This is a genomic window from Variovorax sp. Varisp85 (assembly GCF_047304045.1).
Lineage (GTDB): Bacteria > Pseudomonadota > Gammaproteobacteria > Burkholderiales > Burkholderiaceae_C > Variovorax.
This window is the reverse complement of sequence record NZ_JBGLYN010000014.1, coordinates 1-95,032: the sequence shown is the minus strand read 5'-3', so window position 1 is coordinate 95,032 and position 95,032 is coordinate 1. Positions and strand designations below refer to the sequence as shown.

The following is a 95,032-nucleotide window of genomic DNA, read 5'->3' as shown; positions in this document are numbered from 1 at the left end:
CTTCAATCCAATTGCAATAAAAACAAAAAATCCATAGACATAAATATTATCTCGGAAAATTGTTGTCAGCAAATAACTGGAATGCAAAAACCCAAACTCGAACCTAGACTCCTTTATTTGATAAAGATAGTCCAATCGCAGTTGGTCAAAAAAATAATCGTACTGGATATAATCAGGGCTATATCCAAAAGGTTGCAGCATAGCAACTAATGCAGCAATCCCTCCAATTAATAGCGCCAATGCTTTTGATTTAGACAAATGCATCATCGACACTCGAATAAATCAATGAATCGTCGAGAGACGTTTTTCCAGTGAAAAGAGGAAATCGCTTCGGCCGCCAAATCAAGCTTCTTCAAAACATCAATCCGGGAAGATGAAGAAATTTCAAGCACAGATGACACAATGGCATCAGAATCCGCAACTGGCACAATCCATGAGTTTTCCTTGCTGGCTGGAAGGTATCCCGTAGTGATAACAGGGGTTCCGCAACTCATGGCCTCCAAAACTGGATAGTGACACGCACCGAGCTGGACCGTTCCCGGTGCAATAAGTATGTCCACCGAACGATAATAGTCGGCTAATTCGTGATCGCCATTTGGCACAACAATTTTCGCTCGATCATGCTTCCAATTTTCCGGTAAATTACCAAAAGCCACCTTCAACTGAACATCCGGGTCAATAAGCGCCAATTTCTCAAAGGCCTCAAGAACATATCGAGTACCTTTAGATGCCTCTTTCCTGCCGATGGTGCCGATGACCAATGGTTTCCGAAGAGTGAAATCCGAGATGAAACTGCGACGATGAAATATCGATTCATCAACTCCAGGGGGAATCCAGTGCTGGGCACTTATATCGCGATAGTCAATGTAAATAGGCGCGTTGGCGATTTGCTTCAAATTCAATCGATAACTAAGCATCGAGAGCCACTCAAGAACTCTCGCCTTTCGTCCTTTTTCAAGAGCATAGTATTCCGGCTCATAGGCTTGAACGTAATAATATTTACTTGCTTTTCTCGCTTTTGAAAATGCTACCGGAAATGCGGTCAGAGAATGATTTGCCAAAATCACGTCATATCCGGAAGCAATCCGCCTTAATGCACGCCACATACCGAAATAGATGGACGCAGCGTTTCCATTTGAAGAAAACTCCGTCCTTCGTTCTCCAGCCTGATGACTGAGCAACCGCCCTTGCCTATCAAAGCGGCAGATTTTTGCACTAGTTGGAAAATAGGGATCGGAAGATCTTTCGTCCACAAGAAAATCGACTTGATGGCCATCCCTTAACCAATGGTTGGCCAACTCAGAAAGAACCCGGTAGCCACCAGCAGTACCGAATCCGATTATTGGAACAAGTATTTTCATGGGATAAGAAAGCAGATTTCTGCTAAAAACTTCGACGCCCTCATTTGTATATCGGAAGTTTTCGAAAAATTTTCATGCACAGACGTCCGACAGGATTTTCAGACGCTCCGCACCTCGAAAATTGCACCATGGCATGTATTGCCAATCCAAAAGCAGCAACGAGGCTGAACACTCCACCGGCGAACAGGCTCCATTCGGCCAAAAATTTCACGAGCACACATAATCCTAAAAGTGCGCCGGACTGTCGCCAAATTCGTGGCGACCAGCGAAACCCTGTTTTTCGATGAGCGAGCCAATACACCATTGGTAGATAAGCGGCGTACATGCCGACAAATGCCATTCCTGTGGCCTGAATACCGAGCGCAGGCAGCCCGCACCAGGTCAAAATCACGAAGAGACCAAATCCAATGGCTTCAGTAATAAGAAATGCTCGACCATTTCCGGCGGCCAGCAGAATGAAACCTAAGGGCCAGCTAAGTATTTTGAGCAAATCTCCAATGACTTGCCAACGCAGCACGCCTTGTGCTTCTTGAAACTGACGGGAGTACAGCAATTCAATAACCCATGGTGCTAACCCCATCATCGCGAGCAAAACCGGACCTCCCAGCAATAAAGCCACCTCGGTTTGCTCATTCACCATACGGTTGGTGGCAACACGGTCATCGATGCATGCTGTCAAGCGGGGGTAGTAGTCCGTTCCCATGGCCGAAAGAACGAATCCTAGATAGGTCATGGAAATCTGCCAAGATGCTTGGAAATTGCCCAATCCGTTTGGTCCCAAGTGCTTCTGAACCAATGTGCGTACCAACAACTGCGCCAAAGTGGCTACTACGCCAGCCAACATAAACGCAGCACCCAACTTCGCCAACATCCGCCATTGCGCAGCTATAAGCGGCCAAGGTGTAGCCGGCAAACTTACTTTGGGCATTCTTAGAGCAAAAATGTAGCCAAATAAAAGCGTGCACAAAGGTGCGACCAACACAAAAGCCACAACGCCAGTTTGGCCCAACCAAAGCAGTAAGAAAATTCCCAGAACCGTTGATAGCAAGGCAGAGAAAATGCTTACGCGGGCGATATCTCCAATTCGACGCAATCCGTTGAGCAATGCGCCTTGTGAGCTAGCTCCCACGGTCGCAGCAACTCCTATGGCGAGCCACTGGATCTGAACTCCGGACCTTGCGTCTCCAACCACCATTACGGCGAGAACATCTCGCAGAGCCCAAAAGAGGGCCGCACCAGCCACCGCCAACAACAAGGTGCCCCAAAACAACGCCCGCCGGGCAGCTGCCACAGCGTGCCTGTCATCTCGACCCGCCGCCTCGGCGATTTGACGGGTACCTACGTTGCCAAACCCCAAGCCGGCTACAGTAGACGCCATCGACATCAAGTTCTGAAAAAGACCTATCAGGCCTACACCTGCAGGTCCCAACAAGACTGCCGCCACCTTGGTGCGAACCAAGCCGACAAGAATATTCAGGATTGATGCACCGCCGATAATGACGGATGAACGCAGGATTTGTCGATATGACTTGGCGTCAGTCATCGGCCACGACACTGGCGCGAAGCGCAACAATCACTTGTTGTCTTTGATCGGCGGACACGTGCGGTCCCATGGGCAAACTCAGCACTTCATCGGCCATCTGATTTGCCAAGGGGAATGCCCCAATATGCCACCTCAACCCGGCGTAGGCTTCTTGCCTATGGGGCGGAATTGGGTAGTGAATCAATGTACCCACCCCCATGTCCGCTAGACGTTTGTGCAATGCATTGCGCTTTGCATGTCGGATCACGAACAAATGCCAAACCGGATCCGCCCAATCAGGCACATAGGGCAGTTCCAAACCGCTATCGACCAACCCTTGCAGGTATTGCGCCGCCACCAACTTGCGCCGTGCGTTCCACTCGTCCAAATAAGCTAACTTGACCCGTAGGATGGCCGCCTGCAGCGGGTCCAACCGGCTGTTGTATCCCTGCACTTCGTTCACATACTTCACGCGCGACCCATAGTTGCGCAGCACCCGCAATCGGTCGGCCAGTTGCATGTCGTCGGTGGTAACGGCACCGCCGTCACCCATAGCACCCAAGTTTTTGCCTGGATAGAAGCTCCACGCAACAGCATCACCATGCGCCCCCAAACGCCGGCCTTTATAGCGTGCACCGTGTGCCTGCGCGCCATCTTCCAATACGCGCAGACCATGACGGCTGGCGATGGCGAGAATTGGGTCTAAGTCGGCCGGCTGACCATACAGGTGCACCGGCAGAATGACCTTCGTGCGCGGCGTGATGGCCGCCTCTACCAGCGCCGGGTCCATGTTGTAGGTACGTGCATCTGGCTCCACAGGCACCGGCGTGGCACCACACTGACTTGCCGCCAGCCAGGTGGCAATGTAGGTATTGCTAGGCACGATGACTTCGTCACCCGGACCTACATTCATAGCGCGCAGAGCCAGGATCAAGGCATCCAGGCCGTTTGCGACGCCTATTGCGTGATTCGCATTGCAATAGTTGGCGTAGTCCTTTTCAAATTCGCTGACCTCTGGCCCATCAATGAACCATCCGGAATTGACGACACGCGCAATAGCTTCGTCCAATTCTCGCTTAAGCTCAACATAAGGAGCCTTCAAATCCAAAAAAGGAATCATATCTTCATTTCGATTAATTTTTGAAATTCAGAATAGTCGCGAATGTAGTCTGCCTCGTTGTAATAGTGCGAGGCGAAAACTAGCAATACGGCATCTGGTGAATACTTATATTGAATCCCCCAAATCATCGGGGGTATGTGAATACCCAGATCCTGTCGATCAAGCAGAAATTCTTGCCGATTGAATCCGTCGTCTGCCACAACGGAACAGCTTCCTCGTACGCAGATTAAAAATTGATGGCACTCCCGGTGCGCATGCTCGCCACGAGTTTCGATGCTGGGGACATCGAAGACCATGAAATAGCGCTTCGCATTAAAAGGAATAGTTCTCTCAAATTCACCAACAGTGAGGCTTCCTCGAATATCAGCAACTCGAAGCAAGCGATGCAAATTAACACCGGTCACACGAGTTGCGGATGCACCCGGTCGACTAGGCTGCGGTGCCGCCCCATCCTGCTGATCCGAGGCATCTACATAGCCGACAATTTTGGCTGGATTTCCAACGACAATGGCGTTTGCAGGGACCGAGCGAGTAACAACTGCTCCAGCGGCCACCATGGCATTGCGGCCAATTTCTATCCCTGGCAAGATCACCGCGCCGGCCCCGATTGACGCACCTTCGTGCAGGGTTGATCCTAGGAATTTAGTGGGTTTTTTTCGGCTGCGCGGAAACCGATCATTTGCAAATGATGCGTTAGGCCCTATAAATACGTCGTTGGCTACACGCAAACCATCCCATAATTGAACTCCGCTTTTTACGGTTACGCGATCACCAATTACAACGTCACTTTCGACCAAGGTGTGCGAGCAAATATTGCAATCACTCCCAATTTTCGCCCCTTCAAAGACGACGGAAAATTGCCATATACGCGTACCGTCTCCAATGGCTGTGGACTTAACATCTGCTTCGGAGTGAATAAAAGGAGGGTTCACGATTTAGCTAGCAAAATTTTAAGAAGAATAAATTTGACTTTTACCAATTTTCCAGTCAAAAATTTTCTCCCGAATTGATCATATCTCGACTGACAAGCATTTCTCGATCGTTTGTCTGCCCGACGTACCAAGACATGGCCATCGCGAGCCCGGTATCGATGCGTTGGGTGGGCATATAACCCAGCAGCCGTTGCGCCTTGCTGATATCAGCCAGACTGTGGCGTACATCGCCAGCGCGAAAATCCCTGTGCACTGGCTTGGCGTCGCTCAAGCGCGTGTAGTAGGGCACAAGCCCGCTCCGCAAAAGAGCAAACAATTCGTTCAGGGTGGTGCGGTCTCCCACCGCCACGTTGTAGACCTGATTCACAACGCCAGGCTCCTGTGCAACGGCGGCCAGTAGGTTCGCTTGCACGACATTGGCGATGAAGCAAAAGTCGCGGCTGGTTTCACCGTCGCCATTGATATAGACCGGCTCCCCCTGCATCAGGCTCGCAATCCATTTTGGAATGACGGCGGCATAGGCACCGTTGGGATCCTGCCGAGGGCCGAATACGTTGAAATAGCGCAGGCCGATGGTGTTGAAGCCGTAGCAACGGGCAAAGACGTCCGCATATAGCTCGTTGACGTACTTGGTGACGGCGTAGGGGCTGAGAGGCTTGCCGATGGTGTGCTCGACCTTCGGCAGCCCTGGATGGTCCCCATAGGTGCTGCTGCTGGCCGCGTACGTGAAACTCTTCACTCCGGCATCACGCGAAGCCACCAGCATGTTCAGGAAGCCACTGATATTCACGCCGTTGGTCGTGATGGGGTCGGCCAGGCTTCGGGGAACGCTGCCAAGAGCGGCTTCGTGAAGCACGTACTCCACAGGCGTGCCGCGCCCACTCGACGTTGCATCTGCCACAGGAAAGACCATGGCTCGATGGCAATCGTCTAGGTTGCGGATATCGCCTTCGATGAAATGAAAGTTGGCCCACTGCTGGGGCTCCACTAGGGTTTGAACCTCGGCCAGGTTGTGCCGGTGGCCGGTGGCGAAGTTGTCGAGGCCCACAACACGCTGGTTGAGTTTGAGCAGGTTCTCAAGCAAGTTGCTGCCGATGAAACCGGCCACACCGGTGACGAGCCACGTGTGCGACTCGGTGACCAAGCGAGCGCGGAGCTTGTCGTAAGCCGATGGGTTGGGATTGGATTGGCTCATGGTGTCTATGCCGCTCACAGCCGACCGTCTGCTGCACCCAGGGGCAACAGACTTTTCACATCGAACAGCACGGCGTCGGGTTGGCCTAGCGCCTTGATGCCAGCTTCGCCCAATGTCACGAACTGGTGGTGTCCCACAGCCAGCACGATGGCGGCGTATTGGCCGGGGGCAGGCATTTCGGTCAGACATTGCAGACCGTATTCGTGCTCCGCCTCGGCCACATCGATCCATGGGTCGAACACATCGACCTGCGTGTTGTAGCCCTTCAAGGTGTGCACGATGTCTACCACCTTCGTGTTGCGCACGTCTGGGCAGTTCTCCTTGAAGGTCAGCCCCAACACCAAGACCTTGCTGCCCAGCACGGGCACGTTCTTGCGCAGCATCAGCTTGATGACTTCGTCGGCGACATGGCTCGCCATGTTGTCGTTGATGCGCCGACCGGCCAGGATCACCTCTGGGTGATAGCCGACCTCCACTGCCTTGTGCGTGAGGTAGTACGGATCCACGCCGATGCAATGCCCGCCCACCAGCCCCGGACGAAAGGGCAGAAAGTTCCACTTGGTGCCGGCCGCCTGCAGCACTTCGAGCGTGTCGATGCCGAGGCGATGAAAGATGAGGCTCAGCTCGTTCATCAAAGCGATGTTCACGTCGCGCTGCGTGTTCTCGATCACCTTGGCGGCTTCAGCCACCTTGATGCTGCTGGCTTTGTGGGTACCGGCAGTGATGATCTGGCGGTACAACTGGTCCACGAGTTCCGCCACCTCCGGCGTGCTGCCGCTGGTCACCTTCTTGATGCTGGGCAGACGGTGTTCCTTGTCGCCAGGGTTGATGCGCTCGGGGCTGTAGCCGCAGAAAAAGTCCACGTTGAACTTCTTGCCGCTGAATTTTTCGAGCACGGGCACACACACTTCTTCGGTAGCGCCGGGGTACACCGTGGACTCGAAAACCACTATGGCACCTTGTGGCATCACCTTGCCGACGGTTTCGCTGGCCTTGACGAGCGGCGTCAGGTCAGGCCGATTGGCTGCGTCCACTGGTGTTGGCACAGTGACGATGAAGACGCCGCATTCGCGCAAGTCTTCGATGTGTGCGGTGAAGCGCAGTTGTTCTGCGGCGTTCAGTTCCCCGGGGGTGGTCTCGAGCGTGCGATCGCGGCCAGCTTGCAAATCGGCAATGCGCGCGGCGTTGATATCGAACCCAACCACTGGGCGTTTCTTGCCGAACTCCACGGCAAGCGGAAGGCCCACATATCCCAGGCCGATGATCGCAATGGGTTGATTTGGATGAATGGCTTGCATGATGGGAACGCTGGAAACAAGAACTTCGACAGCGTCCTCTCAATGGAAGCCGTCGCCCTATCGCACCTGAACCGTCACCTTCAAAGGCCCGTCCAATCCCCGCATCTCGTCGAAGAAGGAACAGGCCTCGGCTTCAGTTGGTGTGCCTGACGTAGATCTCGCTGGCGGCATTGGCCACCGTCGCCGACGGCAGGATCAAGCTGACCACGCGGTTCCACTTGACCAGCGGCACGGGGTCGATATAGACCACGTCCTGCGACTGCAGCCTGAACTGGCTCGCAATGGCAAGCGCTGCCGGGTTCCGCGCATTGAGGTTGAAGATGGCGGGTGCACCCGTCGCGCCCTGGCGAATGACGTAGATCTGGCCGGCGTTGGCGGTGGAATTCAACGTGCCCCCGGCTTCGCCCAGCGCTTCGCTCAGGCTGAGGCGGCCGTTGCTGCGCATGGGCAACGCCAGCGGGGCCACGACTTCGCCCATGAGGAAGACCTTGTCGTCTTCCCGGTTGGCCACGCGCACGGTGTCGCCGTTCTTCAGCGGAATGCTGTTGCCGTCGTAGCCGGCTTCGCGCAGCCTGGTCATGTCGATCCGGATCGACTGGCCGTTGCGAATGAGCGTGACGGCCGAGCGGTTGCCCGCGGCCGTAATGCCGCCGGCCCGGTTGATGGCTTCGTTCAGCGTCATCGGCACGTCGGTGAAGATCTGCGAGCCGGGGGTGCGCACTTCGCCTTCTACATACGCACGGCGGCTGCGGAACGACTGGATGCGCACGGTCACTTGCGGGTCACGGATGTGCGGAAGGAGCAGCTTGCCGATCAGGTCGGAGGCGTCGCCCTCGCTCAGCCCCGCCACCCGCACGCGGCCGATGTACGGAAAGGCCACCTCTCCGTCGGAATCGACAATGAAGCCGGGGGCCACCTGCACGCCCGTCGGGTCCGCAGACTGCGAAATGACGGCGCCGGCATTCGGCAGCAGTTCGGGGTGGTCGTAAACGATGACGCCCACCACGTCGCCGGGGCCGATGGTGTAGCGCTCGCTCTTGCCGAACAGCGCATTGACCTCAGGCGGAACGCCCTTCGGGGCCGCCTGCGCCAGCGTGCGCACGAGCGCGAGGGAAATGGGGGTGATCTGGCCTTCGGGCGCCTCGTCGGGAAGATAGCGGAACTGGGAGGCCAGTTCGCCCCCTGCCTCGTAGGGCTCCACGTTGCCCATGCCCGGCACGACCGCGCAGCCTTGAAGCACCACCACACATGCCAGTGTCGAAGCCAACTTCAGGACATTTGCATTTCTTCTCAATTCCGATCCCCCAAGGAAATTCCAATTTTTTTAGCGCCAAAATAGCCAGGCGATAAAAACTACGCATGCACTCATTGCGGTGCAATTCTTTTTCACAATTCGTGGTTACCGCAGGCACACTGCTGGGCACTGCCAGGGCGCAGAGTGCCTCGTGGAGGCGCTGAACCGAGAACATGCAACTGCATGTCAATACCGGTCCGCTTGTCGTAGCGGCGGGTGTGATCCTAACAGTGGCACCCCGCTCGGATGAGTCACCACGAGGGCCCTGTTTCCTTTTGTAACTAAAACTACTGAAACTGGGTACACCTAAGCACGCACTTTTCTTTCCGCATCGCGGATGAGGCAAATAGATCAAATGCGCCGAATGCTTCACGCCGGGCAGCCGATTCCGGCGCGCTTCCGCGGGCATACTCGACGCTCTTTCAACAGCAGAGCTCCAGCAGCCTTTTGAATCATGAGCATCCTCAGTGAATTCAAGGAATTTGCCGTCAAGGGCAACGTCATCGACCTCGCGGTGGGCGTGATCATCGGCGCCGCGTTCGGCAAGATCGTCGACTCGCTGGTGGGCGACATCATCATGCCGCTGGTGGGTGTGGTGTTCGGCAAGCTCGATTTCTCGAACCTCTATGTGGTGCTGGGCACCGTGCCCCCCGGCGTGGCGAACACACTGGCAGACCTGAAGAAGGCCGGCGTTCCGGTGCTGGCTTATGGCAGCTTCATTACGGTGGCCGTCAACTTCGTGATCCTTGCTTTCATCATCTTCATGATGGTCAAGCAGATCAACAAGCTGCGGAAGACCGAAGAGGCCGCGCCGCCTGCTCCTGCCGCAACGCCAGAAGACATCACCTTGCTGCGCGAAATCCGCGACAGCCTCAAGCGCCCCTAAGCGCCCCTCAGCACGCGGGCCATGCGCAGCGCCTCGACGAGGCTCGACGCATCGGCCAGGCCCGTGCCCACGATGTCGAACGCGGTGCCGTGGTCGGGGCTGGTCCGCACCAGCGGCAGTCCCAGCGTCACGTTCACGCCCTTCTCCACGCCCAGGTACTTGATGGGGATCAGGCCCTGGTCGTGGTACATCGCAACCACCACGTCGAACTCGCCGCTGGACGGCACGCCCTGCCTGGCGCGCGCACGCATGAAGACGGTGTCGGGCGCATAGGGGCCGCTGGCGTCGATGCCTTCGGCGCGCGCGGCCTCGATGGCCGGCGCGATGATCTCGCGCTCTTCCGAACCGAACAGGCCGCCCTCGCCCGCATGCGGGTTGAGCCCCGCCACGCCGATGCGCGGCACGCGGCCGAGGGCATGCGTCAGCGCGCGGTGGGTGATGCGCAGGGTTCCGAGCACACCGTCGAAATGCACCGCCTCGATGGCGTGGCGCAGCGACATGTGGATGCTGACGAGCACGGTGCGCAGCTCGTCGTTGGCAAGCATCATGCGCACCGGCACGTCGGCCAGGGTGCGGCCCAGGTGGGCGGCGGCCTCGGCCTGCAGCAGCTCGGTATGGCCGGGGTACGGAAAGCCGGCGGCCGACAGCGCTTCCTTGTGCAGCGGCGCGGTCACGATGGCGCCGATTTCGCCGCGTAGTGCGGCCCGCGCGGCCCAGACGACGCATTCGCCGGCCACGCGGCCGGCTTCGGCGCTGATCTGGCCCAGCTCGATTGGCGATGGCGGCGCAATCACCTGCAGCACGGGAATGCAGCCCGGCGGCACCGTCGCGGCTTCGGCGGCGGTTTCGATTTCCAGCACCGGCCATGCCGGCAGCCCAGGTGCTGCGAGCGCCTGCGAGGCCTTGCGCACCGTGCCCACATCGCCGGCAACGAACGCGCCATGCGTTGCATCGGGCGCGTCGCGAAAGGCCTTGGCGATGATCTCGGGGCCGATGCCCGCGGGATCCCCGAGGGTGATGGCGATGGCAGCGCTCATTGGAAAGGCACCTCCGTGCTCCGCACTGCGGTGCAAGCTTGCTTGGGGCGGCCCGGCGCTGCGCTCATGCCGGGTTGTCGATGTCGATGAACTCGTGCTTCAGCCCGAGCTGCGCCGCAACGTGCCCGGCCACGGCTGGCGCGCCGTAACGTTCGGTGGCGTGGTGCCCGCAGGCCAGGAAGGCCACACCCATCTCGCGTGCGTAGTGGGCCTGGGGCTCAGAGATCTCGCCGGTGATGAAGGCGTCGGCGCCGGCCGCGATGGCGGCTTCGAAGTAGCCCTGCGCGCCGCCTGTGCACCACGCGATGTTCCTGATGGCGCGATGCGCCGTGTCGACGAGCGTGACCGGTCTTTTCAGCACTTTTTCGACATGGGTGGCGAGCGCCTTGGCGTTGGCGAAGCCTTCGCCGTTTTCCTGCGCGCCGAGAAAACCCAGTTCCTGCTCGCCGAAGCGCCCGGCCGATCCGGCATGGGCCACGAGCCCCAGTTGCAGGCCGAGCTGTGCGTTGTTGCCGAGTTCGGGATGCGCATCGAGCGGCAGGTGATAGGCGAAGAGATTGACGTCGTCGCCCAGCAGCAGGCCCAGGCGCTGCTTCATCCAGCCGGTGACGCAGCCGTCCTGGCCGCGCCAGAACAAGCCATGGTGGACGAAGATGGCATCGGCATCGGCGTGGATCGCGGCCTCGATCAGCGCGCGGCTGGCGGTTACGCCCGAAACGATCTTGCGCACCACGGTGCGCCCTTCGACCTGCAGGCCGTTGGGTCCGTAGTCTTTGAAGCGCCCGGGGGCGAGCAGCAGGTCGAATGCGTGAAGCAGTTCGTGGCGGGTGGTGCTCATCGCGCCATTGTCGCGCCGCCCGCGATGGCCGCGCCATCCCGCATGGCATGGCCACGAGCGGCCAGGGGCAACAGCGCCAGCAGGAAGCCCAGCCCGGCCAGCGCCGCCACGTAGTGCGCCGGCGCCATGGTGTCGCGCTGCAGCCAGAGCGTGAGGATCACCGGGGTCAGTCCGCCGAAGACCGCGTACGACATGTTGTAGGCAAACGAAAGGCCGGTGAAGCGCACCGGCGCCGGGAAGGCGCGCACGCCCGCGATCGGCACCGTGGCGATGGTGCCCACGAACAAGCCCACCAGCGCGTAGTGCGCATAGAGCGTCGACGGCGTGCCGGGCAGCCCGCTGTAGAACAGGTAGGCCGTGGCGAACAGGCCGCCCCAGCCGATCAGCATGACGGTGCGCGTGCCGATGCGGTCGCTGGCCCAGCCGGCCAGCATGCAGCCGAGCGTCAGGGTCAGCGTGGCGAGCGCGTTGGCTTCGAGCGCCAGCGCGGCCGGAATGTGGTGCACCTTCTGCAGGTAGGTGGGCGTGTACAGCACCACGACCACGATGGCGGCCGACAGCACCCAGGTCAGCAGCGCGACGTACACGCAGGCCAGGCGATGCTCGCGCAGCACGGTGCGCAGCGGCATCTCGCGCGCCACGCTGCGGCGCCCGGCCAGCTCCTTGAACACCGGCGTCTCGTGCAGGAAGCGGCGCAGGTACACCGACACCAGCCCGAACACACCGCCCAGCACAAAGGGAAGGCGCCAGGCGAACTCGCTCACCTGCACCGGCGAATAGTGCCGGTTGATGGCCACCGCAACCAGCGAGCCCAGCAGGATGCCGCCGGTGATGCCCGAGGTCAGCATGCCGATGCCGAAGCCGTAGCGCCTGGCCGGAACGTGCTCGCCCACGAACACCCAGGCGCCGGGCATCTCGCCGCCGATGGCCGCGCCCTGCAGCACGCGCATGGCCAGCAGCAGCAGGGGCGCCGCGACGCCGATGCTCGCGTAGGTCGGCAGCAGGCCGATCACCAGCGTGGGCGCCGCCATCAGGAAGATCGACAGCGTGAACATGCGCTTGCGGCCGAAGATGTCGCCGAAATGCGCGATGACGATGCCGCCCACCGGGCGCGCCAGGTAGCCGGCCGCGAAGATGCCGAAGGTCTGCAGCTGCCGCAGCCAGTCGGGCATGTCGGCCGGGAAGAACAGCGCCCCGAGCACGGTGGCGAAGAACACGTAGATGACGAAGTCGTAGAACTCCAGGGTGCCGCCGAGGGCGGACAGGCCGAGGGTCTTGTAGTCGCTCGAACCGAGCGTGCGTGCCGGTGCCGGCTGCGCGCCGTCCGGGAGGGTTGCTTGTGAAGTCATGGCTGGCAGGAAGGTCGTGACCGCGCGCCAGCCCGCAAAACCAGGTGAGAAAACGGAAAAATGGCGCGCCGACGAAATGCCTGGCCGCTTCCGCCGGGTGGGCAGCGCGGGAGGCCGGGGAAACATGGGCCGGGTGGGACCTGTGGAGCGATGCTACGGGTTAACCCGGATTCACGCTGGCAGTCAGCCCAATCTCGACCGCGTGGCGCGGTTTCTGTTCCGTGCGGTTGAGGGACAATTGACAACATCGCTGCGCTCCACGGCAGCCTTCCAACGTCTTTTTCACCAATCTTTCATGAAACGCACCTGGCTGCTCTTTGCACAAGCCGTGACTGTCCTGCTCGCGGCCTATTTCGTCGTCGCGACGCTCAAGCCCGAGTGGATCCACAAGCGCGCGACCTCGCTGGGCGGCGTGGTGTCGATCGTCGAGGCGCCCGCGGGCAACCCGAACATCCCGACGGCCGGCAGCCTGAGCGTGCCGGCCAAGAAGGCTTCGCCGGCGGTGGTGAGCATCAACACCAGCAAGGCCGCGCAACGCCATCCGCGCAGCAACGACCCGTGGTTCCGCTTCTTCTTCGGCGACCAGGACGACCAGCCCCAGGTGGGCCTGGGCAGCGGCGTGATCGTGAGCGCCGACGGCTACATCCTCACCAACAACCACGTGGTCGAGGGCGCCGACGAGATCGAGGTAACGCTCAACGACAGCCGCCACGCGCGCGGCAAGGTGATCGGCACCGACCCCGACACCGACCTGGCCGTGCTGAAGATCGAGCTCGACAAGCTGCCGGCGATCGTGCTGGGCGACTCCGACGCGCTGCAGGTGGGCGACCAGGTGCTGGCCATCGGCAACCCATTCGGTGTCGGCCAGACCGTGACCAGCGGCATCGTCTCGGCGCTGGGGCGCAACCAGCTCGGCATCAACAACTTCGAGAACTTCATCCAGACCGACGCGGCCATCAACCCTGGCAACTCGGGCGGCGCGCTGATCGACGTCAACGGCAACCTGCAGGGCATCAACACTGCGATCTATTCGCGCTCGGGCGGCAGCATGGGCATCGGCTTTGCCATTCCGGTGTCGATGGCCAAGATCGTGCTCGAAGGGATCGTGAAGGAAGGCCAGGTGCGCCGCGGCTGGATCGGCGTGGAGCCGAACGAACTCTCGCCCGAACTCGCCGAGACCTTCGGCGTGAAGGCGGACACCGGCGTGATCATCACCGGCGTGCTGCAGAACGGCCCGGCTGCCAAGGCCGGCATCCGACCCGGCGACGTGATCACTTCGGTGGGCGAGAAGAAGACGGACAACGTGCAGGCGCTGCTGACCGCAGTGGCCGGCCTGAAGCCTGGCAGCACCGCGAGGTTTGCGCTGCAGCGCGGCAGCGACAAGATGGAACTGGACGTGATGCCGGGCCTGCGGCCGAAGAGCCCGGTGCGGCAGGTACCGAATCAGCAGCAGCCCGAATAACGGGCTGCCGTCAGGCCAGCCGGCGGGTCAGGACTGCGCCGAATCGGCGCTTTCGTCTTCTTCGGGCTTCCTGGCGGCACTGGCGAAATACTTGGCACCGATGATGCCCACCTCGTACAGCAGGCACATCGGCACCGCCAGCGCCAGCTGCGACACCACGTCGGGCGGCGTGAGCACCGCGGCCACGACGAACGCGACCACGATGAAGTAGCCGCGGAAGGACTTGAGCTTCTCGATGGTCACCATCTCGAAGCGCACCAGCAGCATCACGACGATCGGCACCTGGAAGGCCACGCCGAAGGCGATGTACAGCGACAGGATGGCCTCGACGTACGACGAAATGTCGGGCGTCGCCTGCACCGCTGCGGGGGCAAAGCGCTGGATGAAGCTGAACATCTTGTCCAGCACGAAGAGCTGCACGAAGGCAATGCCGGCATAGGCCAGCAGGCTGCCGAAGAAGATCAGCGGCAGCGCGAATTTCTTTTCATGGCTGTAGAGCCCGGGCGCGACGAACATCCACGCCTGGTACATGAGCCAGGGCAGCGCCAGCAGCACGGCCGCCATCATCAGCACCTTGAGCGGCACGAAGAACGGGGAGAACACACCGATGGCGATGAGCTTTGCGTCGTGCGGCATGTGCGCCTTGATCGGCATCGCGATCAGGTCGATCAACCCGCCCGGGCCGGGCCAGATGGCCAGCAGGATGCCCGCGACCACGAGGCCATAGACGCAGTAGAGCAGGCGGTCGCGAAGCTCGACCAGGTGCGCCACGAACGGCTGTTCGGTGCCCGCCAGTTCGTCTTCTTTGTCTTTGTTCTTGTTGTCGGAATCGGCCATTGGAAAAGAAGATAGCGTGACGTCGGCCGGCGTGCGGCGCTCGCGGAACGCGGTGGTGGGGGACGCTAGTTGATCTTGTTGATCGTGTGCGGGCGGAAGCGCGCGACACGCGCGGCACCCGACAGCGCCTTGGTGCGCACGCCGTTGCGCGCCTTGTACCACTGCGGCGTGGCGCCCTGCTTCAGTCGCCAGTTCTTGCGGGGATGCTTGTATTCGGGCGGCGACGGCTCGGGTTCGGCCAGCGCCGAGAGGGTTTCGCCCGAACCGCTGAACTGCTTCTCGAATTCGCTCGCGCCGGTGTGGATGCTGTGCTCGACGTCGCGCGCCGCATCCTCGACGGTGGTCTTCATCTTGCGGAGCTCGTCGAGCTCCATCGAGCGGTTGACTTCGGCCTTGACGTCGTTCACGTAGCGCTGCGCCTTGCCGAGCAAGGTGCCGACGGTGCGGGCCACGCGCGGCAGCTTTTCCGGACCGATGACGATCAGCGCCACGACGCCGATCAGCGCCAGCTTCTCAATGCCGAGGTCGAGCACGTGCTGCTGCCCGCGCTCAGGACTTCTGACGCGCTTCGACGTCGATCGTCGACTTGTCGCTGTTGGCCGGCTGGCCAGTCACTTGCTGGGTGGGGGCCGGCGGGGTGGCGGCGTCGGACGAACCGTCCTTCATGCCGTCCTTGAAGCCCTTGACGGCGCCGCCAAGGTCCGAACCCATGTTCCGCAGCTTCTTGGTGCCGAAGATCATGACCACGACGAGCAGCACGATCAACCAGTGCCAGATGGAAAAAGAACCCATGGAGAACTCCTAAGAATGTGTCCGATTTTAGTCGGGCGGAATGTGACAGTTTGGACTAACGCCACTCAACCGCGAAGCCACGGGCGGGGGCCGCCCATGACATGGACATGGAGATGGTGAACCTCCTGGCCGCCCTCGCTGCCCGTGTTGACGACGACCCGGTAGCCGCCGTCCGGATAGGGCCTGCAGCCCTGCTCCAGCGCCAGCTTGGGCGCCAGGATCATGATCTTGCCCATGAGGGCCGAGTCGTCGGGCGTGAGCTGCGCCATCGAAGCGATGTGCTTCTTGGGCACCAGCATGAAATGCACCGGCGCCCAGGGCGAGATGTCGTGAAAACCGAACAGGTCGTCGTCTTCGTAGACCTTGCGCGAGGGGATCTTGCCTTCGATGATTTTGCAGAAGACGCAGTTCGGGTCAGATGACATCTTTGGGTTCCATGGGACGGCCGTCGTTCATGCGGATCATGCCCTTCACGATCCGGTACAGGAACCACAGCGAGATCAGGCTCCAGGCGATCCAGCCCGGCACGAAGAACAGCAGCCAGAGCCACGAAGTAACGATGTACAGCAGGCCGGCCCACAGCACCGAGCGGATGCGCCAGCTGAAGTGCGATGCCTGCCAGGTGCCGGCCGCGTCGTCGCGCTTGACGAAGTCGATCACCAGCGCAATCAGCAGCAGCAGCACGGAGGCCTGCGCCCCCGGCACGACGGCGCCGATGGCCACGATCAGGTGCAGGATGTAACTGACCCAGCCCCAGGTCTTGAGGGAGTCGTCGGGTTCCACGTTCACGATGTCGTTGGCCATGGTCGATGTCCTTTCAATCGTTGGAGGCTTCGGATTCCCGCGCCTGCACCTTGCGCAGCGCTTTTTCCTCGATGCCGCTGGTGCCCTCGCGGCGCTCGAGTTCCGCGGTGACGTCGGCGGGGGAAAAACCGTAGTGCGCCAGCGCCACCATGGTGTGGAACCAGAGGTCGGCCACTTCGTTCACTATTTTGGAGCGGTCGCCGCCGTGGTCGGCGTCCTTGGCGGCCATCACGACCTCGGTGGCTTCCTCGCCGATCTTCTTGAGGAAGGCGTCGGGGCCCTTGTGCAGCAGGCGCGCGACGTAGCTCTTGTCGGGGTCGCCTCCGCGCGCGGGCAGGCGGCTTTCGATGACCGAGGCAAGGCGTGCAAGGGCGTCGGAGGTGCTGTGGTTCACTGTGGCCGTCATTTGTAGATCGACTCCGGGTCTTTCAAGACGGGTTCGACCACGGTCCAGCCGCCGTTCTCGTACTTGCTGAAGAAGCAGCTGTGGCGGCCGGTGTGGCAGGCGATGCCGGGCTCGTGGCCGAGCTGGGTGACCTTGAGCAGCACCACGTCGTTGTCGCAGTCGAGGCGGATCTCGTGCACGGTCTGCACGTGGCCCGATTCCTCGCCCTTGAACCAGAGCTTGTTGCGCGAGCGGCTGAAATACACCGCGCGGCCGAGCTCGGCGGTCTTTTCGAGCGCCTCGCGGTTCATCCAGGCGAACATCAGCACGTCGTTGCTGCCTTGCTCCTGCGCGATCACGGGCACCAGGCCGCTCGCATCCCACTTCACTTCATCGAGCCAATTCATCGCGGTATTGTCGGGGATGGGGAAAGACCCTTAAGGCACGTTCAACGGTCGATCCGCACGGGAATGCCCCGCGCGGCCATGCGGGCTTTGGCCTCGCCCACCGTGTGCTCGCCGTAGTGGAAGATGCTGGCCGCCAGCACTGCATCAGCGCCGCCGGTCTGGATGCCGTCGGCCAGGTCGTCGAGGCTGCCGACGCCGCCCGAGGCGATCACCGGCACATTGACGGCATTGCTCACGGCGCGGGTCAGTTCCAGGTCGAAGCCGCTCTTGGTGCCGTCGCGGTCCATGCTGGTGAGCAGGATCTCGCCGGCGCCGCGGCGCGCCATCTCGGCTGCCCATTCGACGGCGTCGAGGCCGGTGTTCTTGCGCCCGCCGTGGCTGTACACGTCCCAGCCCGCCCCGCGCGTGGCGGCCTCTTCGGGGCTGCGGCGCTTGGCGTCGATGGCGACCACGATGCACTGCGAGCCGTATTTCTGCGAGGCGTCGTTGATCACCTGCGGATCCGAGATGGCGGCCGAGTTGAAGCTGGTCTTGTCGGCGCCCGCGTTGAGCAGCCGGCGCACGTCGGCCACGGTGCGCACGCCGCCGCCCACGGTCAGCGGAATGAAGACCTGCGAAGCCACGGCCTCGATGATCGGCAGGATCAGGTCGCGTCCGTCGCTGGTGGCGGTGATGTCGAGGAAGGTGAGTTCGTCGGCGCCCTGCGCGTTGTAGCGCGCGGCGATCTCGACGGGGTCGCCCGCATCGCGCAGTTCGAGGAAGTTGACGCCCTTGACGACGCGGCCGCCGGTGACGTCGAGGCAGGGAATGATGCGTTTGGCAAGCATGAAAAATGAACCGGTAGGAGATCAGAGAACGCGGAGCTGTTGCCAGCCCTGCCATTGGGCGCCGGGCGCCAGCAGGACGGGCTCGTCGATGCGGGCCGCCTCGACGCAGAGCATGTGGCGGAAGCCGTCTTCGGGCATGTCGGCGAGTTTCGCTCCGAGCACGGCACCGGGGTTCCAGACCACGGTTTCGCTGCAGCTCGCGCTTTGTGCGATTTCGAGCGTGCTGCCTGGCTGCACGAGGCGCAGCGGCTTGGCGGGCGCGGCGTAGACGCTGTCGAATTCCGCGTCGAAATGCAGCGCCGCGGCGGTTTCCACATGACGGTCGTCGCGCAGCGAATCCCAGCGGTTGGCGCCCTGCAGGCCTTCGAGGCGCACGTGGGCGATGTCGTCGACGCGCAGATAGGTGTGCAGCGCGGCCGCAAAGGTCCAGGGCGCATGGTCGATGTTGACGAGCGTGAGCGTGGTGCGCAGCCCGCCGGCGGACAGGGTCGCTTCCAGCCGTGCCTCAAAAGCGTGCGGCCACAGCCTTCGGGTGGCTTCGTTGTCGCGCAGCGTCAACCGCAGCGTCTGCGGCGCATCGGCGGCCGCTTGCGACCAAGGCAAATTGCGCATGAATCCATGTTTGGGCAGCATGCCGCGCTGGTTGAACTGGGGGCAGCAGATGGGCACGCCGCCGCGAATGGCGGCCTGCCCGTCGAACACCGCGCGCGGACTCAGATAAAGTCGCTCCACCCCGCTGGCCGTGGCCCACGAGAGCACTTGGGCGCCATGCAATGCAACGGTCAGGGTGCTTCCATCGGCGCCCGTGGCGCGGATGGCGGGCTGGCCGCGGAACTCGATCAGGCTGGTTTCCATGCCCGGAATTGTAGGCAGCGACCGCGCGGTGGCACGGAATTGGCATCAAGGGCCCATTGCGTGCACGGGGCCTTCTTGGATACCCTGTGGCCGCTTGCATCGGGGGACAGCATGCAAGTCGGCCCCGTGCACTCGAAAATCACTCTCACACGACAGACAAAAAGGGGATACGCATGAAGAAGCTGCCGATGGCCGCATGGATCCTGATCGCGATGGTGCTCGGCATCGTCGTCGGCTACATGATCTTCTCGAGCTTTCCGGACAAAAAGGCCGCGAAAGAAATTGCAGATTACGTCTCCATCGTCTCGGACGTGTTCCTGCGCCTGATCAAGATGCTGATCGGCCCGCTGGTGTTCTCCACGCTGGTGGTGGGCATCGCGCACATGGGCGACGCCAAGTCGGTCGGCCGCGTGTTCGGCAAGGCCATCGGCTGGTTCCTGACCGCCTCGCTGATCTCGCTGGTGATCGGCCTGGTCATGGCCAACCTGCTCAAGCCCGGCGAGAACCTGGGCCTGCCGCTGCCCGACATCGGCGCCTCGGCCAACCTGGCCACCGCCAAGTTCACGCTGAAGGACTTCGTGAGCCACACGGTGCCCAAGTCGTTCGTCGAGGCCATGGCGAACAACGAGATCCTGCAGATCGTGGTGTTCTCGATGTTCTTCGGCGTGGCGCTGGCCTCGCTGGGCGACAAGGCCAAGACACTGGTGGCGGCCATCGAGGAGCTGTCGCACGCGATGCTCAAGATCACCGGCTACGTGATGAAGCTCGCACCCCTGGCGGTGCTGGCCGCCATGGCCGCCACGGTGGCTGTCAACGGCCTGAGCATCCTGCTGAAGTTCGCGGTGTTCATGGGCGACTTCTACCTGGGCCTGTTCGTGCTGTGGAGCGTGCTGATCCTGGCGGGCTTCCTGTTCCTCGGCCCGCGCGTGTTGAAGCTGCTGGTGCTCATCAAGGAAGCCTTCCTGCTGTCGTTCGCCACCGCGAGCTCCGAAGCGGCCTACCCGAAGATCCTGCAGGCGCTCGACCGTTTCGGCGTGAAGCGCAAGATCTCGAGCTTCGTGATGCCGATGGGCTACTCGTTCAACCTCGACGGCTCGATGATGTACTGCACCTTCGCGGTGCTCTTCATCGCCCAGGCCTACAACATCCACATGCCGATCAGCACGCAGATCACGATGCTGCTGATCCTCATGCTCACGTCCAAGGGCATGGCCGGCGTGCCGCGCGCCTCGCTGGTGGTGATTGCCGCCACGCTGAACCACTTCGACATCCCCGAAGCCGGCCTGCTGCTGATTTTGGGCGTGGACACTTTCCTAGACATGGGCCGCTCGGCCACCAATGCGGTGGGCAACTCCATTGCCACCGCGGTGGTCGCCAAGTGGGAGGGCGAACTGATGTCCGAGCGCGATGCCGAGGTCAACGCCCGCGCGATCGACGAAGAGGCGGCTGCCACCCTCGCCCACCCCGCACACGCGTGAGGCGCGCCATGAAGCCCAAGGCCACGCCGTCGGTTTTTCTCGCCGTACTGCTGCTGGCGGCCGCCATGCTCGTGCCTGCAAGGCCGGCACAGGCGCAGGAGCAAGCCCCCACCGCGCTGACCGGCACTCTTGCCAAGGCGCGCGAGACGGGCGCCATCACCATCGGCTACCGCGAATCGTCGGTGCCGTTCTCGTACCTCAATGCGCGCAAGGAGCCGATCGGCTATTCGATCGAGCTTTGCCGCGCGCTGGTGACGGCCATCGAGGACGCAGTGAACAAGAGCCTCACCATCAAGTGGGTGCCCGTCACGTCCGATTCGCGCATCGATGCGGTCGTGAGCGGCAAGGTCGACCTGGAATGCGGCTCGACCACCAGCAACCTCGAGCGCCAGAAGCGCGTGAGCTTCTCGCCGACGATGTTCGTCTCGGGTACCAAGGTGCTGGTGAAGAAGGGCTCGCCGATCAAGTCGTTCCGCGACCTCGCGGGCAAGAAGGTGGCGGTGACGGCCGGCACCACGAACGAGAAGACGCTGCGCGACCTGTCGGAAAAGTTCAAGCTGAACATCGACCTGCGGGTGGCGCGCGACCACGCGGAGTCGTTCGCGCTGGTGAAGAGCGGCCAGGCCGACGCCTTCGCGACCGACGACGTGCTGCTCTATGGCCTGATCGCGCAGGACGCCGCCAAGGCCAACTATGAGGTGGTCGGCGATTTCCTCTCCTACGACCCCTACGGGATCATGTACCGCAAGGACGATCCGCAGCTGAACAAGTTGGTCATCGACACCTTCCAGGTGCTGGCGGAAGACGGCGAGATCCATCGGCAGTACAAGCGCTGGTTCCTGCGCAAGCTGCCTTCGGGGGAGAGCATCAATCTGCCGATGAGCGAGCAGCTGGAAACGATCATCCAGACGATGTCGGTGAAGTCCGAATAGCTTCTTTTCAGGGCGCGGCCTGACGTTTTCTTACTCAGCGAACGGTCAGGAGGATTTCATCCAATTGCCTGAGGAACCCTGGGGCATCTCAACGGCATGGCGCCATGAAATTCTTTCTGGAAGCAGTGGCGGTACTCGGACTGGCCATCGTCCTGGCCGGGGTCATGCTGAGCCTGCTGGCAGGCGATCAAGACCTCGATGAAGCCGAGCCTGAAAAGGAACCGGCACGCCCGCCCAGGGCGGCGCCGGCAATGCGTCAGGCCGCCAGTTCGTCCGCGCGGGCCTGCGCGGCGGCGAAGTCGAGGTCGCCCGAGTAGATCGCGCGGCCGCAGATCACACCTTCCACGCCGTCGGACTCGACTTCGCAGAGCTTGTCGATGTCGGCCATGTTCGACAGGCCGCCCGAGGCGATCACGGGGATGGTCAGCGCCTGCGCGAGCTTGACGGTGGCCTCGATGTTGATGCCCGAGAGCATGCCGTCGCGGCCGATGTCGGTGTAGATGATCGATTCGACGCCGTAGTCCTCGAACTTCTTGCCCAGGTCGGCCACCTCGTGGCCCGTGAGCTTGCTCCAGCCGTCGGTGGCGACCTTGCCGTCCTTGGCATCCAGGCCCACGATGATGTGGCCGCCGAAGGCGCTGCAGGCGTCCTTCAGGAAGCCGGGGTTCTTGACCGCGGCGGTGCCGATGATCACGTAGCGCAGGCCGTCATCGATGTAGCGCTCGATGGTGTCGAGGTCGCGGATGCCGCCGCCGAGTTGCACCGGGATGTCGTCGCCCACCTCTTTCAGGATCGCCTTGATCGCCGCGTGGTTCTGCGGCTTGCCGGCGAAGGCGCCATTCAGATCGACCAGGTGCAGCCGGCGCGCGCCGGCCTCGACCCACTTGCGGGCCATGGCGGCAGGGTCTTCGCTGAAGATGGTGGACTGGTCCATGTCGCCCTGTTTGAGGCGAACGCAGTGGCCGTCTTTGAGATCAATGGCGGGAATGAGGAGCATGGAAGTGACGCGAGTGTGCGGGATCCGGGCTGTGGGAGTGTCGGCCCGGTCGGAAAAATAGGTTCAGGGTTTCCAGTGGAGGAAATTGCGATAGAGCTGCAACCCGTGGTCCGCACTCTTCTCCGGGTGGAACTGGGTGGCAAAAATGTTATCGCGTGCGATGGCCGCGGTAAAGCTCGCGCCGTATTCCGCCTCGCCCACGCTGTGTTTGGGGTCCGCCGGACGGGCATAGAAGCTGTGCACGAAGTAAAAATAGCTCAGGTCGGGCACGCCCGCCCACACCGGATGCGGCTGGGCCTGGCGCACCTGGTTCCAGCCCATCTGCGGCACCTTGAAGCGGCTGCCGTCGGCCTGCAGGCGCCCGGCCAGGTCGAATTTGACGACTTCACCTGGAATGAGGCCCAAGCCGTCGGTCGGGCCTTCGTCGCTACGCGACAGCATCATCTGCATGCCCACGCACACGCCGAACAGCGGCTTGCTGGCGGCCGCCTCGAGCACCGATTCCTGAAGGCCGGAGTCGCGCAGCTCGCGCATGCAGTCGGGCATGGCGCCCTGCCCCGGCAGCACCACACGGGTCGCCTTGCGGACCACGTCGGGGTCGGAGGTGACGAACACCTCCACGCCCACCTGGTCGGCCGCATGGCGAACGGCCTGCGACACCGAGTGCAGGTTGCCCATGCCGTAGTCGACGACCGCGACGGTATTTGCTGCTGCAGATTTCATAGCTGTTCGCTGGCGGGCTTCAGAGCGAACCCTTGGTCGATGGAATGACCCCGACGGAGCGGGGATCGATTTCGAGCGCGCCGCGCATGGCGCGCGCAAAAGCCTTGAACACCGTCTCGCACTGGTGATGCGCATTGACGCCCTTGAGGTTGTCGATGTGCAGCGAGACGAAGGCGTGGTTCACGAAACCCTGGAAGAACTCGTAGGTGAGCTGGCTGTCGAAGGTGCCGATCATCCCGCTGGTGAAAGGCACGTGCATCACGAGGCCCGGACGGCCCGAGAAGTCGATGACGACACGGCTCAGCGCCTCGTCGAGCGGCACATAGGCATGGCCGTAGCGGCGGATGCCTTTCTTGTCGCCGACAGCCTTGGCCACGGCCTGGCCCAGCGTGATGCCCACGTCTTCCACCGTGTGGTGCCCGTCGATGTGCAGGTCGCCCTGGCAGTCGATGTCGAGGTCGATCAGCCCGTGGCGGGCGATCTGGTCGAGCATGTGGTCGAAGAAGCCGATGCCGGTGGAAAGCTTGGCGCGGCCGGTGCCGTCGAGGTTCACGCTGACGGTGATCTTCGTCTCGGCGGTGTTGCGGGTGACCGTCGCTGTGCGATCGGCAATCTGGGGGGTGGTCATAGTGAGGCTTCGAGTGCCGCGAGCATCCGCGCATTCTCGTCGGCCGTTCCGACGGTGAGACGCAGGCAGTTCGCGAGCAGTTCATGCATTTTAGAAACGTTCTTCACCAGAACGCCGCGAGCCTTCATACCCTCGAAAGTCCTGGCGGCATCGGGCACGCGCAGGAGGATCATGTTGGCGTCGCTGGGCCAGGTCTTCACGCCGGGCAGGCGGCCGAGCCCCGTCATCAGGCGCTCGCGCTCCTCGCGGATCTGCCGGGCCTGCGCCTCGAACACGTCGGCATGCTCCAGCGCGAACAGCGCAGCCTCGCAGTTGAGCACACTGATGTTGTAGGGCGGGCGCACTTTGTCGATCTCGGCGACCAGCGCGGCCGGACCCATCATGTAGCCCAGGCGGATGCCGGCCAGCCCGAACTTGCTGAGCGTGCGCATCAGCAGCACGTGGCCGTGCTTCGCCAGCCGGTCGATGTAGCTGCGGGCGGCAAAGGGCTGGTAGGCCTCGTCGATCACCACCAGGCCGCCCTGCGCGCCCTGGGCTTCGACGATCTTCTCGAGGACGGCGTCGTCCCAGAGGTTGGCGGTCGGGTTGTTGGGGTACGCGAGATAGACGATGGCGGGCTTCTCGCGCTCGATGGCGGCCAGCATGGCGGCCTCGTCGAGCTCGAAGTCGGCCGTGAGCGGCACGCCAACGAACTTCAGGCCCTGGAGCTTCGCGCTCATGGCGTACATCACGAAGCCGGGCACGGGTGCCAGCACGGCCGCACCCGGCAGGTCGCAGGCGATGGCCAGCAGCGAGATCAGTTCGTCCGACCCGTTGCCCAGCATCAGCGCGAAGCCTTCAGGCATTTGCGCATGTGCCGCCAGCGCGCTGCGCAGATCGGCGCCACGGTCGCCGGGGTAGCGGTTGAGCGCCAGCGTGCCGAGCCGCGTGCCGAGTTCGGCCTGCAGCGCGGGCGGCAGGCCGAAGGGGTTTTCCATGGCGTCGAGCTTGATGAAGCCGCGCGCGTCCTGCACCGCATAGCCATGCATGGCCCGCACGTCGTGGCGGATGCGGTCGAACGGCGGGCGAGCGGATTCAGGAGCGGTCATCGGGTGCAGTGATAGCTGTTCTTGAGGGCGCCGGACATGACCAGTTGCACGGGCATGTCGGCTTCGTAACTGTCGGCGTTGCGGGTCAGCTCGGTCTGGTAGAGCGAACGGGCCATGGAGGGTTCGAGGCGGCGGCCCTCGACGCAGAACAGCGGCTTCTGGCCGTTGCGCTGCGAAGATTCGACGCCTTCGCGCAGGCCTTCGAGCACGCCGACCAGGTAGTAGCTGGCGTAGGCCTTGCCCTCCTTCTCGTTGGCCTCGAGCGTGCGCAGCTCGCGGATGCTCATGGCCTGCGCGCCGGAGGCGACGGCGAGTGCGAGCAGCAGGAACGCGGCACGCTTCATCGGCATCACCTGCGGTAGCGCGGCGGCGGCGCGTAGGCGCCGTCGGCCGGGAAGGCGCTGGGCTGCGACGGGTCGGCGCCGCGGCGCTGGCGGCGCGGGGTGTCGCGCTCTTCGAGCTCGAACAGCGCGGCACCGATCACGCCGACGTTGCGCACGTCGCCGGCTTCGGTGTTCGCAGCGTAGGCGCGGCCGGGCGCTGAAAAACGGAAGGCGGCCACCTCGTTCTGGCTCTTGCGAAAGCCCTCGATGGTCAGCGACTGCAGCGGCCGCAGCACGTAGCCGCCGTTGCGCATGCTGCCGGGCTTGCCGTTGAGCACGTCGAGGCCGTCGACGGTGGCGATCACTTCGTAGCTGCGCTCGCTCAGGTTGCGAAAGCGCAGTGTGTAGCGCGCGCCTTCGACACCGGCGAGACGGAACATGTCCTCCCCGCCGCTGCCCCGGCGGGTGCGCTGCAGGGGCAGCGGACGGCCGTCCTCGTCGAGCACGGACCATTCGACATCGCCATCGGCCAGCAGCAGGTTCAGCCGCCGCTCGGGATTGCTGCCCACCGCGCGGCGCACGGCGGAGGCCTCGTTGTAGCCCACCGAGGCCACGTCGTCCGGCCGGTCGGACAGGCGCTTGGCGACGACGGTGCGGGTCTTCGATTCGATGCCCTCGCCCCATTGCGTGCCAAGCTGCGGCGCGGGTGCGGCCGGCGCGGCGGCGCTGGACGTGGCGCTGGCGGCGGCCGATTCGCGCGGAGCCTGCGGCATCTGGCTGCAGGCGGCCAACAGCGCGGCCCCCGCAATGGCAGTCGCGGCGAACCTGAACAGGCGCGAACCGAAGAGACGACCGATCATCTTGCTTGCTCCTCCCGAGGACGGGTTGTTGTTGGAGTTCAGATCTTACGCAGCCGCATGCGGGCGGCCTCGGCGTGCGCCTGCAGGCCCTCGCCCTCGGCCAGCGTGACGGCGACCGGGCCGAGCGCCTGGGCGCCGGCCTCGCTGACCTCGATCAGGCTGGAGCGCTTCTGGAAGTCGTAGACGCCCAGCGGGCTCGAGAAGCGCGCCGTGCCGCTGGTCGGCAGCACGTGGTTCGGCCCGGCGCAGTAGTCGCCCAGGCTCTCGCTGGTGAAGGCGCCCAGGAAGATCGCGCCGGCGTGGCGCAGCAGCGGCTCCCAGCGATTCGGTTCGCTGCTGCTGACTTCCAGGTGCTCGGGCGCGATGCGGTTGCTGATCTCGCAGGCCTCTTCCATGCTCTTCGTGTGGATCAGCGCGCCGCGGCCGTTGAGCGAGGCGGCGATGATTTCGGCGCGCGGCATGGTGGGCAGCAGGCGATCGATCTCGGCCTGCACGCGGTCGATGTAGGCGGCGTCGGGGCACAGCAGGATGCTCTGCGCCAACTCGTCGTGCTCGGCCTGGCTGAACAGGTCCATCGCCACCCACTCGGGCGGCGTGGTGCCGTCGGCCAACACGAGGATTTCGCTCGGGCCCGCGATCATGTCGATGCCCACGGTGCCGAACACGCGGCGCTTGGCTGCGGCCACGTAGGCGTTGCCGGGGCCGGTGATCTTGTCGACGGCGGGGACGGTCGCGGTGCCGTAGGCCAGCGCGGCCACGGCTTGCGCGCCGCCGATGGTGAAGGCGCGCGTCACGCCGGCCGCGTAGGCGGCGGCCAGCACGAGCTGGTTCTTCTCGCCCTTCGGCGTCGGCACGACCATGATGATTTCGGCGACGCCCGCGACGTGCGCAGGAATGGCGTTCATCAGCACGCTCGACGGATAGGCGGCCTTGCCGCCCGGCACGTAGATGCCGACACGGTCGAGCGGCGTGACCTTCTGGCCGAGCAGCGTGCCGTCGGCGTCGCGGTAGCTCCAGCTCTCGCCCGAGGCCTTCTTCTGGGCCTCGTGGTAGCTGCGCACACGGCGTGCGGCGGCTTCGAGCGCGCCGCGCTGCGCTGCGGGCAGCGACTCGAAGGCGGCCTTCAGTTCGGCCTGGGTCAGCTCCAGCTCGGGCAGCGTCTTCGCGTCGAGCTTGTCGAAGCGATTCGTGTACTCCAGCACCGCAACGTCGCCACGCGTTTGAACGTCGGCGAGGATGTCCGCCACCACCTTCTCGATGGCCGCATCCGCGTCCGCGGACCAATGCAGCCGCGCCTTGAATTCAGCGTCGAAGCTGGCTGAAGTCGTGGACAGTCGGGCGGGGGCTGCTTTCAGAGTCATGTGCGTGATGTTCAGGCGGAAGGAATGGCCGACGCGAACGCGTCGATGATGCGGCGGATGGGCTCGCGCTTGAGCTTGAGCGCCGCCTGGTTGACCACCAGCCGGGCGCTGATGTCCATGATGCGTTCCACCTCGACGAGGTGGTTGGCCTTGAGCGTGTTGCCGGTCGAGACCAGGTCGACGATGGCGTCGGCCAGGCCCGTGAGCGGCGCCAGCTCCATGCTGCCGTAGAGCTTGATCAGGTCGACGTGCACGCCCTTGCTGGCGAAGAAGTCGCGCGACAGGCCCACGTACTTGGTCGCCACACGCAGGCGCGAGCCCTGCTTCACGGCCGAGGCGTAGTCGTAGTCGGCGCGCACGGCCACGCTGAGGCGGCAGGCCGCGATGCGCAGATCGAGCGGTTGGTACAGGCCCTGGTTGCCGTGTTCGAGCAGCACGTCGAGCCCGGTCACGCCGAGGTCGGCGCCGCCGTACTGCACGTAGGTGGGCACGTCGGAGGCGCGCACCAGCACCACGCGAACGTCGGGGCGGGTGGTGCCAAGAATGAGCTTGCGCGACTTCTCTGGGTCTTCGGTGACCTCGATGCCGGCGGCCGCCAGCAGGGGCATCGTTTCTTCGAAGATGCGGCCCTTGGAAAGCGCCAGGGTGATCATGCGGCGGCTCCGGTCAGTCGTTCGATGTCGGCGCCCAGGCCGCGCAGCTTGGCTTCCATGCGGTCGTAGCCCCGGTCGAGGTGGTAGATGCGGTCGATCAGGGTTTCGCCCTCGGCCACGAGGCCGGCGATGACCAGGCTGGCCGAAGCGCGCAGGTCAGTGGCCATCACGGTCGCGCCCGAGAGCTGCTGCACGCCCTCGACCATCGCGACCTTGCCCTCGACGTGGATGTTGGCGCCCAGGCGAACCATCTCGTTCACGTGCATGAAGCGGTTCTCGAAGATGGTTTCGGTGACCATCGAGGCGCCGCGCGCGATCACGTTCAGGGCCATGAACTGGGCCTGCATGTCGGTCGGGAAGCCGGGGTATTCGGTGGTGCTGAAGCTCTGTGCCTTCAGATGTTCGCAGGCCGGGCCCTTGGAGCTGACGCGCACGCCGTCCTTCTCGCAGGCGACGGTGCAGCCCGCGTCGCGCAGCTTGTCGATCACGGCGTCCATGTGATCGCCGCGCGCGTGGCGCAGGAAGGCCTCGCCGCCCGTGGCCGCGACGGCGCACAGGAAGGTGCCGGCCTCGATGCGGTCGGCCACCACGGCGTGTTCGCAGCCGTGCAGCTTCTCGACGCCCTGGATGCGGATGTGGCTGGTGCCGTGGCCTTCGATCTTGGCGCCCATGCGGATCAGCATTTCGGCCAGGTCGACGATCTCGGGCTCCTGCGCGGCGTTCTCGAGCAGCGTCTCGCCCTCGGCCAGTGCGGCGGCCATCAGAAAGTTCTCGGTGCCGGTGACGGTAACCATGTCGGTCAGGATGCGCGCGCCCTTCAGGCGGGTGCGGCCTTCGGGCAGGCGCGCGACCATGTAGCCGTGGTCGACCACGATCTCGGCGCCCATGGCCTGCAGGCCCTTGATGTGCTGGTCGACCGGCCGCGAGCCGATGGCGCAGCCGCCGGGCAGCGACACCTTGGCATGGCCGAAGCGCGCCAGCAGCGGGCCCAGGGCCAGCACGGAGGCGCGCATGGTCTTCACCAGCTCATAAGGCGCTTCCGGGTTGTTCAGGTCGCCGGCATTCAGGCGCACCGTGCCGCCGTCCTTCCCATCCTGGCCGCGCTCGGCCACGACGCCCATGTTGCGCACCAGCTTGAGCATGGTCGACACGTCCTGCAGGCGCGGCACGTTGTGCAGCGTCACGGGCTGGTCAGTCAGCAACGCCGCGCACAGTTCGGGCAGCGCGGCGTTCTTGGCGCCGGAAATGAGTACTTCGCCGCGGAGCTCTCGCCCGCCGCGAATCAGAAGTTTGTCCATCGAAATTCCAGCGAAATCAGGGGCCTGCGAGGGCCGGGGAGTTATTTTTCCACCGCCGCCCATTCGGCCGGCGTGTAGGTCTTCATCGAAAGCGCATGCACCTCGTCGGTGTGCATTTTCGCACCGAGGGTGGCGTAGACCCGCTGATGGCGCTGGATCGCGCGCTTGCCCTCGAATTCGGCCGAGACGATGGTGGCATACCAATGCCGGCCATCGCCCTCGAGCGTGATGTGCTCGCACGGGAGGTGGGACTGGATCAGGGCCTGGAGTTGTTCGGCGGTCATGGGGTCTGGAGAAGAAGCGTTCAGCCTCGGATTTTGTAGCCGATGCGCAGGAGATGGACAGCGATGGCGCTCACCGCCAGCCACGCGGTGCCGACGATGCCCAGGCTGAGCCAGGGCGATGCATCGCTCACGCCGAAGAAGCCGTAGCGGAAGCCGTCGATCATGTAGAAGAACGGGTTCAGGTGGCTCACGCTCTGCCAGAACGGCGGCAGCGAGCCGATCGAATAGAACACGCCCGACAGGAAGGTCATGGGCATGATCAGGAAGTTCTGGAACACCGCCATCTGGTCGAACTTCTCGGCCCAGAGGCCGGCGATCAACCCGAGCGTGCCGAGCATCGCGGCCCCCAGCAGCGCGAAAACGACGATCCAGACCGGCGCCACGAAGTTCGGCATCGCGAAGAAGACCGTGACCGCGAACACGCCCAGCCCCACGGCCAGCCCGCGGATGACCGACGAGCCCACGTAGGCGAAGAACCAGCCCCAGTGCGACAGCGGCGTGAGCAGCACGAACACCAGGTTGCCCATGATCTTGCTCTGGATGATCGAGGACGAGCTGTTGGCGAACGCGTTCTGCAGCACGCTCATCATCACGAGGCCCGGCACGAGGAAGGCCGTGTAGCCGACGGTGCCGTAGACCGTCACGCGGCCCTCGAGCACATGGCCGAACACCATGAGGTACAGCAGCGCGGTGAGCACCGGCGCACCGACCGTCTGGAACCCGACCTTCCAGAAGCGCAGCGTCTCCTTGTAGAGCAGCGCGCGCCAACCGGTCACGGCCATCATGGAGCCCCCTTGCTCGGCACTGCGTGTCCTCGCTTCCCCCCGAGGGGGAGCTTCGCTTGCTTGGGGCGGCCCGGCGCGGCGCTCATCGCGCCACCTCCAGCGGGGTCTGCTCGCCGGCCATCAGGTCGATGAACACGTCTTCGAGATCGGCCTTGCGCATTTCCACGTCTTCCACCGCGACGCCGGCTTCGCGGATCGCGGCCAGCAGTTGTTCGACTTCATGGGCGTTCTGCGCCGGCAGCTGCACGATGCGCCCGGTGATGCGCGCATGCTGGGCGATGGCCCAGGGCAGCATGGCGTCGGTCTTGAAGCGCAGTACGTTGCTCGCGGCCGACTTCAACAGTTCGCTGGTGCGGTCGAGCGCGATCACCTTGCCGAGCTTGAGCATCGCGATGCGGCTGCACAGCGCCTCGGCTTCTTCGAGGTAGTGGGTGGTCAGCAGCACGGTGCTGCCCTGCTTGTTGAGCCGGGCGACGAACTGCCAGAGCGTCTGGCGCAATTCGACGTCGACGCCGGCCGTGGGCTCGTCGAGCACGATCACCGGCGGCTTGTGCACCAGCGCCTGCGCCACAAGCACGCGGCGCTTCATGCCGCCCGAAAGCTGGCGCATGTTGGCGCCGGCCTTGTCGGCGAGGCCCAGGCTGTGCAGCAGCTCGTCGATCCAGTCGTCGTTGTTCTTGATGCCGAAGTAGCCCGACTGGATGCGCAGCGATTCGCGCACGTTGAAGAAGGGGTCGAACACCAGCTCCTGCGGCACGATGCCGAGCTGGCGGCGCGCCTCGGCGTAATCGCGCTGCACGTCGAAGCCGTGGACGCTGATGGCGCCGGCCGTGGGGCGCGAAAGCCCCGCGAGCATGCTGATGAGGGTGGTCTTGCCCGCGCCGTTCGGGCCGAGCAGGCCGAAGAACTCGCCCGGCTCGATCTGGAAGCTGACCTCGTCGACCGCCTTCAGCCCTTGCTTGCCTTGGGCTTTCTGCTGTCTGGAGGGGGGATAGGTCTTGGAGACCGATTGGAATGAGATCGCGGGCATGGGAGCCCGCGATTTTAAGGGGCCGCTTTACAAGCTGCCGCGCAGCGGCCCGATACCCTCATGCGGCCGCCGCCGGGTCGCCCCAAGGCGGGCCGCGCCGCCCCCTCGGGGGGTGGCGAATTACACGCAGCAAAGCGGAGTGAAAAGCCGGGGGGCCAACAATGTCAGGGCGCCGCGGGCAAAAGGCCCGCAATGCCGTACAGCGCGGCCAGCTCGCGCAGCCGGGGCGAGAGGCCCTTGACGGAAAAGCCGCGTCCCAGGGCGCTGGATTCGCGCCGGCATTCGAGCAGCACGGCCAGCGCCGACGAATCGAACTGGGCCAGCGCGGTCGCGTCGACCACGGTGGACGACGAGTCGACCTGGCCCTTCAGCCCCTGCTGCAGCATACGCATGCAGGCGGGGGCCTCGTCGTGGGTGAGTCGGGTCGGCAGGACCAGCATCGTGCGCTCCGGTCAGCTCTTGCCGTTGCCCTTGTTGCGCGCGACCAGTGCGGCGATCAGGCCGTCGACACCGCTCTTGTTGATTTCCTGCGCGAACTGGGTGCGGTAGGTGTCGACCAGCCAGACGCCCAGCACATTCAGGTTGTAGACCTTCCAGCCGGCGCCCTGGCCGGGGGTCTTCTCGAGGCGGTAGTCGAGCTGGACCGGATCGCCGCGGCCCTTGACCTCGGTGCGCACCAGCACGTCCTTGTCGTCGGGCGAGCCGCGGAACGGACGGATGGTGACGGTCTGGTCGGTCACCTGGTCGAGCGCGCCGGCATAGGTGCGCACCAGCAGGGTCTTGAATTCTTCCTGCAGGCGCTTCTGCTGCTCTGGCGTGGCCGTGCGCCAGGCCGGGCCGACGGCCGAGGCCGTCATGCGCTGGAAGTTGACGTTGGGCATGATCTTGCTGTCGACCAGCAGCATGATCTTGTTGACGTCGCCCGACTTGATGGACGAGTCGGCCTTGATCGTCTCGAGCACGTCGGTCGAGAGGCGCTTGACTAGCGCATCGGGCGCTTCGTCGGCGGCACGGGCGGGCTGGACGAATGCGAAAGCCGCACCGAACAGCAGGGCACCGGCCAGCACCAGGCGGCCGAGATCGCGACGTTGCAAGGTCTTGTCGTTCATGGAGAGTCCCTCATTCAAGTTTGAAAATCCACAGGCATCCGGAAAAGCCGGATGCTGAAACAGGAACGGATTCGAGGCGCATGGGGCCGACCGGGTTCCTGTCCGGGAGGTGAAGCCTTGCAACCGGATGCAAGCAGCCTTCCCTCCATGCTGCTCCTCGGCTTACTTGTCGCTGCCGTCGCTGCCGTCGCTGCCGCCGCCATCGTTGGGCGGATTGCCGTCGTAGACCTGGCTGCGGCGGTGCTGCAGGAACGCATCGCGCGTGAACGAATACTTGTCGAGCGCCGCGTCGCCGAGCAGGCGGCCGGCGCGCAGGTACTGCGAACGCGTGTCGACGACGCGCAGCACCGTCAGCGAATTGCGCCAGGGGATGTCGCTCACATGGCCCAGCGGATCGCCGTACATGTCAAGCGGCTTGGCCGCAGTGTCGCGCACCGTCGAGGGGCCCAGCAGCGGCAGCACGACATATGGGCCCGCGCCGACACCCCAGTAGCCCAGCGTCTGACCGAAGTCTTCCTCGTGGCGGGGAATGCCCGCTTCGGTCGCAACGTCCAGCAGGCCGCCGAGGCCGAAGAAGGTGTTGACGTTCAGCCGCATGAAGGTCTCGGCGCTGTTCTGCAGCTTCAACTGGGCCACGTTGTTGGCCAGGCTCCAGACATCGCCGATGTTGGAGAAGAAGTTGTTCACGCCGGTGCGCACCATCGAGGGCAGCGCCTTCTGGTAGGCCGTGGCCACGGGGACGAGCACCGCATCGTCGACGGTGTCGTTGAAGCGCGAAACACCGCGGTTGAATGGCTCGAACGGGTCGGCCGGATTGGCGTTGGGGCCGGTGGCGCAACCGGCCACCAGCGCGAAGACGGCTGCTGCGCTCATCCAGCGCGCATGGCTCGCTACGTTATTCATAGCAGCAGAAAGAGGGGCTCGTGTTTTCATTTCTTATTCGCTGTTCCAGGCGTCGAAGAATTGCCTTCGGCCGCCTTGCTGTACAGGAACTGGCTGATCAGGTTCTCCAGCACCACGGCCGATTGGGTCGAAGTGATGGTGTCGCCGGCCTGCAGTGCCTTCTCCTCGGCGCCCGCCTCGATTCCGATGTACTGCTCGCCGAGCAGGCCACTGGTCAGGATCTTGAGCGAGCTGTCCTTGGGAAAACTGTAACGGTTTTGCAAAGCCAGCGTCACGTCGGCCTGAAAGGACTTGTCGTTGAAGGCGATGGATTCCACGCGGCCGACCACGACCCCCGCGCTCTTGACCGCGGTTTGGGGCTTGAGCCCGCCGATGTTGTCGAAGCGCGCGGTGACCGCATAGGTCTTCTGGAAATTCAGGCTCAGCAGGTTGGCCGACTGCAGCGCGAGAAACAGCAGCGCCGCCGCGCCGATCAGCACGAACAGGCCCACCCAGATGTCGTTGTTGGAACGTTGCATATCGACTCTTCCTAAATGCCTACGGATTGACTCATTCGAGAATCACCGCAGAACCGGCTTTGCCGGGCTGCAGGTGTTGCCCCCTGCAAGGGGGTAGGAGGCCACACGAAGTGGGCAAGCCTGGGGGTGTACTCGTTCATATGCTGAACATCATCGCGGTGAGCAGGAAGTCGAGCCCCAGTACCGCCAGCGATGCCGTGACCACGGTCTTCGTGGTCGCGCGCGACACGCCTTCGGGCGTGGGCTGGGCCTCGTAGCCCTGCAGCAGTGCGATGAAGGTCACGGTGAAGCCGAAGACGATGCTCTTGATGACGCCATTGCCGACGTCGCGCCATACGTCGACGCCGCCCTGCATCTGGCCCCAGAACGCGCCCGGGTCCACGCCCAGCATCAGCACGCCCACCACGTAGCCGCCCATGATGCCCACCGCGCTGAACACAGCCGCCAGCAGCGGCATGGTGATCACGCCGGCCCAGAAGCGCGGTGCGAGGATGCGCTGCACCGGATCGACCGCCATCATCTCCATGGCGCTCAATTGCTCGTCGGCCTTCATGAGGCCGATCTCCGCGGTAAGCGACGTACCGGCGCGTCCGGTGAAGAGCAAGGCCGCCACCACAGGCCCGAGCTCGCGCACGAGACTCAGTGTGACCAGCAGGCCGAGCGCTTCGGACGAGCCGTAGCGCTGCAGCGCGTAGTACATCTGCAGCCCCAGCACGAAGCCGACGAACAGCCCCGACACGCCGATGATCGCGAGCGAGTAGTTGCCCAGGAAATGGATCTGGTCGCGCACCAGCCCGAACCGGCGCATGATCTGCGCGCCCGGTCCGATCAGGCGCGTGAAAAGCTTCGCGCCATAGCCCAGGTTGGCCAGATGGCGGCGCACCGCGAAGCCGAGGTCGGCTGGTTTCCACCAGGTCATGAGCGCCCTCCTTCCACATTGCCGAAGTCGTCTTCGATGCTGACGCCGGGGTAGTGGAAATGCACCGGCCCGTCGGGCAGCGCATTGACGAACTGATGGACCAGCGGATCGTCGCTCTCGCGCACTTCGTCGGGCGTGCCCTGCGCGGCAATGCCGCCGTTGGCCAGGATGATCACGTGGTCGGCGATGCGGAAGGTTTCCTCGAGGTCGTGCGACACGATGATGCTGGTGAGTCCGAGCGTGTCGTTGAGCTGTCGGATCAGCCGCGCCGCCGTGCCGAGCGAGATCGGGTCGAGGCCGGCGAAGGGCTCGTCGTACATGACGAGATCGGGGTCGAGCGCGATCGCGCGCGCCAGCGCCACGCGCCGCGCCATGCCGCCCGACACCTCGCTGGGCATCAGGTCGCGCGCGCCGCGCAGGCCGACGGCATCGAGCTTCATGAGCACGATGTCGCGCACCAGCGCTTCGGACAACTGGGTGTGCTCGCGCAGCGGGAAGGCCACGTTGTCGAACACGCTCATGTCGGTGAACAACGCGCCGAACTGGAACAGCATGCCCATTCGGCGCCGCGCCGCGTAAAGCGCCGTTGCGTCGAACCTGACGACGTCCTGACCATCGAAGAGCACCTCGCCGCGCTGCGCCTTCTGCTGTCCGCCGATCAGGCGCAGCACGGTGGTCTTGCCGCCGCCCGATGCGCCCATCAGGGCCGTCACCTTGCCGCGCGGCACGGTGAAGGACACGCCGTCGAGAATGGCGCGCGCGCCGTAGCCGAACGTAACGTCGCGGAACTCTACAAAGGAATGTGGCAGTGGTGCGGCTGGGTCCATCTCAATAAAAAAGCCGGGCGCCCTTTCAGGCATCCCGGCATGCGGTTTCCGGCGGATGATACCGGGGACAAACCCGGACCCGCGAAACTGAAACAAAAATCAGCGAGGCAAGTCGCTGAATCCCATCAAAAATTCATCGACCGCGCGGGCAGCTTGACGGCCCTCGCGGATCGCCCAGACCACCAGCGACTGTCCGCGGCGGATGTCGCCGGCGGCGAACACCTTCGGCACGTTGGTGGCATAGCCCCCGATGAAGTCGACCGTCGCCTTGGCATTGCCGCGTGCATCCTTCTCGACACCGAAGGCATCGAGCACGGTCGCCACGGGACTGATGAAGCCCATGGCGAGCAGCACGAGGTCGGCCTTGAGCACCTGCTCGCTGCCGGCCACTTCCTGCATCTTGCCGTCCTTCCATTCGACGCGAACGGTCTTCAGGCCGGTGACCTTGCCCTTCTCGCCGATGAACTCCTTGGTGGAGATCGCGAACTCGCGCTCGCAGCCCTCTTCATGGCTGGAGCTGGTGCGCAGCTTGATCGGCCAGTACGGCCAGGTCAGCGGGCGGTTTTCTTCCTCGGGCGGCTGCGGCATCAGTTCGAACTGCGTGACGCTCGCGGCGCCATGGCGGTTGCTAGTGCCCACACAATCGGAGCCGGTGTCGCCGCCGCCGATGACGATCACGTGCTTGCCGTCGGCGCGCAGCTGGCCCTTGACCTTGTCGCCCGCGTTGACGCGGTTTTGCTGCGGCAGGAACTCCATCGCGAAATGGATGCCGTCGAGGTCGCGACCGGGCACCGGCAGGTCGCGCGATTGCTCGGCGCCGCCGGTGAGCACCACGGCGTCGAACTCTTTCTGCAGCTGCTCGGGCGTGACGGTTTCCTTGGCGAGGTTCGTGACCTTGGAGCCCTTGCCCAGCGGATCCTTCGCGGCGCCGACCATCACGCCGGTGCGGAAGGTCACGCCTTCGGCCTTCATCTGCTCGACGCGCCGGTCGATGTGCGACTTCTCCATCTTGAAGTCGGGGATGCCGTAGCGCAGCAGGCCGCCGATGCGGTCGTTCTTCTCGAACAACGTCACGTCGTGGCCGACGCGCGCCAGTTGCTGGGCGGCCGCCATGCCGGCCGGGCCCGAACCCACCACCGCCACCTTCTTGCCGGTCTTGTGCTTGGCGGCGCGCGGCGCCACCCAGCCTTCGTCCCAGGCGCGGTCGATGATCGCGTGCTCCAGCGACTTGATGCCGACCGGGTCGTCGTTCACGTTGAGCACGCAGGCCGCCTCGCAGGGCGCGGGGCAGATGCGGCCGGTGAACTCGGGGAAGTTGTTGGTCGAGTCGAGCACCGCGAAGGCGTTTTGCCAGTCGTTGCGGTACACGAGGTCGTTGAAGTCCGGAATGATGTTGTTGACCGGGCAGCCGCTGTTGCAGAACGGCGTGCCGCAGTCCATGCAGCGCGCGCCCTGCACCTTGGCCTGTTCGGTGTTCAGGCCGACGACGAATTCCTTGTAATGCTTGACGCGCTCGTCGACGGGCTTGTAGCCCTCCTCGACGCGCTCATGCTCCATGAAGCCGGTGATCTTTCCCATCGTGATTCCTTTACACCCCCGTTGCTTGCTCACTGCGTGTAGCCGCCTCCCCCCTCAAGGGGGCAACACCAGCGGCCCGGCAAAGCCGGTTCCGCGGTGTTCCCCGAAGGGGCTGTGACTGTTTCACGCGCTGCATGCCGTACAGGGATTCATTCTGTTTTGGTTGATCTTCAAGCTGCGGCCGGGGCCGTTTGCGGTGCGGGGGCCAGCGCATGCGGCTCGAGGCCGATGTGCGCGTTGTTGCCGCTGCTCGTGAGCTCGACCTTGCGGTCGTGCAGTTCGGCGAGCGCGCGCTTGTATTCGTTCGGGAACACCTTCACGAACTTCGTGCGCGACACCGACCAGTTGTCGAGCAGTTCGCGCGCGCGCTTGCTGCCGGTCCAGCGGTGGTGCTCTTCGAGCAGCTTCTTCAGCTGCGCTTCGTCGGTCACGCCGCCGTGCCAGATCTTGCGATGCACGCTGGCGGTCTGCTCGGCGGAGGTCAGCACCTTGTCGAGCGAGACCATCGAGAGGTTGCAGCGCGTGGCGAACTGGCCGTCCTCGTCGTAGACGAAGGCCACGCCGCCGCTCATGCCGGCCGCGAAGTTGCGGCCCGTCTTGCCAAGCACTGCCACCGTGCCGCCGGTCATGTACTCGCAGCCGTGGTCGCCGGTGCCTTCGATGACTGCCGTGGCGCCCGACAGGCGCACGGCGAAGCGTTCGCCGGCCACGCCGCACAGGTAGGCCTCGCCGGTGGTCGCGCCGTACAGCGCCGTGTTGCCGACGATGGTGTTGCGCGCCGCTTCACCGCGGAACTCGAGGCTGGGGCGCACCACCACACGGCCGCCGGAGAGGCCCTTGCCCGTGTAGTCGTTGGCGTCGCCGATGAGGTACAGCGTGATGCCTCGCGCCAGGAAGGCGCCGAACGACTGGCCGCCCGTGCCTTCGAGCTGGATGCGGATCGAGTCGTCGGGCAGGCCCTGCGGATGCACCTTGGTCAGTGCGCCCGAAAGCATGGCGCCCACCGAGCGGTTGACGTTGCGCGCCACCTCGATGAACTGCACCTTCTCGCCCTTCTCGATGGCGGGACGCGACTTCTCGATGAGCTTCACGTCGAGCGCGCGTTCGAGACCATGGTCCTGGTTCTCCACATGGAAGCGCGGCACCTCGGCCGGCACATTCGGCAGCGCGAACAGGCGGCTGAAGTCGAGGCCCGAGGCCTTCCAGTGTTCGATGCCCTTGCGCATGTCGAGCAGGTCGGCGCGGCCGATCAGGTCGTCGAACTTGCGGATGCCGAGCTGGGCCATGATCTGTCGCACTTCTTCCGCAACGAAGAAGAAGTAGTTGACGACGTGCTCGGGCTTGCCCGAGAACTTCTTGCGCAGGATCGGGTCTTGCGTGGCCACGCCCACCGGGCAGGTGTTCAGGTGGCACTTGCGCATCATGATGCAGCCCTCGACCACCAGCGGCGCGGTGGCGAAGCCGAACTCGTCGGCACCCAGCAGCGCGCCGATGGCGACGTCGCGACCGGTCTTCATCTGGCCGTCGGCCTGCACGCGGATGCGGCTGCGCAGGCGGTTGAGCACCAGGGTCTGCTGCGTTTCGGCCAGGCCGATTTCCCACGGGCTGCCCGCGTGCTTGATCGACGACCAGGGCGATGCGCCCGTGCCGCCGTCATGGCCGGCGATCACGACGTGGTCGCTCTTGCACTTGGCCACGCCGGCCGCGATGGTGCCGACGCCGATTTCGCTCACCAGCTTCACGCTGATGCTGGCGTGCGGCGCGGTGTTCTTCAGGTCGTGGATGAGCTGGGCCAGGTCTTCGATCGAGTAGATGTCGTGGTGCGGCGGCGGGCTGATGAGGCCCACGCCCGGCACGGCGTAGCGCTGCTTGCCGATGTACTCGGTGACCTTGCCGCCCGGCAGCTGGCCGCCTTCGCCCGGCTTGGCGCCCTGCGCCATCTTGATCTGGATCTGGTCGGCCGAGTGCAGGTACTCGGCGGTGACGCCGAAGCGGCCCGACGCGACCTGCTTGATGCGCGAACGCAGCGAGTCGCCGTCCGCGAGCGGCAGGTCGACCTCGACGTTGGCCGCGCCGATCACGCTCTTGAGCGTGTCGCCCTGCTTGATCGGGATGCCCTTGAGTTCGTTGCGGTAGCGCGCCGGGTCTTCACCGCCCTCGCCCGTGTTGCTCTTGCCGCCGATGCGGTTCATGGCAATCGCGAGCGTGGCGTGCGCCTCGGTGCTGATCGAGCCGAGCGACATCGCGCCGGTGGCGAAACGCTTGACGATCTCCGCAGCCGATTCGACCTCGTCCACCGGAATCGCCTTGGCCGGATCGATCTTGAACTCGAACAGGCCGCGCAGCGTGAGGTGTCGGCGGTTCTGGTCGTTGATGAGCTGCGCGTATTCCTTGTACGTGTTCCAGTTGTTGGCGCGCGTGCTGTGCTGCAGCTTGGCGATGGCATCGGGCGTCCACATGTGCTCTTCGCCGCGCGTGCGCCAGGCGTATTCGCCGCCGGCGTCGAGCATGTGGGCCAGCACCGGGTCGTCGCCGAAGGCAGCCTTGTGCATGCGGATGGCTTCCTCGGCGATCTCGAAGACGCCGATGCCTTCCACGCGGCTGGCGGTGCCGGTGAAGTACTTGTTCACCGTCTCGCTGTTCAGGCCGATGGCTTCGAACAGCTGCGCGCCGCAGTAGCTCATGTAGGTGCTGACACCCATCTTCGACATGATCTTCGACAGGCCCTTGCCGATGGCCTTGACGTAGTTGTAGACCGCCTTGTCGGCGCTCAGCTCGCCCGGCATGTCGGCGTGCATGGCCGCCAGGGTTTCCATCGCGAGGTACGGGTGCACGGCTTCAGCGCCGTAGCCCGCGAGCACGCCGAAGTGATGCACTTCGCGCGCCGATCCGGTCTCGACCACGAGGCCGGCGGTGGTGCGCAGGCCTTCGCGAACCAGGTACTGGTGCACGGCCGAGAGGGCCAGCACGGCAGGGATGGCCACCTGCGTCGGGCTCACGCCACGGTCGCTGATGATCAGGATGTTGTGGCCGCCCTTGATGGCATCCACCGCTTCGGCACACAGCGAGGCCAGCTTGGCTTCGACGCCTTCGTCGCCCCATGCGAGCGGGTAGGTGATGTCGAGCGCGTAGCTCTTGAACTTGCCCTGCGTGTACTTGCCGATGTCGCGCAGCTTCGCCATGTCGGCGAAGTCGAGGATCGGCTGGCTCACTTCGAGCCGCATCGGCGGGTTGACCTGGTTGATGTCCAGCAGGTTGGGTTTGGGGCCGATGAAGGACACCAGCGACATCACGATCGCTTCGCGGATCGGGTCGATCGGCGGGTTGGTCACCTGCGCGAACAGCTGCTTGAAGTAGTTGTACAGCGGCTTGTTCTTGCTGGAGAGCACGGCCAGCGGGCTGTCGTTGCCCATGGAGCCGATGCCTTCTTCGCCGGCCTGGGCCATCGGGCTCATCAGGAACTTGATGTCTTCCTGGGTGTAGCCGAAGGCCTGCTGGCGGTCGAGCAATGCAACTTGACTCAGCGGCGCCGAGACCGGCTCGGCCTTGACGCTGTCGAGCTTGATGCGCAGGTTCTCGATCCACTGCTTGTAGGGCTTGCTGTTGGCGAGGGTGGCCTTGACCTCCTCGTCGTCGATCATGCGGCCCTGCTCCAGGTCGATCAGGAACATCTTGCCGGGCTGCAGGCGCCACTTGCGCACGATCTTCTGCTCGGGCACGGGCAGCACGCCGGATTCGGAGGCCATGATGACGAGGTCGTCGTCGGTGACGCAGTAGCGCGAGGGGCGCAGGCCGTTGCGGTCGAGCGTGGCGCCGATCTGGCGGCCGTCGGTGAACACGATGGAGGCCGGGCCGTCCCACGGCTCGAGCATGGCGGCGTGGTATTCATAGAACGCGCGGCGGCGCGGGTCCATGGTGGCGTGCTGTTCCCAGGGCTCCGGGATCATCATCATCACGGCCTGGCTGATGGGGTAGCCGGCCATCGTCAGCAGCTCGAGGCAGTTGTCGAAGGTGGCGGTGTCGGACTGGTTCGCGAAGCTGATCGGGTAAAGCTTTTGCAGGTCGGCGCCCAGCACGGGCGACGACATCACGCCTTCGCGCGCCTTCATCCAGTTGTAGTTGCCCTTGACCGTGTTGATTTCGCCGTTGTGGGCGACGTAGCGGTACGGGTGGGCCAGCGGCCACTCGGGGAAGGTGTTGGTGGAAAAGCGCTGGTGCACGAGGCCCAGGGCCGAGATGCAGCGCTTGTCCTGCAGGTCGAGGTAGTAGGTGCCCACCTGGTCGGCCAGCAGCAGGCCCTTGTAGACCACGGTGCGGCTCGACATGCTGGGAACGTAGTATTCCTTGCTGTGCTTGAGCTTCAGGCGCTGGATGTTGGCGCTGGCGGTCTTGCGGATCACGTAGAGCTTGCGTTCCAGCGCGTCCTGCACGATCACGTCGTTGCCGCGGCCGATGAAGACCTGGCGCAGCAGCGGTTCCTTTTCGCGCACGGTGGGCGACATGGGCATGTCGCGGTTGACCGGCACGTCGCGCCAGCCGAGCAGCACCTGGCCTTCGGCCTTGATGGCGCGTTCCATTTCCTGCTCGCAGGCTTCGCGCGAGGCGTGCTCCTTCGGCAGGAAGATCATGCCGACGCCGTATTCGCCGGGCGGGGGCAGCGTGACGCCCTGCTTCGCCATTTCTTCGCGGTAAAGATGGTCGGGCAGCTGGATCAGGATGCCGGCACCGTCGCCCATCAGCTTGTCAGCGCCCACTGCGCCGCGATGGTCGAGGTTCTCGAGAATCTTGAGGCCCTGCAGCACGATGGCGTGGCTCTTCTCGCCCTTGATATGGGCCACGAAGCCGACGCCGCAGGCATCGTGCTCGTCGGCACCGGAATACAGACCGTGTTCTTGGAGATGTTTGATCTCGGCAGCCGTCGTCATGGCGCGCTCCTTCAGTTTTCGCAGGGAAATGGAGCATATTGCGATGCACAAAGAATGCCAAACACTTTAATAGGGGTCAGATTCCCATTAAATCTTGAGTTATCTAGTCAGAATTAAATTGGGGACATATTAAAAAAAGGAGCAAAAGAACCAATGCATCAGCCAGCCGACGCTGCTTTTTCACCTCAGGATGAAGTGTTCGATGGCGGCCGACCGGCCTTGGCTTTGACTACCCGGCGGTCGGTGGACTTCTGCAGGCTGTCGAGAAAGTCGTCGTCGCCAGCGGCCCAGCCCCGCAATGTCGCCTCGGTCAGCGCGCGCTGGTCGGCCGCACGCACCCCGCCGCGCACCAGTTCGACATACGCGGCCTCGCGCGCGAACGGGGTGTTGCCGAGCTCCCAATACAGCGGGTGGGGGGTCAGCAGGCGGTCGTGCCGCAGTCCGGCGTAGTGGCCATGGCTGGACCAGGGAAAGTCGCGCGCATCGGCCACCATGCCCGCGCGCACCGGGTTGAGGTCGATGTAGGCCATGCAGGTCAGCAGGTAGCGGTCGGTCTGGATCAGCGTGGACCGGTAGCGGCCCTCCCACAGCGTGCCGCTGCGGCCATGGCGGTCGTTGAAGTAGCGCACGTAGCTGCGTCCCACCGACTGCATGAACTGGGGCAGGCCGGTGGGACTGTCGGGCGTGGCCAACAGGTGGAAGTGGTTGTCCATGAGCACGTAGGCGTGCAGCGCGATGCCGAAACGCGCGGCGTTCTCGGCCAGCAGCGCAAGCAGTTTCTCGCGGTCCGCGCGGTCCACGAAGATCGGCTGGCGGTTGTTGCCGCGCTGGATCACGTGGTGCGGCATGCCGGCCAGGGTGAGTCGGGGAAGACGGGCCATCTATTGCTCGCCCCCAGGCTGCGCGCGCTGCATGTCGCTTCGCCTTCCCCCGACCGGGGGCCACACCAGCGGCCCGGCAGAGCCGGTTGCGCGGTATTCCCGAATCGATTCCACGCCGCGCAGCCCGAATTTTTTCAGGACAGGCGGAAGCGCGTATCGCCCAGAGCGTCGAGTCCGAACTGCGCCAGCAGTTCGCGCAGCCGCGTGGCCGCGCTTGCCTTGCGCTGCCCGGTGTAGCGCGCCAGGATCAGCTCGTTCTTCATGCTGTGCTCCCAGCCGACCAGCTCGGTCACCGTGACGCTGTAGCCGTTGGCTTCAAGATACAGGCAGCGCAGCACGTTGGTGAGCTGGCTGCCGATTTCGCGCGTGTGCAGCGGATGGCGCCACAGCTCGGCCAGCGGGGTGCGCGACAGTGCGAGCGCCTTGGTTTCGCGCAGGCAGGCGGCCACTTCGGCCTGGCAGCAGGGAACGAGCACCATGCAGCGCGCTTTCTTGGCCAAGCCGAAGGCGATGGCGTCGTCTGTCGCGGTGTCGCAGGCATGCAGCGCGGTGACCACGTCGATCTGCGCCGGCAATTCACTCGCCTGCGCCGACTCGGCCACGGTGAGGTTCAGGAACGACATGCGCTCGAAGCCCAGGCGCTGCGCCAGCGCGCGCGAGCGCTCGACCAGTTCGCCGCGTGTCTCGATGCCGTAGACGTGGCCGCTGCCCTGGCGCGGCCGGAAGAACAGGTCGTAGATGATGAAGCCGAGGTACGACTTGCCCGCGCCATGGTCGGCCAGCGTCGCGCCCGCGCCCTCTTCCGGCAAGTCGCGCAGCAGTTGCTCGATGAACTGGAACAGGTGGTAGACCTGCTTGAGCTTGCGCCGCGAGTCCTGGTTGAGCCGGCCCTCGCGGGTCAGGATGTGCAGTTCCTTGAGCAGTTCGATGGATTGGCCGGGGCGCAGCGCGTCGGCCAGCTCTGCGTCGGCCTTGGCGGCCTTGTTCGTTTTCACGGTTCTTGTCGCATTGTTCGTGTTCATGGCTTGGCGCTCCCGGGGCCGACGTCGAGCGCCGCCCAGCCTTCGGAGCCCAGTGCTTCGAGCGTGTCGATGTTGCGTTCGAAGATGGCCTCGGCCTCGGGGAACGCCTCGACCGCGCGGCTCACGCTGTCTTCGCGCAGCAGGTGCAGCGTGGGGTACGGCGCGCGGTTGGTGGCATTGCCGATATCGTCGGCATCGGTGCCGGCGAACTGGAAGCGCGGATGAAAGCTCGCCAGCTGGAACACCCCGTCGAAACCGGCGCGCGCAAGCCGGCGTTCGGCACGCGCCGTGAAGTCGTTGAAGTCCAGGAAGTCGGCCAAGGTGTTCGGTGCAATCAGCAGGGTGGTGTCGCGCACGGCGGCGTCGAGTGCGGCAAGGTCTTTTGCTTCGGCAAGAAGCTCGTCCATCAGGCCGGTCTCCTCGGCCGGCTCGTACACGGCGTAGTGGACCTGCGCCTTCACGTGCACGGCCTTTGCGAACGGGCACAGGTTGAGGCCGATCACCGCGCGTTCGAGCCAGCGCCGCGTGTCGGCTTCGGCCTGGGCAGATGCGATTGTCGCCGGGTGGGTCATGCCATCTCCGCCGCAGGGCGAATCCGCCCCAGGCGCCGCGCGATCGCCATGCCGACCAGCGAGCAAGCCAGCGTGGCGGTCCAGGTCCAGTGCCAGCCGCCAACGCGATGAGCCATCCACGCCACTGCGGGCGGGGCCAGGAACTGGCCGAGCGAGGACGCCTGCTGCATGAGGCCGACCGTCGTGGACACAGTGGAGGGCCCCGGTGCCAGCCGCACACCCAGCAGGAACAGCGTGGCCGGCACCATGCCGCCGCCCAGCGAAAACGCGCACACGGCGATGTAGCGCAGCGCGGGCGGCAGGCCCAAGGCGTCCGGGCCCTGCCCTGCCTGCGCGAAGGCGGCCACGCCCCCGAGCGCCATCGTCAGGAAACCGAGCTGCAGCAGTCGCTCCGGCGCCACGCCGCGCTGCAGCCAGCGGCCGCCTGCAATGTTGCCGACGATGTTCATGGCGGCTGCGAGCGCAGTGAGCACCGCGTTCCAGGCGGCCGGTACACCCGCGCCGGCATAGATGGCGGGCAGGAAGCCGATCACCGCCATCCATTGCGACGAGTACACGGCGAAGGTCAACGCCACCAGCCAGGGCGCGCGCGCACCGACCGTGGCACGCAGGCGCGCAGACCAGCCGCCGGCGGCCTCGTGGCTCGCCACGGCGGGGCGAAGCCGGTCGGCTGGCACCGCCAGCCACAGCCAGAGTGCGGCCCCGGCCGACACGATCGACAGTGCCCACCACCAATCCGCCCATCCACCCCAGGCGATCAGGGCCGGGCCCAGCAGCAGCGCGAGGGCCACGCCGAGCGGCATGTAGGCACCCCAGAGGCCCAGCGCCGCCTTGTCCGCACCCGGCGGGGTCAGGGCGCGGATCAGCCCCGGCCCCGGCATGACCGTCAGCAGGAAACCGATGCCTTCGACGGCACGCAGCAGGAGCAGCCATTGCACGGCGTGCGCCCCGGCGACCATGCCGCCCAGCAGGCTGGCGACCGTCAGCACTGCCAGGCCCGTCAGCATGCTGCGTCGCAAGCCGATGGTGTCCGCCGCGAGCCCGGCCAGCAGCCCCAGCGTCATGCTCGCGACCTGCACCAGCGACAGCAGGAATCCCGCCTCGACCAGGCCAATGCCGAGCGATGCCTGCAGCGCCGGCACGGCGGGCGGCAGCTTGCCCAGGTGCAACGCCGCACTGACGCCGCCCAGCAGGACGGCCAGGGCGGCGGCGGGAACGTGCGGCCGGGCTGCGGATGGACTCACGCGATGCCCCGGCGCCCCGTGAGCCGCTCGTGTTCGCGCATGGCGAAACGATCGGTCATGCCGGCGATGTAGTCGGCCACGGCACGGTGCCTGTCGTGGCGCTCGGCATAGGAAGCAGGCATCTCGGCACTGCGCTCGAGATAGGCCTCGAACAGCTCCTGCACCACGTCGCGCGCCTGGTCGGTGGTCTGGGCGACCTGGGGATGCCGGTAGAGGTTGCGGAAAAGAAAGCGCTTGAGGTCTTCCGACTGGGCCTGCATGGCGGCGCTGAATGCGACGACAGGCGGAGCCTTGCGCACCGCGTCGGCGTCGGCCGGTGCGAGGGCTTCGAGCGCCGCGCGGGTCGCATCGATCACGTCGTAGACCTGCGCGCTCAGCATGCGCCGGATGGTCTCGTAGAGCACGCGGCGGCCCTGCAGCTGCGGATGCTCGGCGAGCGCCTCGCGGCGGTAGCGCTCGAACAGCTCGACCTCGGACAACTGCTCGACGCCGATGAGCCCCGAGCGCACGCCGTCGTCGATGTCGTGGGCGTTGTAGGCAATGGCGTCGGCAAGGTTGCACAGCTGCGCCTCCAGCCCCGGCTGGGTGCGGTCGAGGAAACGCCGGGCCACGCCGTGCGGTTCGGCCGCCTCCAGGCGTTCGGCGTTCGCGCGCGAGCAGTGCTTGAGGATGCCCTCGCGGGTCTCGAAGCTGAGGTTCAGTCCGTCGTACTGCGGATATCGATGCTCCAACGCATCGACCACGCGCAGGCTCTGAAGGTTGTGCTCGAAGCCGCCGTGCGCAGCCATGCACTCGTTGAGCGCGTCCTGGCCCGCATGGCCGAAGGGCGTGTGGCCCAGGTCGTGCGCCAGGGCGATCGCCTCGACCAGGTCTTCGTTGATGCGCAGGGCCCGTGCGATCGAACGGCCGAGCTGCGCGACTTCCAGCGAGTGCGTGAGCCGGGTGCGGAACAGGTCGCCCTCGTGGTTCAGGAACACCTGCGTCTTGTAGACCAGCCGGCGAAAGGCCGTGGAATGCACGATGCGGTCGCGGTCGCGCTGGAAAGCGTCGCGCGTGGGCGCGGGCGGCTCGGCATGCCGGCGACCGCGCGACCGCGCGGGCAGGCAGGCATAGGCCGCGAGGCTCATTGCGCCGCGCAGCTCTGCGCAAGCACTTCGCGCACGAGCGCGTCGGGTGCGCTGCGGACCACGGCGGAGCCGGGCCGGTCGATCACCACGAAGCGGATCTCGCCGGCCTCCGACTTCTTGTCGACGCGCATCAGTTCCAGGTAGCGGTCCGCGCCCAACACAGGACCCACGATCGGCAGGCCGGCCCGCTCGATCAGGCGCGTGAGCCGTTCGACGAAGGCGGCATCGACGCCGCCGAGCCGCTGCGACAGCCGTGCAGCCATGACCATGCCGCAGCCCACGGCCTCGCCGTGCAGCCATTCGCCATAGCCGAGGCCCGACTCGATCGCGTGGCCGAAGGTGTGGCCGAAATTAAGGATCGCGCGCAGGCCGGTTTCGCGCTCGTCCTGCCCGACCACCAGCGCCTTGATTTCGCAACTGCGCTTGACGGCATAGGCCAGCGCGGCCGGCTCCCGCGCGACGAGGGCGTCGATGTTGGCTTCGATCCAGTCGAAGAACGCCATGTCGTGGATCGGGCCGTACTTGATGACTTCGGCCAGTCCGGCACTGAGTTCGCGCGGCGGCAGGGTCTGCAGCGTGGCCAGGTCGCAGACCACCAGTTGCGGCTGGTAGAACGCGCCAATCATGTTCTTGCCGAGCGGGTGGTTGATGGCCGTCTTGCCGCCGACCGAGGAATCGACCTGCGCCAGCAGCGTGGTCGGCACCTGCACGAAAGGCACGCCGCGCATGTAGCTGGCGGCGGCAAAGCCCGTCATGTCGCCCACCACGCCGCCGCCCAGGGCGAACAACACGGTCTTGCGGTCGCTGCCGTGACCCAGCAGGTCGTCGAAGATCAGGTTCAGCGTCTGCAGGTTCTTGTGCACCTCGCCGTCGGGCAGCTCCAGCAGGTGGACCGTGCGGAAACGGCCCGCCAGGGCACCCTGCAGCGCCTTGGCATAGAGCGGCGCCACCGTGGTGTTGCTGACGATCAGGGCCGTGGCGGCGGCGGGCGTGGCGGCGAAGCTACGGGGATCGTCCAGCAGGCCGGCACCGATCAGGATCGGGTAGCTGCGGTCGCCGAGCTGGATGTCGACGCGTTCGGTCGGGGCGGAAAGTACGGGCAGGGACATGGGCAGCGAGTTTAGGCGCTGCAGCCAGCGCAGGTTCAGGCAGTGGGCTCTTCCGGATGGGCGCCCGGCTCGACGATGCCCGCCAGCTCGAGCTGCATCACGATGATGTTCACCAGCATCGCGATCGTGGGACGGCCGGTATCGACCACGTCGTGAGCGGTTTCCCGGTAGAACGGGTCGCGCGCATCGTGCAGTTCCCGCAGCCGCCCCAACGGGTCAGCCACCTGCAGCAGGGGGCGCTTGACGTCGTGGCGCAGGCGCCGGAACAGGTCTTCGGGGGAGGAGCGCAGGTAGATCACGTGGAAGTGATCGCGCAGCTGGTTGCGGTTGGCCTCCCGCAACACCGCACCGCCGCCGGTGGCCAGCACGCCGTGGGCATTGGCCGCCAGCTCGGCAATGACGGTTTGCTCGAGATCCCGGAAAGCCACCTCGCCTTCGCGCTCGAAGTAATCGCGGATCGAGCAGCCGATGCGCTGCTCGATCACGTGATCGGTATCGATGAAGGGGAGATCCAGCCGCATCCCCAGGCGCCGGCCCACTGCGGATTTTCCGGCGCCGGGCAACCCGACGAGTGCGACCGCCACGCGGTGGCTGCTACGCCCGCGCGTCAGCGCGCGGCGTTGCGGTCGGTAATCATCTTCGGAGTGATAAAGACGAGCATTTCGGTCTTGTTGGCAACGCGTTCGCGCTTGCGGAACAGTGCCCCCAGGTAGGGCACTTCACCCAGCACCGGCACGCGCGATTCGTCATTGGTTTCGGTGAGCTCGAAGATACCACCGATGACGACCGTGCCGCCGTTCTCGACCAGCACTTCGGTCTGCACGTGCTTGGTATTGATGGCCGGACCCGCCGACGTGTTCACGCCCCGGGCGTCCTTGCTCACGTCCAGCGTCAGGATGATGTTGCCTTCCGGCGTGATCTGCGGCGTGACTTCCAGCTTCAGCACCGCCTTGCGGAACGAGATCGAGGTGGCGCCGCTGGACGTGGCCTGCTGGTACGGAATTTCCTCGCCCTGCTCGATCAGCGCCTTGGTCTGGTCGGCCGTGATGACGCGGGGGCTGGACACCAGCTTGCCCTTGCCGTCGGCTTCGAGCGCCGAGATTTCGAGGTTCAGCATGCGCGAGAAGCTCGAGTTGAACAGCGAGATCGCGAAGGTGCCTGCCGCGTTGCCCGTGCCGCCCGCATCGCCCGCCGGGAGGTTGATGAAGTTGGAGTTGGTGAACGTGGAGGTGGCCGTGCTGGCTCCGCCATTGGTGCCCGCCGTGACGACGGGCATCGCGCCGAGATTGGCGAATGCGCGGTTGCCGGCGGACGATGCGAAGCGCTCGCCAGCGATGCCGCCGCCCAGCCGCACGCCGAGCGACTTGCCGAAGGTATCGGACGCTTCGACGATGCGAGCCTCGATCAACACCTGGCGAACCGGGATGTCCAGCTTCTGGATCAGATCGGTGATCTGGGCCAGGCGCGACGGAACGTCCGACACGAAGAGCTGGTTGGTACGCGACTCGGCGATGACGCTGCCGCGAGGGCTCAGGATGCGAGTCGTCGTACCGCCACCGCCACCGCCGCCAGACGAGGCACCCGTGCCGGTCAGCCCCTGCGCAATCGCGATCGCCTTGGTGTAGTTGAGCTGGAACGACTGGGTGCGCAGCGGCTCCAGGTTCTCGATCGCGGCCTTGGCCTCGAATTCGAGCTTTTCCTTGGCGTTGATTTCGTCCTTGGGCGCAATCCACAGCACGCTGCCGTTCTTGCGCATGCCCAGGTTCTTCGCCTGCATGATGATGTCGAGGGCCTGATCCCAGGGCACGTCCTTCAGCCGCAGCGTCAGCGCGCCGTTCACCGAATCCGAGGTCACGATGTTGAAGTTCGTGAAGTCGGCAATCACCTGCAGCAGCGAACGGATTTCGATGTTCTGGAAGTTGAGCGACAGCTTTTCGCCGTTGTAGCCCACGCCTTGCGTCAGCTTGGTCGGATCGACCTTGCGGGCGCGGACTTCGACAACAAACTGGTTTTCGCTCTGGTAGGCACTGTGCTCCCAGTCGCCCTTGGCCTCGATCGTCATACGCACGCGGTCGCCCGACTGCTGCGAAGTGATCAGCTGGACCGGCGTTCCGAAGTCGGCCACGTCGAGGCGGCGGCGCAGGCCCTCGGGCAGCGTCGACTTGGTGAACTCCACGACGAGGTTCTTGCCTTGCTGCTTGACGTCGACGCCGACCTGGTTGTTCGGAAGATCGACGATGACCCGGCCGGTGCTGTCGGCGCCAAGGCGGAAATCGACGTCCCGCAGCGGCAGCATGTCCCGGTTGCGGTTTTCCGCGAAGGTCGTGCCGGCAGACGCGACGAGCGCCGAGCCGGCCACCGGCTCGAGAATGACCAGCAGCGAATTGCCCTGGATCTCGGCCTTGTACGCGGTGGCCTGCTTCAGGTTCAGCACCACGCGGCTGCGTTCACCGGCCTGGACGACGTTCACCGAACGCAGGTTGCCCTGGTTCACTTCGATCGCGGAACGGCCGATGGCATTCGTGACGCCCGGAAAATCGAGCGCAATGCGGGCCGGCGTCTGGACGGCGAACCCGGCAGGCACCGCCGTGAGCGGTTGCGCCAGATCGATGCGGATCACTTCCGCGCCCGACTGGGTCGAGCTGGTCACGGCCTGGATGGCGTTTTGCGCATGGGCCACGGCCAATGCACCGAAGGCCAGCAGACCCAGGCCGGCAGCGCGCAGCCACTGTGCCATCGTTGATTTCTTTTGGTTCATTTCGCACTCTCTTGCAGCTGCAGCGTCGCGACGCGTTCGATCCATTCACCGGCGGCGTCTTGCACGATCTCACGCAAGGCGACTTCGGTTTCGTTGATACGGGTGATGCGCCCGTAGTTGAGTCCCAGGTATTCGCCGACGCGAACCTTGTAGAGCAGCTTGTCGACACGGACCAGCGCCACTGGCTGGCCGTTGCGGTTCATGCTGCCGACCATTGCCATCGAGTCGAGCGGGAAGGCTTCGAGCGCCTCCTTGCGGCGTGCCAGTTCGGGCGCTATCAGCTCCGAAGTGCTCGGCTGGTTCGATTCGCGGCGCAGCGCCTGCGTCAGCTTCAGGATGTTGAAGGGCTCGAACGACGAGGCCTCGGTGTAGGTCTGCGGCGTGAACTTCTTGGGCTCTGAAATGGGCGGCACCGAGGGCTTCACCTGGGCGCGCTGCTCGGCCATCCAGCGTTGCAGGTCGTCCTGCCCGGAGTCGCAGGCACTCAAGCCCAGCGCGGCCAGTGTCAGCCACAGTACTTTGGCGGCGATCTTCATTTCTTCGCCTTCGGTGCGGCGGCGCGCTTCTGCGCAGCCCGCTCGTCTTCATCGAGGTAGCGGAAGGTGCGCGCGGTGGCGTCCATCGTCAGCACGTCCTTGTCCTTCTGCGGGGTGACGGTGATGTTGTTCAGCGTCACGATGCGCGAGAGGCCCGCGACGTCGGCGGCAAAGGCGCCCATGTCGTGATACCGCCCGGTCACGCGAACGGCGATCGGAAGCTCGGCGTAATAGTCCTTGACCGACACCTGCCCCGGACGGAACAGCTCGAACTGAAGGCTGCGACCGAGGCCTGCCTGGTTGATGTCCGACAGCAGGGCGTCCATTTCGGCCTTGCTGGGCAGCTGCTTCTCGAGCAGGGTCACGTACTGCTGCACCTGTTCACGCTGCTTCTTCAGCAGTTCGAGGTTGGCCGCCTGGGCCACCTTCTTCTGGTAGTCGGCCTTCAGCGCGACTTCCTTGGAACGTTCGCTCTCGAGCTCGTCGTTCGAGTTGGTCAGCCAGACGAACCACAGGGCGACCAGCACCAGGGCGGTGACCGCCAGGCAAAGCGCGTACCGCGGCACCGCTGGCCACATCGACGGATCGTTCGGGTTGAGCCCGCGGAACTGCTCGCCGAAACGCTGCAATGCAGCGCCGACATCTATTTTCTGGGAGGGGCGATTGCTTGCCATGTTCCGTTACCCCTTGGATTGCGCCGCCGCAGCCACGGCCTTGTCGGCAGCGGCCTTTTGAGCATCGGTGGGGCGTTTCAGGCCAATGCGCATCGTGAAGTTCGCAACGCGGCGCTGGTCGCGCGGGGTCAGGTTCACGTTCGCCGACGTGATCTCGACCAGCTCCGGCTTGACCAGCCAGGGACTGTTGTTGCCCAGGTTGCGCAGCAGTTCCGAAACCCGTTCGTTCGACTGCGCCATGCCCTGCAGCGTGACCGTCTGGTTGTCCTGCTTCATGCTGGTCAGGTAGACGCCGTCGGGCAGCTGCCGAACCAGTTCGTTGAGCAGGTGCACGGGCAGGTTGCGGTCGCCCTGCAGGTCCTCGACGGCCTGCTGGCGCGCGCGCAGCGCTGCGATTTCTTCCTGCAGCGTCGAGATCTCCTTGATCTCGACTTCGAGCTTCTTGATCTCGGCCTGGAGAAAGCCGTTCTTCGATTGCTGCGCCGAGATCTGGGCCTCGAACCAGAGGTAGCCCAGGCCGGCGATCAGCAGGCCGAGCACCGCTGCAGCACCCAAGGTGCCAAAGAAGGCCTCGCGCCGCCGCTTGCGTGCAGCTTCGCGGTGCGGAAGCAGATTGATGAGGATCACTGCAGGAACCTCCGCATGGCCAACCCGCAAGAGGTCAGGTAGGACGGCGCTTCGCGACGGACCTTCTTTTCACGGATGTTCGAACTGAAGTCCATGCCGTCGAAGGGGTTCAGCAGAGAGCAGGCAAACGAGGTCTGCCGCGTGACTGCGTTGGTCAGGCCCGGCAGCGACGCCGAGCCGCCAGCCAGCAGCACGTAGTCGACGCGGTTGTGCGGCGTGCTCGTGAAGAAGAACTGAAGCGCACGCGCGATTTCCTGCGCGATGCCCTCCACGAAGGGCTTGAGCACGCCGGAGCCGTAGTCGTCGGGGAGGTCTCCGCTGCGCTTCTTGGCTTCGGCTTCCTCGGCGGAAAAACCGTACTGGCGCACGATCAGCTGCGTCAGCTGGGCACCGCCGAACGCCTGATCGCGGTCGTACAGCACTTCCTGGTTGCGCAGCACCTGCATGCTGGTGGTGAAGGCGCCCACTTCGAAAAGCGCCACGATCGAGTCCACGCCCTTGCCGGGCAGCTGTTCAATCAGGCGGGCGGTCGCCAGGCGCGAGGCATAAGACTCGACGTCGAGGATCATCGCCTTCAGGCCGGCGGCTTCCGCCAGGCCTTCGCGGTCCTGCACCTTTTCCTTGCGGGACGCGGCGATCAGCACTTCCACGTCGCCTGCGGACGTGGTGCTCGGCCCCGTGACGCAGAAGTCGAGGCTGACTTCGTCCAGCGAGAACGGGATGTACTGGTTGGCTTCGGACTCGACCTGGATCTCGAGTTCCTGCTCGCTCATGCCGCCCGGAAGAATGATCTTCTTCGTGATCACGGCCGAGGGCGGCAGCGCGAGCGCCACGTTGCGGGTGCGCGTGCCGCTCTTGCGGACGACGCGCCGGACGGCTTCCGCCACTTCGTCGAACTTCTCGACGTTGCCGTCGGTGATCCAGCCACGTTCCAGGGGTTCGATGGCGCAGCGTTCCAGAACCAGCTTGCCGCTGGCCTCACGGCCGAGCTCGACCAGCTTGACGCTGGACGAACTGACATCCAGCCCCAGCAGGGGAGCGTTCTGACGACGAAACAATGATCCAAGAGCAGCCAAGTTAGGTCCCTCTCCCCCTGTATTTGTAACCAATAGAAAAAAATGCGTTCGGTTGCATGCTAGCAGCAGGCGTGGCAGCAACCAAGCAACCGCGGGGGGCAAAACCCTCAAGCGTTGTCAAAACCTGACGTCAAATCTGCATTTTGTAACTTTTGAATTAGAGCGATGCAGCAGCAACAAAAGATCGGATCGTGCAAAGAGAGCGGCTTTTTATAATGTCGGGTGACTCTCCGGCCCTCCATGCAAGAAACCTCAAGCCCCAAAGGGCCAGCCAAGACCCCCTCCCCCAAGTCCCAGCGCCCGACCTGGCTGAAATGGCTGTTGCGCTTTTTCTTCTGGGGGTTCGGCATTGCCGCAGCCGGCGTGCTCGCGGTGCTGTGCGTGGTGGCGGTGGCCCTGGCGGTCGCATACCCGAACCTGCCCGACATCAGTGAGCTCTCCGACTACCGGCCCAAGCTGCCGCTGCGGGTTTTCTCGGCCGAAGGCACCCTGATCGGCGAGTTCGGCGAGGAGCGCCGCAACCTCACCCCGATCTCGGCCATTCCGAAGGTCGTGAAAGACGCCGTGCTCGCGGCCGAAGACTCGCGCTTTTACGACCACGGCGGGGTCGACTACAAGGGCATGGTGCGCGCGGGCCTGGCGAACATGAACCGCGTGAAGAGCCAGGGCGCATCGACCATCACGATGCAGGTGGCGCGCAATGTCTACCTGAGCTCCGAGAAGACGCTCACCCGCAAGATCTATGAGGTGCTGCTGACCTTCAAGCTGGAGCACCTGCTCACCAAGGACCAGATCTTCGAGATCTACCTGAACCAGATCTACCTCGGCAACCGCGCCTACGGCTTTGCCGCCGCTTCCGAAGCGTATTTCGGCAAGCCGCTGCAGGACCTCACGATTGCCCAGGCTGCCATGCTGGCCGGACTGCCGAAGGCGCCGGGCGCGAACAACCCGGTCAACAACCCGCAACGCGCGCGCGGCCGCCAGTTCTACGTGATCGACCGCATGCAGGAAGCCGGCTTCATCACCGCCGAGCAGGCCGCCGAAGCCAAGAAGGAGGAACTCCACCTGCGCGACGCCGCCGACCCGAACCGCCTGCATGCCGAATACGTGGCCGAAACGGTGCGCCAGCTGATGTACGCGCAGTACGGCGACAGCACCTATACGCGCGGCCTCAAGGTCTACACCTCACTGGTGGCAGCCGACCAGGCCGCGGCCTATAAGGCGCTGCGCAAGGGCATCATGGACTACGAGCGTCGCCAGATCTATCGCGGCCCCGAGAAGTTCGTCGACCTGCCCAACGACGCCAAGGACCTCGACGAGGCCGTGGACGATGCGCTCAACGACCACCCCGACAACGGCGACGTGATGGCCGCGGTCGTCCTCAAGGCCACGCCCAAGCAGATCGATGCCGTGCGCGGCAACGGCGACCCCGTGCAGATCACCGGCGAGGGCCTCAAGCCCGCGCAGTCCGGCCTCTCCGACAAGGCCCCGCCCAACATCAAGATCCGCCGCGGCGCGGTCATCCGCGTGGTGAAGACGCCCAAGAACACCTGGGAGATCACGCAGTTGCCCGAAGTGGAAGGCGCGTTCGTCGCCATGGACCCGCGCGACGGCGCCATCAAGGCACTGGTCGGCGGCTTCGATTTCGGCAAGAACAAGTTCAACCACGTCACGCAGGCCTGGCGCCAGCCGGGTTCGAGCTTCAAGCCGTTCATCTATTCGGCGGCGCTCGAGAAGGGCTTCACCCCCGCCACGGTCATCAACGACGGCCCGCTCTTCTTCGACGCCGGCACCACCGGCGGCCAGCCGTGGGAGCCCAAGAACTACGGCGGCGGCTACGACGGCCCGATGTCGATGCGCACCGCGCTGATGAAGTCGAAGAACCTCGTGTCGATCCGCATCCTGCAGTCCATCGGCACGCGCTACGCGCAGGAGTGGATCACCAACTTCGGCTTCGACAAGGAAAAGCACCCGGCCTACCTGCCGATGGCGCTGGGTGCCGGCTCGGTCACGCCGATGCAGATGGCGGTGGGCTACTCGGTGTTCGCCAACGGCGGCTACCGTGTCAATCCGTACCTCGTGACCCGCATCACCGACCACAAGGACAAGGTGCTGGTCGACAAGCAACCCTCGGTGCTCAACGAGGCGAACCGCGCGATTCCCCAGCGCAATGCCTTCATCATGGACACGCTGCTGCAGTCGGTGGCCCGTGCCGGCACCGCCGCCAAGGCACAGGCGACGCTCAAGCGCCCCGACCTGTACGGCAAGACCGGCACCACCAACGACTCGCTCGACGCGTGGTTCGCGGGCTTCCAGCCCACCATGACGGCCATTTCGTGGATCGGCTACGACACGCCGCGCAACCTGGGCGACCGCGAAACCGGCGGTGGCCTGAGCCTGCCGATCTGGATCGCCTACATGGAGACCGCGATCAAGGGCATCCCCGTGACCGACATCGCCACCGCACCGCCTTCCGGCATCGTGAACGTGGGCGGCGAGTGGTACTACGACGACTACGCGCCGGGACGCGGCGTGGCAAGCCTGGGCGTGGAATCCGCGACTGCGGCGCCGGTGGAAGCCCTGACCGGCGCCCCGGTGAGCCCGCCGGCCCCGCCCGAGGAGCGCAACCGCATCCTCGACCTGTTCCGCAACTGACGACGAAGAAGAAGAGTCAGGCGGCCGCGAACGTCAGCGGCTGGCCTGCCTGCAGGGTCGCTTCACGCGACAGGTTGCCGAAGAATTCTTCTCCGGTCTTGGTATCGACCCAGGCCTGGCCGTCGTGGCGGTAATGGTAGCCACCGGAACGCGCGGCAAGCCAGATTTCCTGCAGGGGCTTCTGCAGGTTCACGATCAACTGGCTGCCGTTGCGGAATGAAATCGTGATCATCCCGCCCACCCTCTGGTTGTCGATGTCGGCGTCGGTCGCATCGTTGATGCGGTCGCATCCCTGCTCAATGGCGGCGAGCGCGGCTTCGGCGCGGTCCATGTACTCGGTGTCGGTCATTACAATTTCGCTATGTTGAACGTTCGCCAAATTCTAGTGAGCACCCGCGCCCGCGCTGCGCTCATGGTCTGCCTCGTTGCAGGTACCACCGCCCTGGTTGCCTGCGGACAGCGCGGTGCGCTGTACCTGCCGACCGATCCTGCCGCCGCCGGACGAGCCACGCTGCCGCAGCTCATGACGCCCGAGAGCCTGCGGTCCTCTTCGTCCATCTCCAGCGAGGCGGCGCCCGCACCGGCCGCTGCCGCCAGCGCACCGGCCAGCAACAACACGGAACCGCGCAAATGAGTGCCGGCATCAACCCCATCGCCCTGCCCGGCCAGCCGCACGTTGCGCAACGCGATGGCGCGCTGCACGTCGAAGGCGTCGCGCTCGAAGCGCTGGCGCGCGAGCACGGCACCCCTCTTTTCGTCTACTCGAAGCAATGGATGCTGGATGCCCTCGCGGCCTACCAGCGCGGCTTCGAGGGCCGCGACGCCCTCATCTGCTATGCGATGAAGGCCAACTCGTCTCTCGGCGTGCTGCGCGTGTTCGCGCAGGCCGGCTGCGGCTTCGACATCGTCTCGGGCGGCGAGCTGGCACGCGTGCTGGCCGTGGGCGCCGATCCGAAGAAGATCATCTTCTCGGGCGTCGGCAAGACCCGCGCGGAAATGCGCGAGGCCCTTGCCGCCGGCATCGCCTGCTTCAACGTCGAGAGCGAAGCCGAGCTCGACGTGCTCAACGAGGTGGCGCTGGCCGAGGGCAAGCGCGCGCCCATCAGCATCCGCATCAATCCGAACGTCGATCCCAAGACGCACCCCTATATCTCCACCGGCCTCAAGGGCAACAAGTTCGGCATCGCGCACGACCGCGCGGTCGAGGCGTACCGGCACGCCGCGCGGCTGCCGGGCCTGGAGGTGGTGGGCATCGACTGCCACATCGGCTCGCAGATCACCGAAGCCTCGCCCTACCTGGACGCCTGCGATCGCGTGCTGGACCTGGTCGAGGCGATCGAGGCAGCCGGCGTGCCGATCCATCACCTGGACTTCGGCGGCGGCCTGGGCATCGACTACAACGGCGAAGTGCCGCCCAAGGCCGATGCGCTCTGGCGGCAGCTGCTCGCCAAGCTCGACGCACGCAACTTCGGCCAGCGCAAGCTGGTGATCGAACCCGGCCGCTCGCTGGTCGGCAATGCCGGCGTCTGCGTGACCGAGGTGCTCTACACCAAGCCCGGTGAAGACAAGAACTTCTGCATCGTCGACGCGGCCATGAACGACCTGCCGCGCCCCGCGATGTACCAGGCCTTCCAGCGCATCGTGCCGCTGCGCAGCCGCGCCGGCGATGCACCGACCTACGACGTGGTCGGCCCGGTTTGCGAGAGCGGGGACTGGATCGGCCGCGACCGCGCGCTCAACGTGGTCGCCGGCGACCTGTTGGCCGTGCTGTCGGCCGGCGCGTACTGCATGAGCATGTCCAGCAACTACAACACGCGCGGCCGTGCCGCCGAAGTGCTGGTGAGCGGCGCCACCGCCAAGCTGATCCGCCGCCGCGAGACGATGGAAGACCAGCTGCGCGCCGAGATCGACGGCTGATTGCCGGTGCTCAGCCGGTGCGCAGCGGCTTCTCGCTGCCGCGCACCGCCACCGCGGGAGGCTTCGCCTTGCGCTTGCTCGCGAAATTCCACACCCGCCACGCGAGCAGCGCGGCAATGATCGCGGCATAGACGAACACTTCCGCGAAGTTGTTCTTGCCCGCGCGCATCCAGAAGAAGTGCAGCAGCCCGAGCCCCGAGATCACGTAGACCAGCTTGTGCAGCATCTGCCAGCGCTTCGCGCCCATTGCCTTGATGGCGCGGTTGAAAGAGGTGGCCGCCAGCGGCGTCAGCAGCACGAAGGCAGAGAAGCCCACCAAAATGAACGGCCGCTTCGCGATGTCCTTGGCGATGTCGCCCCACTCGAATCCCATGTCGAACCAGCTGTAGCACAGCAGGTGCAGCACCACGTAGAAGTACGCGAACAGGCCCAGCATGCGGCGCAGGCGTGCGAGTGCATTCCACTTGGTCATCACGCGCAGCGGCGTCACCGCCAGCACGATGCAAATGAAGCGCAGCGTCCAGTCGCCGGTGGCGCGGATCAGGAACTCGGCCGGGTTGGCACCGAGCCCGTCCGTGAAGGCGCCGTAGGCCAGCCGCGCGAACGGCAGCAGGCACAGCAGGAAGATGACCGGCTTGGTCGCCGGATGCATGAGCAGCTTGTTCATGGGGCGGGCGCCGGTTGCCGGGGCGCGCTCAGTAGTTCTTCTTCAGGTCCATGCCCGCATACAGCTGGCCGACCTGGGCTTCGTAGCCGTTGAACATTTCGGTCTTGCGCCGCTTGGCGAACAAGCCGCCGCCGTCGCCGATGCGGCGCTCGGTCGCCTGGCTCCAGCGCGGATGGTCGACGTTCGGGTTCACGTTCGAGTAGAAGCCGTACTCGTTGGCCGCCGCCTTGTTCCACGCGGTGCTCGGCTCCTTCTCGACGAAGCGGATCTTGACGATCGACTTGGCCGATTTGAAGCCGTACTTCCACGGCACCACGAGCCGTACCGGCGCGCCGTTCTGGTTGGGCAACACCTCGCCGTACATGCCGAAGGCCAGCAGCGTGAGCGGGTGCATCGCCTCGTCCATGCGCAGGCCTTCGGTGTAGGGCCAGTCGAGCACGCGCGAGCCGACAAAAGGCATGGTCTTCGGGTCGGCCAGCGTCACGAACTCAACGTATTTGGCGTTGCCTTGCGGCTCGACCTTCTTGATCAGTTCGGCCAGCGAATAGCCGACCCACGGGATGACCATCGACCAGCCTTCGACACAGCGCAGGCGGTAGATGCGCTCTTCCTGCGCGCTGAGCTTGAGCAGGTCTTCGATGCCGAACTTGCCCGGCTTCTTGACCAGGCCTTCGACCTCCACGGTCCACGGCCGCGTCTTCAGCGTGCCGGCGTTCTTGGCCGGGTCGGCCTTGTCGGTGCCGAACTCGTAGAAGTTGTTGTAGCTCGAGACGTCCTTGTAGTCTGTGAGCTTGTCCATCGACATGGCCCCCGGCACGGCCGACTTGCCACCAGGCAGCGGCGCGAGCTTGTTGGGCCGCTCGGCCTGGGCCCAGGCTTCGCGCGAGGCGAAGCCGGTCAGCGCCGCACCCGCCGCGCCGCCCGCCATGAGCTTGAGCAGGTCGCGCCGGCCTTCGTAGGCGGCACGCGGCGTGATCTCGCTCGACAGCGGGTGGATGAAGCCGTTGTCGCTGTTGCTGCGACGGATCGGGCGGGATTGGAACGACATGGCAGGCCTTTCGCGTGAATCGTTGTGCTCAGGGTAGTTCGTGAGCAGTCCCGATTTGGTTACGCGCCGCAGCGGCGCGCGGTTTCAATTCTTCGCGAAAGACCGCAGGCCCGTGCCTACAGGGTGCCGTAGCTGTGAAGCCCGCTCAGGAACATATTCACGCCGAGGAAGGCGAAGGTGGTGACCGCCAGTCCACCCAGCGCCCACCACGCCGCCACGGTGCCGCGCAGGCCCTTTACCAGCCGCATGTGCAGCCAGGCCGCGTAGTTGAGCCAGACGATCAGCGCCCAGGTTTCCTTCGGGTCCCAGCTCCAGTAGCCGCCCCAGGCGTCGGCGGCCCACAGGGCGCCGAGCACAGTAGCGATGGTGAAGAAGGCGAAGCCGACGGTGATCGACTTGTACATGACGTCGTCGAGCACCTCGTTGGCCGGCAGCCGCGCCGCGATGCGCTTGCGTCCCAGGAGGATGCCGGCCGCGATCAGCGCGGAAATACCCGCGTAGACCACCCAGTAGCTGCCGCCGGCTTCCTGCACGCGCTGGCGGAACGCCACCGGCACGAAGCACAGCGCCACGCCCAGCAGCCAGATCGGCGTGAGCTTGTACCAGCGCTTTTCGTCGGCCTGCTCCTTGATGAGGTAGGCGAAGGCCACCATGGCCGCGAGCGAGAAGGTGCCATAGCCGATGAAGTTGGCGGGCACGTGCAGCTTCATCCACCAGCTCTGCAGGGCTGGCACCAGCGGCTGGATTTCGTGCGCCTCGCGCACGATCGTGTACCAGAGCAGGAAGCCGACCGCCGCGCTGACCACCAGCATCACGAAGGCGCCGAGCGCGCGCGTCTTGTAGCGCTCTTCGAAGTAGAGATAGAACGCGGCCGTGAGCCAGCAGAACAGCACGAACACTTCGTACAGGTTGCTGACCGGGATGTGGCCGATGTCCGGGCCGAGCTGGTGGCTTTCGTACCAGCGCACCATGGTGCCGATCAGCGCCATCGTCACGGCCGCCCAGGCCAGCCGCGAGCCGATCATGTCGAAGGTGTCCGACTGCTTGCCGCCGAAAAAGCCGAGCCAGTAGAACAGCGTGCTCATGAAGAACAGCACGCTCATCCAGAGGATGGCCGACTGGCTCGACAGGAAATACTTGAGCCAGAACACCGTGTCGGCGCGCGCCAGCTCGCCCTGGTACGAACTGATGGCCAGCAGCGACGCCGCAGCCACGATGATGGCCAGCCCCCGCAGCGGCCGCCAGAACCAGCCGATGGCGATCATCGCGATCACGGCAGCGGCCAGGATCGGCTTCTCGTAGTAGTCCATCGACCCCGCGTACCGCGTGAACGCAAACAGCCCACCGGCCAGGACCAGCGCCGCGAACACCCAGTCGAACGGGTTGCGGCGCGAAAGCCAGCTTTCATTGAGCGTGAGGGTCGTGGTGTTCATCGTGTCTGTGCTTCTGTCTTGCTCAGGGCGAGCAGCTTGTGCTTGAGGTGCTCGAATTCGCGGTCGCTGTCGATGGTCTTGCGATTGACCGAGAACGCCATCGTGGCCGCTGTCCCGGATGTCTGGCCTTCGGCAGCCGTGCCGTCGGGCGTCAGCCACACCCAGAGGCGGCGCTCGCGCACATACAGCATGGCAAAAATCCCGACGATCAGCAACAGGCAGCCCAGATAGACGACGTTCTTGCCAGGGGCACGCGCCACCTGGAACACGCTGGCCTGCACCTGGGTGAAGTCGGTCATCATCATCGCGACCGGGGCCGGGTAGAAATGTGCGTCGCTGATGGCCAGCACCGCCTGCGTCAGGTAGGCCTGCGATTTCTGGTCGTTCGGCAGCGCGGCAAGGCCGGCGCCTTCGCGGCCCAGGTTGAGCACCTCGAACAGCACGTCGTTGAGGATGCGCACCAGCACGCCGCCGGCGCGCTCGCGCTCGGCCTCGGGCACGTTGACTTCCATGAACTCGGCAATCGCCTGCCAGCCTCCCGCCGTGGTGGCGTCGGCCTTGGCGCGCTCGGTGCCCGCGAACAGCGCCAGCGCGCGGGTGGCCGATACGCGCAGTTGCTCGGCCATCTCCGGGCGCTTGGGGTCGGTGGCCTTCGCGATGTAGCGCTCAATGGCACGGGCGCGGGTGTCGGCATCGCCGAGCGCGGCGCGCATGCGCACGAAGCCGTCCATCGAGCCCTGCTCGTCGGCGGGCACGCGCAAGTAGCGGAACGGATCCTCGGGCTTCTCGCGCATCCCCAGCAGGAACACCGGCTGGCCGTCGCCGGTGTCGACCGGCACCATGTAGTTCTGGTACTCGCGCGCCTGGCCGGCGGCGTCGCGCAGCTTGTAGCCGATGCTCGGGCCGATGTTGCGCAGCACCTTCGGCTTGTTGGTCTTGTTGGCGGCGCCCAGGCGCGACTCGATGTCGTGGCGCAGGTCGACCTTGCGCACGTCGGCGCCGCTGCCCATGGCGCCGCCATCGGCAAAGTTCTCGACGTTGATCACGCGCAGCGCGGCGAACTCGAGCGTGAGCTTGTCGCGGCCGTTGGTGATCTCGGTGCTCGGGCCGCCGATGATGCCCTCCACCTCGAAGGGCTTGGCCGCGGCCGCCATCGGCACCGCCTTGAGCTTCACCCTGGAGCCGCCGTCGTCGAAGCTCGACTGGTAGATCTCCACGCCCTTGTAGCTGGCCGGATGGTTGACCTCGATGCGCGCCGGCACCTGCGCGCCGGTCTCGCGGTCGTGCAGCACCACCTCGCTCGCGAACAGCTTGGGCATGCCGGTCGAGTAGTAGTCGACGATGAACTTCTTCAACTCGATGGAGAACGGCAGCTCCTGCAGCAGCACGCCGTCAGACTGGTTCAGGATGGCCACGCTGCCCTGCCCGCCTTCGGGCACGAGGATGTTGCCGCGGAAGGTCGGGTTGGCGGCCGACAGGCGGTGCTCCGGCGCCACGTCGGCGATCATGCCGCCGCCGGTGAACACGCTCTTGCCGTTGAACCAGGTCTGCGCGCGCACCACCAGGTCGCCGTCGAGCAGGCCGCCGATGCACACCAGCACGATGGCGCTGTGCGCCGCGATGTAGCCCAGCTTGTGGGCACCGCCGGCGCGCGCGGCGACCATCCAGCCGGCGGCAGTCGGCCGGCTGCCGCTGGTGGCGTCGCGCCGTTGCAGCTTGACCTTCCAGCCACCGCTCACCAGCAGCTGACCGATGCGGTTGGCCGCCGCTTCGGGCGTTTCGCCGAGCCGGTTCTCGGCGCGCTGGCCGAAGGCCTTGAGGCTCTGCGCGCGGATGTCTTCCTTGAAGGTCTTGAGGTCGACCATGATGCGCGGCGTGTTGCGCGCAATGCACAGCGCGGTGCTGATCACGAGGAACAGCAGGATCAGCAGGAACCACCAGGCGCTGTAGATCGAGTCGAGCCTGGCCGCGCGGAACAGTTCGGCCCAGAACGGCCCGAACTGGTTGATGTAGTTGTTGATCGGCTCATGCTGCTTGAGCACGGTGCCGATGATCGACGCGATGCAGATGATGGTGAGCAGCGCGATCGCGAAGCGCATCGACGAAAACAGCTCCACCGCAGCGCGAAGCATCTGCGGGCCGCGATGAACGCGAAGGCCATGGGTGGAGACGGACATCGGACGACAGTAAGGAAAGAGAGGAAAAAAGCAAAAAGGCGGGCCATCCTGCTGGATCGGCCCGCCTTTTGTTTGGGGTTATTTTCGGCGGCTGGTTCACGCTCCAGGGAGCGCCATCATCAACGCAAACCGGCAATGTAGTCGGCGACGGCCTTGATTTCCCTGTCGTTGAGCTTGGCGGCGACGCCGGTCATGGGAACGCTGTTCAGGCGCACGTTGTCGCGGAAGGCCGTGAGCTGGGCCACGGTGTAATCGGCGTTCTGGCCGCCCAGGCGCGGGTATTGGGCGGGGATGCCCGCGCCGTTCGGGCTGTGGCAGCCGGCGCAGGCCGGGACCTGGCGCTCGCCGATGCCGCCGCGGTAGATCTTCTCGCCCAGGGCAATCGTGTCCTTGTCCTTCGAGAAGCCCGGCTTGACCTTCTTCGAGCCGACGAACCAGGCGATGTTGCGCATGTCCTCTTCGGACAGAGCCGAAGCCAGCGGCTTCATGATCGCGCTCTTGCGCTTGCCGGACTTGAAGTCCTGCAGCTGCTTGAGGATGTATTCGGGATGTTGCTGCGCCAGCTTCGGGTTGGCCGCGATGGCGGAGTTGCCGTCCGCGTTGTGGCACGAAGCACAGCTCTGGCTGTTGGCCGGCGTTGCGTTGAATACCGCGTCCCCCTTGGCGGGGTCGGGTTTGGCAGGCGCCGGGGCCGCCGCACTCGGAGCAGCCGCGTGTTCATCGGCTGCAAAACTCGCGCTGGATGCGATGCCCACGAGGGCTGCAAGCAGAATATTGGCAAACAACTTCATATCGGGGGCTTCGAATTTATGGCGCAAAACCTCACGATTCTACAATGTGGGCCTTGTTTCGAAAGTCCGTAGATGCCCTCCCCGCGCGCCAAGCCCGCTGCCTACCCTCCCCGCGCGGCTCCCGCCGCGGACCCCCAGGTCGCCGAACGCGAACGCGTGGCACTGGGCTGGTTGCACACCGCCCACTTCCTGACCAGCGCCCCCCAGCTTGAGCACCTGCCCCCCGTCGACCTGCCCGAGATCGCCTTCGTCGGCCGCTCCAATGCGGGCAAATCGACTGCCATCAACACCCTCACGCAGCAGACGCGGCTGGCCTTCGCCTCCAAGACGCCCGGCCGCACGCAGCACATCAACCTGTTCGGCATCGGCAAGCAGAAAGTCGACGATGCGGTGCTGGCCGACCTGCCCGGCTACGGCTACGCGGCCGTGCCCAAGGAGGCCAAGCTGCGCTGGCAGCGCGTGATGGGCAACTACCTGATGACGCGCGAGAGCCTGCGCGGCGTGGTGCTCATGTGCGACCCGCGCCACGGCCTGACCGAACTCGACGAGATCCTGCTCGACGTGATCCGCCCGCGCGTGCAGCAGGGCCTCAAGTTCCTCGTGCTGCTGACCAAGTCCGACAAGCTCACGCGCAGCGAAGCCGCCAAGGTGCTGTCGATTACGCGACTGAACGCCGGCGGCGGCGAGGTGAAACTGTTCTCGGCGCTGAAAAAGCAGGGCGTCGGTGAAGCAGCCGAGCTGCTGTGGCGCTGGGTGCACCCGGAAGAGACTGCAGCAGCCCCCGCCGAACCGCCGGAGCCGCCAGCAGAGACCTGACTGAACCCCAGAACAGGCTGCATCGGCCGTCCAGCGTGCGTAGTTCACTATCAAAAGAATAGCGACAGTCAACCCAAGGAGACAAGAAGCATGATCGAGACCTTCCAACGCAGCCTGCCCAATGGCACCACCCTGAGTTGCCGCGCTGCCGGCCAGCCGGGCCGGCCGCTGATGGTGTTCCTCCACGGCTTCCCCGAAGCCTCGTTCATCTGGGACGAACTGCTGGCGTACTTCTCGGACCCGACCCACGGCGGCTACCGCTGTGTGGCACCCAACCTGCGCGGCTTCGAGAAGTCGAGCGCGCCGACCGACGTGGCGGCCTACAAGGCTCACCTGCTGATCCAGGACATCCAACAGCTCGTGGCGACCGAGAGCACCGACGGCACCATGGCCGCGCTGGTGGCCCACGATTGGGGCGGCGCCTTTGCCTGGGGCTATGCCAACGCGTTCCCGCAGCAGATCCGCAAGCTGGTCATCATCAATTCGCCGCACCCGGGCACCTTCACGCGCGAACTGCGCAACAACCCGGCGCAGCAGCAAGCCAGCGCCTACATGAACTTCCTCGCGCGCCCCGACGCCGAGGCGCTGCTCGCCGCCGACGACTTCAAGCGCATGTGGCCCTTCTTCACGCTGATGAAGGCCGGCCCGGACGGCTTCGGCTGGCTCACCGAGGAAGTGAAGCAGAAGTACCGCCAAGTCTGGGGTGCAGGCCTCACCGGCGCCTGCAACCTCTACCGCGTGACGCCGATGAAGCCGCCGCTGCCCGGCCAGACCGTCGACGGCATCCCGGTGCTGCCGCGCGAACGGCTCACGGTGGACGTGCCGACCTTCGTGTTCTGGGCGCTCGACGACGCGGCGCTGCTGCCCGGCCTGCTCGAAGGGCTCGACGAGTACGTGCCTAAGCTCGAGGTCAAGAAGGTGCCGGACGCGACCCATTGGATCGTGCATGAGCAGCCGCAACTGGTTGCCCGCGAGATCGAGGGATTCTTGCAGCGGAACTGATGCCGCCGCCGGGCCGCCCCAAGGCGAGCCCCGCCTCCTCCTCCTCGGGAGATGGAGCTGCACGCAGCGAAGCGAAGTGAAAAGCCGGGAGCCCTTCCTTCAATAGATCGGCGGTTCGCCCTCGGGGCGGGTCTTGAAACGGCGATGCACCCAGTAGTACTGCGAGGGCATCGTGTCGATGTAGCCCTGCAGCCGCGTGTTCATGAGCGCGGTATCGGCCTCCACATCGTCGGTCGGGAAGTTCTGCCACTGCGGCAGCACCTCGATCTCGTAGCCGCCAGGCGTCAGCTTCGACACCACCGGCACCACCTTGGCCTTGCCCAGCCGTGCAAAGCGCGACAGCGAGGGCACGGTGGCCGCCTGCACGCCATAGAACGGCACGAAAATGGTCTGGTCGCGGCCGAAGTCCATGTCGGGCAGCAGGTACAGCAGGCCGCCCTTGCGCAGGCCCTGCAGCACGGGCTTGATGCCGTCCACCCGGTTGAGCGCCGCCACGTCGCCGAAGCGGGTGCGGCCCTCGCGGATCCAGGCGTCGACCATCGGATCGCGCTGGGTCGTGTAGATGGTGGCCGAGGGGCGCGCCGTGTGCATGGTCAGCGCGGTGGCCGCGGCGTCCAGGCCGTAGAAGTGCGGCGCGAACAGGATCATCGGCGCATCGCCGTCGGCGATCTCGCGGATCTCCGACGCCGCCCCAACCACCTTGAGCCGGCTCGCCACGACCTTCTCGGGCGCATGCCAGAGCCAGCTGCGGTCCAGCCAGGACTGCGCCACATAGACGAAGGTCTGGCGCGCGATGGCGCGGCGCTCGGCCTCCGACTTGCCGGGGAAGCAGACCGCCAGGTTGGTGTCGACCACGCGCCGCCGCGGCACGGCGACGGTGTGCAGGATGCGGCCGAGGAACGCGCCGAAGCCGCGCACGAGCGGCAGCGGCAGCGGCGCGATCACGCGCATGAAGCCGATGCCGAGCCGGGAACCGAGGCTCATGCGGCCTCCCCGGTGGCTGCGGCCACGCGCTCGGCGCGCGGCTCCTTGTAGCGGGCGTAGTCCCACACGTACTGGCCCGGCAGGCTGTGGATCAACCGGCCGATGGCGTCGTTCATGGCCGCAGCCGCGTCCTCGATGGAGGCTGACGGGTCGGTCAGCGCCGTGCCGACGATGGGCTCGAAGCGGACCACGTAGCCGGCGCCGTTCGGCAGCCGCTCGCAGACGCTCAGGAAGCAGGCCGCGCCGGTCTGTTGCGCAAGGCGGGGAAGCAGGGTCATGGTGTAGGCGGGCCGGCCCAGGAACGGCGCCCAGACGCCCTGCCCCATCGGCGGCACCTGGTCGGGCAGGATGCCGGTGTAGCCGCCGCTGCGCAGCGTGCGGATCAGGCCGCGCACGCCGCTGTTGTTGGTGGGCAGCGTCTGCAGGCCGGGCCGGTCGCGCGAGCCGGCGGCGATCAGGTCGGCCATCCACTTCTTGCGCGCCGGCCGGAACAGCGCGGTGATCGGCCCGTAGGCCGACAGGAAGCGCTCGCCGATCGCCTGGCCGCACATCTCCCAGCTGCCGAGGTGCGGTGCCACCAGGATCACGCCCTTCTTGGCCTGCATGGCGGCCTCGAAGGCCTCCACGCCTTCCCAGCGCACCACGCGGTGAAGCACGGTCTCGCCATGCGGGCGCAGCCAGAGCCAGGGCAGTTCGGAAGCCATCTTGCCGGCGGCGGCGATGGCGGGACGGTATTGGTCGGGCGCGAAGCCCGCGCTCTCGGCATTGGCCTTGAAGCGGCGGCGGTAGTCCGGCGCGCTCCACCAGACCAGCCAGCCCAGCATGGCACCGAGCCGATGCATCAACGGCATCGGCACGCGGGCGAGCAGGCGAAACAGGGTGATCATTGAAAGCGGGAGGGTCAAAAAACGGACGCGCGCGCATGGTATGCGCGGCTCGAATAGAATCCAAATTGTCGCCGAGTTACGGAACAACTTGCAGGGCGACAAACACAAGCGCGAAAGCGATTGTGCCCGTCGATTCATCGACATCTGCTAAAGCGTTCGCCAGGGCTCCGCAGAGTTGGCAACGCGCCAAATCACTTCAAGGAGCTTTGAACAAAATGGCGAACGACTTCCTCTTCACTTCCGAATCGGTTTCCGAAGGCCACCCCGACAAGGTCGCCGACCAGATCTCCGACGCGATCCTGGACGCGATCTTCGAGCAGGACCCGCGCAGCCGCGTGGCCGCCGAGACGCTGACCAACACCGGCCTCGTGGTGCTCGCCGGCGAGATCACGACCAACGCGCACGTCGACTACATCCAGGTCGCGCGCGACACCATCAAGCGCATCGGCTACGACAACACCGAGTACGGCATCGACTACAAGGGCTGCGCGGTGATGGTCTGCTACGACAAGCAGTCCAACGACATCGCCCAGGGCGTGGACCACGCGAGCGACGACCACCTGAACACCGGCGCCGGCGACCAGGGCCTGATGTTCGGCTACGCCTGCGACGAGACGCCCGAGCTGATGCCCGCGCCCATCTACTACGCGCACCGCCTCGTCGAGCGCCAGGCACAGCTGCGCAAGGACGGCCGCCTGCCCTTCCTGCGCCCCGACGCCAAGAGCCAGGTCACGATGCGCTACGTCGACGGCAAGCCGCACAGCATCGACACCGTGGTGCTCTCCACGCAGCACAGCCCAGACCAGAGCGAAACGCCCACCAAGATGAAGGCCTCGTTCAACGAAGCCATCATCGAGGAGATCATCAAGCCCGTGCTGCCGAAGGAATGGCTCAAGGACACGCGCTACCTGATCAATCCGACCGGCCGCTTCGTCATCGGCGGCCCGCAGGGCGACTGCGGCCTCACGGGCCGCAAGATCATCGTCGACACCTACGGCGGTGCCTGCCCGCACGGCGGCGGCGCGTTCTCGGGCAAGGACCCGTCGAAGGTCGACCGCTCGGCCGCCTATGCCGCACGCTACGTGGCCAAGAACATCGTGGCCGCCGGCCTGGCGCGCCAGTGCCAGATCCAGGTGGCGTACGCCATCGGCGTGGCGCAGCCGATGAACATCACGGTCTACACCGAAGGCACCGGCGTGATTCCTGACGAGAAGATCGCCGAACTCGTGCGCGAGTTCTTCGACCTGCGTCCGAAGGGCATCATCCAGATGCTCGACCTGCTGCGCCCGATCTACCAGAAGACCGCCGCCTACGGCCACTTCGGCCGCGAGGAGCCCGAGTTCACCTGGGAAGCGACGACGCAGGCCGCCGCACTGCGCGCGGCAGCCGGCCTCAAGTAAGCGACAAGAACCGGCGGTGGGTCGTCAGAAGCGGTACGCGCCGCTCAGGCCCACCGTCCAGTTGCGGCCCGGCGCGGGCTCGTAATAGCGCGCATTGCCCTCGTTGACGATGACCGAGCCCACGTAGCGCCGGTCGAACAGGTTGTCGACACGCGCGAAGGCATTGAACTCCCAGCGCTCCCATTTCTTCAGGTAGCCCGCATACACCGCCGCGACGGCATAGCCCGGCGCGCTCGCGGTGTTGGCATCGTTGGCCTGGATGCGCCCCAGCGCGCGCATCTCGACGCCGGCGCGCCAGCCTTCGGGCGGCACCCAGCCCAGCGATGCGAACAGCGACTGCCGCGCGATGCCGGGAATGCGGTTGCCCGCGGCGACGGTGTTGGCCGCCGCGCACGGTGACGGCGAGCAGAAGGCGTCGCGGTAGGTCGCGTCCAGCCACGTGTAGGCCAGTTGCGTGCGCCAGTGGTTCGCGGTCTCATGCTGCCAGCCCAGCTCAAAGCCGTTGCGCTTCGTGCGCCCCGCGTTCTGGAAGGTGGCACGGCCGCCGACGTTGGTGTCCGTCACGATCTCGTCGCGCGTGCGGGTCTGGAACAGCGCTGCCGTCAGCAGGCCACCGGCAAGCCGCGCCTTGGCGCCGAGTTCGATGCTGTCGTTCACCGCCGGCCGCAGCGCGAAGTTGAGCCCGCTCGCGCCATTTGCCCGATAGGAAAGTTCGTTCAGTGTCGGCGTCTCGAAGCCGCGGCCGATGGAGCCGTACAGGGCCAGGTCGGGCGTCGCCTGGTAGCGCAGCGAGGCCACCGGCAGGGTCTTGCTGTAGCGCGCACTGCCGCTGTCGTCGCGGTTCGTGCCGACGATGTAGCGGTCCTGCGAGTTGAAGTGCACGCTGCTGCGGCGCACGCCGGCTTCGAGCGTCCAGCGCTCGGCGAAGCGCCAGGTCGCTTGCGCGTAGGGATCGAGGTTCCAGACGTCGTTGAGCTCGTTGCGCCGCAGACGGCCCTGCACGCCCAGCACGGGCGCCGCGACGCGGCCGAGGTAGTTCTCGTAGCCGCGGCGCTTTTCGCGCAGGCTGTCGTAGCCCAGGCCGGCCACCACGTCGAAGGGCCGATCGGCCAGGGTCAACGCAGCATTCCAGCGAATGTCGACACCGCCGTACTGCCGCGACAGGTCGATCACGCCGCCCGCGTGCAACGGGTTCTGCTGCGCCGACACCGGAATCGATTGGTACTGCGTGGTCTTTCGCTCGCCGCCGTAGACCATCAGGCGCAGCCCCTGCTCTGCGTTGATGCGACGCTCGTACAGCAGGCCGGCCTGTATCTGCTCGACCGTCTTGCGGGTGTCGTACTGCGTGGCCAGCGGCGCGTTGCGCGGCGCCAGCGCGTACTGGTCGGCCGTGAGGCCCAACGGGTCCTGCGCGTCGACGCGCACGCTGTTGAAGACCAGCGTGAGCCTGTCGCCGTTGTCGAGCGCGATGCCGAGCTTGCCGTTTTCGATGTCGCGCCGCGCGGCGCTGTGCTCGCGCCAGCCGTCGGTATGGAAGCGGCTCGCGCCGAGCAGGTAATCGACCGCGCCCTGCGACCCGCTGAGCTGCAGCGACTGCCGCCAGGTGCCGAAGCTGCCGCCCGCGAGCGAGTACGACAGCCGTGGCGGCCCCTCGCCCGAGGCGGTGAACGCCTGCAGCACACCGCCCGAGGAGTTGCCGTACAGCGCGGAGAACGGCCCGCGCAGGATCTCGACGCGGTCCAGCGAGCCGATGTCGATGTTCGAGGTCTGCCCCTGTCCATCGGGCAAGGTCGCAGGAATGCCATCGACATAGAGCCGCACGCCGCGCACGCCGAAGGTCGAGCGCGCACCGAAGCCGCGGATGGACAGCTGCAGGTCCTGCGCGTAGTTCAGCCGGTTCTGCACCTGCAGCCCCGGCACCGCGCCCAGGCTTTCGGAGAGGTTGACCTGCAGGCGGCTGTCGCGCACCTCGTCGCCGTCTACGCGGTCGACCGAGCCGGGCACGTTGAAGGGCGCAACCTCGCCGCGCGGCGTGGAGACGGTGATCTCGCGCAGGCGCGCACCGCTGGCGCCTGGATCGGCCGGCGGCTCCTGCTGGGCCTGCGCGGCCAGCGGGACACCCAGCAAGAGAAGGCAGGCGGCGGCGACGGGCGCAAGTTTCATCGCGCCGATTCTGCTTCGGCATGCCGGCCGCGCATGTCGCGGTGGCGCGACTCTCAGGGAAAACTAGCGGGCCGGCGCCTTGCGCCAGGCATGCCAGGCGCCCACCACGACCGGGATGCCCAGCGTGATCCAGGCCAGGACGTCGCCCAGCCCGCCGTCGCTGAAAAGCGCCGAGATCAGCCCGAAGGTCGTCAGCAGGCCCAGCACCGTCGGCCAGCCCCACATGCGCCAGAAGCTCCGGTGCTGCGTCATGCCTGCACCTTCATGGCCGATGCCGGCTCGGGTTGTGCAGTGCCGCCGGAGACGCGCGCTTCATGCGCCGCGGCCCTCGGGGACGCGGGCACGGGGTTGCCCCGCTTGAGCCACAGGTACAACCCGCTGCCCAGCACGATGATGGTCGCTATGTCGAGCAGCGCCCAGATGATCTGCATCGGCATGCCGCCGTAGTCGCCGAAGTGCAGCGGCTGCGACACCAGCAGCGCCGTGAGGTACCAGGGCAGCTTCGGCACCGCAGTCACCTCCGCTGTCTTGGCATCGACCAGCACCGGCTGGAACAGCTTCGATGTGAAGGGCTCGTTGCCACGCACGAAGAAGGTCGTGTGGTGCGGGCTCGAGAACGATGTGCCGGGGAAGGCAATGAACGACAGCTTCATGCCGGGCGTCTTCTGCATCGCGGCGTCCATCGAGCGCTGCACCGAGGCACGCTCGTTCACCGCCACGATGGGTTCGTTCTTGTAGGGCGCGAGCAGCGAACTGAGCTGGTCGTGCTGCCAGTACTTGATGAGCAGGTCGGCCCAGGTGTTGATCATGCCCGTGGAGCCCACCACGAACAGCCACACCAGCGTGACGATGCCAAGCAGGTTGTGCAGGTCGAGCCACTTCAGGCGCGGGCGCTTCTCGCGCCGCACCGTGCCGAAGTCGAACTTGCGCATGAAGGGTGAATACAGCACCACGCCCGAGACGATGGCCACCAGCAGCAGCAGGCCCATGAAGCCGAGGAAGAGCTTGCCCGCCAATCCCGCGAAGAGGTCGACGTGCAGCTTGAACATCACGTACATGAAGCCCTCGTCGAACTTCGGCTGCGCGAGCACCTCGCCCGTGCGCGCGTCGATCGCAACCGACTTGAAGTCCTCCGTGGCTTGCGGCGTGGGCGTGAGCGTGACGAACCACAGGCCGTCGTCATCCTCGGGCTGTGAGACGAACTGCACCACGCGGCCGGGGTGCTTCGACTTCGCGATGTCGAGCACGCGGTCGAGACTCACGCGCGGCGCGCCCGCGGGCATCTTCGGCGCCTCGACCTCGGTGCCCAGCAGATGGCCGATCTCGTGATGGAAGATCAGCGGCAGGCCCGTGATGCACAGCAGCAGCATGAACACCGTGCACACGAGGCTGCTCCACTTGTGCACCCAGGCCCAGGTCTTGATTTTTCGGCTGTTCATGTGGGGGCTGTTCCTGAAGGTCGTGTTCTAGAAGCGATAGGTCGCGCTCGCGACGATGTTGCGGCGCGAGCCATACCAGCAGTCGCCGCGCGACAGGCAGGTGCTGAAGTAGATCTTGTCGGTCACGTTGTTGATGTTGAGCGCATAGCGCCAGCGGTCGGCCTCGTAGGCGAACACGAGGTCGGCCAGCGCGATGCCCGGCACGCGCGGACCGGTGCCGAACTGCGTGTCGCGAAACGAACTCATCAGGCGCACGCCGGCGCCGGCCGAAAAACCGTTCACGCCGCCGATGGAAAACCTGTACTTCGCCCAGAAACTGGCCTGGTGTTTGGGCAGGCCTTCGATCTGCGCATCGGCATCGGCGTAGTTGTAGTGGGCGATCAGGTCGAGGTTCGGGCCGGCCGAGCCCTTGGCCTCGAGTTCCACGCCCTTCGTCTTCGTCAGGCCGCGCTGCGAGAACACGTTCGGCTGCTCCTCGACGATCTGGTTCTTCTCGCGCAGGTCGTACACCGCTGCGCTGAACGCCAGGGCGCGGTCCCTGGGCTCGTACTTGACGCCGGCTTCCCACTGCTCGCCGCGCAACGGCGTGAAAATGCGGCCTTCGCGCGGCGACTGCGGCGTGAACGACTCGCTGTAGCTCAGGTACGGCGACCATCCCGACGGCGAGGCGTACATCAGCCCGAAGCGCTTGGTGGTGGCGCTGCTCTTTTCCTCGTTGCTTCCCGCGGCACTGGACACGGCCCTGTCTTGCCGCAGGCCCGCCACGAAGATCCAGTTGTCGAGCCTGACCTGGTCCTGCAGGTAGACGCCCGTCTGTCGCTGGCGGGTGCGCGGCCTCGCATCGCGCACGGGCTCGTCGAGATGGCCGTAGACCGGCGCGTAGACGTCGATGGTGTCGAAGGTGGTGCCGCCCCAGACGTTCTCGCGCTGGCGCGCGAAGTCCGCGCCCACGAGCAGCGTGTGCTTCAGCGCGCCGGTCTGGAAGCGGCCCTCGACGTGGTTGTCGAGCGTCTGCGTGCGATTGCGGGTCAGTTGGCTGTCGTAGTAGCGGCCGAGCACGCGCTTGAAGACCGGGTCGGTGGACCAGCTGTCGAATCCGCTGAACGAACTGCCGTAGTGGTAGCGGTTGTCGTTTTCGTTGCGCGCGTAGCGGAAGTTCTGGCGGAAGGTCCAGCTGTCGTCGAACTTGTGCTCGAACTGCCAGCCGAAGGTCTTGCGCTCGCTGTCGTAGTAGTCGCCCGGCTCGCCGATGAAGCGGCTGCTCGGCAGGCGTCCGTTCGGGTTCGGCAGCAAGGTGCCCTCCCACGGCAGGAACTGCGAGCTGCTGCCGCTCTTGTCCTTCTGCCAGAGGCCCTGCAGCGTCAGCGAGGTCATGACATTGGGCCGCCAGGTCAGCGAGGGCGCAATCACGCTGCGGTCGTCGGGCACGTGGTCGACCTGCGTGCCGGACTTGCGCTGCAGCGCGATCAGGCGGTACGACAGTGAGCCGTCGGCGTTCAGCGGGCCGGTGAGGTCGGCCTGGATCTGCTTGCGGCCGAAGCTGCCAAACTGCACGCCCACTTCGCGCTGGGCCTCCTGCAGCGGCCGCTTGCTGACCATGTTGACCACGCCGGCGGCCGTGCCGGCGCCGAACAGCATGCCCGAGGGGCCGCGCAGCACTTCGAGGCGCTCCAGCGTGTAGGGCTCGGTGCGGGTGGTGCTGGTGTAGTAGCCGTAGGCCTGGCGCAGGCCGTCGAGGTAGACGTCGGGATAGGCGCCGCGCACCCGCACGGAGTCGGTGCGGGAATCGAGTCCGTAGGCATCGGAACGTACGCCGGCCGCGTAGTTGAGCGCGTCCTGTACATTGGCCGCGCCCTGGTCGACCATCTGGTCGCGCGTGATCACGGTCACGGACTGAGGCGTTTCAGACAGCGGCGTGTCGGTCTTGGTGGCGGTGACCGCATTTTTCGCGCGGTAGCCGATCACCGGCGTGGTCGCCGTCTCGGTTTCGGCATTCGCGTCGACCCGTACTTCCGGCAGCGAGCCCGCATTCGTCGCCTGGGCCAGCACCTCGCGCTGTGTGCAGATCGCCAGACACCCTATCAGCACCGATGCAGCCTTGCGCCGCGCCTCCAACCTCTTCATCCCGGCCTCATTACAAATATTATTAAGAATGATTCGCATTTTATTGCGTAACTTCTTTGTGCCTCCCCCAATCACCGCTCCGATGAAGGGTGTTACGTTGCGAAATTGCGTCTGCGGGTCCAGGGCGAACCGGCTACCATGCCGCCCGCACGCTTCCCGTGCGTTGGCAAGCCCTCATGCTCAAGCTCATCGCCTTTCTGTTTCCCGCACTGAGCGGTCCGGCTCTGCGGCTGATGGTCCTCGCGGCTGCCATTGCGCTGGCCGGCTGCGCGGGGCTCCCGCCGCGCACGCCTGAACCGCCCACCCTGGCGATTGCGGCCTCGCCCGCCACCGAGCTCGGCCGCGCCGCCGTCAGCCTCGACTCCCCGCCCGACGGCCTGAGCAGCATGCGGCCGCTGATCGAGGCCTCTTTTGCGCTCGACGCACGGCTGGAGCTGATGCGGCGCGCGAAATCGTCGCTCGACATCCAGACTTACCAGCTTGGCAACGACAAGACCGGCCGCCTGCTGCTGCGCGAAATGCGCAATGCCGCCCGGCGCGGCGTGCGTGTGCGGCTGCTGCTCGACGACTTCTACACGGCCGGCATGGACCGCCTGCTGCTCGGCCTCGCCGCCGAGCCCAATGCCGAGATCCGGCTGTTCAACCCGTTCGTGAACGCGCGCGACCACTCGTCGGGGCGGTGGCTGGAGTTCTTCACCGACTTCCGGCGCCTCAACCACCGCATGCACAACAAGCTGTTCGTGGCCGACGGCGCCATGGCCATCGCGGGCGGCCGCAACCTGGCCGACGAGTATTTCCTGCGCAGCGAGAGCGCGAACTTCATCGATTTCGAGCTGCTGCTGGCCGGCCCGGTGGTCCCCGAGTCAGCCGCCATCTTCGACACCTACTGGAACAGCGACGTGGTCTACCCCCTGCAGCGGGTGGCCGGCACCAGCAGCACGCCGCAGGCGCTGAAAGCCGATTTCGAGGAAGCAACCTCCCCGGCCCACGCACCGCCGCCCGACCCGCTGCCTCCCACCGACCTGCTCGGCGACCCGCCGCTGGGCGCCCAGCTTGCCCGAATCGACGAGGCCAAGTGGATGCGCGCCGAGGCCCACGCCTCCGCCGACAGTCCCAACAAGGCGCTGGGCGTCATGGCGCAACCCATGGAGCCGCTGGCACAGCGCTTCCACGAGATGCTGGCCACGGCCAGGTCGAACGTGGTGGTGATCTCGCCCTACTTCATTCCAGGCGACGAGGGCATGGAACGCATCCGCATGGGGCGTGAGCACGGTGTGAACATCACCGTCATCACCAATTCGCTGGCCGACAGCGACGAGCCGCTGGTCAACATCAACTACAACCGCTACCGCGTCGACATGCTCAAGCTGGGCGTGAACCTGTACGAAGTCAGCACCCGGCAGCTGCGGCGCAGCGGCCAGTTCCGCGACCTGCTCAAGAAGGCCCGCGGCCGCCTGCATGCCAAGCTGGCACTGGTCGACCGCCAGTGGGTGCTGCTCGGCTCCATGAACCTCGACCCGCGTTCCGCCCGGCTGAACACCGAATTCGGCATAGCCGTGCGAAGCTTCGACCTGACACAGGCGCTGCTTTTCGCCTACGAGCTCGACGACATCGAGGGCGTCTACCGCGTGGTGCTCAAGCCCGACGGCCAGAACGTCCAGTGGATCGGCACCGGCGACGTCCACAACGAGGTGCTCGACAGCGAACCGGATTCGAGCATGCTGACGCGGCTGCAGCTGCTGCTGTTCTCGTGGTTTGTGCCTACGGACCAGTTGTAGGCGGCTGCGGAACGCCAGAGAACCTTGGCGGCCCAAACTTCCCGGCGCGCCAAGTGAAATGCAGAGCACGGCCCTTCCGCATCACGGCGTCTTGTGGCCCATCCGGTGCTCATTCCAACGGTGTTGCAGCAGCTTCGGGGCTGGCGAACTGGAGCCGTCCGATTAACGCGAGAAACGCCGGATCGTCGCGATGCCGCCGCCCGAACTCGACAACCGACAACCCCGCTGCAGCCCCCATCCCCTTGAAAGCCCGCCGATTGCCCTTATGATTAGCACTCGCTGCTGATGAGTGCTAACAGCCTCGCTTCCAGTCGATGGGCTGCCGGCCTCCGGTCCGGCACCCGACCACAAATCCGTTTCTTATCCATACATCCAGGAGATGCAATGAAACTTCGTCCTTTGGCCGATCGCGTGATCGTCAAGCGTGTTGACAGCGAAACCAAGACCGCCTCCGGCATCGTCATCCCCGACGCAGCCGCTGAAAAGCCCGATCAGGGTGAAGTCCTGGCCGTGGGCCCGGGCAAGCGCAACGACAAGGGCGAGCTGGCCGCACTGACTGTCAAGGTCGGCGACCGCGTCCTGTTCGGCAAGTACAGCGGCCAGACCGTCAAGGTCGGCGGCGACGAACTGCTGGTCATGAAGGAAGACGACCTGTTCGCGGTCGTCGAGAAGTAATTCAAATATCCCATTCGGAGTAAACAAACATGGCAGCAAAAGACGTAGTCTTCGGCGGTGAAGCCCGCGCACGCATGGTCGAGGGTGTGAACATCCTGGCCAACGCAGTCAAGGTGACCCTGGGCCCCAAGGGCCGCAACGTGGTGCTCGAGCGCTCGTTCGGCGCCCCCACCGTCACCAAGGACGGTGTGTCGGTCGCCAAGGAAATCGAACTCAAGGACAAGCTCCAGAACATGGGCGCGCAGCTCGTGAAGGAAGTGGCTTCCAAGACTTCGGACAACGCCGGTGACGGCACCACCACCGCGACCGTGCTGGCACAAGCCATCGTTCGCGAAGGTTTCAAGCTGGTGGCTGCCGGCATGAACCCGATGGACCTGAAGCGCGGCATCGACAAGGCCGTGACGGCCCTGGTCGCCGAGCTGAAGAAGGCTTCCAAGCCCACCACCACGTCGAAGGAAATCGCTCAAGTCGGCTCGATCTCGGCCAACAGCGACGAAACCATCGGCAAGCTCATCGCTGACGCGATGGACAAGGTCGGCAAGGAAGGCGTGATCACCGTGGAAGACGGCAAGTCGCTGGACAGCGAACTCGACGTCGTCGAAGGCATGCAGTTCGACCGCGGCTACCTGTCGCCCTACTTCATCAACAACCCCGAGAAGCAATCGGCGCTGTTGGACAACCCCTTCGTGCTGCTGTTCGACAAGAAGATCAGCAACATCCGCGACCTGCTCCCCACGCTGGAACAAGTCGCCAAGGCTGGCCGTCCGCTGCTGATCATTGCCGAAGAAGTCGAGGGCGAAGCCCTGGCTACGCTGGTCGTGAACACGATCCGCGGCATCCTGAAGGTCGTGGCTGTGAAGGCACCTGGCTTCGGCGACCGCCGCAAGGCCATGCTGGAAGACATCGCCATCCTGACGGGCGGCAAGGTCATCGCTGAGGAAGTGGGCCTGACGCTCGAAAAGGTGACGCTGGCCGACCTGGGTCAAGCCAAGCGCATCGAAGTGGGCAAGGAAAACACGATCATCATCGACGGCGCTGGCGCCGCTGGCGACATCGAAGCCCGCGTGAAGCAAGTGCGCGTGCAGATCGAAGAAGCCACGAGCGACTACGACCGTGAAAAGCTGCAAGAGCGCGTGGCCAAGCTGGCCGGCGGTGTTGCCGTGATCAAGGTTGGCGCCGCCACCGAAGTCGAAATGAAGGAAAAGAAGGCTCGCGTCGAAGACGCCCTGCACGCTACCCGCGCTGCAGTGGAAGAAGGCGTTGTGGCTGGCGGCGGCGTGGCTCTGCTGCGTGCCAAGCAAGCCGTGGGCGACTCGATCAAGGGCGACAACGCCGACCAGGACGCCGGCGTCAAGCTGGTGCTCAAGGCCATCGAAGCACCCCTGCGCGAAATCGTGAACAACGCCGGCGGCGAAGCCTCGGTGGTGGTGAACGCTGTGTTGGCCGGCAAGGGCAACTACGGCTTCAACGCTGCGAACGACACGTACGGCGACATGCTCGAGCTGGGCATCCTGGACCCGACGAAGGTCACGCGCACCGCACTGCAGAACGCCGCTTCGGTGTCCTCGCTGCTGCTGACGACCGAAGCCATGGTTGCTGACGCACCCAAGGACGAAGGCGCAGCCGGCGGTGGCATGCCCGACATGGGCGGCATGGGTGGCATGGGCGGCATGGGCATGTAATTGGCTCGCCCCCAGGCTGCGCGGCACTTCGTGTCCGCTACGCCTACCCCCTACCGGGGGCGACACCTGCGGACCGGCAGAGCCGGATCCGCGGTGTCTCGCGAAATGAAAGAAGCCCGGCTTGCGCCGGGCTTTTTTCATGGGCGGTCGTGATCGCTCTGCTACTGGAATTGCGCCTGCACCGCCTTGTAGAGCGCCTGGAAGCGCGCATGCCTCGTCCTGTGGACATTGGCTACTTCGGTCGAGGCAACCAGCTTCTGCTTCACAGGCGGCAGCGTGCAAACCTCGGCCACCGAGCCCCCATCCGCCAACCACGCCAGCCGCGCCGCACCTAGTGCGCCACCCGTCTCGCCGCCCGCATAGAGCGTGAGCGGCACGCCGAAGATGTCGGCCAGCAGCTGCCCCCACCACACGCTGCGCGCACCGCCGCCCACCAGCGCCACGTCGCGCAGCGGCATCCCGGCCGGCAGCCGCAGGGTATCGAAGCCGTCGCGCAGGCCGAAGCTCACGCCCTCGACCACGGCGTACGCGATTTCCGCTGGCCCGTGTGCGTGCGTGAGGCCGAACAGCACGCCCTGCGCGTTGGGGTTGTTGTGCGGCGAGCGCTCGCCGGAGAGGTACGGCAGGAACAGCGGGCAGCCCTCGCGCTGTGCCAGCGGGACGGACGCCGCCGCTTCGAGCAGCGCGGCCTCGTCCGCGAACCTGAAAGTCTTTGCGGCCCAACTCACCGCGCTCGCAGCCGAGAGCATCACCGACATCTGGTGCCACCGCCCCGGCAGCGCATGGCAAAAGGCGTGCATCGCCTGCGCGGGGTTCGGCAGGAAGCGGTCGGTCGAGACGAACACGACGCCCGAGGTGCCGAGTGACACGAATCCCTGCCCCGGCTCGACGAGGCCCATGCCGACGGCGCTGGCCGCGTTGTCGCCGGCACCGCCGGCGATCACCACGCTGGCGCTGCCCACGCCCCAGCGCGCCGCCAGTTCGGGTTTGAGCTGCGCCGACATCTCGCTGCCTTCGACCAGCCGCGGCATGTGCGCGCGCGTGAGGCCTGTGGCCGCCAGCAGTTCGTCGGACCAGTCGCGCGCACCCACATCGAGCCACAGCGTGCCCGCCGCATCGGACATCTCGCTGACCGCCTCGCCGCTGAGCATGAAGCGCAGCCAGTCCTTGGGCAGCAGCACGCGCGCCACACGGCCGAAGATTTCAGGCTCGTGCTCGCGCACCCACAACAGCTTGGGCGCGGTGAACCCCGGCATCGCGAGGTTGCCCGCGATCTCGCCGAGCCTCGGCACGGCGCGCGCAAGCGCCTCGCACTGCGCACCGCTGCGGCCGTCGTTCCAGAGAATCGCAGGGCGCAGCACCTCGCCCGCCGCATCGAGCAGCGTGGCACCGTGCATCTGTCCCGACAGGCCGATGGCGCGCACCGCCGCGAGTTCCTCGGGATGCGACTTGCCGAGCGCACGCATCACCTCCTCGAGCGCATGCCACCACTGCTGCGGCGCCTGCTCCGACCACAGCGGCCGCGGCCGTTCGACCGCGAGCGGCGCGCGGGCCACGCCGACGATGCGGTGGTCGTCGGCGAGCAGCAGCGCCTTGAGCTCGGACGTGCCGAGGTCGAGTCCCAGGTACAAGATGGACCCCCTGGCTTTGTCTAGGAAGAGATGCCGCCGCCGAAGCGGGTGTCTGCCTGCTTTCGGAATTCGCTCGGCGTCATTCCCTTGATCTCAAGAAAACGTCGATTGAAATTCGCCACATTGTTGAAGCCAACCTGGTAGCAGATGTCGGTCACGTAGTGATCGGTCTGCATCAGCAGGTGGCAGGCGCTGTTGATACGCACGCGGTTGACGAAGTCGGTGAAGCTGTTGCCGGTGGAGCGCCGGAAGAAGCGGCTGAAGCGGCTCTCGCTCATACCCAGTTCGGCCGCCACGTCCGACATCGAGATCGACTCCGCCATGTTGCTGGTGATGCGGTTGACGATGTCGTTGATCTGGTCGACCTGCGCATCGCCCTCGATGCCCTGGGCGCCCTGCATCTGCACGCTCGACAGCAGCCGGTAGTCGGTGCATTGCGCGAGGTCGGCCATGAACTCGAGGAACCGTCCGAGCCGGCGCACGCCGCGCGCGGCCTTGATGTTGTCCCAGTGCGTCTGCGCCTGCTGCGACATGCCGAAGAACTCGATGCCGTGCCGCGCACGTTCGAGCAGCTGCATCACTTCGCGCAGCTCGGGAATCTCGGCCGCGGCGTGCTCGATCGGCTCGTGGCGGAACTGGATCACCCGGTCGCGCCCAGCGGCGCCGCCTTCGGGCACGTCGAGCGAAATCCAGTTGTGCGGCAGCCGGGGCCCGCAGAGCACGAGGTGTCCGGGCTGGAACGGCCCGATCCAGTCTCCTATGAAGGCCTTGCCCGAGGTCTCGGTGATCAGGTGCAGCTCGTAGTCTTCATGGAAATGCCATCGCACCAGCGGGCTCGGGAAGCCGTGCGCCAGGCAGCGCACCAGGCCGGTTTCGGGGGCCTCGTAGCCCAGCGACGGGGAGCGCGCAATATCGCGCTCCAGCTCGGGTTGGCGCTGACGGGGAATCGAGCGTTTGCGTGTGGACGTTGTCATGGCAGCACGGGTCAGGACCGGGAAGCGACGGCCCCATTGTCTTCCTGCGCCAGCGCGGCGTGAACCGCTTCGAGCGTGGGTGGATCGGCGCCTTCGCGGGTGCAGTTGAGGGCGGCGGCCGTGGCGGCGAAGCGCATCACCTCGCGCCAGGCGTCGTCGCCCAGCTCGCCGAGCTGGGCCGGGTGCTCGACGCCGTGCGCGAGCAGCGCCACCGAGAGCCCGGCCGTGAAGGTGTCGCCCGCGCCGATGGTGTCGACCACCTTGACGCGGGGCGCCGCCACGGCGAGCGGCGCGTGCCCCGTGCGCCAGAGCGTGGCGCCCGCGCCGCCGCGCGTGACAACCACGGCGTGCGCGCCGGCCTGCAGGCAATCCGCCGCCAGTGCATCGACCGGCCGGCCGGGGGCCAGCAGTTCGGCATCTTCGTCGCTGAGCTTGACCAGGTCGGCCATGGCCAGCCAGTCCGTCATGCGCTCGCGGTAGGCGGCCATGTCGGGAATGAGGCTGGGCCGCACGTTCGGATCGAACACGATCACGCGGCGGCCCGCGTTGGCCGTGACCAGCTCGGCAATGCGCGTGGCCGCCGGCTCCTGCAGCAACGAGATCGAGCCGAAATGCAGGAAGCGGCAGTCCGCCGGCAACTGCGGCAGCGGCTCGGGCGCCCAGGTCGCGTCGGCGCTGCCACGGGTGTAGAAGGCGTAGCGGTTGGTCTGCGGCGTGCGCTCGACGAAGGCCAGCGTCGAGGGCGCGTTGCTGCGCAGGATGAGGCGGGTGTCCACGCCGTTGCGTTCGAGAAAACGCATCAGCCGTTCGCCGAACAGGTCGGTCGACAGCTGCGTGAGAAAGCCGGTGGGCTGGCCGAGGCGCGCGCAGGCCACGGCCGTGTTGAGCGGCGAGCCGCCCTCGTGGCCCAGGAACGCCAGGGTGCCCGCCTCGTTGGCGGTGAAATCGATGAGGGCTTCGCCCGTGAGTGCTATGCGCATGGTGACTGGATTCTCGATCAGGGCAGTGCGCGGGCATCCGCCAAAAAGCCGCGTTCGGCGGCGAGCGTGGCGGGATGGTCGAGCAGCTCGGCAAAGAGGCGCGGCGGGATGGTGATGGCTCCCACGCCGAGCCCCAGCAGGGCAAGGTAGGCCGCGCGCGAACGGATGCTCGCCACCAGCAGGCGCGTGCCGGACGAAGGACGCTGCGCGACCAGTGACTGCATCTGCGCGATCAGCGCCAGCCCGTCGACACCGGCGTCCTCGAGCCGCCCGAGGTACGGCGCCGCATAGGCCGCGCCCAGTTGCGCCGCGAAGTGCGCCTGCTCGGGCGCATACACGGCCGTCCACGTGACGGGCACGCCTTGCGCGATGAGCCGCGCGCCGGCATCGAGGCCCTGGCGCGTGGCGGGAATCTTGACGACCAGCTGGCCCCGGTCGAAGTGCGAGAGCAAGGCCGCGGCGTCTTCGAGCATGCCGTCGACGTCGCTCGAATACACCTGCGCCTGCACCTGCCGTGCGCCCAGTTCGATGCAGCGTTTCAGCAAACCAGGCACTTCGCCGCGGCCAATGCCCGCACGCTTGAGCAAGGTCGGGTTGGTCGTCACGCCATGCACCACCGGGTGCGGCAGGCAGGCCTGCAGTTCAGACAGGTCGGCACTGTCGAGGTACAGATGGAAGTCTTCGTTCATCGCATTTTTGCAAGCATGCAGAGAATCATCAGCTCATGACATTGCCGCCATCGACATTCAAGGTCTGCGCCGTGATGTAGCGCGCCTCGTCGCTGGCAAGAAACACGGCCGCGCCCGCGATGTCGGCCGGCACGCCCATGCGGCCGAGCGGCACCTCCAGGCCCACGCGGCGCTTCTTCTCGCCGGGCGGCAGCCCTTCGGCCTTGGCGAACAGGCTGTCGACATGGTCCCACATCGGCGTGTCGACCACACCGGGTGCAATGCCGTTGACACGGATGCCGTGCGGCGCCATGGCCAGCGCGGCGCTCTGCGTATAGCTGATGACCGCGGCCTTGGTGGCGCAGTAGTGCGACACCAGCGCCTCGCCGCGCCGCCCGGCCTGCGAGGCCATGTTGATGACCGACGCGCCCTGCGTGCCCGCTTCGACCATGTGGCGCAGCACGGCCTGCATCACGAAGAACATGCCCTTCACGTTGACCGCGAACAGCCGGTCGAACGAAGCCTCGTCACTGTCGAGCAGCGGCGCCAGGTCGAACACGGCAGCGTTGTTGAACAGCGTGTGAATCGGACCGAAAGCGACCTGCGCCTCGGCCAGCATGTGCGAGATGGCCTGTGTGTCGGTCACGTCGGCCGCGATGTAGGCCAGCTTGTCGGGGTGGCGCTGCTGCAGCGCCCGCACGGCCTCGGGCGCCCCTGCAGCGCGGTCGACCACGCTGCAGCGCGCGCCCTCGGCAATGCAGGCCTCGGCCACGGCCAGACCGATGCCGCCACCGGCGCCGGTCAGCAGCACATGGCGGTTCTTCAAACGTTCGCTCATATCATTGCTCCAGAGTTCAGGAAATTTGCCACGCGCCCGCTCGCTGCGCGCACGGCGTCGACCAGCCGTGCATCGCCCGCGGCGGTGCCCCACAGTCCCGCGTCCGAACACAGCGCGAGCACCGGATCGGCGGCGTCGCAGATCGCGTGCGCCGCGGCCTCGTCCATGCCCTGGTCCTGGTAGGCATAAGGCAGCGCGCCGCGATGCCAGCGCTGCAGGAAGGCCAGGAACAGCGCGGGCAGCACCGCGACGCTGTCGATCGGCTGCCCCGCGGCGAGCCGCTCGCGCACTGTGGGCGCGATGAAGCCCGGGATCTTCGAGAAACCGTCGGCCGCCACGCGCTGGTTGGTGTCGCGGATCGCGGGGTTGCCGAAGCGGTCGAGCACCACGTCGCGGTAGGCCGCCAGGTCGATCGGGCTCGGGCTGAGGCACGGGATCACGTCGTCGGTGACGTAGTCGAACGCCATCCGGCGGATGGCCGCGTCGTGCGTGCCTTCGTGGATGAAGTTCAGCCCTGCCAGCGTGCCCGCCCAGGCGATGCAGCTGTGCGTGGCGTTGAGGATGCGGATCTTGGCCTCTTCGTAAGGCTGCACCGATTCGACCAGCTCCACGCCCACGCGGCCCCAGTTGGGGCGCCCGGCCGCGAAGTTGTCCTCGATCACCCACTGGATGAAGCTCTCGCCCGTGATGGCTGCCGCATCGTCGCGGCCGGTCGCGGCCTTCACGCGCGCGCGCAGCTCGGGCGGCGGGCGCGGCGTGATGCGGTCGACCATCGCGTTCGGGCAGGTGGTGTTCGCTTGCACCCAAGCCAGCAAATCGCCATCGCCCGCGCGCTCGATGAATTCGAGCAGCCCGGCACGGAAGCGATCGCCGTTGTGGCGCAGGTTGTCGCAGTTGAGCAGCGTCACCGCGCCCGCTTGCGCGGCCTTGCGCGCGCGCAGGATCGCGCAGACGGCGCCATAGATGGTCACGCCCTCGCCACCCGCCTCGCCGCGCCGCGCGCGCTCGATGTCGGCCGCGAGATCGCCGAACGACAGGTCCAGCCGGCCCTTGGTATCGAGGTAGTAGCCGGCCTCGGTCACGGTGAACGAAATGATGCGCGTGGACGGTGCCGCGCCGCGCGCGACCACCGCGGCCAGCGAAGGCTCCCACGGCAGCACTTCGCGGATGGCTTCGATCTGTTCGTAGCGGTACTCGCCGGCCGGCGACACGGTTTCGAGCGTGTAGCGGCCGCCCTGCGCCTGCAGTGCGGCGACGAGCTCGGCCATGTCGGGCCGGATGTTGGCGCCCGAGAGCGACCAGCGGGTGTCACCCGCATCGATCAGCCGTTGCAAATAGACGGCCTGGTGGGCCCGATGGAACGAGCCGAGTCCAAGGTGAAGCACCATGGACTCCGAAGGAGCCGGTGGAGTTGGCGCGTCGAGAGGCGCTGCTGCGAGGGTCACGGGAATGTTCCGGAAGAAATCAGGCGGAGACCGAACGGCCTTCACGGTTGAACAAATGGAGCACCGACGGATCGAGCTCGACCGCCACGTCGTCGCCGGCGTGCAGCGGCGTGCGCTCGTTCTGGCGTGCGATCAGCGGCACGCCGCCCACGTCGACGTGGATCAGCGTGTCGGCGCCGAGGGCTTCGACCAGCTCGACGCGGCCCTGCACATCCGACACCGGCGCGCCCTGCTTCGGATGCACGCGCAGGCCTTCGGGGCGCACGCCCAGGAAGCCGTCGGCCGGCAGCTTGCCGCCGGTGGCGGCCGAGAAGCTGGGAATCGCATTCGCCGCCACCATGTTCATCGACGGCATGCCGATGAACTGCGCGACGAACTGGTTGGCCGGGTGGTCATACAGTTCGAGCGGCGTGCCGACCTGCTCGATCAGCCCGTCCTTGAGCACCACCACGCGGTCGGCCAGCGTCATGGCTTCGACCTGGTCGTGCGTCACGTAGATGGTGGTGGCGCCGAGCGCGCGGTGCAGCTTGTGGATCTCGACGCGGGTGTTGCCGCGCAGCGCCGCATCGAGGTTCGACAGCGGCTCGTCGAACAGGAACACCTTGGGCGCGCGCACGATGGCGCGGCCGATGGCCACGCGCTGGCGCTGGCCGCCCGACAGGTCCTTCGGCGTGCGGTCGAGGTACTGCGTGAGGTTGAGCGTCTTGGCCGCATATTCGACCTTGGTCCTGATCTCGCTCTTGCCCACGCCCGCGAGCTTGAGCGCGAAGGACATGTTGTCGTACACGCTCATGTGCGGATAAAGCGCATAGCTCTGGAACACCATCGCCAGGTCTCGCTTGCCCGAGGGTGTCCAGGTGATGTCCTTGCCGTCGAGCAGCAGGTTGCCGCTGGTGATGGGCTCGAGCCCCGCGATCAGCCGCAGCAGCGTCGACTTGCCACAGCCCGATGGCCCCACGAAGACGATGAACTCACCCTTCTGGATTTCGAGGTTGACGCCCTTGATGATGTTGACTTCACCAAAGCTCTTCTTGATGTCTTTGAGTTGCAGGTAGGCCATGAGATGTCTCCCTTTCTTTACTTGACGGCGCCGAAGGTCAGGCCTTGCACCAGTTGCTTCTGGCTGAACCAGCCGAACACCACGATGGGCGCGATGGCCATCAGCGAAGCCGCCGACAACTTGGCCCAGAACAGGCCCTCGGGGCTGGAGTACGACGCGATGAGCGTGGCCAGCGTGCCGGCCTTGGCGGAGGTGAGGTTGAGCGCCCAGAAGGCCTCGTTCCAGCTCAGCACCAGGCACAGCAGGCCGGTCGATGCGAGGCCGCCCACCGACAGCGGCATCACGACGTGTCGGAACTCGGTCCACAGGCTGGCGCCATCCATGCGCGCAGCTTCGAGGATCTCGTTCGGAATGTCCTTGTAGGCGCTGTAGAGCATCCACACCATGATCGGCAGGTTCGACAGCGTGAACACGATGGTCAGCGCGGTGAGCGAATCCAGCATGCCCGCGGTCTGCGCGATCACGTAGATTGGCACCAGCGCGCCGACGGCCGGCATCATCTTGGTGGAGAGCATCCACATCAGGATGTCGCGCGTCTTCTTCGTGCGGAAGAAGGCCATCGAGTACGCGGCCGGCGCGGCGATCAACAGGCCGAGGATGGTCGAGCCCAGGCTGGTGATGAGCGAGTTGCGCGCATACAGCAGGTAGTCGCTGCGGCGCTGCACCTCGCCGAAGTTGTCGAGCGTGGGCTCGAAGACGAAGAGCGGCGGTACATGGATCGCCTGCAGCTCCGTCTTGAAGGCCGTGAGGAACAGCCAGCCGAGCGGGAAGAACAGCAGCAGCGCGACGGCCCACGCACCCACGGTGCGCAGCAGCTGCGGCAGGAAGTTGCTGGGAGCTTGTATCTGTTGCATGGCTCGCGGCTCCTCAGTCCAGGTTCTTGCCGATGATGCGGATCAGGAACACGGCCACGATGTTGGCCAGCACCACCGCGAACAGAGCGCCCGCCGAGGCCACGCCCACGTCGAAGTTCATGAGCGACTGCTTGAAGATCATGTAGGTCATGTTCGTGCTCTCGTTGCCCGGGCCGCCGTTCGTGGTGATGGCGATCTCGGCGAACACGCTGAGCAGGAAGATCATCTCGATCATGATCACCACCGCCATCGGGCGGCCGAGGTGCGGAATGGTGAGATAGAAGAAGCGCTGCACCGCGCTCGCGCCGTCCATGCGCGCGGCCTCCATCTGCTCGCGGTCCAGCGACTGCAGCGAGGTGATGAAGATCAGGCAGGCGAACGGCAGCCACTGCCAGGCCACCATGATGATCACGGAGAGCAGCGGCACGTCGGTGAGCCAGTCGACCGGCTGGGCGCCGAAGGCGCGCCACACGTCGGCCAGCACGCCGTAGATGGGGTTCATCATCATGTGCTTCCACAGCAGCGCGTTGACCGCGGGCATGACGAAGAACGGCGAGATCAGCAGCACCCGCACGATGCCGCGCCCAGGGAAGGGCTCGTTCACCAGCAGCGCGAGCAGCACGCCCAGCACCACCGTGATGACGATCACGCTGCCGATCAGCAGCAGCGTGTTCCACGTGGCCGGCCAGAAGTCGGGGTCGGTGACGAAGTAGTGAAAGTTCTCGATGCCCGCGAAGGTGTGCTCGCCGGGCTGCATGAGGTTGTAGTTCACCAGCGAGAAGTACAGCGTCATCACGAGCGGCACGATCATCCAGGCGAAGAGCGTGAGCACGGCGGGCGCCATGAGGGCGCGGGGCAGGAGTCGTTTCATGGGCAGTCCCTTCTTGTTGTCTCTGGCTCCTTCCCCCTCTGGGGGAAGGCGGGGATGGGGGCTGCCTGATCAGGCGCGGCACCGAACGTGCGCCGCGAGCCCCCACCCCTACCCTCCCCCAGCGGAGGAGGGAGCAAGCCCGAAGACTTACTTGTAGTACCCGGCCTTCTTCATCTCGCGCTCGGCCGCCGTCTGCGAGGTCTTCAAGGCCTGGTCGACCGTCACCTTGCCCGACAGCGCCGCGCTCATCTGCTGGCCCACCGCCACGCCGATGGCCTGGAACTCGGGAATGGCCACGTACTGGACGCCGACGTATGGCGACTTGGGCAGCGTGCTGTCGGTGAGATTGGCCGTGTCGATGGCCTTCTTCTCGGCTTCGGCGAACTTCGCAACCTTCTGGAACTCGGGGTTCGCGTAGGTCGACTTGCGCGTGCCGGTCGGCACCGAGGCCCAGCCGGTTTCCTTGGCCACGAGGTTGACGTAGTCCTTAGAAGTGGCCCACTTGATGAACTTCTGCGCGGCCTCGTCCTTGGTCGAGCTTGCCGGAATGGCGAGGTTCCACGACCAGAGCCAGTTGGCACCCTTCGGCGTGACGGCGGTCGGCGCCTGCGCGAATGCCACCTTGTCGGCCACCTTCGACTGCTTCGGGTCGCTGATGAACGAGGCCGCGATGGTCGCGTCGACCCACGCGGCGCACTTGCCTTCGTTGAACAGCGCGAGGTTCTCGTTGAAGCTGTTGGCCGAGGCGCCCGGGGGGCCATCCTTCTTCATCATGTCGACGTAGAAGGTGATCGCGTCCTTCCAGGGCTTGGTGTCGATCTGCGGCTTCCATTGCATGTCGAACCACTGGCCGCCGTGGGTGTTCACCAGCGTGGTCAGGAAGGCCATGTTGTCGCCCCAGCCCGGCTTGCCGCGCAGGCACATGCCGTACACACCGGCCTTCGGGTCGTTGGCCTTGTCGGCGAACTCCTTCACCTGCGCCCAGGTCGGCTGGTCGGAGAACTTGACGCCGACCTTGTCCGCCAGGTCCTTGCGGTACATGAGCATCGAGCTCTCGCCGTAGAAGGGCGCGGCGTAGAGCTTGCCGTCGTTCGACAGGCCGTTGCGGATGGCGGGCAGCAGGTCGTCCACGTCATAGGCGGCGTCGGTGACGATGGGCTTGAGCCAGCCCTTCTTCGACCAGATCGGGGTTTCGTACAGGCCGATGGTCATCACGTCGAACTGGCCGCCCTTGGTGGCGATGTCGGTGGTCACGCGCTGGCGCAGCGTGCCCTCTTCCAGCGTGACCCACTTGAGCTTGATGTCGGGGTTGGCTTTTTCGAAGAAGGGGGTGAGCTTCTGCATCTCGATCATGTGGCCGTTGTTCACGGTCGCGATCACGAGTTCGGTGGCAGCCTGGGACACGGCGCCCGTGCCGATGAGTGCGAGGACGAGGCCCGCTTTCAGAAAACGCTTCATGTTGTCTCCTAGAGGTGAGCGACGCCCTCTTGTTTGTCGGGTCGCCGTGGTCGGATTCTGGAGAAACGCGCTTGCGGTTTTGGTACTTCCGCAGTCGATACCAGTACTTTCATGCACCAGTTGGCTAGTGAATTCCCTAGTTCACGCAAGACAGCATGTAAAACGGCAACCCAAAGGCTTCAGCCGCCGCCCAGCAACTGGCGCCGGAACTGGGCGGCGGCCGGCGAAAGCGCACGGTCCTCGCGGGTGATGAGGCAAATCGGCGGCACGCGCACCGGCAGTTCCACCGGAACGGTGCGAAGCACGCCCAGCCGGGCGTAGTGGCTGGCCTGCGAGGCAGGCATCACAGCCGCCATGTCGGAGCTTTCCAGCAAGGCGGTGATGGCAATGGGCGATGCCGTTTCGATGATGTCGAGCCGGGCCTGGATGCCCGCCTCGCGCATCGCCGCCTCGAAGCGCCCGCGCTGCGGCGAGCCCGGCGGCTGCAGCACCCAGGACCAGTTCGCCATCTCGGCCAGCGTGACCGTGGGGCGATCGAACACCGGGTGCGCGATGCGCACCACCACCACCTGCGATTCGCCCAGCAGCGGCACGCTCGCGTACTTCGCCTCGTCGTGGCCGTCGGTGAGCCGGCCCAGCACGAGGTCGACATCGCCCTGCTCCAGCTGCGCCTGGATCACGTCGCTGGTCTCGACCACCACCGACACGGCCACCTGCGGATGGCGGCGGTGGTACTCCACCAGCGCCGGCGCCAGCAGCTCGGGCACGGCGCCCGGTACGCTGCCCACGCGCAAGGCGCCGCTCAGGCCCGAGCGCAGGGCCAGCATCTCCTCGCGCGCAGTGCCGAAGTCGCTGAGCACGCGGCGGGCATAGCGGATCAGGATCTCGCCGTAGGGCGTGGGCTCCATGCCCCGCGCCAACCGCTCGAAGAGCTTTTCACCGAGCGAGTCTTCAAGCTGCTGCAGCAGCTTGGTGGCCGCGGGCTGGCTGATGTTCATGGCCTCGGCCGCGCGGCCGAGATGGCGGTGGGCATCGAGCCGGGCCAGCAGCAGCAACTGGCGCGGCCGAACGTGGAGCATCAGCGAGGCATCGGTCGAGCCGGAGTTCATGCACAAAAGTATATGAAGCTTCGGGCTTTTTCGATTGGATCGGGATGGCGAAGCTCCGTACGCTCGGTCCCCACAACAAGCAGGAGACGACCCGATGAAGCTTTACTCCCTGGCCCGCGCGGCAGGCCTGGCCGCCGCGCTGCTGGTCGCGGCGTCGGCCGGCGCCCAGTCCGCCTACCCCGACAAGCCCCTGCGCATCATGGTGGGCGCCTCGCCCGGAGGCGGTACCGACATCCTTGCGCGCGTGCTGGCCGACAAGCTGTCGCCAGCGCTCAAGCAGCCCGTGGTGGTCGAGAACCGGCCCGGCGCCTCCAACACCATTGCCGGCGAACTCACGGCCCGCGCGCCGGCCGATGGCGCCACGCTGCTGCTGGCCACCAACACGGCGCAGGCAGTGGCGCCGCACATCCTCAAGCTCAAGTACGACCCGCTGAAAGACCTGCAGCCCGTGGGTCTGGTGGCCGTGATGCCCAACGTGCTGGTGGTGTCCGCGAACTCGCCGTACAGGTCGGTGAGGGACCTTGTGACGGCGATGGCAATGAAACCCGGCGGCTTCAAGTACGCGTCGTCCGGCATCGGCAGCACCCAGCACGTGGGCGGCGAGGCCTTCAACCTGGCCACCGGCATGAAGTCGATCCATGTGCCCTACAAGGGCAGTTCGCAGGCGCACGTCGACATCATCTCGGGAGAGGTCGACATGATGTTCGACAGCACCTCCTCGGCCATGGGCCAGATCAGGGCCGGCAAGTTCCGCGCGCTGGCCGTGAGCGCGCCGCAGCGCTCGCCCGAGCTGCCCGACGTGCCCACGCTGGCCGAGCAGGGCATCAAGGGTGCCGACGTGTCCACCTGGTACGGCCTCTACGTGACGGCCGGCACGCCCCGCCCCGCGATCGAGCGGCTGAGCGCCGAACTCGTGCGCACGCTGAAGCTGGCCGATGTGCAGAGCCGCATCAAGGCACTGGGCGGCGAGCCTGGAACACTGACCGGCGAACCCTTCGCGGCGATGAACAGGCAGGAGTTCGACCACTACGGCCAGCTCGTGCGCGACGCCAACATCAAGGCCGAATGAGCCGGTCCTTGTTCCCCTTTTTCTTCAACCGCATCCAACCGACACCATGCCCACCCCACCCAAGACGCCGAGCGTGATCTCCGCCAAGCCCCGCATCGCCGTGCTGCTCGGCGACCCCGGCGGCGTCGGCCCCGAAATGGCCGTGAAGCTGCTGGCGCGCCAGCGCAACCTGGACGCCGCGCGCGTGCTGCTGATCGCCGATCCGGTGGTGCTGGCCGCTGGCGAACGCGTGGCGGGCCTGAAGCTGGCCCCGCTGCAGGTCGCGAGCCTCGACGAGCTGCATTTCGAGGACGGCCGGCCCAGCCTGCTCGCGCGCGACTGGATGAAGGGACAGGAGCCGGTGCCCGGCGAGTCGAACGAACAGTCCGGCCGGGCTTCGTTCGAGGCGCTGGAACTGGCCACGCTGGCGGTGCGCCGCGGCCAGGCCGAGGGCATCCTTTTCGCGCCGCTCAACAAGCATTCGCTGCGCCTGGGCGGCCTCGTGCACGAGGACGAGCTGCGCTACATGCAGGAGCGCTTCGCGGTGACGGGCTTCGTCTGCGAGTTCAACCTCACCGGTTCGCTGTGGACCTCGCGCGTGACCTCGCACATTCCACTGAAGGACGTGGCGAGCCACATCACCGTGCAGGGCGTGAGCGACGCTGTGAAGATCATCGCCGCCGCGCTGCGCCGCGCGGGCGTGGCGGAACCGCGCATCGCGGTGACGGGGCTCAACCCGCACGCGGGCGACGGCGGCTCCATCGGCATGGAGGAAATCGAGATCATCGCGCCCGCCGTCGAGCGGCTGCGCGCCGAGGGCTTCGACGCACGCGGCCCGTTCTCGCCCGACACGGTGTTCATCGGTGCGCGCCGCGGCGACGTCGATGCGGTGGTGTCGATGTACCACGACCAGGGCCAGATCGCGATGAAGCTCATGGGCTTCGAGCAGGGCGTGACGCTGCATGGCGGCCTGCCTGTGCCGGTGGCCACGTCGGCCAGCGGCAGTGCATTCGACATCGCGGGCCGGGGCATCGCGAACATCGAGGGCCTGCAGCAGGCCTTCGACCTGTGCGTGCGCATGGCGAGCGGCCAGGAAAAAGGGCCGCTTGCGCGGCCCTGACGATCCAGCGCTGCGTGCGCCGTTGCAAAGCTCAGGCGCTCGCCGGTGCGCCGTGCGGGTTGGTCTCGGGCTGGGAGGGCTGCACGTAGAAATAGATCAGCACGAGGTTGACGATCGGGATGAGCATCAACAACTGGAGCCAGCCGCTCTTGCCGATGTCGTGCAGGCGGCGCGCGCCCACGGCCAGCGCGGGCAGCAGGAAACCCAGCGCCGCGATGACGTACACGAACTGATGAATGAGGCTCGCAACGATGAGCACGATAACCTCGGCCAGCACGAACCACCAATATTCCGAGCGCGATGCGCGCCCGTTGAAATCGGCGTATTTGCTGAAACAAGTCTTGACCGCTGTTTGAAAATCCATTGATCGACTCCTCTTGATGGGTCCCAGGGAAATTTCCCCGGACCGATCATATCGATGCATCTTCCAACGGCAAACTCGGCCATTCGTACGCAAACAAACGGCTTATTTCAAGAAGCCGCCCAACGAATCCGGGTCCGGATTCTTCAGTTTCCGAGCCGCTTCAACAGCCCTGCCGTCGATGCATCGAGCCCCGCGACGTCGCCCGAGGCCAGGCGCGGCTCGATGTCGCGCGCGAGCACCTTGCCCAACTCCACGCCCCACTGGTCGAAACTGTTGATGCCCCACAGCGCGCCACTGGTGAACACGCGGTGTTCGTACATCGCGAGGAAGGCGCCCAGCGATTCGGGCGTGAGCTTCTCGAACACGAAGAAGGTGCTTGGCCGGTTGCCCGGGAAGTTCTTGTGGCCGCCCTCGTCGAGCTTGCCGACCATCAACGCCTGCGCTTGCGCGAGCGCGTTGGCCAGCAGCCTGGGGTGATGGCCTTCAAGGTCGTGCGCCGCGTCGCGCACCGCCACGAATTCGAGCGGAATCACGTCGGTGCCCTGGTGCAGCATCTGGAAGTAGGCATGCTGGCCGTTGGTGCCGGGCTCGCCCCAGAGCACGGGCGAGGTGCCGAAGTCCACGGGCTTGCCGCTGGCATCGACCTGCTTGCCGTTGCTTTCCATCTCGAGCTGCTGCAGATAGGCCGGCACGCGCTTGAGTGCGCTGTGGTACGGCGCGATGCTGCGGCTCGTGAACTTGTGGAAGTTGCGATACCAGACGTCGAGCAGGCCCAGCCGCACCGGCAGGTTGTGCTCCAGCGGCGCGGTGCGGAAGTGCTCGTCCATCGCATGCGCGCCCGCCAGCAGGCGGCGGAAACCGTCGGCGCCGACGGCCAGCGCAATCGGCAGGCCGATGGCCGACCACAGCGAATAGCGCCCGCCCACCC

At 65.5% G+C, this 95,032-nt stretch carries 91 protein-coding genes and 1 pseudogene; 15 read left to right on the top strand and 77 right to left on the bottom strand.

Annotated elements, in window-relative coordinates:
- The 8 genes from ACCC97_RS08440 to ACCC97_RS08405 all read right to left on the bottom strand — a co-directional run.
- Positions 1 to 267, bottom strand: a 267-nt coding sequence (locus ACCC97_RS08440) for a hypothetical protein (protein WP_413332282.1), incomplete at its 3' end; no start/stop codon positions are given.
- Positions 264 to 1,361, bottom strand: a complete 1,098-nt coding sequence (locus ACCC97_RS08435) for a glycosyltransferase family 4 protein (protein ID WP_413332281.1) — start codon at positions 1,359 to 1,361, stop codon at positions 264 to 266. The genes ACCC97_RS08435 and ACCC97_RS08440, both read right to left, overlap by 4 nt.
- A 40-nt stretch (positions 1,362 to 1,401) precedes the next feature.
- Positions 1,402 to 2,904, bottom strand: coding sequence for an O-antigen translocase (locus ACCC97_RS08430; protein WP_413332279.1), 1,503 nt, complete (start codon positions 2,902 to 2,904; stop codon positions 1,402 to 1,404).
- Positions 2,897 to 4,003 (bottom strand): DegT/DnrJ/EryC1/StrS family aminotransferase, encoded by a 1,107-nt coding sequence (locus ACCC97_RS08425; RefSeq protein ID WP_007835321.1) that lies wholly within the window; start codon positions 4,001 to 4,003, stop codon positions 2,897 to 2,899. Before ACCC97_RS08425 ends, ACCC97_RS08430 begins: the two co-directional genes overlap by 8 nt.
- Positions 4,000 to 4,935: a WxcM-like domain-containing protein gene (locus ACCC97_RS08420; RefSeq protein WP_007835313.1), complete on the bottom strand. Its 936-nt coding sequence runs from the start codon at positions 4,933 to 4,935 to the stop codon at positions 4,000 to 4,002. The genes ACCC97_RS08425 and ACCC97_RS08420 overlap by 4 nt, the downstream gene beginning before the upstream one ends.
- Positions 4,936 to 4,990: 55 nt before the next feature.
- Positions 4,991 to 6,130 carry an NAD-dependent epimerase/dehydratase family protein gene (locus tag ACCC97_RS08415; protein WP_413332277.1) on the bottom strand — a complete coding sequence of 380 codons (1,140 nt, stop codon included), beginning with the start codon at positions 6,128 to 6,130 and terminating at the stop codon, positions 4,991 to 4,993.
- 14 nt (positions 6,131 to 6,144) lie between these two features.
- Positions 6,145 to 7,428, bottom strand: a complete 1,284-nt coding sequence (gene tviB / locus ACCC97_RS08410) for a Vi polysaccharide biosynthesis UDP-N-acetylglucosamine C-6 dehydrogenase TviB (protein ID WP_007835309.1) — start codon at positions 7,426 to 7,428, stop codon at positions 6,145 to 6,147.
- A 133-nt stretch (positions 7,429 to 7,561) separates the two neighbouring features.
- The gene (locus tag ACCC97_RS08405; protein ID WP_237726111.1) at positions 7,562 to 8,695 is read right to left on the bottom strand and encodes a polysaccharide biosynthesis/export family protein; all 1,134 of its coding nucleotides are present in this window, start codon (positions 8,693 to 8,695) and stop codon (positions 7,562 to 7,564) included.
- A 481-nt stretch (positions 8,696 to 9,176) separates the two neighbouring features.
- Between ACCC97_RS08405 and mscL the strand changes: the two genes are divergently transcribed.
- A complete protein-coding gene (gene mscL, locus ACCC97_RS08400) occupies positions 9,177 to 9,608 on the top strand; it encodes a large conductance mechanosensitive channel protein MscL (RefSeq protein WP_007835307.1) in 432 nt (143 codons plus the stop codon).
- Here the strand turns inward: mscL and pdxA are convergent.
- The 3 genes from pdxA to ACCC97_RS08385 all read right to left on the bottom strand — a co-directional run bounded on the left by pdxA (position 9,605) and on the right by ACCC97_RS08385 (position 12,832).
- Positions 9,605 to 10,645, bottom strand: a complete 1,041-nt coding sequence (pdxA, locus tag ACCC97_RS08395; protein WP_413332274.1) for a 4-hydroxythreonine-4-phosphate dehydrogenase PdxA — start codon at positions 10,643 to 10,645, stop codon at positions 9,605 to 9,607. The genes mscL and pdxA overlap by 4 nt on opposite strands.
- A gap of 64 nt (positions 10,646 to 10,709) precedes the next feature.
- Positions 10,710 to 11,483 (bottom strand): Nif3-like dinuclear metal center hexameric protein, encoded by a 774-nt coding sequence (locus tag ACCC97_RS08390; RefSeq protein WP_007835304.1) that lies wholly within the window; start codon positions 11,481 to 11,483, stop codon positions 10,710 to 10,712.
- Positions 11,480 to 12,832: an MFS transporter gene (locus tag ACCC97_RS08385; protein ID WP_007835302.1), complete on the bottom strand. Its 1,353-nt coding sequence runs from the start codon at positions 12,830 to 12,832 to the stop codon at positions 11,480 to 11,482. Before ACCC97_RS08385 ends, ACCC97_RS08390 begins: the two co-directional genes overlap by 4 nt.
- Positions 12,833 to 13,127: 295 nt before the next feature.
- Here ACCC97_RS08385 and ACCC97_RS08380 point away from each other — a divergent pair, with 295 nt between their 5' ends.
- Positions 13,128 to 14,294 carry a trypsin-like peptidase domain-containing protein gene (locus ACCC97_RS08380; RefSeq protein WP_007835300.1) on the top strand — a complete coding sequence of 389 codons (1,167 nt, stop codon included), beginning with the start codon at positions 13,128 to 13,130 and terminating at the stop codon, positions 14,292 to 14,294.
- Positions 14,295 to 14,321: 27 nt separating this feature from the next.
- On the opposite strand, the gene tatC is transcribed toward ACCC97_RS08380, so the two are convergent.
- The 9 genes from tatC to ACCC97_RS08335 form a co-directional block, all read right to left on the bottom strand.
- A complete protein-coding gene (gene tatC / locus ACCC97_RS08375) occupies positions 14,322 to 15,131 on the bottom strand; it encodes a twin-arginine translocase subunit TatC (protein ID WP_056586067.1) in 810 nt (269 codons plus the stop codon).
- 65 nt (positions 15,132 to 15,196) lie between these two features.
- Positions 15,197 to 15,664: a Sec-independent protein translocase protein TatB gene (gene tatB, locus ACCC97_RS08370; protein ID WP_007835284.1), complete on the bottom strand. Its 468-nt coding sequence runs from the start codon at positions 15,662 to 15,664 to the stop codon at positions 15,197 to 15,199.
- A 16-nt stretch (positions 15,665 to 15,680) separates the two neighbouring features.
- Positions 15,681 to 15,923: a Sec-independent protein translocase subunit TatA gene (gene tatA / locus ACCC97_RS08365; protein ID WP_007835282.1), complete on the bottom strand. Its 243-nt coding sequence runs from the start codon at positions 15,921 to 15,923 to the stop codon at positions 15,681 to 15,683.
- Positions 15,924 to 15,988: 65 nt separating this feature from the next.
- Positions 15,989 to 16,348 carry a histidine triad nucleotide-binding protein gene (locus ACCC97_RS08360; protein WP_007835279.1) on the bottom strand — a complete coding sequence of 120 codons (360 nt, stop codon included), beginning with the start codon at positions 16,346 to 16,348 and terminating at the stop codon, positions 15,989 to 15,991.
- Positions 16,338 to 16,727 (bottom strand): DUF4870 family protein, encoded by a 390-nt coding sequence (locus ACCC97_RS08355; protein ID WP_007835277.1) that lies wholly within the window; start codon positions 16,725 to 16,727, stop codon positions 16,338 to 16,340. Before ACCC97_RS08355 ends, ACCC97_RS08360 begins: the two co-directional genes overlap by 11 nt.
- A gap of 13 nt (positions 16,728 to 16,740) precedes the next feature.
- Positions 16,741 to 17,133 (bottom strand): phosphoribosyl-ATP diphosphatase, encoded by a 393-nt coding sequence (locus tag ACCC97_RS08350; RefSeq protein WP_413332273.1) that lies wholly within the window; start codon positions 17,131 to 17,133, stop codon positions 16,741 to 16,743.
- Complete coding sequence (hisI, locus tag ACCC97_RS08345; RefSeq protein ID WP_413313818.1) at positions 17,130 to 17,519, bottom strand: phosphoribosyl-AMP cyclohydrolase; 390 nt, start codon at positions 17,517 to 17,519, stop codon at positions 17,130 to 17,132. The genes ACCC97_RS08350 and hisI overlap by 4 nt, the downstream gene beginning before the upstream one ends.
- Before the next feature lie 41 nt (positions 17,520 to 17,560).
- Positions 17,561 to 18,346, bottom strand: coding sequence for an imidazole glycerol phosphate synthase subunit HisF (gene hisF, locus ACCC97_RS08340; protein WP_007835271.1), 786 nt, complete (start codon positions 18,344 to 18,346; stop codon positions 17,561 to 17,563).
- 21 nt (positions 18,347 to 18,367) lie between these two features.
- Positions 18,368 to 19,201: a D-hexose-6-phosphate mutarotase gene (locus tag ACCC97_RS08335; RefSeq protein ID WP_056586058.1), complete on the bottom strand. Its 834-nt coding sequence runs from the start codon at positions 19,199 to 19,201 to the stop codon at positions 18,368 to 18,370.
- Between the two features lie 173 nt (positions 19,202 to 19,374).
- On the opposite strand from ACCC97_RS08335, the gene ACCC97_RS08330 reads away from it, so the two are divergent.
- Both ACCC97_RS08330 and ACCC97_RS08325 read left to right on the top strand, forming a co-directional pair.
- Complete coding sequence (locus ACCC97_RS08330) at positions 19,375 to 20,679, top strand: dicarboxylate/amino acid:cation symporter (protein WP_007835265.1); 1,305 nt, start codon at positions 19,375 to 19,377, stop codon at positions 20,677 to 20,679.
- A gap of 8 nt (positions 20,680 to 20,687) precedes the next feature.
- Positions 20,688 to 21,611, top strand: a complete 924-nt coding sequence (locus ACCC97_RS08325) for an amino acid ABC transporter substrate-binding protein (RefSeq protein ID WP_007835263.1) — start codon at positions 20,688 to 20,690, stop codon at positions 21,609 to 21,611.
- Positions 21,612 to 21,867: 256 nt separating this feature from the next.
- Here the strand turns inward: ACCC97_RS08325 and hisA are convergent, their stop codons facing one another.
- The 32 genes from hisA to ACCC97_RS08165 form a co-directional block, all read right to left on the bottom strand.
- Positions 21,868 to 22,608 carry a 1-(5-phosphoribosyl)-5-[(5-phosphoribosylamino)methylideneamino]imidazole-4-carboxamide isomerase gene (gene hisA / locus ACCC97_RS08320; RefSeq protein WP_007835261.1) on the bottom strand — a complete coding sequence of 247 codons (741 nt, stop codon included), beginning with the start codon at positions 22,606 to 22,608 and terminating at the stop codon, positions 21,868 to 21,870.
- A 63-nt stretch (positions 22,609 to 22,671) separates the two neighbouring features.
- Positions 22,672 to 23,331 carry an imidazole glycerol phosphate synthase subunit HisH gene (gene hisH, locus ACCC97_RS08315; RefSeq protein WP_007835259.1) on the bottom strand — a complete coding sequence of 220 codons (660 nt, stop codon included), beginning with the start codon at positions 23,329 to 23,331 and terminating at the stop codon, positions 22,672 to 22,674.
- A gap of 19 nt (positions 23,332 to 23,350) precedes the next feature.
- A complete protein-coding gene (gene hisB, locus ACCC97_RS08310) occupies positions 23,351 to 23,959 on the bottom strand; it encodes an imidazoleglycerol-phosphate dehydratase HisB (RefSeq protein WP_007835258.1) in 609 nt (202 codons plus the stop codon).
- Positions 23,956 to 25,047 (bottom strand): histidinol-phosphate transaminase, encoded by a 1,092-nt coding sequence (gene hisC / locus ACCC97_RS08305; protein ID WP_413332271.1) that lies wholly within the window; start codon positions 25,045 to 25,047, stop codon positions 23,956 to 23,958. The genes hisB and hisC overlap by 4 nt, the downstream gene beginning before the upstream one ends.
- On the bottom strand, positions 25,044 to 25,391 hold the full coding sequence (locus ACCC97_RS08300; RefSeq protein WP_157632216.1) for a hypothetical protein: 348 nt from the start codon (positions 25,389 to 25,391) through the stop codon (positions 25,044 to 25,046). The genes hisC and ACCC97_RS08300 overlap by 4 nt, the downstream gene beginning before the upstream one ends.
- A 5-nt stretch (positions 25,392 to 25,396) precedes the next feature.
- Positions 25,397 to 26,230 carry a hypothetical protein gene (locus ACCC97_RS08295; RefSeq protein ID WP_413332268.1) on the bottom strand — a complete coding sequence of 278 codons (834 nt, stop codon included), beginning with the start codon at positions 26,228 to 26,230 and terminating at the stop codon, positions 25,397 to 25,399.
- A gap of 38 nt (positions 26,231 to 26,268) precedes the next feature.
- A complete protein-coding gene (gene hisD / locus ACCC97_RS08290) occupies positions 26,269 to 27,591 on the bottom strand; it encodes a histidinol dehydrogenase (RefSeq protein WP_007835254.1) in 1,323 nt (440 codons plus the stop codon).
- A gap of 11 nt (positions 27,592 to 27,602) precedes the next feature.
- Positions 27,603 to 28,244 carry an ATP phosphoribosyltransferase gene (hisG, locus tag ACCC97_RS08285; protein WP_007835253.1) on the bottom strand — a complete coding sequence of 214 codons (642 nt, stop codon included), beginning with the start codon at positions 28,242 to 28,244 and terminating at the stop codon, positions 27,603 to 27,605.
- Positions 28,241 to 29,542, bottom strand: a complete 1,302-nt coding sequence (gene murA, locus ACCC97_RS08280; RefSeq protein WP_007835252.1) for a UDP-N-acetylglucosamine 1-carboxyvinyltransferase — start codon at positions 29,540 to 29,542, stop codon at positions 28,241 to 28,243. The genes hisG and murA overlap by 4 nt, the downstream gene beginning before the upstream one ends.
- 41 nt (positions 29,543 to 29,583) lie before the next feature.
- On the bottom strand, positions 29,584 to 29,826 hold the full coding sequence (locus ACCC97_RS08275; RefSeq protein ID WP_007835251.1) for a BolA family protein: 243 nt from the start codon (positions 29,824 to 29,826) through the stop codon (positions 29,584 to 29,586).
- Positions 29,827 to 29,846: 20 nt separating this feature from the next.
- Positions 29,847 to 30,602 carry an ABC transporter permease gene (locus tag ACCC97_RS08270; protein ID WP_042673676.1) on the bottom strand — a complete coding sequence of 252 codons (756 nt, stop codon included), beginning with the start codon at positions 30,600 to 30,602 and terminating at the stop codon, positions 29,847 to 29,849.
- A gap of 91 nt (positions 30,603 to 30,693) precedes the next feature.
- Complete coding sequence (locus tag ACCC97_RS08265) at positions 30,694 to 31,641, bottom strand: ABC transporter ATP-binding protein (RefSeq protein ID WP_007835247.1); 948 nt, start codon at positions 31,639 to 31,641, stop codon at positions 30,694 to 30,696.
- 164 nt (positions 31,642 to 31,805) lie between these two features.
- Complete coding sequence (locus ACCC97_RS08260; protein WP_007835246.1) at positions 31,806 to 32,081, bottom strand: lipid asymmetry maintenance protein MlaB; 276 nt, start codon at positions 32,079 to 32,081, stop codon at positions 31,806 to 31,808.
- 12 nt (positions 32,082 to 32,093) lie between these two features.
- A complete protein-coding gene (locus ACCC97_RS08255; protein WP_007835245.1) occupies positions 32,094 to 32,750 on the bottom strand; it encodes a phospholipid-binding protein MlaC in 657 nt (218 codons plus the stop codon).
- 162 nt (positions 32,751 to 32,912) lie between these two features.
- Entirely contained in the window at positions 32,913 to 33,653 is a 741-nt protein-coding gene (locus ACCC97_RS08250; protein ID WP_413332266.1) for a VacJ family lipoprotein, read from the bottom strand.
- Positions 33,654 to 33,679: 26 nt separating this feature from the next.
- Positions 33,680 to 34,171: an outer membrane lipid asymmetry maintenance protein MlaD gene (gene mlaD / locus ACCC97_RS08245; protein ID WP_007835243.1), complete on the bottom strand. Its 492-nt coding sequence runs from the start codon at positions 34,169 to 34,171 to the stop codon at positions 33,680 to 33,682.
- Positions 34,172 to 34,307: 136 nt separating this feature from the next.
- Complete coding sequence (gene mlaE / locus ACCC97_RS08240; RefSeq protein ID WP_007835242.1) at positions 34,308 to 35,090, bottom strand: lipid asymmetry maintenance ABC transporter permease subunit MlaE; 783 nt, start codon at positions 35,088 to 35,090, stop codon at positions 34,308 to 34,310.
- Positions 35,087 to 35,950, bottom strand: a complete 864-nt coding sequence (locus ACCC97_RS08235; protein WP_007835241.1) for an ABC transporter ATP-binding protein — start codon at positions 35,948 to 35,950, stop codon at positions 35,087 to 35,089. Before ACCC97_RS08235 ends, mlaE begins: the two co-directional genes overlap by 4 nt.
- Positions 35,951 to 36,016: 66 nt before the next feature.
- Positions 36,017 to 37,495, bottom strand: a complete 1,479-nt coding sequence (locus ACCC97_RS08230; RefSeq protein WP_413313829.1) for a glutamate synthase subunit beta — start codon at positions 37,493 to 37,495, stop codon at positions 36,017 to 36,019.
- Positions 37,496 to 37,665: 170 nt separating this feature from the next.
- Entirely contained in the window at positions 37,666 to 42,420 is a 4,755-nt protein-coding gene (locus ACCC97_RS08225) for a glutamate synthase-related protein (protein WP_007835238.1), read from the bottom strand.
- Between the two features lie 185 nt (positions 42,421 to 42,605).
- On the bottom strand, positions 42,606 to 43,301 hold the full coding sequence (locus tag ACCC97_RS08220) for a transposase (protein WP_007835236.1): 696 nt from the start codon (positions 43,299 to 43,301) through the stop codon (positions 42,606 to 42,608).
- Between the two features lie 134 nt (positions 43,302 to 43,435).
- Entirely contained in the window at positions 43,436 to 44,323 is an 888-nt protein-coding gene (locus tag ACCC97_RS08215) for a class I SAM-dependent methyltransferase (protein ID WP_413332264.1), read from the bottom strand.
- On the bottom strand, positions 44,320 to 44,895 hold the full coding sequence (locus tag ACCC97_RS08210) for a DUF1415 domain-containing protein (protein WP_413332262.1): 576 nt from the start codon (positions 44,893 to 44,895) through the stop codon (positions 44,320 to 44,322). The genes ACCC97_RS08215 and ACCC97_RS08210 overlap by 4 nt, the downstream gene beginning before the upstream one ends.
- Positions 44,892 to 46,139 (bottom strand): CynX/NimT family MFS transporter, encoded by a 1,248-nt coding sequence (locus ACCC97_RS08205; RefSeq protein ID WP_413332261.1) that lies wholly within the window; start codon positions 46,137 to 46,139, stop codon positions 44,892 to 44,894. Before ACCC97_RS08205 ends, ACCC97_RS08210 begins: the two co-directional genes overlap by 4 nt.
- On the bottom strand, positions 46,136 to 47,266 hold the full coding sequence (locus tag ACCC97_RS08200) for a deoxyguanosinetriphosphate triphosphohydrolase (RefSeq protein WP_007835227.1): 1,131 nt from the start codon (positions 47,264 to 47,266) through the stop codon (positions 46,136 to 46,138). The genes ACCC97_RS08205 and ACCC97_RS08200 overlap by 4 nt, the downstream gene beginning before the upstream one ends.
- Positions 47,263 to 48,375: a 3-dehydroquinate synthase gene (gene aroB / locus ACCC97_RS08195; RefSeq protein WP_413332259.1), complete on the bottom strand. Its 1,113-nt coding sequence runs from the start codon at positions 48,373 to 48,375 to the stop codon at positions 47,263 to 47,265. Before aroB ends, ACCC97_RS08200 begins: the two co-directional genes overlap by 4 nt.
- A gap of 35 nt (positions 48,376 to 48,410) precedes the next feature.
- On the bottom strand, positions 48,411 to 48,959 hold the full coding sequence (locus tag ACCC97_RS08190; protein ID WP_042673659.1) for a shikimate kinase: 549 nt from the start codon (positions 48,957 to 48,959) through the stop codon (positions 48,411 to 48,413).
- A 23-nt stretch (positions 48,960 to 48,982) separates the two neighbouring features.
- A complete protein-coding gene (gene pilQ / locus ACCC97_RS08185; RefSeq protein ID WP_413313833.1) occupies positions 48,983 to 51,133 on the bottom strand; it encodes a type IV pilus secretin PilQ in 2,151 nt (716 codons plus the stop codon).
- Positions 51,130 to 51,669 (bottom strand): pilus assembly protein PilP, encoded by a 540-nt coding sequence (locus ACCC97_RS08180; RefSeq protein WP_007835218.1) that lies wholly within the window; start codon positions 51,667 to 51,669, stop codon positions 51,130 to 51,132. The genes pilQ and ACCC97_RS08180 overlap by 4 nt, the downstream gene beginning before the upstream one ends.
- Complete coding sequence (locus tag ACCC97_RS08175) at positions 51,666 to 52,343, bottom strand: type 4a pilus biogenesis protein PilO (protein ID WP_007835217.1); 678 nt, start codon at positions 52,341 to 52,343, stop codon at positions 51,666 to 51,668. Before ACCC97_RS08175 ends, ACCC97_RS08180 begins: the two co-directional genes overlap by 4 nt.
- 6 nt (positions 52,344 to 52,349) lie before the next feature.
- Complete coding sequence (locus ACCC97_RS08170) at positions 52,350 to 52,970, bottom strand: PilN domain-containing protein (protein ID WP_007835215.1); 621 nt, start codon at positions 52,968 to 52,970, stop codon at positions 52,350 to 52,352.
- On the bottom strand, positions 52,967 to 54,046 hold the full coding sequence (locus tag ACCC97_RS08165) for a pilus assembly protein PilM (RefSeq protein ID WP_007835214.1): 1,080 nt from the start codon (positions 54,044 to 54,046) through the stop codon (positions 52,967 to 52,969). Before ACCC97_RS08165 ends, ACCC97_RS08170 begins: the two co-directional genes overlap by 4 nt.
- Positions 54,047 to 54,286: 240 nt before the next feature.
- Between ACCC97_RS08165 and ACCC97_RS08160 the strand changes: the two genes are divergently transcribed.
- Positions 54,287 to 56,701 carry a penicillin-binding protein 1A gene (locus tag ACCC97_RS08160; protein ID WP_007835212.1) on the top strand — a complete coding sequence of 805 codons (2,415 nt, stop codon included), beginning with the start codon at positions 54,287 to 54,289 and terminating at the stop codon, positions 56,699 to 56,701.
- Positions 56,702 to 56,717: 16 nt separating this feature from the next.
- On the opposite strand, the gene cyaY is transcribed toward ACCC97_RS08160, so the two are convergent.
- Complete coding sequence (cyaY, locus tag ACCC97_RS08155) at positions 56,718 to 57,050, bottom strand: iron donor protein CyaY (protein ID WP_413332257.1); 333 nt, start codon at positions 57,048 to 57,050, stop codon at positions 56,718 to 56,720.
- A 12-nt stretch (positions 57,051 to 57,062) separates the two neighbouring features.
- Between cyaY and lptM the strand changes: the two genes are divergently transcribed.
- Both lptM and lysA read left to right on the top strand, forming a co-directional pair.
- Positions 57,063 to 57,335 carry an LPS translocon maturation chaperone LptM gene (gene lptM / locus ACCC97_RS08150; protein ID WP_413332255.1) on the top strand — a complete coding sequence of 91 codons (273 nt, stop codon included), beginning with the start codon at positions 57,063 to 57,065 and terminating at the stop codon, positions 57,333 to 57,335.
- Positions 57,332 to 58,618: a diaminopimelate decarboxylase gene (gene lysA / locus ACCC97_RS08145; RefSeq protein ID WP_413332253.1), complete on the top strand. Its 1,287-nt coding sequence runs from the start codon at positions 57,332 to 57,334 to the stop codon at positions 58,616 to 58,618. Before lptM ends, lysA begins: the two co-directional genes overlap by 4 nt.
- Before the next feature lie 10 nt (positions 58,619 to 58,628).
- On the opposite strand, the gene ACCC97_RS08140 is transcribed toward lysA, so the two are convergent.
- The 5 genes from ACCC97_RS08140 to ACCC97_RS08120 form a co-directional block, all read right to left on the bottom strand.
- A complete protein-coding gene (locus tag ACCC97_RS08140; protein ID WP_413332251.1) occupies positions 58,629 to 59,285 on the bottom strand; it encodes a sulfite oxidase heme-binding subunit YedZ in 657 nt (218 codons plus the stop codon).
- 28 nt (positions 59,286 to 59,313) lie between these two features.
- On the bottom strand, positions 59,314 to 60,333 hold the full coding sequence (gene msrP / locus ACCC97_RS08135) for a protein-methionine-sulfoxide reductase catalytic subunit MsrP (RefSeq protein WP_413332249.1): 1,020 nt from the start codon (positions 60,331 to 60,333) through the stop codon (positions 59,314 to 59,316).
- Between the two features lie 116 nt (positions 60,334 to 60,449).
- Entirely contained in the window at positions 60,450 to 61,766 is a 1,317-nt protein-coding gene (ccsB, locus tag ACCC97_RS08130; protein WP_413332247.1) for a c-type cytochrome biogenesis protein CcsB, read from the bottom strand.
- Positions 61,763 to 63,943, bottom strand: coding sequence for a cytochrome c biogenesis protein ResB (locus ACCC97_RS08125; protein ID WP_413332245.1), 2,181 nt, complete (start codon positions 63,941 to 63,943; stop codon positions 61,763 to 61,765). Before ACCC97_RS08125 ends, ccsB begins: the two co-directional genes overlap by 4 nt.
- Before the next feature lie 119 nt (positions 63,944 to 64,062).
- Positions 64,063 to 64,734 carry a c-type cytochrome gene (locus ACCC97_RS08120; RefSeq protein WP_007835200.1) on the bottom strand — a complete coding sequence of 224 codons (672 nt, stop codon included), beginning with the start codon at positions 64,732 to 64,734 and terminating at the stop codon, positions 64,063 to 64,065.
- Between the two features lie 72 nt (positions 64,735 to 64,806).
- On the opposite strand from ACCC97_RS08120, the gene yihA reads away from it, so the two are divergent.
- Together yihA and ACCC97_RS08110 are read left to right on the top strand one after the other, a co-directional pair.
- On the top strand, positions 64,807 to 65,550 hold the full coding sequence (gene yihA, locus ACCC97_RS08115; protein WP_413332242.1) for a ribosome biogenesis GTP-binding protein YihA/YsxC: 744 nt from the start codon (positions 64,807 to 64,809) through the stop codon (positions 65,548 to 65,550).
- 90 nt (positions 65,551 to 65,640) lie between these two features.
- Positions 65,641 to 66,552 (top strand): alpha/beta fold hydrolase, encoded by a 912-nt coding sequence (locus tag ACCC97_RS08110; RefSeq protein ID WP_413332240.1) that lies wholly within the window; start codon positions 65,641 to 65,643, stop codon positions 66,550 to 66,552.
- Between the two features lie 99 nt (positions 66,553 to 66,651).
- On the opposite strand, the gene ACCC97_RS08105 is transcribed toward ACCC97_RS08110, so the two are convergent.
- Together ACCC97_RS08105 and ACCC97_RS08100 are read right to left on the bottom strand one after the other, a co-directional pair.
- The gene (locus ACCC97_RS08105; RefSeq protein WP_007835181.1) at positions 66,652 to 67,536 is read right to left on the bottom strand and encodes a lipid A biosynthesis acyltransferase; all 885 of its coding nucleotides are present in this window, start codon (positions 67,534 to 67,536) and stop codon (positions 66,652 to 66,654) included.
- On the bottom strand, positions 67,533 to 68,423 hold the full coding sequence (locus tag ACCC97_RS08100) for a lysophospholipid acyltransferase family protein (RefSeq protein ID WP_413332238.1): 891 nt from the start codon (positions 68,421 to 68,423) through the stop codon (positions 67,533 to 67,535). The genes ACCC97_RS08105 and ACCC97_RS08100 overlap by 4 nt, the downstream gene beginning before the upstream one ends.
- Positions 68,424 to 68,638: 215 nt before the next feature.
- On the opposite strand from ACCC97_RS08100, the gene metK reads away from it, so the two are divergent.
- Entirely contained in the window at positions 68,639 to 69,823 is a 1,185-nt protein-coding gene (metK, locus tag ACCC97_RS08095) for a methionine adenosyltransferase (RefSeq protein ID WP_413315214.1), read from the top strand.
- 24 nt (positions 69,824 to 69,847) lie between these two features.
- On the opposite strand, the gene ACCC97_RS08090 is transcribed toward metK, so the two are convergent.
- The 4 genes from ACCC97_RS08090 to ACCC97_RS08075 all read right to left on the bottom strand — a co-directional run bounded on the left by ACCC97_RS08090 (position 69,848) and on the right by ACCC97_RS08075 (position 75,549).
- The gene (locus ACCC97_RS08090; RefSeq protein WP_007835176.1) at positions 69,848 to 71,986 is read right to left on the bottom strand and encodes a TonB-dependent receptor; all 2,139 of its coding nucleotides are present in this window, start codon (positions 71,984 to 71,986) and stop codon (positions 69,848 to 69,850) included.
- 63 nt (positions 71,987 to 72,049) lie between these two features.
- On the bottom strand, positions 72,050 to 72,238 hold the full coding sequence (locus ACCC97_RS08085) for a hypothetical protein (RefSeq protein WP_042673654.1): 189 nt from the start codon (positions 72,236 to 72,238) through the stop codon (positions 72,050 to 72,052).
- Entirely contained in the window at positions 72,235 to 73,425 is a 1,191-nt protein-coding gene (locus ACCC97_RS08080) for a PepSY-associated TM helix domain-containing protein (RefSeq protein ID WP_413332235.1), read from the bottom strand. Before ACCC97_RS08080 ends, ACCC97_RS08085 begins: the two co-directional genes overlap by 4 nt.
- 27 nt (positions 73,426 to 73,452) lie before the next feature.
- The gene (locus ACCC97_RS08075) at positions 73,453 to 75,549 is read right to left on the bottom strand and encodes a TonB-dependent siderophore receptor (protein ID WP_413332233.1); all 2,097 of its coding nucleotides are present in this window, start codon (positions 75,547 to 75,549) and stop codon (positions 73,453 to 73,455) included.
- Between the two features lie 176 nt (positions 75,550 to 75,725).
- On the opposite strand from ACCC97_RS08075, the gene ACCC97_RS08070 reads away from it, so the two are divergent.
- The 3 genes from ACCC97_RS08070 to groL all read left to right on the top strand — a co-directional run bounded on the left by ACCC97_RS08070 (position 75,726) and on the right by groL (position 79,684).
- Entirely contained in the window at positions 75,726 to 77,327 is a 1,602-nt protein-coding gene (locus ACCC97_RS08070; RefSeq protein WP_007835163.1) for a phospholipase D family protein, read from the top strand.
- Between the two features lie 384 nt (positions 77,328 to 77,711).
- Positions 77,712 to 78,002: a co-chaperone GroES gene (locus ACCC97_RS08065; protein ID WP_007835162.1), complete on the top strand. Its 291-nt coding sequence runs from the start codon at positions 77,712 to 77,714 to the stop codon at positions 78,000 to 78,002.
- Between the two features lie 29 nt (positions 78,003 to 78,031).
- Positions 78,032 to 79,684: a chaperonin GroEL gene (gene groL, locus ACCC97_RS08060; protein WP_007835158.1), complete on the top strand. Its 1,653-nt coding sequence runs from the start codon at positions 78,032 to 78,034 to the stop codon at positions 79,682 to 79,684.
- 161 nt (positions 79,685 to 79,845) lie between these two features.
- On the opposite strand, the gene xylB is transcribed toward groL, so the two are convergent.
- The 11 genes from xylB to ACCC97_RS08005 all read right to left on the bottom strand — a co-directional run bounded on the left by xylB (position 79,846) and on the right by ACCC97_RS08005 (position 91,572).
- A complete protein-coding gene (xylB, locus tag ACCC97_RS08055) occupies positions 79,846 to 81,315 on the bottom strand; it encodes a xylulokinase (RefSeq protein ID WP_413332230.1) in 1,470 nt (489 codons plus the stop codon).
- Positions 81,316 to 81,335: 20 nt separating this feature from the next.
- A complete protein-coding gene (locus tag ACCC97_RS08050; protein ID WP_413332228.1) occupies positions 81,336 to 82,289 on the bottom strand; it encodes an AraC family transcriptional regulator in 954 nt (317 codons plus the stop codon).
- An 11-nt stretch (positions 82,290 to 82,300) separates the two neighbouring features.
- Positions 82,301 to 83,269 carry a carbohydrate kinase family protein gene (locus ACCC97_RS08045; protein WP_413332226.1) on the bottom strand — a complete coding sequence of 323 codons (969 nt, stop codon included), beginning with the start codon at positions 83,267 to 83,269 and terminating at the stop codon, positions 82,301 to 82,303.
- Between the two features lie 17 nt (positions 83,270 to 83,286).
- The gene (locus tag ACCC97_RS08040; RefSeq protein ID WP_413332224.1) at positions 83,287 to 83,958 is read right to left on the bottom strand and encodes a transaldolase family protein; all 672 of its coding nucleotides are present in this window, start codon (positions 83,956 to 83,958) and stop codon (positions 83,287 to 83,289) included.
- A gap of 28 nt (positions 83,959 to 83,986) precedes the next feature.
- Complete coding sequence (locus ACCC97_RS08035; protein ID WP_413332223.1) at positions 83,987 to 84,775, bottom strand: L-iditol 2-dehydrogenase; 789 nt, start codon at positions 84,773 to 84,775, stop codon at positions 83,987 to 83,989.
- A complete protein-coding gene (dalD, locus tag ACCC97_RS08030; protein WP_413332284.1) occupies positions 84,772 to 86,163 on the bottom strand; it encodes a D-arabinitol 4-dehydrogenase in 1,392 nt (463 codons plus the stop codon). The genes ACCC97_RS08035 and dalD overlap by 4 nt, the downstream gene beginning before the upstream one ends.
- A gap of 76 nt (positions 86,164 to 86,239) precedes the next feature.
- The gene (locus tag ACCC97_RS08025; RefSeq protein ID WP_413332221.1) at positions 86,240 to 87,280 is read right to left on the bottom strand and encodes an ABC transporter ATP-binding protein; all 1,041 of its coding nucleotides are present in this window, start codon (positions 87,278 to 87,280) and stop codon (positions 86,240 to 86,242) included.
- A gap of 17 nt (positions 87,281 to 87,297) precedes the next feature.
- The gene (locus tag ACCC97_RS08020; protein ID WP_007834022.1) at positions 87,298 to 88,134 is read right to left on the bottom strand and encodes a carbohydrate ABC transporter permease; all 837 of its coding nucleotides are present in this window, start codon (positions 88,132 to 88,134) and stop codon (positions 87,298 to 87,300) included.
- A 13-nt stretch (positions 88,135 to 88,147) separates the two neighbouring features.
- Positions 88,148 to 89,005, bottom strand: coding sequence for a carbohydrate ABC transporter permease (locus ACCC97_RS08015; RefSeq protein ID WP_007834021.1), 858 nt, complete (start codon positions 89,003 to 89,005; stop codon positions 88,148 to 88,150).
- Positions 89,006 to 89,152: 147 nt separating this feature from the next.
- Positions 89,153 to 90,463 (bottom strand): ABC transporter substrate-binding protein, encoded by a 1,311-nt coding sequence (locus ACCC97_RS08010; protein ID WP_413332219.1) that lies wholly within the window; start codon positions 90,461 to 90,463, stop codon positions 89,153 to 89,155.
- A gap of 179 nt (positions 90,464 to 90,642) precedes the next feature.
- Positions 90,643 to 91,572, bottom strand: coding sequence for a LysR family transcriptional regulator (locus tag ACCC97_RS08005; RefSeq protein WP_007834019.1), 930 nt, complete (start codon positions 91,570 to 91,572; stop codon positions 90,643 to 90,645).
- Positions 91,573 to 91,666: 94 nt separating this feature from the next.
- Between ACCC97_RS08005 and ACCC97_RS08000 the strand changes: the two genes are divergently transcribed.
- Together ACCC97_RS08000 and ACCC97_RS07995 are read left to right on the top strand one after the other, a co-directional pair.
- The gene (locus ACCC97_RS08000; protein ID WP_007834018.1) at positions 91,667 to 92,641 is read left to right on the top strand and encodes a Bug family tripartite tricarboxylate transporter substrate binding protein; all 975 of its coding nucleotides are present in this window, start codon (positions 91,667 to 91,669) and stop codon (positions 92,639 to 92,641) included.
- A gap of 46 nt (positions 92,642 to 92,687) precedes the next feature.
- Positions 92,688 to 93,740: a 4-hydroxythreonine-4-phosphate dehydrogenase PdxA gene (locus ACCC97_RS07995; RefSeq protein WP_413332217.1), complete on the top strand. Its 1,053-nt coding sequence runs from the start codon at positions 92,688 to 92,690 to the stop codon at positions 93,738 to 93,740.
- A gap of 31 nt (positions 93,741 to 93,771) precedes the next feature.
- On the opposite strand, the gene ACCC97_RS07990 is transcribed toward ACCC97_RS07995, so the two are convergent.
- A complete protein-coding gene (locus tag ACCC97_RS07990; protein WP_007834009.1) occupies positions 93,772 to 94,104 on the bottom strand; it encodes a DUF805 domain-containing protein in 333 nt (110 codons plus the stop codon).
- 143 nt (positions 94,105 to 94,247) lie between these two features.
- A pseudogene (locus ACCC97_RS07985) lies at positions 94,248 to 95,032 on the bottom strand (glucose-6-phosphate isomerase); the annotation flags it as partial.

Coding starts and splice junctions, on each gene's coding strand:
- ACCC97_RS08435 (WP_413332281.1), bottom strand. CDS start 1,361: ATGAAAATACTTGTTCCAATAATCGGATTCGGTACTGCTGGTGGCTAC.
- ACCC97_RS08430 (WP_413332279.1), bottom strand. CDS start 2,904: ATGACTGACGCCAAGTCATATCGACAAATCCTGCGTTCATCCGTCATT.
- ACCC97_RS08425 (WP_007835321.1), bottom strand. CDS start 4,003: ATGATTCCTTTTTTGGATTTGAAGGCTCCTTATGTTGAGCTTAAGCGA.
- ACCC97_RS08415 (WP_413332277.1), bottom strand. CDS start 6,130: ATGAGCCAATCCAATCCCAACCCATCGGCTTACGACAAGCTCCGCGCT.
- tviB (WP_007835309.1), bottom strand. CDS start 7,428: ATGCAAGCCATTCATCCAAATCAACCCATTGCGATCATCGGCCTGGGA.
- mscL (WP_007835307.1), top strand. CDS start 9,177: ATGAGCATCCTCAGTGAATTCAAGGAATTTGCCGTCAAGGGCAACGTC.
- pdxA (WP_413332274.1), bottom strand. CDS start 10,645: ATGAGCGCTGCCATCGCCATCACCCTCGGGGATCCCGCGGGCATCGGC.
- ACCC97_RS08390 (WP_007835304.1), bottom strand. CDS start 11,483: ATGAGCACCACCCGCCACGAACTGCTTCACGCATTCGACCTGCTGCTC.
- ACCC97_RS08385 (WP_007835302.1), bottom strand. CDS start 12,832: ATGACTTCACAAGCAACCCTCCCGGACGGCGCGCAGCCGGCACCGGCA.
- ACCC97_RS08380 (WP_007835300.1), top strand. CDS start 13,128: ATGAAACGCACCTGGCTGCTCTTTGCACAAGCCGTGACTGTCCTGCTC.
- tatC (WP_056586067.1), bottom strand. CDS start 15,131: ATGGCCGATTCCGACAACAAGAACAAAGACAAAGAAGACGAACTGGCG.
- tatA (WP_007835282.1), bottom strand. CDS start 15,923: ATGGGTTCTTTTTCCATCTGGCACTGGTTGATCGTGCTGCTCGTCGTG.
- ACCC97_RS08360 (WP_007835279.1), bottom strand. CDS start 16,348: ATGTCATCTGACCCGAACTGCGTCTTCTGCAAAATCATCGAAGGCAAG.
- ACCC97_RS08355 (WP_007835277.1), bottom strand. CDS start 16,727: ATGGCCAACGACATCGTGAACGTGGAACCCGACGACTCCCTCAAGACC.
- ACCC97_RS08350 (WP_413332273.1), bottom strand. CDS start 17,133: ATGACGGCCACAGTGAACCACAGCACCTCCGACGCCCTTGCACGCCTT.
- hisI (WP_413313818.1), bottom strand. CDS start 17,519: ATGAATTGGCTCGATGAAGTGAAGTGGGATGCGAGCGGCCTGGTGCCC.
- hisF (WP_007835271.1), bottom strand. CDS start 18,346: ATGCTTGCCAAACGCATCATTCCCTGCCTCGACGTCACCGGCGGCCGC.
- ACCC97_RS08335 (WP_056586058.1), bottom strand. CDS start 19,201: ATGGAAACCAGCCTGATCGAGTTCCGCGGCCAGCCCGCCATCCGCGCC.
- ACCC97_RS08330 (WP_007835265.1), top strand. CDS start 19,375: ATGAAGAAGCTGCCGATGGCCGCATGGATCCTGATCGCGATGGTGCTC.
- ACCC97_RS08325 (WP_007835263.1), top strand. CDS start 20,688: ATGAAGCCCAAGGCCACGCCGTCGGTTTTTCTCGCCGTACTGCTGCTG.
- hisA (WP_007835261.1), bottom strand. CDS start 22,608: ATGCTCCTCATTCCCGCCATTGATCTCAAAGACGGCCACTGCGTTCGC.
- hisH (WP_007835259.1), bottom strand. CDS start 23,331: ATGAAATCTGCAGCAGCAAATACCGTCGCGGTCGTCGACTACGGCATG.
- hisB (WP_007835258.1), bottom strand. CDS start 23,959: ATGACCACCCCCCAGATTGCCGATCGCACAGCGACGGTCACCCGCAAC.
- hisC (WP_413332271.1), bottom strand. CDS start 25,047: ATGACCGCTCCTGAATCCGCTCGCCCGCCGTTCGACCGCATCCGCCAC.
- ACCC97_RS08300 (WP_157632216.1), bottom strand. CDS start 25,391: ATGAAGCGTGCCGCGTTCCTGCTGCTCGCACTCGCCGTCGCCTCCGGC.
- ACCC97_RS08295 (WP_413332268.1), bottom strand. CDS start 26,230: ATGATCGGTCGTCTCTTCGGTTCGCGCCTGTTCAGGTTCGCCGCGACT.
- hisD (WP_007835254.1), bottom strand. CDS start 27,591: ATGACTCTGAAAGCAGCCCCCGCCCGACTGTCCACGACTTCAGCCAGC.
- hisG (WP_007835253.1), bottom strand. CDS start 28,244: ATGATCACCCTGGCGCTTTCCAAGGGCCGCATCTTCGAAGAAACGATG.
- murA (WP_007835252.1), bottom strand. CDS start 29,542: ATGGACAAACTTCTGATTCGCGGCGGGCGAGAGCTCCGCGGCGAAGTA.
- ACCC97_RS08275 (WP_007835251.1), bottom strand. CDS start 29,826: ATGACCGCCGAACAACTCCAGGCCCTGATCCAGTCCCACCTCCCGTGC.
- ACCC97_RS08265 (WP_007835247.1), bottom strand. CDS start 31,641: ATGCCCGCGATCTCATTCCAATCGGTCTCCAAGACCTATCCCCCCTCC.
- ACCC97_RS08260 (WP_007835246.1), bottom strand. CDS start 32,081: ATGCTGGTCCTGCCGACCCGACTCACCCACGACGAGGCCCCCGCCTGC.
- ACCC97_RS08255 (WP_007835245.1), bottom strand. CDS start 32,750: ATGAACGACAAGACCTTGCAACGTCGCGATCTCGGCCGCCTGGTGCTG.
- ACCC97_RS08250 (WP_413332266.1), bottom strand. CDS start 33,653: ATGAATAACGTAGCGAGCCATGCGCGCTGGATGAGCGCAGCAGCCGTC.
- mlaD (WP_007835243.1), bottom strand. CDS start 34,171: ATGCAACGTTCCAACAACGACATCTGGGTGGGCCTGTTCGTGCTGATC.
- mlaE (WP_007835242.1), bottom strand. CDS start 35,090: ATGACCTGGTGGAAACCAGCCGACCTCGGCTTCGCGGTGCGCCGCCAT.
- ACCC97_RS08235 (WP_007835241.1), bottom strand. CDS start 35,950: ATGCCTGAAAGGGCGCCCGGCTTTTTTATTGAGATGGACCCAGCCGCA.
- ACCC97_RS08230 (WP_413313829.1), bottom strand. CDS start 37,495: ATGGGAAAGATCACCGGCTTCATGGAGCATGAGCGCGTCGAGGAGGGC.
- ACCC97_RS08225 (WP_007835238.1), bottom strand. CDS start 42,420: ATGACGACGGCTGCCGAGATCAAACATCTCCAAGAACACGGTCTGTAT.
- ACCC97_RS08220 (WP_007835236.1), bottom strand. CDS start 43,301: ATGGCCCGTCTTCCCCGACTCACCCTGGCCGGCATGCCGCACCACGTG.
- ACCC97_RS08215 (WP_413332264.1), bottom strand. CDS start 44,323: ATGAACACGAACAATGCGACAAGAACCGTGAAAACGAACAAGGCCGCC.
- ACCC97_RS08210 (WP_413332262.1), bottom strand. CDS start 44,895: ATGACCCACCCGGCGACAATCGCATCTGCCCAGGCCGAAGCCGACACG.
- ACCC97_RS08200 (WP_007835227.1), bottom strand. CDS start 47,266: ATGAGCCTCGCGGCCTATGCCTGCCTGCCCGCGCGGTCGCGCGGTCGC.
- aroB (WP_413332259.1), bottom strand. CDS start 48,375: ATGTCCCTGCCCGTACTTTCCGCCCCGACCGAACGCGTCGACATCCAG.
- pilQ (WP_413313833.1), bottom strand. CDS start 51,133: ATGAACCAAAAGAAATCAACGATGGCACAGTGGCTGCGCGCTGCCGGC.
- ACCC97_RS08180 (WP_007835218.1), bottom strand. CDS start 51,669: ATGAAGATCGCCGCCAAAGTACTGTGGCTGACACTGGCCGCGCTGGGC.
- ACCC97_RS08175 (WP_007835217.1), bottom strand. CDS start 52,343: ATGGCAAGCAATCGCCCCTCCCAGAAAATAGATGTCGGCGCTGCATTG.
- ACCC97_RS08160 (WP_007835212.1), top strand. CDS start 54,287: ATGCAAGAAACCTCAAGCCCCAAAGGGCCAGCCAAGACCCCCTCCCCC.
- cyaY (WP_413332257.1), bottom strand. CDS start 57,050: ATGACCGACACCGAGTACATGGACCGCGCCGAAGCCGCGCTCGCCGCC.
- lptM (WP_413332255.1), top strand. CDS start 57,063: ATGTTGAACGTTCGCCAAATTCTAGTGAGCACCCGCGCCCGCGCTGCG.
- lysA (WP_413332253.1), top strand. CDS start 57,332: ATGAGTGCCGGCATCAACCCCATCGCCCTGCCCGGCCAGCCGCACGTT.
- ACCC97_RS08140 (WP_413332251.1), bottom strand. CDS start 59,285: ATGAACAAGCTGCTCATGCATCCGGCGACCAAGCCGGTCATCTTCCTG.
- msrP (WP_413332249.1), bottom strand. CDS start 60,333: ATGTCGTTCCAATCCCGCCCGATCCGTCGCAGCAACAGCGACAACGGC.
- ccsB (WP_413332247.1), bottom strand. CDS start 61,766: ATGAACACCACGACCCTCACGCTCAATGAAAGCTGGCTTTCGCGCCGC.
- ACCC97_RS08125 (WP_413332245.1), bottom strand. CDS start 63,943: ATGTCCGTCTCCACCCATGGCCTTCGCGTTCATCGCGGCCCGCAGATG.
- ACCC97_RS08120 (WP_007835200.1), bottom strand. CDS start 64,734: ATGAAGTTGTTTGCCAATATTCTGCTTGCAGCCCTCGTGGGCATCGCA.
- yihA (WP_413332242.1), top strand. CDS start 64,807: ATGCCCTCCCCGCGCGCCAAGCCCGCTGCCTACCCTCCCCGCGCGGCT.
- ACCC97_RS08110 (WP_413332240.1), top strand. CDS start 65,641: ATGATCGAGACCTTCCAACGCAGCCTGCCCAATGGCACCACCCTGAGT.
- ACCC97_RS08105 (WP_007835181.1), bottom strand. CDS start 67,536: ATGAGCCTCGGTTCCCGGCTCGGCATCGGCTTCATGCGCGTGATCGCG.
- ACCC97_RS08100 (WP_413332238.1), bottom strand. CDS start 68,423: ATGATCACCCTGTTTCGCCTGCTCGCCCGCGTGCCGATGCCGTTGATG.
- metK (WP_413315214.1), top strand. CDS start 68,639: ATGGCGAACGACTTCCTCTTCACTTCCGAATCGGTTTCCGAAGGCCAC.
- ACCC97_RS08090 (WP_007835176.1), bottom strand. CDS start 71,986: ATGAAACTTGCGCCCGTCGCCGCCGCCTGCCTTCTCTTGCTGGGTGTC.
- ACCC97_RS08085 (WP_042673654.1), bottom strand. CDS start 72,238: ATGACGCAGCACCGGAGCTTCTGGCGCATGTGGGGCTGGCCGACGGTG.
- ACCC97_RS08080 (WP_413332235.1), bottom strand. CDS start 73,425: ATGAACAGCCGAAAAATCAAGACCTGGGCCTGGGTGCACAAGTGGAGC.
- ACCC97_RS08075 (WP_413332233.1), bottom strand. CDS start 75,549: ATGAAGAGGTTGGAGGCGCGGCGCAAGGCTGCATCGGTGCTGATAGGG.
- ACCC97_RS08070 (WP_007835163.1), top strand. CDS start 75,726: ATGCTCAAGCTCATCGCCTTTCTGTTTCCCGCACTGAGCGGTCCGGCT.
- ACCC97_RS08065 (WP_007835162.1), top strand. CDS start 77,712: ATGAAACTTCGTCCTTTGGCCGATCGCGTGATCGTCAAGCGTGTTGAC.
- groL (WP_007835158.1), top strand. CDS start 78,032: ATGGCAGCAAAAGACGTAGTCTTCGGCGGTGAAGCCCGCGCACGCATG.
- ACCC97_RS08050 (WP_413332228.1), bottom strand. CDS start 82,289: ATGACAACGTCCACACGCAAACGCTCGATTCCCCGTCAGCGCCAACCC.
- ACCC97_RS08045 (WP_413332226.1), bottom strand. CDS start 83,269: ATGCGCATAGCACTCACGGGCGAAGCCCTCATCGATTTCACCGCCAAC.
- ACCC97_RS08040 (WP_413332224.1), bottom strand. CDS start 83,958: ATGAACGAAGACTTCCATCTGTACCTCGACAGTGCCGACCTGTCTGAA.
- ACCC97_RS08035 (WP_413332223.1), bottom strand. CDS start 84,775: ATGAGCGAACGTTTGAAGAACCGCCATGTGCTGCTGACCGGCGCCGGT.
- dalD (WP_413332284.1), bottom strand. CDS start 86,163: ATGGTGCTTCACCTTGGACTCGGCTCGTTCCATCGGGCCCACCAGGCC.
- ACCC97_RS08025 (WP_413332221.1), bottom strand. CDS start 87,280: ATGGCCTACCTGCAACTCAAAGACATCAAGAAGAGCTTTGGTGAAGTC.
- ACCC97_RS08020 (WP_007834022.1), bottom strand. CDS start 88,134: ATGCAACAGATACAAGCTCCCAGCAACTTCCTGCCGCAGCTGCTGCGC.
- ACCC97_RS08015 (WP_007834021.1), bottom strand. CDS start 89,005: ATGAAACGACTCCTGCCCCGCGCCCTCATGGCGCCCGCCGTGCTCACG.
- ACCC97_RS08010 (WP_413332219.1), bottom strand. CDS start 90,463: ATGAAGCGTTTTCTGAAAGCGGGCCTCGTCCTCGCACTCATCGGCACG.
- ACCC97_RS08005 (WP_007834019.1), bottom strand. CDS start 91,572: ATGAACTCCGGCTCGACCGATGCCTCGCTGATGCTCCACGTTCGGCCG.
- ACCC97_RS08000 (WP_007834018.1), top strand. CDS start 91,667: ATGAAGCTTTACTCCCTGGCCCGCGCGGCAGGCCTGGCCGCCGCGCTG.
- ACCC97_RS07995 (WP_413332217.1), top strand. CDS start 92,688: ATGCCCACCCCACCCAAGACGCCGAGCGTGATCTCCGCCAAGCCCCGC.
- ACCC97_RS07990 (WP_007834009.1), bottom strand. CDS start 94,104: ATGGATTTTCAAACAGCGGTCAAGACTTGTTTCAGCAAATACGCCGAT.